Source organism: Pseudomonas sp. RW10S2, assembly GCF_014268985.1.
In the GTDB taxonomy this organism is placed as follows: Bacteria; Pseudomonadota; Gammaproteobacteria; order Pseudomonadales; family Pseudomonadaceae; genus Aquipseudomonas; species Aquipseudomonas wayambapalatensis.
On sequence record NZ_JABWRO010000005.1, the window covers coordinates 1 to 94,420 of the forward strand.

Below are 94,420 nucleotides of genomic sequence, written 5' to 3' on the forward strand. Positions count from 1 at the left end.
ACCAAAGCCGTGCGTCAGCGACACGTCAGTTCAATCCCGCGCCAAGGCTTCGATCGGGTCCAGCCGTGCGGCGTTTCGTGCGGGCACAAACCCGAACACGATGCCGATCAACGTCGAACAGGCGAACGCGGTGGCAATCGAGGCCGGCGAGAACACCATCTCCCACTGTTTGACGAACAGTGTGAACAGGTAGCCAATCCCATAAGACAACGCGATCCCCACCAGCCCGCCGAACAGGCAGACCATCACCGCCTCCACCAGGAACTGCTGGCGAATGTCCGACTGCCGGGCACCGACGGCCATGCGGATGCCGATCTCACGGGTACGTTCGGTGACCGACACCAGCATGATGTTCATCACCCCGATACCCCCCACCACCAATGAAATTACCGCGATCAACGACAGCAGCAGGGTCAGCGAACGGCTGGTTTTCTGCACCGTCTGCATGATGCTGTCGAGGTTGTTGGTGAAAAAGTCCTTGGTGCCGTGGCGCTGCAGCATCAAGCTGTTGACCTCCTCTTCTACCCGCTTGCTGGGCATGCCGTCCTTGATTCGCACGCTGATGCTATCCAGGTGACGCTGCCCCAGCAGACGCCCGGCAGCAGTTTCGTAGGGCACCCAGACGTTCAGCGCGTTGCTGGCGGCGAACAGGTTCTTGTTCTCGGTGGTCACGCCGATCACCGTGCACGGCAGATTGCCGATCAGGATCACCTGCCCGAGCGGATCGCCCCCCTCGCCGAACAGCCGCAAGCGCGTGTTGTGGTCGATCACCACCACTTGCGCCTGGCGCCGGGCATCGCTTTCGCTGAAGGCGATGCCAGCAGCCAGGTTGATGTTGCGCACCTGGAAGTAGCGTTCGCTGACGCCATTGAGCTGTACGTCCAGGTCCAGGTTGCGGTAGCGCACCAGCATGCTGCGGCCGATCACCGGCGTTGCACTGTCGACGTAATACAGCTGGTTGAGCGCAGTGACGTCGGCCAGCACCAGGGTCTCGATGGCCTTGGCCCGGCTGTCACCGAAGTTGCTGCCTGAATAGATGTCGATGGTGTTGCTGCCGATCGCCTGGATATCCTTGAGCACGTAGCCTTTGGCGCCCTCGCCGATCGCCGAGATCGACACCACCGAGGTGATGCCGATGACGATCCCGAGCATGGTCAGCAACGTGCGCATGCGGTGCGAGATCAATGCGATCCAGGCCATGTTGAACGCTTCACGGAACAAGCCCAGGCTGGCCACCAGGCGCCGTGGCGGACGGGCCTTGCGTTGCGGCTCGGGGATGGCCGCATCGGGCGAGGCCTGCGGCGTGTTGCGCTGATCGCTGACGATCTGCCCGTCGCTGACCTCGATGATGCGCTCGGCATGGGCTGCGACCTTGGGGTCGTGGGTCACCAGGATCACGGTGTGCCCGGCTGCGTGCAGCTCCAGCAGGATGGCCATCACTTCCTTGCCGCTGGCCGTGTCGAGGGCGCCGGTAGGCTCGTCCGCGAGGATCACCTCGCCGCCGTTCATCAAGGCCCGGCAGATACTCACCCGCTGCTGCTGACCGCCCGACAGTTGGCTGGGGCGATGCGTCAGGTGCCCGGCCAGGCCCAGGCGCTTGAGCAGTTCCTGGGCCCGCTCGTGACGCTGCGCCTGGGGCGTACCGGCATACACCGCCGGGATCTCGACATTGCGCAGGGCGTCCAGATGCGGCAGCAGGTGATAACGCTGGAAGATGAAGCCGAAATGGTCACGGCGCAGCGCGGCCAGCGCCTCATCGTCCATGTCGCGGGTTTCCTGGCCACCCACCTGATAGGAACCGGCGCTGGCATGATCCAGGCAGCCGAGGATGTTCATCAGCGTCGACTTGCCCGAGCCCGAGGCGCCGATGATCGCCACCAGCTCGCCCGCGTTGATTTCCAGATCGATATGGCGCAGGGCAAGAAACTCGCGATCTCCCGCCATGAAACTGCGGCTCACGCCCTCCAGGCGCAGCAGCGGCTGGCCGGTTTCGACGGCGGTGGTGCGCCGCGAGGCCAGCTCGACGTTCATGTTCATGCTCATGCCCCCGCCGCGTCGCCGATGGGCTCGCCAATTACGACCCGGTCGCCCTCGTCCAGCCCCTGCCTGATCTCGACCCTGACATTGTTGTTGATCCCGGCCTGCACCTGGCGCACCTGGGCAAAGCCCTTGGCGTCGACCACCCGCACCGGAAAGCTGCCGTCACCACTGCGCGGCCCAAGCGCCGCCACCGGCACACTGAGCACCGCCTCGGCGGTGGCCAGCACGATGCGCACCTGGGCGGTCATGGAGATGCGCAGGCGGTGGTCAGGGTTGGGCACTTCGAACAAGGCGTTGTAGAACACCGCGGTGTTCTGCTTCGGCGCGCCAGCGCCACTCTTGTCGGTGCTCTCCAGGTAGTTCTGCGGCGCCGGTTCCGTGCCGCGCAAGGTCGCGTAGTAGCGCTTGTCTTCGCCGAGGATGGTGAAGTACACCTGCTGGCCGGGGCTGATATGGATCACGTCGGCTTCGGAGACCTGAGCCTTGACCGTCATGGTGTCCAGGTCGGCCAGTTTGAGGATCACCGGCGCCAGTTGCTGGGCGATCACGGTTTGCCCTTCCTGGGTGACGATGCCCACCACATCGCCGTCGATGGGCGCGCTGATGCGGGTGTAGTCGAGGTTGACCTTGGCGGTGTCGATCTGCACCTGGGCACTCTTGATCTGCGCGTCCAGCGAGTGCAGGGTGGCCTGCTGCACCTGGTATTCGGACTCGGCGTTCTCGAAGTCCTGGCGCGAGATCGACTCGTCGTCCTGCAACGCGCTGTAACGCTCGTATACCCGACGGGTCTGGTTGACCCGGGCCAGGGTCGAGCGCCGCTCGGCCTGCAGCTTTTCTTCATCGACCTGGGCCTGGCGCAGCGTGTTGCGCAGCACCAGCGGATCGATCTCGGCGAGCCACTGGCCCTTGGTCACCTTGTCGCCCAGCTTGACCTTCAGCGAGCGCAACTGCCCGGAAACCTGCGCCCCGACATCCACCTGGCGGATGCCCTCGAGCACACCAGTGGCCAGCACCGCGTTCTCGATGTCACCACGCTCGACCGTGGCAGTGATGTAGCGCGGCGGCGTGGCCGGGGCCTGTACCGCGTACAGCGTGATCCCGGCCACCAGCGCCAGGGCGCAGCACAGGCTTATCTTGCGAAATCTGCTCTTGTCCATAAATACTCGTTCATCCGTTCCAAAGGCCTGCGTGCCGCACCGCCCCTTGTGGGGGCGGGCTGGCCTCGCAATCACCGGTCAAAGCCGGTGCCAGATACCGCGGTGCTGCAATCGCGGGACCAGCCCGCTCCCACAATCAATGAGTGACCCGCTGCAGCGCCTGCCCGTCATGCCACCAGGCCGCAAGGCTGAACACATCCGGTGCCTTGAGGATGCTGAAGTGGTTGCCAGGGCCGTACCACACCTCCAGTTGCGGCAGCAGACGCTGCCAACCGGCAAGCATCGCCGACTGTTCGCGCTGGTTGCCGGCCGCATCCAGGGTCGCGTCGGCTACCAGCACCAGGCTTGCCGGGCCGCTGTAATCGGCCTGTGCCAGGTATGGCGTACGCAGCGCGCTGGAGAAGGTCCGGGCGATCCCATGCAGCGCCCTGGCGGAAGAACGCGCGGGCATCAGCCCGACGCGAACCATGGCCTGGTGCAAGCGCTCGAGCTGCTGCTCGTCGTCCAGCGCGGCAAAGGCCTGGCCGTCGATGTCCAGCGAGCGCCCACTGGCCAGCTGCAACGATTCGATCAGCCGATTCAGCGCTGCACCTGCGGTGTAGGGCCGACCGCAGACGCTGTTGCCACCCGGTGACTCGCTGTCGATCAAGGTCAATGAGCGCACCTCGCGCCCCTGTGCCTGCAACCGCGCCGCCATGGCATGCGCCACCCAGCCACCGAAGGAATGCCCGACCAGGTTCAACGGCCCCTGCGGGTACAGGGCTTCGATGGCCTGGACATGGCAGGCCGCCGCAGCTTCGATGCTGCTGTGGGGTGTGGCGGAGCCATCAAGGCCACGCGATTGCAGGCCGTACACCGGCCAGTTGGCCCCCAGCGCCTCGGCCAGGCCGATGAAGCTGGTCACACTGTCGCCGGCCCCCGGCACACAGAACAGCGGCGCATGGCCGACCTGCCCGCTCTGGATCGCCACCAGCGGCTGATAAGCCACCACCGGTTTCTCGCCGATGCCCGCACGGGCGGCCCGCAGCGCTGCAACGAGCGCACGTCCCAGGCCCTGCACGTGAGGCGCCTGCATCATGCTCAGGTGATCGCCGGGCACCGCGATGCACTGCAACTGGCCAGCCGGCACCGTGCGCTCCCAGCCAAGGTTCGGCTGCTCGGCGTGACGCGGCCCACCCTGCTCGGCACGCAGCAGGTGGATGGCAATGCCCAGCGGTTCCGGGCGGTAGTGGGCCATGGCATGGCCGTGGGCGATCTCGCGCTCGAAGAACAATTTCAGTGCGTCATCGCTTGCGGCGGCCAGTTGCGGATACAGCAACCCCTGCTCACGACAGGCCGCCAGCAAGGTGGCGAAGTCGGCTTGCCCAGCCTCCAGGGCATTGACCCTGGCCAGTTGCGCCGCGCCGTTTGCGCCGAGCCCTTGCCAGTACCCGGCGCAGTGCAGCAGCAGTTGCTGTTGCAGCAGGCGCGCACCCTGCCAGCGTGCCTTGCCCTGGTCGACCAGGCGCGGCTGCCAGGTGTCGATCAAGCCCAGGAACTCGACCTGCTCGTCCGCCCCCAGCAGTTGCGCGGCGATTTCATAGGCCAGCACGCCGCCGAACGACCAGCCGGCAAGCCGGTATGGCCCGTGTGGCTGGACCCTGCGGATACGCTCCAGTTGTGCGCGGGCCAGGGCCTCCAGGGTGTCCGGCTGCGCCTCGCCCAAGGCAAGGCCCGGCACGCCGTAGATCGGGAAATCACCGTCCAGTTGCTGGCCCAGTACCGGGAAGTAGAAGTCCATGCCGCTGAACTCGTGGATCAGGAACAGCGCCGGTTCGTCGCCCTCAGCGCGCACGCACACCAGGTCCGTCTCCGGCGTTGCCGCCTGCAGATGCCCGGCCAACGCCGCCACGCTGGCATGCTGGAACAGCTCGGCAAGCGATACCTGCAGCCCCTGTTCGCGCAACAGGCCCACCAGCCGGATCGCCAGCAGCGAATGACCGCCCAGAGCAAAGAAGCTGTCATGGCGCCCCACCTGCCCGACCTCCAGCACCTGCGCCCAGAGCGTCGCGAGCTGTTGCTCCAGCGCGGTGGCCGGGGCCTCGTAACGGCTCTCGGCAAGGTCCTGCATCGCTGGACGCGGCAGCGCCTTGCGGTCGATCTTGCCGTTGTTGGTCAGCGGCAGCGCATCGAGCGCGACGCAGGCCGACGGCACCATGTACGCCGGCAGGCGTCCCTGCAGCCAACCCCGCACAGCGGCGGCATCGAGAGTCGGGTCTGTGCGGGTGAACCAGGCGACCAGCTGAGCCGGTCCCTGCGTCAGGGTCAGGGCCATGACTACCACGTCGCCGATGCCCGGACACAGCGCCAGGTGCTGCTCGACTTCGCCCAGTTCGATACGGAAACCGCGGATCTTCACCTGGTCGTCGTTGCGCCCCAGGCACTCCAGCTGGCCGTCGTCGCGCCAGCGGCCCAGATCGCCGGTGCGGTACAGGCGTGCGCCCGGCTGCGGGCTGAACGGGTCGTCGATAAAGCGCTCGGCGGTGAGTTCCGGACGGTTTAGGTAGCCCAGCGCCACTCCATCGCCACCGATGTACAACTCACCTACTGCCCCAAGCGGCACCGGACGCAGGTGCGCGTCCAGCACATGCACCTGGGTACTGCCGACCGGCCCTCCGATCGGCACCAGTTCGGCGTCCGCCGGCACGTGGCGAACCTGCCCGGCGGTGGCATAGGTGGTGGTTTCCGTCGGCCCGTAGCAATGCACCAGGCGCAGGCCCGGTGCCTGCCCCAGCAAGCTGCGAAACGCTGCCGGATCCGCCCGTTCGCCACCGCACAGCAGCACGCGCAACCCTGCCAGCACGTCAGGGATCATCTGCACATACTGGTTGAACAACGCCGTGGTGACGAACAGCACCGTGGCGCCTCCTTCACGCAGGGTCGCGCCCAGTCGCACGGGATCGAGCAAGGTGTCGTGATCGATGACCAACACCTGGCCACCGTTGAGCAACGCCCCCCAGACATCCATGGTGCTGGCATCAAACGCAGGGTTGGAGGCGAAAGCGATGCGGTCCTGGGCGCTGAAGTCGGCGTAGCCATCGTTCAGCACCAGGCGGGCGATGCCACGATGGGGCACACGCACGCCCTTGGGCGTACCGGTGGAACCTGAGGTGTACATGACGTAGGCGACCGTATCCCCACCCTGGGCCAGCCCCGGGTTGTGACCGGGCTGACGGTTCAGGTCCAGGCGATCGAGGTCGATGCGGCGCGCGTGGTAGCTCAGGGTCGCCGAGCTGTCGCAGATCAGCGCCACGGCCTGGCAGTCCTGCACCATGAAGCCCTGTCGCTCGGCCGGTGCATGGATGTCCAGCGGCACATAGACCGCACCGCACTTGGCGATGGCCAGCTGGGCCTGGAGCAGTGCCAACGAACGCGGCAGCAGGATCGCCACATGGTCGCCCGGCGCCACGCCTTGCTCGATCAGGTGGTGGGCCAGGCGGTTGGCCTGCTCGTTGAGCTCGCCGTAGGTCAGGCTGTGCGCCCCGTCACGGGCGGCGATGGACAATGGATGCCGCGCCACCTGTTGTTCGAACAGGCGATGCACCGGCAGGTCGCGCGGGTAGTCACGCGTGGTGGCGTTGAAGGCCTCGCGCAACTGCCGGGCCTCGGCCATCGGCACCACGCTCAGGCGCTCGAGCCCTTCGCAGGCGCCCGTCTCAAGTGCCTGCAACAGCAGGTGCAGGGCGTGCTCCACGTAACCGCAGATCCGCCGGGCATCGATGCCCTGCTCGGTTTGCGCGGTCAGCTCGAACGCCAGGCCCAGGTCATCGACGCTCAACGCCAACGGGTAGTTGCTGCGCTCGTGCGCCTCGACCAACTCGATACCGTCCCACGCCTTGCGCGCAGCCTCGCCCTGCCCGGCCAACGTGCCATGGCGATAGTTGAGCAACGCACTGAACAACGCAGCCCCCGTAGGCAAGCCACTGCAGCGCTGGGCCAGCGCAAGGCGTGCTTGCTCATGGGCCAGCAGGCCGGTCAGGCGTTGGTGGGCTTGCTGCAACGCCGCCAGCACGGGCTGTCCGACAAGGTCCAGGCGCAGCGGCAAGGTATTGATGTAGACCCCCAAGGCCCGCTCTGCGCCCTCGCCGCCCTGCAGCCGACCGAGCAGCACGGTGCCGAACACCACGCTGTCGCGCCCGCTCAGTTGTCCGAGTACCTGGGCCCAGGCCAGGTGCATCAGGCTGGCAGCACTGACGTTATGGCGACGGGCCTGTTCGCGGATGCGCAGGTTCAGCGCATGGTCCAGACGCTGATGGTGCTGCGCCTGGGCATCCTGGTGTGGCGTTGCATAGCCGCCGTAAGGCAGGGTGGGTTCGTCGATATCGGCCAGTTGCTCGCGGAAGAAGGCTTCATGGGCCGCCTCGCCCGCCCCACGCTGCAGTTGGGCGATGTAGTTGCGGTAAGGCACCGCCGCTGGCAGCGCATGGGCCTGTTCGAGCAGACAGGCTTGCAGCTCGCTGCGCAACACCTCGAGGGCGACGTGATCCATGACCAGATGGTGGAACAGCAGCGTAGCGCTGATTCGTCCGGTACTCGGGTCAGTACGGTGTACCAGGCGCAGCAACGGTGCGCGGGCCAGGTCGAAGCGGCGCGGCTCGATGGCATCGTCCTCCTGCACCACATCCAGCGGTGCATGGCGCCAGACCACCTGCACAGGTTCGGCCAGCCCATCCCAGTGGAAGGCACTGCGCAGGATATCGTTACGCGCAATCACCTGGTCCAAGGCGCGGTGCAGAGCCTGCAAACGCCACCGGTCGGCGAGCAGGAAACGTACCTCCAGCACATAGGCCGCCTCACCTTCTCCGGCCAGGTGGTGATAGAGCATGCCCGCCTGCAGCGGCCCGAGCGGATAGATGTCCTGGACATTGGCGGTACCGCCATCCACCTGGCCGACGATGCGCTCGATCGCCTCTTGCGTCAGCGCCACCAGCGGCAGCAGCTCAGGCGTAATGCGCGGGCAATCGGCGGCGATGCGGTTGGCAGGCACCTGCACCTGGTCGAGGGTCTCGACCGTCGCGGCAAGGGCCACCAGGTCCGGCTCGGTGAACAGCGCCTGGATATCCAAGGCCAACCCCCGGGTGCGCAGGCGAGCGACCAGGGTCACGGCCAGCAGCGAATGGCCGCCCAATTCGAAGAAGTTGTCGTGTCGCCCTACCCGCTCCACGCCCAGCAACTCGCCCCACAACTCGGCGAGCAGGCGCTCGGTATCACCTTCGGGGGCCTGGTAGGCCTGGCGTTGCAAGGCCTCGACGGCGGGAACAGGCAGTGCCTTGCGGTCGAGCTTGCCGTTGGGGCTCAGCGGCAGGGCCGGCAGGCGCACGAACTGTGCTGGCACCATGAATTCGGGTAGTTGAACCTGCAACTGCCCCCTCAAGGCATCTGCCGTGTGCACGACCCCGGTGTAGTACGCCACCAGGCGCTTGCCGGCTGGCGGCAAGTCCAGAGCCAATACAGCGGCTTCCTTGATGCCTGCGATGCGGGTCAGGCAGGCCTGGATCTCGCCCAGTTCGATGCGCAGGCCGCGGACCTTCACCTGGTCGTCGTTACGCCCCAGGTATTCCAGGGTGCCGTCGGCCAGGTGCCGAGCCAGGTCTCCAGTGCGATACAGACGTGCGCCGGGGCGGGTGCTGAACGGGTCTTCGATGAAGCGCTCGGCGCTCAGTTGCTCGCGATTCAGGTAGCCGCGGGCGACCTGTACGCCGCCGATGTACAGCTCGCCGGCAACGCCCTGCGGCACTGGCTGACCCTGGGCGTCGAGCACATACAGCGTGGTGTTGGCGATCGGCTTGCCGATCGGGGTGTTGTCCGGCGTCTGCTCCAGTGGTTCGGCGCAGTGCCAGGCACTGACGTCCACTGCGGCTTCGGTCGGGCCGTACAGGTTGTGCAACTCGACACTTGGCAACTGCGCCTTGAAGCGCCGTACCAGGCTGCCGGGCAACGCTTCGCCGCTGCACAGCACCCGACGCAGCGCTGCAGGTTCGGCATCGCCATAGGCGAGGAACACGTCGAGCATCGAAGGGACGAAGTGCAGGGTCGTGACCGACTCGGCAGCCATCACCTGGCGCAGGTAGCCAGGGTCACGGTGCCCGCCCGGGCGTGCCATGACCAGTTGTGCACCGGTCTGCAGCGGCCAGAAGAACTCCCACACCGACACGTCGAAGCTGAACGGGGTTTTCTGCAGTACTACGTCGTCAGCGCCCAGGCCATAGGCATCCTGGGTCCAGAGCAGGCGATTGACCACCCCGGCGTGCTCGTTCATCACGCCCTTGGGCAGGCCGGTGGAGCCAGAGGTATAGATCACATAGGCCAGGTGTTGCGGAGTAAGGCCGGCAACCTTCGGATTCTCGCTGGAAAGCGCATGCCACTCGGGCAAGTCCAAATCGACCTGCGGCACCTCGAACGCTGCCAGCACCCCACGGGTAGCCGCATGCCCCAGCACCGCCACCGGCGCGCTGTCGGTGAGCATATGGCGGATGCGGTCGGCCGGATAATCCGGATCGACCGGCACATAGGCACCGCCCGCCTTGAGGATCGCCAACAAGCCAATGACCATCGACAGACCGCGCTCGACGCAGATCGCCACGCGATCATCCGGCTTCACCCCGAGTGCAATCAGGTGATGGGCCAGGCGGTTGGCCTCCGCGTTCAGCGCGCTGTAGCTCAGTTGGCTTTGCTCAGCGATCAGCGCGATGCGCTCCGGCGTGCGTTCGACCTGGGCCTCGAACAGGCCGTGCACGGTCTGCGCGAGGTCGTAGTCCACGGCAGTCGCGTTGAAGCCGAGCAGCAGGCGTTGGCGTTCCTCGTGCTCCAGCACCGGCAGCTGGTTCAGCGGCAGGTCGGGCTGACGCTCGAGTGCTTCCACCAGGCCCTCCAGCACCTGCTGCAGTTGCCCGCAGACCCGCTCGGCACCTACCGCAGGCAGTACCTGCACGGTCAGGCGCAGGCCATCGCCCAGGTCATCCACGTTCAGGCTCAAGGGGTAGTTGGTGCGCTCTTCGCTGGCCAGTGTCTCGATACCCTGCCAGGCCTGACGCTGGGTTTCGGTCTCGGCAGCGCTGGCGCTGTGCCGGTAGTTGAGCATGGCACTGAACAGTGGCATCGGTGCGACCACGCCGCTGCAACGCTGGGCCAGGGCCAGCGCTGCATGCTCATGAGTCAGCAGCGCGCTCAGCCGTGCGTGGGTGGCTCGCACACCTTCACGGACACCGTGCCCCGCCAGGTCAACGCGCAGTGGCAAGGTGTTGATGAACATGCCCAGGCCATGCCCGCTGCCCGCGCCACCTTGCATGCGCCCCAGCAGCACCGTGCCGAACACCACGTTGTCGCGACCACTGGCGCTGCCCAGCAGGCGCGCCCAGGCCAGGTGCAGCAGGCTGGCAGTACTCACGCCGAGCTGGCGTGCCTGGCTGCGCAGGCGTTGGTTCAGCTGCGGGTCCAGGTGCACCTGGGCCTGCTCGATGTTGTGCACGTCGCCCTGGATGTCACGCAGGCCGAACGGCAGGGTCGGCTCGTCGATATCGGCCAGTTGTTCACGGAAGAACGCCTCGTGCTCGGCCTCGCTGACGCCGAGGCGCGCCTGGGCCACGTAATTGCGGTACGGCACGGCCGGCTCGCTCGGCGCGGGCAGCCCGTGCAGGTAACCGAGCATTTCTGCGCGCACCACCTCAAGCGCCGTGTGGTCAAGCACCAGGTGATGGAACTGCAAAGTCGCCTCGATGCGCTCCCCTGCACGGCGATAGAGCAGGCGCACCAGCGGCGCCTGGTTCAGCGCCAGGGTGTCGAAACGCTGCGCAGACTCGCAGGCGGTGTCGATCATCGGCAGTTCGGCCTGGCGCCAGACCACCTGCAACGGCTGCGCCAGCCCTTCCCACAGCACGGCGGTGCGCAGGATATCGTGACGGGCAATGACGCTTTGCAGCGCGCCGGCAAACGCCTGCAGCCGCGCCGGGCTGTCGAATACCAGCTGCGATTGCAGCAGGTACGGGTCGGCACCGGCAGCGCTCAGATGATGGTAGAGAATGCCTTCCTGCAGCGGTGCGAGTGGGTAGATGTCCTGCACATTGGCCGCACCGCCGGGCACGCTCACCACCACACGGTCGATGGCGGCCTGGTCCAGTTCGATCAGGCTGAGCATGTCGGGTGTGATACGGGTGCAGCCGGGGGCAATGCGGTTGGCCGGCACCTGTACCTGGCGGCCCTGGCCAAGCGCTGCGGTCAGCGTCGCCACGCTCGGCTGGCTGAACAGCAAGCGCACATCAGCCTCCAGGCCCAGCTGGCGCAGGCGCTCGATCAGGCTGACAGCGAGCAGCGAATGCCCACCCAGTTCAAAGAAGTTGTCATGCCGCCCTACCCGCTCCAGGCCCAGCAGCTCGGCCCAGACCTGCGCCATGACCTGCTCGGTCTCGTCCTGCGGGGCTACATAGGCCGCCACCGGCAGATCGGCCGGATCCGGATCTGGCAGCGCCCTGCGGTCGAGCTTGCCGTGGCTGGTCAACGGCAAGGCCTGCAGGCGGATGAACGCCAACGGCACCAGATGGCCCGGCAGACTGGCCTGCAAGGCCTGGCGCAAGCCCTCGACCGGTGCGTACTCGGTGTACCAGGCCAGTAAGCGCTCGCCGCGTACCAGTACCACCGCGTCACGCACGCCAGGCTGGGCGGCCACGGCCGCTTCGATCTCGCCAAGTTCTACGCGCACACCACGGATCTTTACCTGGTCGTCGTTACGTCCGAGGTAGTCGAGCGTGCCGTCGGCGTTCCAGCGCACCAGGTCGCCACTGCGGTACATCCGCGCATCAGCTCGCGCGCTGAACGGATCGGCGACGAAACGCTGCTCGGTCAGTTCGGGCCGGTTCAGGTAGCCGCGGGCAACCCCGTCGCCACCGATGTACAGCTCGCCCGCCGCGCCTACCGGCACCGGCTGGCGGCGCTCGTCGAGCACATAGATCTGGGTATTGGCGATGGCGGTGCCGATGTGCAGCGCACCACCGACCTGCACCTGCCCCGAGGTGGCAACCACGGTGGTTTCGGTCGGGCCGTAGTTATTGATCACGGCAAAGCCCGGATCACGCTCGAACTGACGCAGGCGGTCACCACCGATCAGCAACGTACGCAGGCTGGCGTGCTGACGCTCGCGGCGCAGGGCCTGCTCGGCTACCGGGGTTGGCAGGAAGCTGACCTGCAGCGGCTGCTCCAGCCACCAGTCGAGCAAGGCATCGACCTGTTCGTTGGCAAGCGTAGCAGGCGGCAGGTGCACCACGGCGCCTGCGCACAGGGCCGGCCAGACTTCCCAGGCCATGGCGTCGAAACCGAATCCGGCCACGCTGGAGGTGTGGCTACCGGCGCGCAGGGCAAAGGCCTCGCAGTGCCAGTGCACCAGGTTGGCCAGGGTACGGTGCTCGACCATCACGCCCTTGGGCTGGCCGGTGGAACCGGAGGTGTAGACCACATAGGCAAGCGCATCGGCCTCCAGGCCCGGCACCTGCGGATCATGCTCGGCAGCGGACTGCCAGTCGCCGCGGTCCAGGTCCAGGCGTGCGATGTGCTGCGCCAGGCTGTGCTGGCGCGTGTCGGCAAGCACCAGTGCCGGGGCGCTGTCCTCGAGCAGATAGGCAATACGCTCGGCCGGGTAACCGGGGTCGACCGGCACGTAGGCGGCGCCCGCCTTGAGCACCGCCAGCAATGCCACCAGGCGCTGCGGCGTGCGCGGCAGGCACAACGCAACCCGGGCCCCGGGCCGCACGCCCAGGCCGATCAGGTGGTGGGCCAGGCGGTTGGCGGCACGATTGAGCTCGCCATAGCTGAGCACTTCGTCACCCTGCACTACCGCTTGAGCTTCTGGTGAGCGGGCGGCGCAGGCTTCGACCAGCGCATGCACGGTCTGGCCCTGCGGATAGCCACGGGCACTGGTGTTGAAATCGACCAGCAGGCGGCGACGTTCATCGGCACCCAGCACCGACAGGTCATCCAGCCGCGTGCCCGGCGCTTGTTCCAGGGCCGCGACCAGTTGCGCGATGCTGTTGGTCATCCACTGCGCAATACGTTCAGCGCCGATGTCGGCGACGGCCAGCACGCTCAGGGTGAACCCCTCGCCCCGGTCGTCGACACTCAAGGTCAGCGGGTAGTTGCTGCGCTCTTCGCCGCCCAGAAGACGCACACCCTGCCAGATACCCTCGCCATCGCGTGGCGCATCGGCAGCGCTGTGGCGGTAGTTGAGCAAGGCGCTGAACAGCGGTTGCCCGGCCGGTACGCCACTGCAACGCTGGGCCATGGCCAACGACGCGTGCTCATGGCCGAGCAGTGCCGACAGCCGGGCATGGGTGGCACGCACTGCTTCGGCCACCGCCACCTGGGTGTCGACCCGCAGCGGCAAGGTGTTGATGAACACGCCCAGTGCCCGGTCGGCCCCCTCACCACCTTGCAGGCGGCCCATCAGCACCGTGCCGAACACCACCTCGCTGCGGTTGGCCAGCACACCGAGCAGGCGCGCCCAGGCCAGATGCATCAGGCTCGCGGCGCTTACGCCCAGGGTACGCGCCTGTTCGCGCAGGCGTCGGGCCAGCGTGCCATCGAGGGCCTGGTGCGCCTCGGCGATGCCGTGGCCTTCGCCCTGAACATCCTGTTGGGCAAATGGCAGGGTCGGTTCGTCTATATCACCGAGCATGTCGCGGAAGAACGCCTCGGCGCCCGCCGCATCGCTGCCCAGACGCGCCTGGGCCACGTAGTTGCGGTACGGCACCGGCGCGCTCAGGTTGGCCACGTCGCCGAACAGCAGGGTGTGCATTTCGGCGCCGACCACGTCCATCGCGGTGTGGTCGAGGGCCAGGTGGTGGAACAACAGGATTGCCACGACCTGGCCGTTGCGCGGATCCTGGCTGTAGACCAGGCGCATCAGGGGTGCCTGGGACAGGTCGAGCCGGTGCTGGCGGGCGTCGAAGCGCGCTTGCAATTGGTCGATGACCTCGCCTTCGCCCTCCAGCTCGACCGGCATCACGGCCAGCTTCGCCTGGCGCCACACCACCTGCACCGGCTGCGCCAGGCCTTCCCAGACCAGCGAGGTGCGCAGGATGTCGTGCCGATCGATGACCTGTTGCAGGGCATCAGCCCAGGTCTGCAGGCGTTCGAGGGTGTCGAAGGCCAGGCGCGACTGCAGCAGGTAGGGGTCACCCTGTCCGGCACTCAGATGGTGGTACAGGATGCCCTCCTGCAGTGGGGCCAGGGGGTAGATCTCCTGCACATTGGCTGCCCCGCCGGGCACCGTGGCGACGATGCGCTCGATGGTGGCCTGATCCAGTTCGATCAGGCTGAGCATGTCGGGGGTGATCTGCTGGGCGCCGGCGGGTACGCGATTGTCCGGCACCCGCACCTCGCGTCCGCTGCCCACCGCAGCGGCCAGCGCGGCCAGCGTCGGCTGGGCGAACAGCACGCGCACATCGGCGGCAAGGCCGGCCTTGCGCATGCGCTCGATCAGGCTGACCGCCAGCAGCGAATGGCCACCCAGCTCGAAGAAGTGATCGTGTCGGCCGACACGATCGACCTTGAGCACTTCGGCCCAGATCGCGGCCAGCGCGATCTCCACCTCGCCCTCAGGCGCGGCGAAGGCACGACTCACCACCGCGGCCTGGCCCGGTTGCGGCAACGCCTGGCGATCCAGCTTGCCGTTGGCGGTCAACGGCCACTGGCCGACATGGACATAGGCCGACGGCAGCATGTAGTCGGGTAACTGGCCTTGCAATTGCGCATGCAGCTCGGTGATCGGCGGGACGCGGTCTTCGGTGCTGAACCAGGCCACCAGGCGCTTGTCGCCCGGGCCCTCTTCGCGCACCAGCACCACGGCTTCCTGCACCCCGGCGCACGCCGCAAGGCGCGCTTCGATTTCACCAAGCTCGATACGGAAGCCGCGCAGCTTGACCTGTTGGTCGTTGCGCCCCAGGTAACGCAAGGTGCCGTCAGCCTGCCAACTGACCAGGTCGCCGCTACGGTACAGGCGTGCGCCCGGCGTCTGGCTGAACGGATCCTCGAAGAAGCGCTCGGCGGTCAAGCCGGGCTGATTCAGGTAGCCCAGGGCAACCCCGTCCCCGCCGATATACAGCTCACCGACGGCACCGATCGGCACCGGCTGGCGCCAGGCATCGAGCACATAGCAAAGGCTGTTGCCAATCGGCCGGCCAATCGGGATCGCCCCCTCGCCCACTGCGAGGATTTCATGGGTGGTACTGAAGGTCGTGGCTTCGGTCGGGCCATAGCCATTGAGCAGGTGCGCCGGAGCGCCTTCGCGCAGTACACGGGCAATCACCTGGGGGTCGAGCACATCGCCACCGATCATCAGGTAACGCAGCGAACGGAACACCGGCAGCAGGTGCGCGGCGTACTGGTGGAACAACCCGGCGGTCAGCCACAGCACCGTGACTTCATGCTCCAGCAATGCCTGGCCCAGGGCCTCGTGCGACAGCACCTGATGCTGATCGATCACCACCACGCGCCCGCCGTTGAGCAGCGGCGCCCAGACCTCCAGGGTGCTGGCGTCGAACGCGGGGTTGGAGGCAAAGGCCACGCGGTCCTCGCCTTGCAGGTCGGCGAAGCCGTTGTTGATGACCAGCCGCACGATCGAGCGATGGGCCACCAGAACACCCTTGGGCAGGCCGGTCGAGCCGGAGGTGTACATGATGTAGGCCGCAGCCCGCGCATCCACGGGAATGTCCAGGCCGTGGGCGGGATAGGCCGCCAGATCCAAGGTATCCAGCTCTAGCCTGCGTGTTGCGCCGACCTGCGGCTGATCGGCCTGGGTCAGCAGCAGCGTGGCACGGCTGTCTTGGAGCATGAAGGCCTGACGCTCGACCGGTGCATTGGCATCCAGTGGCACATAGACCGCGCCGCACTTGATCACGGCCAACTGGCTGGCCAGCAGGTCGAAGGAGCGCGGCAGCAGCAGCGCCACACGGTGCCCCGGGCGCACGCCCAGTTCCAGCAGGTGACGAGCCAGCCGGTTGGCGTGCTGATCGAGCTCGCCGTAACGCCACTGGCGCTGACCGTGCACCACGGCAACCGCGTCCGGGGTTTGGGCGGCGTGCGCCTCGAACAAGCTCTGCACCGCGTGTTCGCGTGGGTAGGCGCGGCCGGTGGCGTTGAATCCGTGCAGCACCTGCTCGCGCGCCTCGGGCGACAGGCAGGACACCGCATGCAGGGGTGTTTCCGGAACCGTCTCCAGGGCATCGGCCAGGTTCGCCAGGGCGCTGCCCAGCAAGGCGCACACCTGAACGCCATCGACCTGCGGCACAGCCTGCACGGTCAGTTCCAGGCCCTGCCCCAGATCATCGACGTTGACCACCAGCGGATAGTTGCTGCGTTCACGCGAAGCCAACAGTTCGATGCCCGACCAACCCAGGCCATCCCCTGCGCCTTTGGCGCTGCTGTGGCGGAAGTTGAGCAAACTGGTGAACAGCGCCTGGGACGCCGGCACACCGCTGCAGCGCTGGGCCTGCGCCAGCGACGCCTGCTCGTGGCCGAGCAGGCGTGCCAGACGCTGATGGGTACGACGCACACCTTCGGCGGCGCCAACGGCATCGACACTGACCCGCAGCGGCAAGGTGTTGATGAACATGCCCAGCGCCCGATCCGCCCCGGCGCCACCCTGCAGGCGGCCCAGCAGCACAGTGCCGAACACCACCTCGCTGCGCCCGCTCAGTTGCGCCAATACCTGCCCCCAGGCCTGGTGCACCAGGCTGGCGACGCTCACCCCCAGCGCGCGGGCCTGCACCCGCAGGCGCCCGGCCAGCGTGCCGTCCAGCGCCTGGTGGCTGTCGATCACCTCCACGCCATTGCCCTGCACATCGCGCAGGCCGAACACCTCGGTCGGCTCGTCGATATCTGCGAGCATCTCGCGGAACATCGCTTCATCGGCCGCAGGATCGGCATCCAGCCGCGCACGCGCCACGTAGTTGCGGTACGGCACGCTGTCGATGTGCAGCGACTGGCCCCGCAGTGCGGCACCCACCTCGGCCACCAGCCGTTCGACGGCAGTATGGTCGAGCAGGATATGGTGCAGCAACAAGGTCGCCTCCAGCCGCTCACCCTGGGCATGACGCACCAGTTGCATCAACGGCGCGCACGTTAGGTCCAGGCGATGCAGGTCGGCCTGCTCGCTGATGCGCAGTTGCGCCTGGCGATGCACCACCTGCACCGCTTCCTGCAGTCCCTCCCAGTGCAGGCTGGTGCGCAGGATATCGTGACGGGCGATCACCAAATCCAGCGCCTTGACGAAGCCTTGCAGCTCCACTTCGCCGGCAAAGGCGAAGCGTGCCCGCAACACGTAGGGGTCGGCGCCGGAACTGGCCAGATGGTGGTAGAGAATGCCCTGCTGCAGCGGTGCCAGGCCGTAGATGTCCTGGACATTGGTCGTACCCCCCGGAATGCCGGCGGTCAATGTGTCGATCTCGTCCTGGCTGAGGTCGGCCAGTGGCAGCATGTGCGGTTCGATGCGCAGGCAGTTCGCCGGAATGCGGTTGATCGGCACCTGCGTCGGTAGATCGGCGCTCACCGCAGCCGCCAGCGCCGACAACGTCGGTTGGCCGAACAGCACGCGCACGTCGGCCGCCAGTTCCTGCTGACGCATGCGCTCCACCAGTTTGACCGCCAACAGCGAGTGGCCGCCCAGCTCGAAGAAGTTGTCGTGCCGGCCCACCTGCTCCAGGCCCAGCAATTGCTGCCAGATCGCCGCGATGCGTTGCTCCACTTCCCCGTGCGGCGCTTCGAAGGCGCGACGGGCGAAGGCCTCGCCATCGGGCTCGGGCAAGGCCTTGCGGTCGAGCTTGCCATTGGCGGTCAGCGGGAAGCTTTCCAGGCGCACGAAGGCCGCCGGCACCATGTACTCGGCCAGGTGGCACAGCAGGCTGTCACGCAGCGCGGCAGCATCGGGCTCGGCGCCTGCGGCGGCCAGCCAGTAAGCGACCAGGCGCTGCTCGCCGGCGCTGTCGCGACGTGCCATGACCACGGCCTCGCGTACCCCCGCACAAGCCGCCAGGCGTGCTTCGATCTCGCCCAGCTCGATGCGGAAGCCACGAATCTTCACCTGATCGTCGTTGCGGCCCAGGTAATCCAGGCTGCCATCGGCGGCCCAGCGCGCCAGGTCGCCAGTCTTGTACAGACGCCCGCCAGGGTTGAACGGGTCGGCGATGAAGCGCTCGGCACTGAGCGCTTCGCGGTTCAGGTAGCCGCGGGCGACACCGGCACCGCCCACGTACAGCTCACCGGTGACACCGGTCGGCACAGGCTGGCGGCGGGCGTCGAGTACATAGAGCTGCAGGTCGGGAATGCGCGAACCGATCGGGCTTACCCCAACCAGTTGCGCGTCGGCGGCCTGCAGCGGTCGGTAGGTGACGTGCACGGTGGTTTCGGTGATGCCGTACATGTTCACCAGACGCGTACCGGCATTGCCGATGCGCGCGTACCAGGGTTTGAGCATCCCGGGCTCCAACGCCTCACCGCCAAAGATCACCTGGCGCAGGGAGTGTTGCAGTTCGCTGCGCTCCTGCGCTGCGATCAGTTGGCGGAAGGCACTGGGCGTCTGGTTGAGAACGCTGACGCCCGTGCGGCAAAGCAAGGCATAGCACTCGTCCGGCGAGCGACTGATGCGTTGCGGCACGATCAGCAACTGGCCTCCGAAAGCCAGCGCGCCCCAGATTTCCCACACCGAGAAGTCGAAGGCGAAGGAGTGGAACAGCGCCCAGGTGTCCTGGCGGTTGAAGGCGAACCAGTCGTGGGTCGCCGAGAACAGGCGCGAGACATTGCCATGCTCGACCATCACGCCCTTGGGCAGCCCGGTGGAGCCGGAGGTGTAGATCACATAGGCCAGGTGCGAAGGCAGCAGCCCGGCGAGCTTCGGATTGCCGGTGGGCTGTAGCTGCAACGACGGGTCGTCCAGGTCGATCACCGGTGCCGTCACCTCGCCCAGCAGCGCCAGGCTGTCGGCCTGGGTGAGGATGGCCCGCGGGGCACTGTCGCTCAAGGTGAAGGCAATGCGCTCGGCAGGATAGGCAGGGTCGATAGGCACATAGCCCGCACCGGCCTTGAGCACGCCCAGCAGGCCGACCAGCATGCCCAGGCCGCGCTCGACGCAGATCGCCACGCGGTCATCCGGGCCAATGCCCAGTTCGATCAGGCGATGAGCGAGCTGGTTGGCCCGCTGGTTGAGTTCGCCGTAGCTCAGGCTCTGCTGCTCGAAGATCAGCGCAGTGTCCTGCGGGCGCGCCTGGGCGTGGGCCTCGAAGCGCTGGTGCACCAGCGGCGTCAGGGCGAACTCGAGCAAGGGACGGTTCTGGCCATGGATCAGTTGCTCACGCTCGTCGGCAGGCAAGATATCGATCCTGTTCAGCGGAGCATCCGGGTCGTTGTCCAGGGCCTCGACGATCTGCTCGAGTGCCCGCGCCAGGTAACCCGCGATCCGCTGGGCGCCCAGCCCGCCGCCGACCAGGGCGGTGATGCGCAGGTCTTCGCCGAGGTCGTCGATGTTGATCGTCAGCGGGTAGTTGGTGCGTTCTTCGGCGCCCAGCACCTGGATGCCAGGGGCGATGTCAATGACTTCGGCGGCGTCGGCGGCATCGCTATGGCGGTAGTTGAGGACGGTGTTGAACAGCGGCGCAGGCGCCGCCACCGCACTGCAGCGCTGGGCCAGCGCCAGCGGCGCCTGTTCATGGCCGAGCACGCCGGTCAAGCGCGTGTGAGTCGCCTGCAGCCCCTGGCGCACGCCTTGCTCGCCGACGTCGATGCGCACCGGCAGGGTATTGATGAACATGCCCAGCGCCTGTTCGCCGCCCTCGCCGGCCTCCATGCGCCCGAGCAGTACGGTGCCGAACACCACCGCCTCGCGCCCCGACAACTGGCCCAGGACACGGGCCAGGCCCAGGTGAGTGATGGCTGCAGGGCTCACGCCCAGACGGCGTGCCTGGGCGCGCAGGCGCAGGCTCAGCCCACGCTCGAGGGTCAGGCGGGCGTCTTCCACCGACGGGTCCTCGACCTCGGCCACGCCGAAGGCCAGGGTAGGCTCGTCGATATCAGCCAGCATCGCGGAGAAGAACGCTTCATGCGCCGGCACGTCCAGCGCCTGACGCGCCTGCGCCAGGAGGTTGCGAAACGGCACCGCCGGCCCGACCTGTTCGGCATTGCCGGCCAGCCAGGCGCCGATCTCGCGGCGCACGATGTCGAGTGCGGTGTGGTCCATCACCGTGTGGTGGAACAGCAACAGAGCGGCGACCTCCTTGCCCGTACCCTGGGCATGCACCAGGCGCAACAGCGGCGCCTGGCGCAGGTCGAGGCGATAGTGGCGGGAGTCATGCAACCTGCGTAATTGCGCCAGCGGCTCGTCCTGGCCAGGCAGTTGCAGCGCTTCGCGCCCCAGCGGTGCTTCGCGCCAGACCACCTGCACCGGCTCGTCCAGGCGCTCCCAGTACATCGAGGTGCGCAGGATGTCGTGGCGCTGGATCACCCAGTCCAGCGCATCGGCGAAGGCCTCCAGATGCGCCTGGTCGGCAAAGCGCAGCTGGGCCTGCAACAGGTAGGGGTCGCCAGCATCGGCCGACAGGTGGTGGTAGAGCATGCCCTCCTGCAGCGGGGCCAGGGGATAGATGTCCTGCACGTTGGCCGCGCCGCCGGGAATGCTGGCGACAATGCGGTCGATGGCCTGCTGGTCGAGGTCCACCAGCGGCAGCATCTGCGGGGTGATCTTGAACGCCGGGCTCAGCCAGTCGTCGTTCTGTTGGGCGAGCATCTCCAGCAACGCCGGCTTGTGTGCGGCCAATGCATCCCACAGGGCGTCCTCCAGGGCATCGTCGTCACCATGGACGACGAGGTCCTGATCGTCACGCTGAAGTCGGATTGCACGGGTGGAGAGCACAGCCATCAGTTCGCTGAAGCGCATGGGTAAGCATCCTGCTTTTGCCAGTCGGAAATGGCGCCAAGCTAAAGGATCAGGGGTGCAAGGGGTGACAGGGTAAGGGGGGACAAAGCGCGGACTATAAAAAAACGAATAAGAATATGAATTCTTATTCCTTTTATGCGGTTAAAACTTCCTCTATAACGTTCCCAACTGTGCAGCAGCCAACACCGGCCAACTGTTTGCAGCGCAACACCCGATCAACACCCCCGCTGCTCTGGCAACACGGCGGTTGTCGCAGAAAACGCGGCAACGCGTTGATTCAAAAGGCATCGAAACTTCGGCACGACGATTGCTCAAGCAAAGTCCCCCGCTCACCCGAACAGGAGACTCGCCATGAGCAGCCCCTTGAACGTCGTTGCCCTCTCCGGTGGTACTTCCCGCCCTTCGCGCACCCTGGCATTGACCGAAGCCATCCTCGCCGAGCTTGGCCAGCATCTGCACATCCGGCCGCACCTCATCGAGATGGGCGATATTGCCCGCCCACTGGGTGCTGCACTGTGGCGTAGCGAACTGCCCGACACCGTCGAGCAGCAACTGCAGCACATCGAACAGGCCGACCTGCTGGTGGTGACCACGCCGGTCTACCGGGGCAGCTTCCCGGGGCACTTCAAGCACCTGTTCGACCTGATCGGCCAGGACGCCCTGGTCGACACCCCGGTATTGCTGGCCGCAACCGGCGGCAGCGAGCGCCACGCGCTGGTGCTGGATCATCAGTTGCGCCCCCTGTTCAGTTTCCTGCAGGCACTGACCCTGCCCATCGGCGTCTATGCCAGTCAGGCCGAGCTGCAGGACTATCGCGTTTCCAGTGATGCCCTGGCTGCGCGCATCGGCCTGGCCGCCGAACGTGCCGTACCGCTGTTCGCCCCCCACCATCAGCTGCGCAAGAGTGCCTGAGTGACCGCCATGAATGCACCCGTGACCCCCACCACGCGTCCGGCGCTTGCCATTGCCCGCGACCTGGCCGCCCAATTCGCCCTCACGGCTGTCGAACGCGACGAACGCGGCGGCACCCCCAAGGCCGAGCGTGATGCCCTGCGCGACAGCGGCCTGCTGTCACTGGCCATCCCCACGGCCTTCGGTGGCCAGGGCGCGAGTTGGCGCGAAACCTTCGATGTGGTGCGTGAGTTCGCCCGGGTCGACAGTTCCATTGCCCACGTGTTCGGTTTCCACCACCTGATGCTGGCCACCGTGCGCCTGTTCTCCCGCCCTGACCAATGGCAACCCTGGTTCGAGCAGACCGCGCGCAAGCATTGGTTCTGGGGCAATGCCCTCAACCCGCTGGATACGCGAACCCAGGCGAAGCATTTCGAGGGGTGGTGCGAATTCTCCGGCAAGAAGAGCTTCTGCTCCGGCGCCAGCGACTCGGAAATGCTCATCGCCTCGGCGGTGGACGAGCGCGCCGGCGGCAAGTTACTGATCGCGGCAATCCCCAGTGGCCGTACCGGCATCAGCCTGCACGGTGACTGGGACAACATCGGCCAACGCCAGACCGACAGTGGCAGTGCCACCTTCGAACGGGTGCGGGTCGAGCACAACGAACTGCTGCTCGACCCCGGCCCGCTGAGCACGCCGTTCGCCGCCTTGCGTCCGTTGATCGCGCAACTGCACTTCGCCAACCTGTTCCTGGGTATCGCCGAAGGCGCCTTCGACGAAGCGCGCCAGTACACGCTGAAGGAGAGTCGCCCCTGGTTCCGTTCCAGCGCCAGTGAGAGCCGCGAAGACCCCTATGTGCTGCGCCACTATGGTGAGTTCTGGGTGGGTCTGGAAAGCGTGCGCCTGCTGATCCGCCGCGCCAGCGACCAGCTCGATGCGGCCTGGGCCCTCGAACACAACCTGAGCGCCGAGGCGCGTGGCGACCTGGCCCTGGCCATCGGCACCGCCAAGGTTGCCGCAACGCGCCACGGGCTGGACATCTGCAACCGCCTGTTCGAAGTCACCGGCGCCCGCGCCACCCATGCCTCACTGCGCTTCGACCGGCACTGGCGCAACCTCAGGACCCAGACCCTGCACGACCCGGTGGACTATCGCATCCATGAACTGGGCGAGTGGGCGCTGAACGACAAACGCCCTGCCCCGTCCTTCTATTCCTAAAGGCACGTCCATGCAATTGCTGACCCTCCCCCCTTCACCGTCATTGGCTACCTCGATCAGGGCGACCGCACAGGTGTTCGAAGACCCCAGGTCGCAGGCGCTGCTCGCCCACCTGCAACAGGTCGCTCCCAGCGAGGCCAGCGTCCTGATCATTGGCGAGACCGGCACGGGCAAGGAGTTGGTCGCACGCCACATCCACAACCTCAGCGCTCGCCGCGACGGCCCGTTCGTTGCGGTCAACTGCGGCGCCTTTTCCGAGTCGCTGGTCGAGGCCGAGCTGTTCGGCCATGAGAAAGGCGCCTTCACCGGCGCCCTGGCGTCCAAGGCCGGCTGGTTCGAGGAGGCGAACGGCGGCACGTTGTTCCTCGATGAAATCGGCGACCTGCCGCTGCCCATCCAGGTCAAGCTGCTGCGCGTGCTGCAGGAGCGCGAGGTGGTGCGCCTGGGGTCACGCAAGAGCATTCCGATCAATGTGCGGGTACTGGCCGCCACCAACGTGCAACTTGAAAAGGCGATCAACGCCGGGCACTTTCGCGAAGACCTGTACTACCGCCTGAACGTTGTCACCCTCTCGCTGCACCCGCTGCGCGAGCGGCCGGGCGATATCCTGCCGCTGTCGCGCCACTTCATTCGCAGCTACAGCGAACGCCTGGGCTACGGCCCGGTGGAGCTGGCAGCCGACGCCCAGGCAAAGCTTGTGGCCTATAGCTGGCCGGGCAACATCCGCGAGCTGGAGAACGTGATTCACCACAGCCTGCTGACCTGCGGCGACGGGTTGATCCATGCCCGCGACTTGCGCCTGTCGAACCTGCGCCTGGAGCGTCAGGACGATCCGCCTTCGACGGCCTCTGCCAGCAGGGGCGGCGGCATCGATGAACTGCTGCAGCAGGCGTTCAGCCGGTTGTACGAGGAACAGCCGGGCGACCTGTACGAGAAGGTAGAGAATGCGTTGCTGCGCTCGGCCTATCACTTCTGCCATTACAACCAGGTGCATACCGCGCAGTTGCTGGGGCTGTCGCGCAACGTCACGCGTACGCGGCTGATCGCCATTGGCGAGCTGGTGGTGAACAAGCGCCGCGCACCGGAGCAGCCGCTGGACAACCGGATGGTGCGCCTGTCGATCTGATCGCGTCATTGCCTGCGCCCATGGCCTTGCGCTGGCGAGGCCTGCGTCACCCGCCGTGGTGCGCTTTTCGCGGGTAAACCCGCTGCTGCACGTAAATCTCTCCCCACGCCATTCGTCCACCTGATACCCGAACCCTGCCCGGCGCCGCCCTTTGCCCGCCAGGCGGTTGCGATCAGCCCTGCAACGAGATGGCAATGACCAAGACCCGCTCCCGCAAAGCCCTGTACATAGGCCTGCCTCTGGCCCTGGTGGCCGCCCTGGGCAGTGCCGCCGGCTACTTCTACTGGCAACGCCAGGATGCCGGCTACCCGCACAAGATCGTCGAACAGGCCAACGCCCTGCATGAACACATGCTCTCGTTCGACAGCCATATCACGGTGCCGCTGGACTTGGGCAGCGCCGGCAACGAGATCGACAAGGATGGCCCGGGGCAGTTCGACCTGGTCAAGGCCAATCGCGGTCGTCTTTCCGGTGCTGCCCTGACCATCTTCGGCTGGCCAGAGATCTGGAACGGCCCCAACGCCCCGCACCGCCCGACCCCAGGCTTCGTCGACGAGGCGCGCCAGCAGCAGGAAGTGCGCTACAAGATCATCAGCGGCATGGTCCGCGACTTCCCCAACCAGGTCGGTATCGCCTATACCCCCGACGACTTCCGGCGCCTGAACGGCGAAGGCAAGTTCGCCATCTTCATCAGCATGCTCAACGCCTACCCGCTGGGCCATGACCTGTCCCAGCTCGATCTGTGGGCTGCACGCGGCATGCGCATGTTCGGCTTCAGCTACACCGGCAACAACGACTGGGCTGATTCCTCGCGCCCACTGCCGTTCTTCAATGACACCGCCGACGCTCTGGGCGGCCTGTCACCCTTGGGTGAGCAGGCGGTCAAGCGACTCAACGACCTGGGCGTAATCATCGATGTCTCGCAGATGTCGACCCTGGCCCTGGAAGACGTCGTGCGCCTGAGCCGCGCGCCAATCGTGGCCTCGCATTCCGCGCCGCGGGCGCTGGTGGACATCCCGCGCAACCTCTCCGACAAGGAAATGCAACTGATCAAGGACAGCGGCGGCGTGATCCAGGTGGTCGGTTTCGGCCAGTACCTCAAGCCGCTGGAAAAACCGGTGCTGGAAAAACTCGAGGCGCTGCGCGCGCGCTTCGACCTGCAGCCGCTGCAGGGCCTGGCCAATGCCTTGATGCCGGGCGATGCGGTGATCGCCATCTGGCCTGAGTCACGTTTCGGCGAGTACGCCAGCAGCCTGTACGGGATTCTTGAAGAAGAACCCAAGGCGACCCTCAAGCAGTACGCGGACGCCATCGACTACACGGTGAAGAAAGTGGGTATCGACCACGTCGGCCTCAGCTCGGACTTCAACGACGGCGGCGGCCTCGATGGCTGGAAGGATGTCAGCGAGATCCGCAATGTCACCGCCGAGCTGCTCAGCCGCGGCTATAGCGAAACCGATATCGCCAAACTCTGGGCGGGCAACTTCCTGCGGGTCTGGGACCAGGTGCAAAAAGCCGGTCAACCTGTCGCCACCACCCAACACTGATCAAGGCCTGCCCGCATGAGCAACCGTCGTACCTTTCTCAAGCAGGCCGGCCTGGTCGCCGCAAGCCTGCCGCTGCTGCCTGGCGCCCTGGCTGCAACCTCGTCGCCAGCAGCGCTCACCGGCACGGACAAATGGCGCAGCCTGCGCACGTTGTTCCCGCTGGACCCGGACATCGCCCACTTCGCCAACTTCCTGGTCACCGCCCACCCGCGTCCGGTGCAGGAAGCGATCGACCGCCACCGCGCCGACCTCGACCGCAACCCCGCGGCCCTGATGGACTGGGAAAGCCAGTACGAATGGCAGCGCGAGGACGAAGTGCGTGACTGGGCCGCACGCTACCTGGAAGTCGGCCCGCGGCAGATTGCCCTGACCGGCAGCACCACCGAAGGCCTGGCCATGATCTATGGCGGCCTGCAGGTCGGCGCGAAGCAGGAAATCCTGACCACCGAGCACGAGCATTACTCCACCCACAAGACCCTGGCTTTCCGTACCCAGCGCCAGGGTACGCAGGTGCGCAAGATCCGCCTGTTCGACAACCCCTGGGAGGTGTCCACCGACCAGGTGCTGACCACCCTGGAGCGCAACATCCGCCCCGAGACCCGCGTGCTGGGCATGACCTGGGTGCACTCGAGCAGCGGCGTCAAGCTGCCGGTCGGCGAGATCGGCGAACTGGTGCGCCGTCACAACCGCGACCGCAGCGAGGCCGAGCGCATCCTCTACGTGGTCGATGGCGTGCATGGCTTCGGCGTGGAAAACCAGCGCTTCGCCGACTTCAACTGCGACTATTTCATCGCCGGCACCCACAAGTGGATGTTCGGCCCGCGCGGCACCGGCATCATCTGCGCAGCCTCGACCAGCATGGATCACCTCACCCCCAGCGTCGCCACCTTCTCCCGCGATGAAGACTTCGCCACCATCATGACCCCCGGCGGCTACCACGCCTTCGAATACCGCTGGTCGCTGGGCGAGGCGTTCAAGCTGCACCTGCAACTGGGCAAGGCCGATGTGCAGGCGCGCATCCACCAGCTCAACGCCCGGCTCAAGGAGCGCCTGCTTGAAGATCGTCGCATCGAGCTGGTGACGCCGCGCAGCGCGCAGTTCTCGGCAGGTTTCACCTTCTTCCGTGTGCCCGGCAAAGACCCTGATGCCTTCGCCGCCAAGCTGATCGCCGGCAAGGTGATGTGCGATGCCGTCGAACGCGACGTTGGCCCTGTCATCCGCCTGGCGCCAGGCCTGCTCAACGACGAGCAGCAGATCGACCGGGTCATGAACCTGATTACCCAGCAACTTTGAACAAGGCATCTCCCATGAGCGCACCTCTGCACCGCCTCACCCTGGCCGCCGTGCTGGCCGCCTGCAGCCTGCCGACCCTGGCCGCGCCGCCGTCGGACCAGCCCGGCACAGTGTTCCGCGACTGCGACAAGACCTGCCCGGAAATGGTCGTGCTGCCTGCCGGCACCTTCACCATGGGCACCCCGCCCGACGAAATGGGCCGCCAGGACGACGAAGGTCCACAGCACCCGGTGACATTCGCCAAGCCGTTCGCCATCAGCCGCTTCCAGATCACCGCCGGTGAATGGGCCGACTACCAGAAGGCCACTGGCATCGTCATCGCCGACGGCGACGATCGTCCTGGGCGGCGCTGCACCAACAGCAAGCCCAGCTACCCGCAAGGCCCTCGCCAGCCGGCGGTGTGCATGAGCTACGTCGACATCGAGCGCTATGTCGCCTGGCTGTCGAAGAAGACCGGCAAGCTCTACGCCATGGTCAGCGAAGCCCAGCGCGAATACGCCGCACGCGGCGGCAGCACCGGCATGTTCCCATTCGAGCCGGACGCCAACTTCGAGATCAGCAAGAACGCCAACGTCTACGGCCCCAAGGATGGCTACAGCTTCAGCTCGCCGGTCGGCAGCTTCCCGGCCAACGCCTTCGGCGTATACGACATGCACGGCAATGTCTACGAATGGGTCGCCGACTGTTACCACGACAGCTATTTCGGCGCCCCCGCCGACGGCAGCGCGCGCACCGAGGCGGGCTGCACGCAGATCTCCATCCGTGGCAACGACTGGGGTGAAGCGCCGATCTTCTCGCGTTCGGGCAACCGCAACACCACGGTACGCGAAGACCGTGGCGACTGGCTTGGTTTCCGGGTAGCCCGCGAGCTCTGAGGCGCCACACGGCGGTAAATTCTCCCACCCCCGGCTCGTTCCTATCGGTGTACTTGCGCAGGACTCGGGGCGCCCCACGCGGCGCCCCCACTCGACCATCCAAGGAACCGCAACCATGAGCCAGACCTCTTCGCCCGACAAAATCCACGACCTCATCGGCGTTGGCTTCGGCCCTTCCAACCTGGCACTGGCCATTGCCCTGGAAGAGCTCGCCGAAACCAACGGCCACGCCCTCGACGCGCTGTTCATCGACAAGCAGAGCGACTATCGTTGGCACGGCAATACCCTGGCTACCCAGAGCGAGCTGCAGATTTCCTTCCTCAAGGACCTGGTCTCGCTGCGCAATCCCACCAGCCCCTACAGCTTCGTCAATTACCTGCACCAGAAGCAGCGCCTGGCCGACTTCATCAACTTGGGCACCTTCTACCCTTGCCGCCTGGAGTACAACGACTACCTGCGCTGGGCCGCCGAGCATTTCGCCACCCAGGCGGTTTATGGCGAAGAAGTGCTGCGCATCGAGCCGGAACTGCGTGATGGCCGGGTCGATCACCTGCGCCTGGTCTCGCGTGACCAGCACGGCCAGGAGCACCAGCGCCGGGCCCGCTCGGTGGTGGTCGGCAGCGGCGGCACGCCCAAGGTTCCCGATGCCTTCCGCCCGTTCAAGAACGACCCGCGCGTGTTCCACCACTCCCAGTACCTGAGCGCCCTCCAGCAACTGCCGTGCAACAGCGGCAAGCCCATGCGCATCGCCGTGATCGGCTCGGGCCAGAGCGCCGCCGAGGCCTTCATCGACCTCAACGACAGCTACCCGTCGGTCAAGGTCGACATGATCCTGCGCGCCTCGGCACTCAAGCCTGCCGACGACAGCCCCTTCGTCAATGAAATCTTCGCCCCCGAGTACACCGACCTGGTGTTCAACCAGCCGCACGCCGAACGCGAGAAACTGATCGGCGAGTACCACAACACCAACTACTCGGTGGTCGACGTCGACCTGCTCGAGCGCATCTACGGCATCCTGTATCGCCAGAAAGTCGCCCATCAGTATCGCCATGCCGTGCTGTGCCGCCGCACCATCGAAGCAGTGGTAGACACCGCTGAAGGCATCGAGCTGACCCTGCGCGACCTGGCCACCGATGTCCGCCAGACCCACCGCTACGACGCGGTGATCCTCGCCACCGGCTACGAGCGTCGCTCCCACCGCGACCTGCTGGCTCCGCTGCAGCAGCACCTGAAAGACTTCGAGGTCGACCGCGACTACCGCGCCCTGGCGAGCCCCGAGTTCGGTGCCAGCGTCTACCTGCAAGGCTTCTGCGAAGCCTCGCACGGGCTCAGCGACACCCTGCTGTCGGTGCTGCCGGCACGTGCCGCAGAAATCGGTCAGTCGCTGTATCAGCACCTGGGCAAGCACGCCAGCAACGCCCCGGCCGCACTGCGCATGACCAGCGCCTGAAGACAGGAACCTTCCGATGAGCAAACAACCCCGTGGGGCCGTGCGCGAGCTGCTGACGCTGCTGCGGCCCTTCTGGCCGGTGGTCGCCCTGTCGATAGCCCTGGGCATGGTCGGTGGCTTGAGCGTCACCGCCCTGTTGGCCACCATCAACAACGGGCTGCACACCGAAGGCGGGCTGAGCCAGGGGCTGGTGCTGGGCTTCGTCGGGCTGTGCGCCCTGGCGTTGGTCAGCAGCATCCTCTCCGACATCGGCACCAACCAGGTGGGCCAGCACATCATCGCCAAGCTGCGCAAGGAGCTGGGCGAGAAGGTGCTGGCGGCACCGATCGAACAGATCGAGCGCTTTCGCAGCCACCGCCTGATCCCGGTCCTGACCCACGATGTGGACACCATCAGCGACTTCGCTTTCGCCTTCGCGCCACTGGCGATTTCGCTGACCGTCACCCTGGGCTGCCTGAGCTACCTGGCGATGCTGTCCTGGCCGATGTTCCTGATGATGCTGGCCGCGCTGGCCATCGGCATCGCTATCCAGTCGGTGGCGCAGTCCCGTGGCATTCGCGGGTTCATGGCGGCGCGCGATGCCGAAGACCAGTTGCAGAAGCACTACAGTGCAATCGCCGCCGGTGCCAAGGAGCTGCGTATCCACCGTCCGCGCCGCCAGCGCATGTTCCAGCATGGCATCAGCGATACCGCCGAGCGGATCCGCGATCTGCAGACACGCTCGATCAACACCTTCGTGGTCGCCAAGAGCCTGGGCTCGATGCTGTTCTTCGTGGTCATCGGTCTGGCCCTGGTGCTGCAGTCGCTGTGGCCCAGTGCCGACGCCAGCGTCATGAGCGGTTTCGTGCTGGTGCTGCTGTACATGAAAGGGCCGCTGGAGCACCTGATCAGCACCCTGCCGATCATCGGCCGGGCGCGCATCGCCTTCCAGCGCATTGCCGAGCTGTCGGAGCGTTTCGCCACCCCCGAGCCTCACCTGTTGCTGGCCGACTCCGGACAGGCCGCAGCGCAGGTGCACAGCCTGGAGTTGAGCAATGTCGGCTTTGCCTTCCCGCCGGTCGGTGATGCGCGCCCCTTCACCCTTGGGCCTGTGAACCTGAAGATCGCCCAGGGCGACATCGTGTTCATCGTCGGCGAAAACGGCTGCGGCAAGACCACCCTGATCAAGCTGCTGCTCGGGCTGTATGCCCCACAACAGGGCCAGATCAAGGTCAATGGCAAGGCTGTGGATGCCGAATCGCGGGACGATTACCGCCAGCTGTTCACCACGGTCTTCGCCGACTACTACCTGTTCGACGACCTGGTGCAGGGTGACCAGGCGATTCCCGAGGATGCCAACCAGTACCTGGAGCGCCTGGAAATCGCCCACAAGGTCAAGGTCAGCGACGGCCAGTTCAGCACCACCGACCTGTCCACCGGGCAACGCAAGCGCCTGGCGCTGGTCAATGCCTGGATCGAACAACGCCCGGTGCTGGTCTTCGACGAATGGGCCGCCGACCAGGATCCGACCTTCCGTCGCATCTTCTATACCGAGCTGCTCCCGGACCTCAAGCGCCTGGGCAAGACCATCATCGTGATCTCCCACGATGACCGCTACTTCGACATGGCCGACCAGCTCGTGAGGCTGGAGGCCGGCAAGGTCGTCGAGGAGCTAACACACGCCTGAAAAAAAACAGAACCGGATTTTTCCGGTTCTGCTGTGTTTGTGCGTCTCACTACATGTAATGCAAATCATTATCTACAACATAATCATAGAGTCTGCCAATGCACGTCTTCCCTACCCTTCGCCCGTTGTCAAAGGCCATGCTCGTCCGGCGCCTCATGGCGTCAGGCTTGCCCGCCACCGCTGTCGGCATGATGCTGGCGGCGCCGATGGTTGCCCAGGCCCAGCAAGTGGCCTTCAACATTCCCCAGCAGGCGCTTGGTAGCGCGTTGATTGCGTTCGGGCAGCAGAGCCAGTGGCAACTGCTGTACTCCCCCGACCAGATCAGCGGCCTGCGCAGCAGCGCGGTCAAAGGTTCGCTGGAGCCCGATGCCGCGTTGCGCCAATTGCTCGGCGGCACGGGCCTTGGCTACAGCATCAACGGCACCACAGTGACCATCAGCGGCCGTAGGGAAGGCGGCGCGGTGGAACTGGGGGCGACCAACGTCAACGCCGGCGTACTGGGCGAGACCACCGAAGGCACAGGCTCGTACACCACAGGCTCGATGAGCACGGCGACCAAGTTGCCGACGTCCCTGCGCCACACGCCGCAGTCGGTCACGGTACTGACCCGCCAGCGCATGAACGACCAGAACATGCAGACCCTCGAAGACGTCTCGCTGTATACCCCCGGCCTCACCCTGCGCAAGACCGGCGGTGAACGTCCGACCTTCTATTCGCGCGGCACCTCGGTCGACAACATCATGATCGACGGCTTGCCGGTGGCCTACGACACCGACACCCTCGGCACCTCGATGCTGTCGATGTTCGATCGCGTGGAAGTGGTGCGCGGCGCCTCCGGCCTGATGGTCGGCGCCGGCAACCCGTCGGGTACGCTGAACCTGATCCGCAAGCGGCCGACCGTCGAGCCGCAGATGTCGATCACCACCAGCGCAGGCTCGTGGAACAACTTTCGGACCGAACTCGACGCCAGCAGCAAGCTCAACGACAGCGGCAGCGTACGAGGTCGCGCCGTCGTCGCCCTGCAGGACAAGGACAGCTTCGTCGACGACTACAGCAACAAACGCCAGTTGATGTATGGCATCACCGAATTCGACCTGACTGAGGACACCACCCTCACCCTGGGCGGCTACTACAACCGCGAGGACAACCCTGGCGCCGATTGGTCCGGCCTGCCGACCTTCGCCAACGGCAATTTCCTGCCGATCTCCCGCTCGCACCGCATGAGCCCGTCCTGGACCTACTGGGACAAGAAGAACAAGAGCGTCTTCGCCGAGATCGAGCACCGCTTCGACAACGACTGGAAGCTGCGCCTGAATACCACCTGGCTGCGTGGCGAGATGGACATGCTCGGCACCAGCTTCTATCGCCTCGACCAGGCCGCCGACACGCTGCAGCTCAACGTAGGCCGCTACACCTACGAGCACACCCAGAAGAGCGTCGATGGCTATGTCAGCGGCCCATTCAGCCTGTTCGGTCGCACCCATGAACTGGTGCTCGGTGGCAGCTACCGCCACGACCGCACCGACGACGGCCCTGGCGGCGGCCCGCTGGGCACCTTCGATTACCCGGTCGATCCGCTGTCGTTCGACTTCGGCTCGGTGCCCAAGCCCGAGATCGACTTCAACTGGTCGCGCAAGGGCAAGGTCGAGCAGTCCAGCACCTACGCCACCGTTCGCTTCAACATCCAGGACGACCTCAAGCTGACTCTTGGCTCGCGTCTGGACTGGTATGAATACGAACAGCAGACCCAATCCGGCACCTACGCCTTCGGCAACAGCTCCAAGGCCACCCGCGAGTTCACGCCCTATGCCGGCGTGGTCTACGACCTGAACGACACCTACTCGGTGTACGCCAGCTGGACGCGCATCTTCAAGCCTCAGGAATCCCGCTCGGCCACCGGCTCCATCCTCGATCCGGTCACCGGCAGCAACTACGAGACCGGCATCAAGGGCGAATACTTCGGCGGCGCGCTGAACGTGAGCCTGGCCTACTTCCAGTTGAACCAGGAAAACCTCGCCAAGGCCCTGCCACAGTCGTCCTGCCAGGACCTCTCCGATAGCTGCTACGAGGCGGCGGGCGAAGTCGAGACCAAGGGCGTCGAGCTGGAAGTGCAAGGCATGCTCGCCGAGGGCTGGCAGGCGTCGGTCGGCTACACCTATGCCGCCGCCAAGTACACCAAGGAAACCGGTACTCAACAGAAGGGCGACCGCTTCGACAGCGACACCCCTTACAACCTGTTCAAGGTCAACACCGTTTACCAGTTGCCGGGTGACCTGAACCAGTGGAGCATCGGTGGCGGCTTCCGTACCCAGAGCCGGGCCTACACCAGCTTCGGTGTGCAGCAGGGCGGCTACAGCGTGACCGACCTGATGACCGCCTACCGGATCAACAAGCACTTCACCGTGCAAGGCAACCTGAACAACGTGTTCGACAAACGTTACTACCAGAACATCAGCAACCCGGCCGGGGCCAACATCTTCGGCGATCCGCGCAACTTCACCGTCACCATGAGGTGGACGCTGTAACCCTTGCCACATCGGGCCTGCCAGCCAGGCCCGATGTGCTCTGAGGCCGTCGAAATGCCCGCTGCGCGAAGCAATCACCGGCTATTCATGATTCCAGGTCAAAAGACCTTGCCCCACGCCCCTCTTAATCAACCCCGCTGCAACCTTCAAACTGCTCCCCACTCGAATGGTCGATGTATCCAGGCGCCAATGCCTCTCGATCGACCCCGAATTCCCCCATAGCAGGAGCAGATCCATGAGCATTCCATCCTTCGGCCTCGGCACTTTCCGTCTCACCGGCCAAGCCGTCATCGACTCGGTCAAGTCCGCACTGGAGCTGGGCTACCGTGTCATCGACACCGCACAGATCTACAAGAACGAAGCCGACGTCGGCCAGGCCATCGCCGAAAGCGGTGTGCCTCGTGACGAGCTGTTCATCACCACCAAGATCTGGACCGACAGCTACGCTGCCGACAAGCTGGTCCCCAGCCTGCGCGAGAGCCTGGCCAAGCTGCGCACCGATTATGTCGACCTGACCCTGATCCATTGGCCAGCCCCAGGCAACGGTGTCGAGCTGCGCGAGTTCATGGGCGCCCTGGCCGAAGCCAAGAAACTTGGCCTGACCCGCCAGATCGGCATCTCGAACTTCAACATCGAGTTGACCCGCCAGGCCATCGAGGTGGTCGGCAAGGGCGAGATCGCCACCAACCAGATCGAGCTCAGCCCGTACCTGCAGAACCGCAAGCTCACGGCTTTCCTCAAGGAACAGGGCATCACCGTCACGTCCTACATGACTCTGGCCTATGGCAAGGTGCTCAAGGACCCGGTACTGGCCAAGATCGCTACCAAGCACAAGGCCACGGTGGCCCAGGTCGCCCTGGCGTGGGCCCTGCAGCTTGGCTATGCCGTCATCCCCTCCTCCACCAAGCGCGAGAACCTGGCCAGCAACCTGCTTGCCCGTGACCTGCGCCTGGACGAAGAAGACATGGCGCAGATCGCAGACCTGGAACGCAACGGCCGCGAGGTCAGCCCGGATGGCCTGGCGCCGGCCTGGGACTGATCCCTCACCGCACTTGGGCGTCGACTGCGGTCGACGCCACACCCGACATTCCTGAATTCGCCATAACCCGGAGTTTCCGATGAGCGCGCTTTCCTCTAAACGGGTCCTGTTTGCCCTGGCCATCGGCGCCTTCGGCATCGGCACCACCGAATTCGCCCCCATGGGCCTGCTGCCGGTCATTGCCGAAGGTGTCAACGCCAGCATCCCTACTGCGGGCATGCTGGTCACCGCCTACGCCATTGGCGTGATGGTCGGCGCACCGATCATGACCCTGCTGTTCAGCCGCTTCGGCAAGCGTGCTGCACTGATGATGCTGATGAGCATCTTCACCGTCGGCAACCTGCTGTCGGCACTGTCGCCGGACTACTACACCCTGCTGGCCTCGCGCCTGATCACCAGCCTCAACCACGGTGCTTTCTTCGGCCTGGGTGCGGTGGTCGCGGCCAGTGTGGTGCCCAAGGACAAGCAGGCCAGTGCCATTGCCACCATGTTCATGGGCCTGACCATCGCCAATATCGGCGGCGTCCCGGCCGCCACCTGGATCGGCCAGCAGATCGGCTGGCGCATGGCTTTTGCCGGCACCGCCGTACTCGGCCTGATCGCCATCAGTGCCTTGTGGTACGCCCTGCCCAAGGGCGAGCGCGGCAGCGTGCCCCACGTGCGCAAGGAACTGGCGGTGATCGCCCGCCCCAGCGTGCTGCTGGCGATGGCCACCACCGTGCTCGGCGCAGGCGCCATGTTCACGCTGTACACCTATGTTGCCCCGGTGCTCGCGGAACTGACCGGCGCCTCCAATGCGTTCGTCACACTCGGCCTGGTATTGATCGGTGTCGGTTTCACCATCGGCAACAACCTCGGCGGTCGTCTGGCCGACTGGTCACTGGACGGCGCGGCACGGATCTTCCTCGGCACCTTGGCGGTGATCATGCTGCTCATGCCGCTGGTGCTGGGTAGCCATGTCGGTGCTGCGCTGGCCCTGCTGGTCTGGGGGGTGTTCACCTTCGCCGTGGTACCGCCGCTGCAGATGCGAGTGATGATCGCGGCTGCCGAGGCCCCAGGCCTGGCTTCTTCGATCAACGTGGGCGCGTTCAACCTGGGCAATGCTGTCGGTGCCGCCCTGGGCGGCGCGGTGATCAGCCTCGACCTGGGCTACGCCGCGGTGCCGATGGCCGGCGGTTTGCTGGCGGCGACCGCGCTGCTGCTGGTGTGGCTGGGTGGACGCAACAAGGTGGCGAACGGCACCATCAGCGAAGCGCTGTAAGCGCCGTCCAGGGTTCTTCGGAGGGGAACTACAGGTAATGGGGAAACGCTAAACCGCGTCTTCTGCCAGTCTCCAATAGGCCCTCCCCAAGACCTTCGCCATGACACCGCCTGATGTTTTCCTGCACCGCCAGCGCTATGATGCCCCTCGAGCAGACAGTACCCGAGCATGCCCGTGAAGCGACACTCAGCGCCTATCAGCGCGCCCTGCAGGTGAGCCAGCAGGGCGTGCTGACCACTGACGACGGCGAGTTGGTCAGGGTCAGCGCGGGTACGCAGTTGCAATATCGCACCGAGGAGATCCCGGACTGGTTCTTCGAAGCGTATGTGGACGAGGTCGAGCCCTGAAACGGGTCGGATTATTCCACTTGCCGCAATTATGAACTGCCACCAGCATCGATTCCCTCCGAACACGCTTGAGCCTACGCTTCATCCATCAGGCCACTTCTTCCGGACCTGCACATGAGGAGTACCGCGATGTCCCGCCCACCATTGCCGCCGTTTACCCGCGAAACCGCCATCGAGAAAGTCCGCCTGGCCGAGGATGGCTGGAACAGCCGCGATGCGGCCAAGGTTGCCCTCGCCTACACCCTAGACACCCGCTGGCGTAACCGGGTCGACTTCGCCACCAACCGCGACGAGGCACAGGCCTTCCTGACCCGCAAGTGGAATCGTGAGCACGAATACCGCCTGATCAAGGAGCTCTGGGCCTTCACCGAAAACCGCATCGCCGTGCGCTATGCCTATGAGTACCGCGATGACAGCGGCCAGTGGTACCGCGCCTATGGCAACGAGAACTGGGAGTTCGCCGCCGATGGGCTGATGCAGAACCGCCACGCCAGCATCAATGAAATGCCGATCACCGAAGAGGAACGCCAGTTCCGTTGGCCGCTGGGGCGTCGTCCGGATGACCATCCGGGGCTGAGCAGCTTCGGTTTCTGACCTCGCGAACGCATTCGCCCAGGCCTGTCGTGACAGGCCTGGGCGAAGTGCTTTAACGGTATTCAGCCGTACAGATAGTTGATGTCCTTGAGCGCCAGCGCTGGTACCTGGCCAAGCAGGTAATCACGAAGTTTGCTCATCTGCCGGGCCTTGGGGCTGGCCTTGAGCCAGGTCATGTAGTAACCATCGCCCGTCGCCACGGCCTGCTTGAAGGGTGTGATCAGGCGCCCGGCGGCAAGGTCGGCACTGGCCAGCACCAGATCGACCACCGAAATGCCCAAGCCCTGCTGCGCCGCGGAAATTCCCTGGTCAAGGGTGTCGAACACCTGCCCTTGATCGATGCTGATGTCCAGTGCATCGACCCGCGCCAGCCAACGCCGCCAGTCTCGGCGATCGGACGAGGGATGGAGGAATTCGCAGTTGCGCAGCACCGACAGGTCTGGCTCAGGCTCCTGGAGGTAGTCGGGGTGACAGACCGGGATCAGCCACTCATCGAACAGCTTCAGGCTCTCGACATCGGCAGGGAACTTGCCGCTGCCCAGCAGGATGGCGCAATCGTAGGGCTCGGAATAGAAATCCACCGTGTCGATGTCCATCCAGACGCTCGACAACTGCACGCTACAGCTGTCGTCGATCTTCTTGAAACCATCCAAAGCCTTGAGCAGCCAGCGCACGGTAAGCGTAGAGGCGGCTTTCAGACGCAGGCCGTAACGGTCCTGGCGCAACAAGGCGCACGCATTCTCGATGATCTTGAAACCGACCTTGAGCTCCTGGGCCAGCAACCGACCGTGCTCGGTCAGGCGCAGCTTGGGGCCGCGGCGCTCGAACAGGTCGCAACCGAACATGGCTTCGAGGGTCTTGATGTGATGGCTTACCGCCCCTTGGGTCAAGGCCAGCTCTTCCGCTGCGCGGGTGAAAGAGCCGTAACGAGAAGCCACTTCGAAGGCACGCAAGGCATGCAGGGCTTGAATCCGTTCTGACATCGTCGCCTTCCAAAGCATGAGTGAAACTAATAGTAGGTCATAGTTCCAGGCATTTTACAACCTAGGGAGGTTCTTCGAAAATGCCGGTAAATAACAATTACAGCTAACCAACACGCCGCGATAAGGCAGAAAAACCACTTTATAGAAATTTCCTGGGGAAACCATGTTTACGGGTTATGGAAACTGCTATCGCCTGGATGCGCTAGAGCTGGCCGATGAACATGTTCGGAACAAGCAGCATTGGACGTACAAGACCATAGAGCACTTCAAGGAAATCCTCGGCAACCCTGGCTTTCCCTGCCTCTTCGGACGCAAGGCGGTCGCCGCCGCCACCTGCCACATTCTTTTCGCACGCGCCGATGATCCTGCCAATGACATCGCCCGCGGTCTCGCCGACTATGTCCGCACCATCGCGCCGATCCCGCTCAAGCAGCGCATCGGCAACCCGCTGCTGGTGTTTCTTGAAACCACCGTCGACGGCACATTGGCCGAACAGCAAGCGCTAGCCTGGAAGATCCTCCAGCAGGTCCACGCCCGCGATCCCCAGCCTTGGCCGCAGGATGTGCCCCGTGACCCGCATGACACCCAATGGTCATTCTGCTTTGCCGGCATGCCACTGTTCATCAACATGAGTTTTCCCGCCCATCGCCAGATGAAAAGCCGCAACCTGGGCAACAGCATCGCTTTCGTCATCAATCCACGGGAAAGCTTCGACGAAGTGGCCAGTGCCAGCACCGAAAGTGGCCAGCGCATCCGCGCGCGGATCCGTGAACGGGTTGCGCAGTACAACGACGGGGTAATACCCGACAGCCTGGGTTTCTTCGGCCAGGACGACAACTTCGAATGGAAGCAATATCAACTCCAGGAGATGGGCTCGCTCAAACCCTCGCGCTGCCCCTTCCATGCCACCGCAACGCCTGAAAACCAGATCGAGAACTGAACGTGAATACCGCACTGACTGCTACCTACGCCCTCACCGTCCTGCTGCTGATCGCCACGCCAGGCCCGGTAGTGGCGCTGATCGTCAATACCGCTGCCGCCTCCGGTTCGCGCAAAGCCCTGTTCACCGCCGTCGGCACCAACTGGGCGTCACTGGTGCTGATTGGTGCTGCAGCCTGGATCATCATGACCAGCGCCGCCATCGACAAAGCCTGGCTCAGCGGCATGAGCCTGCTGGGCTGCCTGTTCATTGGCTACATTGCCGTGGGCACGCTGCGCGAAGCCCTGCAGCAGCAACCCCGGGAGCACGCTGCCGAAACGGTCGAAACACCGCGCAGCACTGGCCGAGGCGGCCTGCTGCAAGGTTTCATGGTGGGCATTTCCAATCCCAAGGACATCATCTTCTTCATTGCCTTCTTCCCGCAGTTCATCCAGGTCACTGAATCCTTCGAGAAGAGCATGGTAGTGCTGTCGCTGCTGTGGATCGCCATCGACTTCGCGGTTTTGAGCCTCTACATCTTCGCCATCGGCAAGATCGCCTCGCAGCGCAGCAACCGCCTGATCAGCCTGGCGTCTGGCGTCGCCCTGCTGCTGATCGCCGCGGGGGGGCTGCTCTACAACCTCAAGGAACTGGCCGCCTGAGCCCGCCCGATACCCAGGAGCGCCCATGACACCGATCGACATCACCCCGGACGTGGGCAGCGCCATTCCCCTGCGAGAAGACTACCAGCGCTTCCTGCTGCTGGGCGGACGTCGCGCGCCGCATACCCTATACGTGCATGAGCGTGGCTACCGCTCCGACACCATCAACACCGACGCCCTGGGCCTGCGCTACAGCCACTGTGCCGGCAAGCGCTTTTCACTGGCCGAGCGCGGCGGCGCGGCGCGTATCAACCTGCTGGTGGGCGGCTCTACCGCTCTGGGTATCGGCGCCAGTTCCGATGAACACACCGTGGCGTCCTACCTGTCGATGCTCACCGGCGAGATCTGGTTGAACCTGGCCGGCTGCGGTCTGAACGCGACCCAGGAGCTGCTGATGTTCCTCAGTCATCAGCATCGCCTCGGCCAGATCGGCCATGTCGTGGTCCTCAGTGGCCTCAACACCCTGGCCCAGGAAGGGCTTGGCGAAATCCTCGCAGGCGACCAGGAACCTGAAGGAGCACGGCCGTACCAGCGTTTTCTCAACAGTTTCAACGAAGGCGTGCAAATACCGGCCAAACCCGGGCGGGCCTCGTTTTGGCAGCGCCTGGGGCAAAGTCTCGCGCCCCGTCGTTCGCCACCGTCACCCTGCGCCTGGCCGCTGTCAGCGCCAGAAAAACGCCTGCTTCGTGCCGCCGATTGCATCGGCCGCACCCTGTGCCAATGGGAGCGACTACTGGCCGACAGCCATACCACCCTGACGTTCATCCTTCAGCCACTGCTGCCCTGGTGCCGCGAGCAGTTGCCCGCCAGCGAACATGCCATGCTGTCGGCGCTGGACCGTCAGCCGGGCAACTTCGACCGCTTGCTGGAGGGTGTCTACGACAGTCAATTGCATTCAACCTTCTTCCGGCGCATCAAGAGTCAGGCGCAGACCGTACCCTGCTATGACATGAACGGCATGCTCAGCAGCTCACCGGTATTCAATGAGCATCTGTTCATCGATCGTCTGCATTTCAATGATCTGGGCAACAACGCCTTGGCCAAGGTCATCACCGCAAAGCTGGGGTTGGCCCAGGAAAAGTACGCTAACCGCAAGGTCACGCCTTTCAAGCTCGTCTGACAGCAAACAAAGACTCTTTCGACAGCACCTCGGGATGGCTAGAATGATCCATCACCGCTCCCGGTCGCCCGAGGCAAACGCGTACACGTCATGAACACTCTTGCTGCCCAAACGCTTCTGGTTCGTCTCACCTGGGCGCCAGCCTGCGAGGCCCATTCGTGAGTCGAGCCGTCTTCCTTTCGGGCTTGTTCGCGGCGCTGACGCCGTTTGCCGCCCAGGCGCTCGACGTTCGCATCGATCCCCATGCCGACCTGCTCTACCGCCAGGCATTGCCATTGCTCGAGCAGGCCGACACCGAGGATGACAGCGCCAGCCCACTGCGCACAGCCGATACCAACGATCCGGAGCTCAGCCGCCAGGGCCAGGCGATGGCCCGCACATTGCCAACGGCGGTAGCCTTGCTGGAAAAGTCGGTTGCCTTGGGCCATCCCGTGGCGCAGTACCGTCTGGCGCTGTACTACATGACCTACCTGCCCGCCGGGAAGATTGCCGACGCGGCCTGTCCACTGCTCGAAGCCAGCCTGCGCCAGGGTTTCGCCCCACCAGCGACGGCGATCGCCAACTGGTGTCCGTCCTACAACACCACCCCCGCCTACCGCGAGGCGCTGGAAGCCATTCCGAGCATGGCGACCCTTTACGCCGCCTACTATCCGCAGCCCGCCACTCGCCTGGCTTGCAACCGCAGTCGTCCGCAAGGCCTGGAGCTCCAGTGGGGGCGTCAGCGTGACTACCAGGCGGAGGTCTATCGCCTGCTAGGTGAACTCGACCCACAACGGCGTCAGGCGCTGCTGCAGAAGGCGGTGGAGATCAACGGTTGCGTGGCGGCCCAGCAGCGCCTGACCAGCAATCGCTGACAGCACGGCCGCTCAGCATTCAGCAAGCAAATACCGGGTATTCCAACATTTAATTTGTGGATGCCAGGGCCTCGCCCCTATGCTGTCCGTGCATCCCCTGCGCCGCACCGGCCGGTGCGGTTCACGGCACGGGGAGAGAACAACAAGTCGAGACTGTCCATGTCGAATCACTCCTACTTCGCCCCCCACGGTGGGCACCCGGCTCAAACCGAGCTGCTGACTGACCGTGCCATGTTCACCGAGGCCTATGCCGTCATTCCCAAGGGCGTAATGCGTGACATCGTCACCAGCCACTTGCCGTTCTGGGACAAGATGCGCATGTGGGTCATCGCTCGCCCGCTGACCGGCTTTGCCGAAACCTTCTCGCAGTACATCGTCGAAGTCGCCCCTGAGGGCGGCAGCGAACGCCCTGAGCTGGACCCTAATGCCGAAGCCGTGGTGTTCGTCGTCGAAGGTGAGATCGACATCACTGTCGAAGGCAAGCACCACACCCTAGTGCCTGGCGGCTATGCCTTCCTCGCGCCAGGGGCCGAGTGGAGCCTGCGCAACAACAGCAAGGCCAACGTCACGTTCCATTGGCTGCGCAAGCACTACCAGAAGGTCGAAGGCCTGGCGGTTCCAGAATCGTTCGTCACCCACCGCGATAACGCCACGGTCATCGAGATGCCGGGCACCGAAGGACGCTGGGTCACCACCCGCTTCGTCGATATGGCCGACATGCGTCACGACATGCACGTCAACATCGTGACCTTCCAGCCAGGCGGCGTGATTCCGTTTGCCGAAACCCACGTCATGGAACACGGCCTGTATGTGCTCGAAGGCAAGGCGGTATATCGCCTCAACCAGGACTGGGTGGAAGTCGAAGCCGGTGACTTCATGTGGCTGCGTGCGTTCTGCCCGCAAGCCTGCTATTCGGGTGGTCCCGGTCCGTTCAGCTACCTGCTGTACAAGGACGTGAACCGCCACGTGCACCTGACGCTCAATCCGCAGCGCTGAGGCGCCCGCCTGCATCAACCGATCGGGGTCGGCCACGGCCCTGATCGGCGCAACACCATCTTCATGATCGTTCTGCCTGTTCCCGCGCATACTACGGTGATCCCCAGTGTGGAGCCCGAACATGCCGCAGCTCCTGTCCCGACTTCACCTCGCCCTGCTCTGCGCACTCCTGCTGCCGACGCTTGCGTTGTCTGCCGACAACTGGCGCCTCGCCCATCAGGAAAGCGGCATCGACATTTATCTTGGCGACGTCCAGGGCTCCCCCTACCAGCAATTTCGCGGCGTTGTCCGGATCAAGGCCAGTGTTCGCACCCTGAGCGACCTTCAGGAAAACCTGCGTGTCGCCTGCAAATGGTTGTATGCCTGCGCACAGATGCGCCTGCTGGAGGTCGATGGCGACAGTACCTGGGTCTACCTCACCACCGAGCTGCCTTGGCCCGCGCAACCGCGGGACATGGTCCTGCGCGTACGCACCGAGCGGCTGGACGACGGCTCGCTGGTTCGCAGGCTCAGCGCTGACCCGGAAAAGGTGCCCGAGGCCCCTGGCTTCATTCGCGTGCGCCAATTGCAAGGTGAGTGGATCATGCACCCACTGGCCGAACGCGATACCCAGGTCACCTATCGCCTGCAAGCCGATCCCGCTGGCGATGTACCGGGCTGGCTGGCCAATCGCTTTGTGGTCGACGCGCCAATGGTCACGCTCAGAACGCTGAGAGCGGTAGCCGAACGTCAACCCTGACGCTCAGTAGCCAAAGGGGTTTTAGGAGCACTCCTACACGCAATTCGGAGCGTCTCACCCTCTCACCCAAGCCTTGATGCCCTACCCTGTGAACCTCCACAACAAGGAGGTGCCATGCGCGCATTTGTTTTCAGTTGCTTGATGCTGCTGGTTGCAGCATCCGCCACGGCCAAGAAGCAACCACAGGCTCTGACCCCTGTCCACCTGGGCGTCGGTGGCCAGGCGGTCATTTATAACCTGCCGCTGACAGTCGCACTGGAGCAGGGTTATTTCCGCGATGAAGGCCTCGATGTGAAAGTCATCGACTTCACCGGTGGCGGCAAGGCGGCGCAAGCGCTGGTGGCCGATGCCGTACAGGTGGTCAGCGGTGCCTACGAGCACACCTTGCGTCTGCAGGCTCGCGGCCAGGCACTTCAGGCGTTCGTGCTGGCAAGCGAGACCCCCCAGCTCGCCATGGGCATCTCCTCCAAAACTCTGTCGAATTATCGGTCGATCGCAGACCTGCGAGGCAAGACCATCGGCATCAGTGCGCCCGGCTCCTCAACCCAGATGCTCGCCAACCGCGTGCTGGCACAGGGAGGGCTCAGCCCCGAGGACGTTGCATTTGCCACCGTTGGCACCGGCGCGACAGCCGTGCAGGCGATGCTGAGCGGCAAGATCGACGCACTGGCCAACGCCGAACCCTTGATCAGCCTGCTGGAACAACAACAGGCAATACGCCTGATCGCAGATGCGCGCACGCCAGCCGGCACCGCAGCCCTGTTCGGCGGCCCCATGCCGGCGAACACCCTCTATGCCAAAAGCACCTATATCCAGAACAACCCACAGACCATCCAAGCCCTGACCAATGCCATGCTCAAGGCACTGACCTGGCTACACGACGCCACGGATGCCGAAGTCGCCGAACTGGTGCCAACACCCTACCTGATGGGCGACGCGGCGCTTTATCGCCAGGCGTTTCGAAACATCCAGTCATCCCTCAGCGTAAACGGCCGCTTCCCTGAAGAGGGGGCGCGCAACGCCTTGCAGGCACTGCAGAGTTTCGACCCGATCATGGCCGAACGCCAGATCGACCTCCAGGCAACCTGGACCAATCAATTCGTTGATCAAGCCTTGCAACCATGACATCCACCCTCGCTCTGGAAATGCTCGACGTGGAAGCCCGCCACGATCGCTTGCTGGCATTGGCACGGGTCGATCTCACTGTACGTGAAGGTGAGTTCGTCTGCGTGCTTGGCCCTACCGGTTGCGGCAAATCGACCCTGCTCGACCTCGCCGCAGGGCTCAAACCGGCCCACGGCGGGCAGATCCGCTGCCATGGAAAACCCTTGCTCGGGTTGAACCGCCACGCCTCCTACATGTTTCAACACGATGCGCTGTTGCCGTGGCGCACGGCGCTCGACAATGTGAGCCTCCCCCTGCAACTGCGCGGCTTGGACAAGCGACACGCCAACCAGCAAGCCGCTCAATGGTTGAGGCGGGTCGGGCTGACCGACGTTCCCGATCACTACCCTCATCAATTGTCCGGCGGCATGCGCAAACGTGTTGCCCTAGCCCAGGCGCTGATCCACAACGCTTCGCTGCTGCTCATGGATGAGCCTTTCGCTGCGCTGGATGCGCAAACGCGCCAAGCCATGCAGCAATTGTTGCTCGAATTGTGGGGCGAACGACGCAAATCGGTGCTATTCGTCACCCATGATCTCGACGAAGCCATCACCCTCGCTGACCGCGTCCTGGTATTCAACGCCGGCCCCTCATCCCGGTGCATCGAAGAAATTCGAATTCCCCTGCCACGCCCACGCGACACGTTGTCACTACGCAAGGATCCCGAGTCCGCAGCCCTGTACCAGCGTCTCTGGCACGCGCTGGGGCACCTGCCTCCCACCCCCACAAACGACCGAGGCTGACATGTCGTGGACCAACCTATGGCTACTGCGCGCCGCCCTGCTGCTCGCAATGCTTTCACTCTGGTCGTGGTTGGCTGCCGACGACGATCTGGCGTTCTTTGTCGGTCACCCCCACGCAGTTCTGCAGCAACTCTGGCGCTGGTTGAGCACTGGCAACGGCTCGTTGGAGCTGTACTGGCGGGACCACCTGCTGACTACACTGAATTTTCCCGGCACGCTCTACCCTCACCTGCTGATCACACTGACCGAAACGATATTGGCTTTTTTGCTCGGACTCGCCTCAGGCTTGGCAGTCGGCCTCTGGTTAGGGCTGACCCCCACGCTGGCACGGGTATTGTCACCGTTCATCAAGGCCGCCAATGCGGTCCCCAGGTTGGTGCTGGCGCCCTTGCTGGTGATGTGGTTGGGGCTGGGCATCGCCTCGAAAGTCGCGCTGGGTATCACGCTGGTATTCTTTGCGGTGTTCTTCAATGTCTACCAGGGTGTGCGCGAGGTAAGCCCTGCATTGTTGGCTAACGTGAGACTGCTTGGCGCCAACCGTTGGCAACTGGTTCGTATCGTGTATCTGCCTGCCGCCCTAGGTTGGGTGTTTTCCAGCCTGAACACCGTCATCGGCCTGGCGTTCGTTGGGGTCGTGGTGGGTGAATACCTGGGATCGACTCGCGGAATCGGCTACCTCATCCTGCAAGCCGAGGCCACCTTCGATGTCAACACCGTGTTGGCGGGCATCATCGTTCTCACATGCTGTGCCCTGCTCTTCGATGTCTTGCTCGCCGGCCTGGAACGGCGTCTGTCAGCCTGGCGCCAGCAGCCGGACGATGAACCTGGACGGCGGTAGAAAATACCAATGGAACACCGCCCGGCCGCCGCCCTCAACATGCTTAGGTCCTTCGGAGAATTCCCCATGCAATCACTCTTTGGTGCGTATGATCACCGGACGCGCAGGCAACAGCCATGAAGATGCCCGGCCGCGCGCCCAGCAGTTGCCTGCAGCTCGACTATGTTCGCGACACGCTGTTCGGCCCGGTGGCACAGAGTGTCGAATGTCACGCTCAGCTCGCCGCTCTTGATCTACAAGGGCGTCCCGCGCTGCGCTTGCACATACACCCGCCACTTCCCGACAAGGTTGAACGTGCCCATAGCGTTACCTTCGCGTGGGAGGGACGCCGATATCGGGGGATAGTGCGGGACCGGGGCAAATGCGGCGATGGTGGTTTGAATCTGCTGCTTGAGCTGCAGTGATTCGGTCAACGGCCGGTAGCGCGCTAGAACGCTACCTTCTGCGTAGTCAGTTTGACGTCAGGGCCACGCCCTGCTCGTTGCCCCTCACGCAACTGCCAGACCAAGGCTACCAGGTCACGACAACTGTTCAGGCTGGCCAGCGGTATTCCAGTCAGCGTGTAACCCTCTTCAAGGCTCTCACCACGCCCCACGCGGATGGTCAGGTTGACGCCATCCGGGCTGCTCACCTCGCAACGATCGGGCAGACAGGCCTGCTCGATCATCTGACGCATTTCCAGCATCGAAACGCCGATCAACGACATGTCATGACCCTCTCTTCAATATTGGCCTGTGATGTAAAAGCCCTATCCACTCTAGCGAGTGAAACCGTTGCACGATGGCCCGTTCAATCGGTTACCTGGGCGATGCGACAAACGGCGGTAAAACTACCGTTCGTCGTGTTCGACGAAGATGGCGCAAACTTTATCGGCCGTCTCGATTTCACAACATCAAGCCATGGACCGTCGTGTTGCGCGTTGCGCTGAGGAATCGGGTAGCGATGATTGATGCAAAACTTTTCGTGATCGACTATGCGCTGCATGGCCAGCACAAGTCATTCATCATTCGCGCCGAGCGCATGGATAATGCCGAAGCGTGGCACTGGGCAAGCTGCGATGCCGGTGTTGGCAAGATCGGGCGCTATGGCCGAGAGAAGATCAAGAAAGTCAGCAGACCCATGGCCGAGCGCTATGGCATCAGCGAGGTAAGCTGGCGCGCTTCTGGCTGAAGGCTCCGGCTACCCCGCGTGGTGTGCTGTCAAGACGGCACCATCTGCCCAAAACGCCCTGCATGGAAGTCGTCGAATGCTTCGGCAATTTCAGCCTGGGTGTTCATTACGAAGGGGCCATAACCCACGATCGGCTCATCGATCGGCTCGCCACTGAGCAGCAATAGCGTGGCGTCCTCCAATGCAGTGACCCTGGCATGCTCACCCTCGCGCTCCAGCAACACCAGGCTGGCTGGACTGACGTCCTGCTGGTCGTTTACCTGTATCGACCCATGCAGTACGACCAGTGCGGCATTCCGCTCCTCGGCAATCGGTAATTGCAGCGTTGCCCCAGCGTTCATACGCACATCCCACACATCCATGGGCGTGAACGTCCGGGCAGGCCCCCGATGCCCCTGGTAATCACCTGCGATCACCCGCAGGCTGCCGACACCCTCGTCGAGCGCTACCTGTGGAATCTCGGCATCCAGCAGCGTCTGGTACCCCGCCGGGCTGAGTTTGTCACGTGCAGGCAGGTTGACCCACAGTTGCACCATCTCAAGGACGCCACCGCTGCGAGCAAAGGCCGGGGAATGAAATTCCTCATGAATGATGCCATTGGCTGCGGTCATCCACTGCACGTCGCCAGGACCGATCAAGCCACCGGCGCCAGTGGAGTCGCGGTGTTCGAGTTCACCCTGATAGACGATGGTCACGGTCTCGAAGCCGCGATGTGGATGCTGGCCAACCCCGCGACGGGCGTCGGTCGGTGTGAATGTATGAGGGCCGGCGTAGTCCAGCATCAGAAACGGGCTGATATGGCGTGCGAGCTGGTCGTAGGTGAAGAGGCTGCGCACGGGGAAACCATCCCCTACCCAATGGGCATGGGGGCTACGGTAAATACCCAGGATCTTTTTCATGAGATATCTCCTCTCTTGGCTGGCGAACATTCTACCGATGAAAACAATCGTGAATTAGGCGGGCAAAATAGCCTTATTCGTCTCATATGCAGGACAGTCTCCCTCTAAACCCCACGACACTAAGGCTTGCCTGGCCCCGTTGCATTTAACCGCCAGCTGCCCCAAGCTCACTCCCTCCTGACCCCCGGTACCGCTAATGCCCAAACGTCGCCGCTATCTGATCGCACTGCTGCTCGTCCTGGCGATCCCGGGGGTGATCGGTTACTTGTGGCGCGACCAGAAACCAGAGCCCTCCAGCCAGCCGCCACAGAGCTACGCCAAGGCGCTGCGCCAGGCCCACGAAGGTCTTCCGGGTGCGGCACGGGTGCTGTACCAACAGTTGCAACGCGATGACCTGCCACCTATCAGGCGTGCTGCGCTCTACGCCGAACTGCCTCACTACCCCTCCCCACAGGCGCTGAAATTGGCCCAGCAGGATCTCGACCATGGTGCCCCCCTGGTACGTCGTGCGGCGATCACCAGCATCCGGCGCCTGCTCCCACCCGCCCAACGCAGCCTGGTCCTCGGCCCTTTGCTGGAGGATGACGACCAGAGCGTACGGTTCGCCGTGGTGGATGCACTACTGGGCCTCGACCCCGATGCCATCGGCCTGTACTTCCGACCGCTGCAGGCAGCCCTTGAGCAATATCAGCAAGCACTCGAACAACAGCCCGACGATGCCGAGGCACAAGTCCACCTGGCGCGCCTGTACCTTCATGAACAGGACTATCCGCAGGCCGAAGCAGCCCTTCAGCGCAGCCTGGCTCTGGCGCCGCAGGATCTGGAGGCGCTGGCAACGCAGGTACGATTGCTGGAACGGCAAGGCCAGCACGACGCCTCCCGCGAGGTGTTGGGCAAAGCCTTGGCCCTGCGCCCTGACTCCGCGTTTCTGCAATATGAGCTGGGTCTCTGGCTCAGCCGCCACGATCAACGGGAATATGCCTTGCTGGCTTTTTCCCGTGCCGTGGAGTTGGAACCGGACAACGCCGACTATCGCTACACGCTGGCCGTCACCCTGCATGACCTTGAGCAAGTCGAAGCAGCGCAGAAGCAACTGGAAACCCTGCTCGATCGCCAGCCCGCCAATCGCCGTGCACGGGTGTTGCTGATTCGCTACTGGAAGGAAACTGGCCAATTGCAGAACGTACAAGTCTTGCTGGCCGAACTTGAGCGACAGAATCCAGACGACCCCTATTTGCAACAAGGTTTGTAGAACTCGCTTGAACCCTGACAGAACCCTGGTGGTCCAGTGGGTAGTAGCTCGCTGAATGCTCGGCTATTTCCGGCCGGGCGACTGCCATGGGAGATTTGTCTTGTCCGGTTCGTTGTCGTTGGACGAACGCACCCTCATCCTCGCACCCGAGCAGGTTGCAGCGACCGCTGCCAAACTGTTGTCTGGAAGCGGTATCGCGTGCCTGTGCACAGGCGACAAGGACCGTTTCGGCCTATGGCTGGCCGAGGGTGTCGCCGTGGTAATCGTCGACCTGCAGACCTTGACCGATGACCCGCAGTCGCCCCTGCACCGGTTCATCGATGAGCAACCGGAGTGGTCAGATCTGCCGGTATTGCTGCTGAACACCCACGCGACGACCGACAATGGTTCGATGCCTCAACGGTTGGGCAACCTGTCGCACCTGAGCTACCCCTTCGATGAACAACAACTGCTGGATGCGGCGAACCAGGCCCTGCGCGCTCGACGTCGTCAGTACATGGCGCGCAATGCGCTGAGCGCGCTGCGCGAGCGCCTGGACAGTCAACAGGCTGACGGCCAGGCCCGGCACCAGACACGCAAGATGGAAGCCATCGGTCAGTTGGCAGGCGGCGTTGCCCATGACTTCAATAACCTGCTGACCAGCATTGGTGGCAGCTTTGAATTGATCGACAGGCGTCTGCAGCAAGGGCGTACCGAAGGGCTCGACAAAGTCCTGCGCATGGGCCAGGACGCCGTAGCCCGCGCAGCAATGCTGACCCACAGGCTACTGGCTTTTTCTTCCCGTCAATCGCTGCAGAGCCAAGCAGTGGACCTGCATGCCTTGCTGCAGCCTGCGCGGCTGCAGGCGACACTGGGCAACTCGGTGAAACTATCCTTGCGCATGGCGGACGCACTCTGGCCAGTCCAGGCAGACGACAAGCAGTTGCGCGAATCGTTGGACAACCTGCTGGTCAACGCCCGTGAAGCCATGCCCAGTGGTGGGCATTTGTCCATCGAAGCCCGCAATCAGCATATCGACGCGGAACAGTTTGAGGGCGCGGGCCTGAGCAGTGGTGACTACCTGCAACTGACCTTCAGCGACACTGGCCAGGGCATGTCACACGCCACCCTGGAACATGCCTTCGAACCCTTTTTCAGTACCAAGCCTGTGGGCCAGGGCATAGGCCTGGGCTTGTCGATGGTCTACGGATTCAGCAAGCAGTCCCACGGCCATGTCACGATGGAAAGCCAGATTGGCCAGGGCACACGGGTCGATCTCTACCTGCCACGCTGCCTGAGCACCCCACCGCAGGCCTTGGAAGTTGCAAGCACGCCCATCGCAGGAAGCTGCCGCGAGGTGCTGATCGTGGAGGACGACCGCGAAGTGCGCGAGCTGCTCTGCCAAGCGCTGCGCGATGACGGTTTTCCATGCCAGAGCGCCTGCGACGCTACGCAGGCGCTGAATCTTTTGCGCTCTTCACAGCCCATTGCGCTGCTTATCAGCGATGTCGGGCTGCCAGGCATGAATGGCCGACAGCTGGCCGAGATTGCCCGCGCACTACGCCCGAGCCTGCCGGTCCTGTTCATTACCGGCTACGCGGAAACGGCCATGTCCCGCGAGGGCTTCCTCGACCCAGGCATGCAATTGATCTGCAAACCCTTCGAGTTGCACCAACTGAGCCAGCGCGTAGCGCAGATGCTCGGCGAGGCATGATCGCCGTCACGGCTCAAGCATCCGCTGAACCTGGACCGCGAGGCTCTCGAGCGAGAATGGCTTGAGCATCAGTGCTGTTCCCGGCTGGTCGAGAAGGCTGCGCTCGATGGGCTGCGCGGTATAGCCGGTAATGAACAGGATTTTCTGCAGGGGTTTGGCCTGGCGAATCGTCTTGCCCACCTGGCGTCCGCTCATACCACCCGGCAACCCGATATCCGTGATCACCAGATCGAAGAGACCACCCTCACGATAGCGCTCCAATGCCATACCGGCATCGCCGGCTTCGGTGACGTCAAAGCCATGTTCTACCAGCACCTCCTTCATCAAGGCCCGCAAATTGACCTCGTCATCGACCAACAGTATTCGCTCACTCCTGCCACGCTTCAACACAGGCGCCTCCACCCCTTCACTGACCACCGGCAACTCGCCTGGGTGGCGCGGGAACAGAAGGGTAACCTGGGTGCCTTTCCCTGGCATCGACTGGATCCACACATAGCCCCCAGACTGGCGGGCAAACCCATAGATCATCTGCAGCCCGAGCCCGGCGCCACGACCTTTGGGCTTAGTAGTGAAGAACGGCTCGAACGCACGGCTTACGACGTCTGCGGGCATACCCTGCCCCTCGTCTTCGACATGAATGGCGACATAATCCCCAGCTGGGATGCTTTCACCGTGCTTATCCCCACTCACAAATCGTTCGTTGGCCGTCCGGATGGTCAGGCGACCCCGTTCAACGACCGCATCCTGGGCATTGCTGCACAGATTGAGAATCGCGACTTCCAACTGCCCAGGATCCACCTGCACTGGCCAGGGCGCGAGATCCAGTTGCCAGTTCAGTACGAACTCGGGCCCGAGTGCCTGATGAATCAATGGTTCAAGGCCGCGCAACAGGCTATTCACATCGAGTAGACGCGGCTGCAGTGGCTGGCTGCTGGAAAATGCCAATAGCCGATGGGTCAACGCCATCGCACGCTGTACCGAATCCCGCGCCACATGCACGTACTCGTCGATGCGCTCCAGGCGCCCCTGGCCCAAGCGGCGCTGGAGCAACTCCAGGCTACCGCCAATGCCCGCCAACAAGTTATTCATCTCGTGCGCCATGCCGCCTGCCAATTGGCCAACGGTTTCCATTCGTTGACTATCGCGCAGCAGGTTCTCGGCCTCGCGCAAGATCGTCGTGCGCTCTTCGGTAATATCCCGCCCTACCGCAATCAGTACATCACCCTCGGGCCGCGCACTCCAACTCATCCAACGGTAGTACCCATCCTTGTGCCTGAGCCGCGATTCCACCTGTTCGACGACCTCGCCAAGCAGCAGCTCATTGATCGCCAGCCGGACCTCCGCACGATCAGCGGGATGGACAAAATCGACGACCGTGATCGCGCTCAATGACTGCTGGTCCCATCCCAACACGCGACGCCACGCGTCGTTCGCGGCCAGCAGTTCAAGATCGCGGCTGACGATGATCATCGCATCCCGTGAAAAGCGCCAGAGATAGTCGCTATTGGGCAGATGACATCCGATCTGTTGCTGGAAGCCCTGCGCCAGTTCACGCCACTGGCGGATTTGCTCCACGCTGGCGGTGGTATTGATCGCTGTGTGCAAAATCCCGGCGACCACGCCTTGCTCATCATGCAGGGGGGCGTAGCCGAACGCGAACCAGGCATAGTCACCGTTCTCCCGATAACGCACCTGGAGGGGGGATTCGTCGACAAAGCTGGCGCGCCCGTCCAGTGCCTGGAACACCCGTGGGCCAATGCGTTCCCATTCGACCTGCCACAGCTGATCGAAGCGCACGCCCACCTGGGACTGGTCGTCAGCCAGCAATGCCAGGTAGTTCTGGCTGGGAATCAGGGTCAGTTCCTTACCCCAGGCCAGCGCACAGGGAAACGGCGACAACAGCATGATATCCACCGCGATGCGCAGCGAGGGAGGCCATTGCGATAGTGCCCCCAACGGTGTGCTGCCCCAGTCGAAGCGGAGAATATGCTCAGCGCGCACCTCGACCGAAGACGACGGAGGAACCAGATGAATGACTTGTGTGGCGCTCCTTTGCGCCTGTTCGTCAGCAGCCAAGAACAATGCTCCTGGCAGACAGGGTTTCCGAATCCATGGCAACTCCTGAAGATCATGAAGTATCTGAAGGCTAGCACATCGCTATATAGGCCGCCCCGAACACGATTCTGCTGATCAGTCTGCGCTTGTACCTGTCATCAGGTCTGTTTCACAAGCGCTGGCCACTGACCAAGTGGTCTAGCGACTACATCAGGCGTAATCAATCGCACAGATAAGAGATGGTTTGTGCCTATCCGTTCACGACATGACTTACAGCGCCACCAAGGGGCCCAGAGCAAGCTTCTCCCTACATCAAAGCGATAGGGAGAAGTTCGATGAGCATATCCAGGCATCTGAGCCACCGCATGACAAATCTCATGGTCTCCATGCTGATCGGCACAGCCCCTGTGATCTCGGGTTTGGTGGTCATGGACTACCAATTTAACAAACAGCTCGAGGAAAACGCGAAGGTATCCATCGAAGAAGCAGTGTTCGCTATCGATCGTGTCTTCGATAGCCTGCATCGCGCGGCACTGCACGCGCAGCCGCTGGGCACCCGGCCATGCAAGGAGGTTCAACAGGAACTGGAAAGCCAGGCCAGACGCAACCCGCGGGTTCACTCGTTGGTGCTGACCCGCAACGATGCCGGGTTTTGCAGCAGCCTGGGCACAAAACCCTTGCACACGCCTCGCTTCGCGAAGGGCGAATACCTGCGACTCAACATGAATTCACCGACCATCCCCAATGGTGTACTCGTGGAGTACCGCTTGGTCGCCGACACCCATGCGGTAATCGCCAGCACCTACGGGCTTGAACTGCGTAACGAACTGCGCGGCTTCAAGGACGGGCTTGTATTGCTGCTGGAGTTTGGCGGCCTCTACCTCTGGGCCGAAGGTGACAGCCGTGACGCAGGACGCCCCTCGCTGTCGGAGTTCCCCCAGAACGGGGGCTCGGAAAAGTACGGTTACATGATCAGAGCAGGTTACCCCGCCGGTTTTACCGCTCGTGAGGCACGACAGGTCAAGACAAATATCATGCCGTCCCTTGTGCTCATCGGCCTGTTCACCTCGGTGCTCGTACTCTGGAGCCTCTTGCGTAACCGGAACCCAGTCAAATAAGGCGTTGCCGGTCATTGACCGGTAACGCCCTGTTCTCAAGGCTTATTCGACGTTCAGCACACCGCGCCGGACCTGGTCGCGCTCGATGGACTCGAATAGAGCCTTGAAATTACCTTCGCCAAAGCCATCGTCACCTTTGCGCTGGATGAATTCGAAGAACACCGGCCCCAGCAGGGTCTCCGAGAAGATCTGCAACAACAGGCGCTTGTCGCCTGGCGCGGACGCACCATCGAGCAGAATACCCCGAGCCTGCAACTGGTCGACCGGCTCGCCGTGCCCCGGCAGGCGCTCTTCGAGCATCTCGTAGTAAGTTTGTGGCGGCGGGGTCATGAAGCGTGTGCCGATGGCCTTCAGGGCATCCCAGGTCTTGAGCAGGTCGTCGGTGAGGAAGGCTACGTGCTGAATGCCTTCGCCGTTGAACTGCATCAGGAACTCTTCGATCTGGCCCGATCCCTTCGACGATTCCTCGTTCAGCGGAATACGGATCATGCCGTCCGGCGCAGTCATGGCACGTGAGGTCAACCCGGTGTACTCGCCCTTGATGTCGAAGTAGCGGATCTCGCGGAAGTTGAACAGCTTCTCGTAGAAGCCAGCCCAATAGCTCATTCGCCCGCGGTAGACGTTGTGCGTGAGGTGATCGATAATCTTCAGCCCCGCGCCTGCCGGATTGCGGTCGATGCCTTCGATAAAGTTGAAGTCGATGTCATAGATCGAGCTGCCTTCCTCGAAGCGGTCGATCAGGTACAGCGGCGCACCGCCGATACCCTTGATCGCTGGCAGCCGCAGCTCCATCGGGCCGGTTTCGATTTCCACCGGCTGGGCCCCCAGCTCCAGTGCACGGGCATAGGCTTCATGCGCATTGCGCACGCGGAATGCCATGCCGCAGACGGACGGGCCATGCTCGGCAGCAAAGTACGAAGCGATGCTCTTGGGTTCGTTGTTCAGGATCAGGTTGATGCCACCCTGGCGATAAAGGTGGACATCCTTGGAGCGGTGAGTCGCCACCTTGGTGAAGCCCAGTGCCTGGAATACCGGCTCCAGCACACCAGGCGTGGGCGAAGCGAACTCGATGAACTCAAAGCCCATCAGGCCCATCGGGTTGTCGAAGATATCAGCCATGTTCGTGTCCTCATCTACAGCAGAAAAAACGGTGTCAAACGCTTGGGATGTCGGACAGACAAGGTGGTGAGCAGGGAATACCCCTCACGCTGCGGGAGAGAAAATCGCCAAAGAGCAGCTTGAACCCGTGATATGCCATATGAACCTGGTCTCGGCTGGGTCGGCCTCCCAGGAGGGGAAGACCTTATTCTTGTATTCGTAAACTGATTCTACAGGGCGTAATTTCCTTTGTCGCGCTTTAGTTCGGCAATGTGCCGAAGGTCCGAGCTATCCTTGTGCTACCACCAGCCATTCAAGTCTAGACCCGCATGCCTCTTACGGTTAAACGCTCTGCCCGCTGGAGCTGGCGCAGTCTGCTGCCCTGGGCCGTCGGCGCACTGCCAATGCTGTGCGGCCTGGCGATCATGCACTGGCAGATCGAACGCGACCTGCGAGAGAACAGCCAGGCTACCGTGCAGCAGGTCGTCAGCCACATGGGGCGTATCCTGGGCGGGCTCTCCACGGCAGCACAAGCACTGTTGCCTCTGGCTGGACGCCCTTGTAGCGAAGTCACACTGGCCCTGCGCGAGCAAGTGACACGCAATGCGTTCGTGCGCTCAACCAACCTGTTCGACCACGACACCCTGTATTGCTCCTCGCTGTTCGGCGATTACGACGAACCGGTCAACACCCTCGACTACACTGAGGGCCAGCTATGGCTGATGGATGGCAACTCGGTCACGCCGGGCCATCCGCTGTTGGTGTATCGCACCGGTCAAGAGGGCCGCGGCGCCATCGTAACGCTCGACGGCGACCACCTGCTGACGGCCCTGCGCCTGATCGCCGATGACGAAACCCTGCAGATTCAGATCGGCAAGCATTGGTTGAGCGCCGATGGCCTGGTCCATACCGGCGTCCCCCCAACAGCCCCCAGCGCACCAGTCTCTCAACATTCGGTGCGCTACCCGTTCAGCGTCCATGGAGGCTACGGCCCGGACAAACCGATGGAAGTGCTGCGCAGCCAGTACCCGGCGCTGCTCAGTCTTCTATTGGTCATCGGTGTACTTATCGGTCTGGCCTGTCGCTGGCAACTGCGACGCGCCTCGTCGTCAAGGGCCGAGTTGAACCGGGCGCTGGAGGCGAACGAGTTCATCCCATACTTTCAGCCGGTGGTGCGCAAGGGTGACTACCGCTGGGCCGGTGCCGAAGTGTTGATGCGCTGGCAACATCCGCACGAAGGATTGGTACGCCCCGATCTGTTCATCCCCTACGCCGAGCACAGTGGGCAGATCGTGCCCATGACCCGTGCCCTGATGCTGCTTACCGCCCAAGGCCTGGCGCCCTATTCGGCGCTGATGGAGGACGGCTTCCACATTGGCATCAACATCACCGCCGACCACTGTCGCGACCTGCGACTGCTTGACGATTGCCGCACCTTTCTCCAGCATTTTCCACCTGGCCGGGTGGTCCTGACCCTGGAGCTGACCGAGCGCAAATTGATCGAAGCGACGCCGATCACCTTGGAGCTGTTCGAAAAGCTCCACCAGATGGGCGTGATGATTGCCCTGGACGACTTCGGCACCGGCCAGTCCAGCCTCAACTACCTGCGCCAGTTCAAGATCGACTACCTGAAGATCGACCAGAGTTTCGTCGCCATGATCGGCAGCGATGCGCTGTCGCAGCACATCCTCGACACCATCATCGAACTGTCGACCAAGCTGGGGCTCGGCATGGTCGCCGAGGGCGTGGAAACCGACGTTCAGCGTGATTACCTGGCGCGCCACCAGGTGGACTTCCAACAGGGCTACCTGTATGCCCGGCCAATGCCGCTGGAAGAATTCCTGAAGGCGCTCGCTGCACAGCCCGCCAGCTTGCGGTTGCCCCAGGGCGTGCCCCCTGAGATCATGCCCGGCTGATTCGTCCGCTCACCTTCTGCAACCGAGGCTTTCGTGTCAAAAGGCATCATCTCGTCTGTCATGGCATCCTGTCTGTTCGCCGTGATGTACTTCTATACCTCCATGCTCGCGCCGCTCGACGGCGAGGAGATCTTCGGCTGGCGCACCCTGCTGACCCTGCCATGCCTTACCCTGTTCATGCTGCTCAGCAAGGACTGGAGGCATGTCGGCGAACTGTTGGCACGTGTTCGCCAGGCCCCTCGTCTGTTCCTGGGCATGGTTGGCACGTCATGGCTGCTGGGAGTCCAGTTGTGGCTGTTCCTCTGGGCGCCGCTGCACGGGCGTAGCCTGGAGGTGTCGATGGGGTATTTCCTGCTGCCGCTGGCCATGGTCCTGACCGGCAGGGTGGCTTATGGCGAGCGCCTGTCACGCCTGCAGAAGCTGGCAGTAGGCTGCGCGGCACTTGGCGTCGGTCACGAGCTCTACCAGCATGGCAGTTTCGCCTGGGAGACCTTGGTGGTGGTGATCGGCTACCCGATCTATTTCGTGCTGCGCCGACGCTGCCGCACCGACCACCTGGGTGGCTTGTGGTGCGACATGTGCCTGCTGCTGCCATGGGCCTTGTACTTCGTGATCCAGGGCCCGCTGTCGAGCGCCGACCTGGCTGCACATCCAGGCCTGTATGGCCTGATCCCACTGCTGGGCGCGATCAGCGCTTCGGCGCTGATCGTCTACGTGCTCGCCAGTCGCCTGCTGCCATTCGGCCTGTTCGGCTTGCTCAGCTACGTCGAACCGGTGCTGCTGGTCGGCGTAGCCTTGCTCCTGGGCGAGAGCATCGCGCCTGACCAGTGGCTGACCTACCTGCCGATCTGGGCTGCGGTGCTGGTACTGGTGCTCGAAGGCATCAAGCACCTGCTGCGTCAGCGACGTCGCTCGGTGTAAGGCGCACCTGGCGTACCCGGCGCTCCTCCACTGCCACTACCGTCATGGTCCAACCGTTCCAGGCCAGTCGATCGCCCACCACCGGCAGACGATCGAGCAGGCTCATCACCAGGCCGGCCAGGGTCTGGTAATCCTCGGTGGCGCGGGCGACAAAGCCGGTGCGCGCCTGGACCTGGCTCAGGTTCAGAGCACCACTGACCACGAAACCGCCCGCCTCCTCGACGATCCCCGGCCCTTCCACCTCACTGGCGTCCGGCAATTCGCCAGCGATGGACTCGAGGATATCGGTCATGGTCAGCACGCCGGTGAAGTCACCAAATTCGTTGACCACGAAGGCGATGTGAGTGGACTGACCACGCATCTGCTCCAACGCGTTGAGAATACTGAAACTCTCCAGCAGGTTCAGCGGCGTACGCACCATGCTTTCAAGGTCTGGCTGGTTGCCCGAGAGCAACTCCTTGAGCAACTCCTTCTTGTGCACGAAGCCCAGCGGCTCATCGATACGACCGTCACGAATCAGGGGCAGTCGCGAGTAGGGCGAGTTGACCAAGGCCTGGGTAATGACCTCATCCGGCAGAGCCAGATCAATCGCATCCACCTCGGCACGCACGGTCATCACGGTGCGGATCGGTCGCTCGGCCAGGTTCAGCACACCGCTGATCATCACCCGCTCGCGGCGGTCGAACAGCACCTGTTCGTCCCCCCCTTCGACCAGGTCGGCGATTTCCTCGCCCACCTCGTCAGCCTCCATCCGTCGACCACCCAGCAAACGCAGCACCGCATGGGCCGTGCGCTCACGCAGCGGCTTGTGCTGTTGCAGGCTGCGTTTGCGGCGGGCCCTTGCCACCTGGTTGAACAGCTCGATCAGGATCGAGAAACCGATCGCCGCATACAGATAGCCTTTGGGGATATGGAAGCCCAGGCCTTCGGCAGTCAGGCTGAAACCGATCATCATCAGGAAGCCCAGGCACAGCATGATCACCGTCGGGTGGGCGTTGACGAAACGGGTCAGCGGCTTGCTGGCAACGATCATGATGCCGATGGAGAAGATCACTGCGATCATCATCACCGAGAGCTGCTCGACCATGCCCACGGCCGTGATTACCGCATCCAGCGAGAACACCGCATCGAGCACGACGATCTGCGCGACGATCGGCCAGAAGGCAGCGTGACGCACAACACCGGTACTCTGGGCCACATGCCCTTCCAGACGCTCGTGCAACTCCATGGTGGCCTTGAACAACAGGAACACACCACCGAACAGCATGATCAGGTCACGGCCAGAGAAGCTCTTGCCCCAGACCTCGAACAGCGGCGCGGTCAGCGTCACCATCCACGAGATGGAGGCAAGCAGGCCCAGGCGCATCAGCAAGGCCAAGGTCAGGCCGATCACCCGGGCACGGTCGCGCTGATGCGGCGGCAACTTGTCGGCGAGGATGGCGATGAACACCAGATTGTCGATACCCAGCACCAGCTCAAGGACGATAAGCGTCAGCAGGCCTAGCCAGGCTGTAGGGTCAGCTAGCCATTCCATTAGCGGGTACTCTCGGGAGAGACGTCACGAAGACGCGGAAAGGATGGCCAGGACGGCCGAGGACTAGGGGGCTCCGCGAAGGTGCTCATAGATACCTTGATAGAAATTTGGGAAGGTGATCCTACAATCGAAGCAGGTTTTTCTGACAGTGTGAAACTATTACAAAAGCTGTAACAGCGTCGATTGAGCACTTTCGTTCAATACCAGAACCTCAAGGGTGACACAGGATGCTGACCTCATTCGACACCAAGGAAGCCCTTCATGAGCCTGTCCCTGTCCATGGCCGCCTTCGCCCTCGCGGCCTCGATTTCTCCTGGCCCTGTGAATATCGTCGCCCTCGGCAGCGGTGCACGTCACGGGCTGCGCGCCAGCCTGGGCCATGCCGCAGGCGCCAGCGTGGGATTCTGCCTGCTGCTGGTACTGATCGGCCTGGGGCTGCATGAAGTGCTGCTGCGCTGGCCAGTGCTAAGTCGCCTGCTGCACTGGGGTGGGGTGCTGTTCCTGTTGTACATGGCCTGGAAACTGTCCAGCGACAACGGCCAGCTGAACGCCGGTCATCAGGCGCAGGCGCCGTCGTTCTGGCACGGCGCTGTGATGCAGTGGCTCAATCCCAAGGCCTGGCTGGCTTCAGTGGCCGGGATCGGCGCCTACACTGGCGGCGATCACCAACTGCTGTGGCTGTTCACCTGGCTGTATGCGCCCATCTGCTTCGTCTCGGTGGCCAGTTGGGCCTGGGCTGGCAGCGTGATCAGTCAGTACCTGGGCAACCCGCGCCACATGCGTCTGTTCAATCGCGGATTGGCGGTATTGCTGGTCGCCAGTGCGCTGTACCTGGTGCTGGGTTAACGCGCACTACCGCCGCTGCGGTAATGCCCCGGCGTGGCCGCCAGATGCTGCTTGAAGGCACGCTGCAGGTGCGCCTGATCGGCAAAACCCGCCTCCAGCGCCACCTCGGCGATCCCGCGTCCGCGGCGCAACTGCGCCCGGGCGTGCTGTACCCGCTGATCGACCAGATACCCATGGGGCGTCAAGCCGAAGCGTCGGCGGAACGCGCGGATCAGATAAGCCCGCGACAACCCCGCGGCGGCGCAAATATCGTCGAGGCTCAAAGGGTCGAGGCGATGGGCACGAATGAAGGCCGCTGCCGTCTCCAGACGCGGATGTGCCTGGGAATGCGCGTCTGGCGCCGCTTCGAGGTATCCCGGCAGCGCCTTGAAGAACGCCGTCAGCATCACCTCGCTGACGTCCGTGTCGCCATCGAACAGTCCAGCAAAGAGTTGCAACAGTCGCGCATAGAGCGCTGGCGACTCGCTGTAGGTGGCCTGAGGCAGGACGAAGCCCTGCGCCTCCAGCCAGGGCAGGTCTACGTACAACATCAGATACGACCAGACCCCTCCCTCAATCGGATTGCACGCATGTACCACGCCAGGGTTCATCAGCACCGTGGCCCCGGCCGCAAGCTCGCGCCAGGTATCACCGGACAGGTAGCTGCTGCGCCCGCCCGTGACCACGCCAATGGAAAAACCTTCATGCGAATGCGGGCCATAACAGACCTGGCGCCCATCACCCACCCGCCGCGCCTCGACGAAGGGCAGCGCTGGATCGCGCCAGAACCGCGACACTTCGATCATCGTCCGCGCCTCACGCCTCACCGCCTTGTACCACGACCAGCAACTGCGCCTGGCACTCGCCGACCGAACGCAGGCGGTGCGGTGTCTGCGCGTTGAAATGCAGGGCATCACCCTGCTCCAGCAACACCCGTTCAGACATGAAGTCGACCTCGACCTGGCCCGCATGGACGAACAGGAATTCCTCGCCCTGGTGCTCCTTGAACGTGGGATCACTGAAATCTCGGGGTGGCTGAACAAGAAAGGGTAACAGGCTGCGCTGACCGATCTGCGAAGTCAGCACCGCATAACCCGGGCCCGCACCCTCTCCCACCAGCGCCTGGCGCTCACTGCAGCGCACCAGGCTGTAGCGTGCCTGGACGTTGTGATCTTCGGCAAACAGCTCTTCGACATTGACGTTCAGTGCCCTGGCCAGCTTCAACGCCGCCGCGATCGAAGGCGTGTTCAACCCACGCTCGACCTTCGACAGGTAGCTCTTGGTCATGCCGGATTTCTCAGCCAGCACTTCCAGGGTAATGCCCAGTTTTTTTCTCAGCAGTTTCAAGCGGATAGACATGCGACGCGGTTTTCCCGAGTGAACGGCTTGCCAATGACACTTTGTGTCATGTAGATTTATTTGTGTCATGCAATTGACCGCCCCTCTCCCGATCAAAGCAGCGGGGCGGGCAAGCACTGGCATCAACAGCACGCCACAGAGGATATCCCCATGGCCAACACCCTGACACTCGGCAAAGAGCAACTGGTGCACAAAGCGCTGGCACAGATGCAAGGCTCACTCGCCGATAATACGTGGACTGTACGCGAAAAGCTGGCCCTGACCTGTCGAATTCTCTTCGACCATGGCCATGACTCAGGCCTGGCCGGGCAGATCAGCGCCCGCGGCCCGGAGCCTGGCACTTTCTACACCCAGCAACTGGGCCTGGGCTTCGACGAGATCAGTGCCAGCAACCTGCTGCTGGTCAACGAAGACCTGGAGGTGCTCGAAGGCCAAGGCATGCCCAACCCCGCCAACCGCTTTCACAGCTGGGTGTACCGCGCCCGGCCAGACGTGAACTGCATCATCCACACCCATCCCACCCATGTTGCCGCCCTGTCGATGCTGGAGGTGCCGCTGCAGGTCTCGCACATGGACCTCTGCCCGCTGTACGACGATTGCGCGTTCCTCGGTGCCTGGCCCGGCGTGCCAGTGGGTAACGAAGAAGGCGAGATCATCAGTCAGGCCCTGGGCGACAAGCGCGCCATCCTGCTTTCGCACCACGGCCAATTGTCCACCGGCACCAGTATCGAGCAGGCGTGCGTCTATGCCCAACTGATCGAACGTGCCGCGCGCCTGCAGCTGCTGGCGATGTCGGCCGGCAGCATCAAACCCATCGACCCCAAGCTTGGCCGTGAAGCCCACGACTGGATCGACCGCCCCAAACGCCACGGCGCCTCGTTCAACTATTTCGCCCGGCAGAGCCTGCGCAAACACGCCAACTGCCTTGACTGACCCCTGAATGCCTTGCTTGCGGAGCCACACCTCATGACCACAGAATTCCACGGCATCATCGGCTACACCATCACCCCGTTCAGCCAGAGTGGCGAACAGCTCGACCTGCCTGCCCTGGGCCAGTCCATCGATCGCCTCATCGACAGTGGCGTCCAGGCCATCGCCCCGCTGGGCAGCACCGGTGAAGGCGCCTACCTGAGCGACAGCGAATGGCATCAGGTCGCCCAGTACAGCCTCGAACGCATCGCTCGGCGTGTGCCCAGCATCGTCAGCGTCTCCGATCTGACCACCGCCGGTGCGATCCGTCGCGCCCGCTTCGCCCAACAGCATGGCGCCGATGCGGTGATGGTGCTGCCTTCGGCGTACTGGAAACTCAGCCCCAACGAGATCCTCGCGCATTACCGCAGCATCGGCGCGGCCATAGACCTGCCGATCATGCTCTACAACAACCCCGCCACCAGCGGCACTGATATGCCAGTGGAACTGATCCTGCGCATCGTGCGCGAGGTGGACAACGTCACCATGGTCAAGGAGAGCACTGGCGACATCCAGCGCATGCACAGGCTGCAACTGCTCGGTGAGGGCCAGGTGCCGTTCTACAACGGCTGCAACCCGCTGGCACTGGAAGCCTTCGTGGCCGGGGCAAAAGGTTGGTGCACTGCTGCGGCCAACCTCATTCCCCAATTGAACCTGCAGCTGTACCAGGCGGTACGCGACGCCGACCTCAAGCAGGCCCAGGCGCTGTTCTACCACCAGTTGCCGTTGCTGGACTTCATTCTCAAGGGTGGTTTGCCGGCGACCATCAAGGCCGGACTGGCCATGACCGGGCTGCCGGTGGGCGAACCGCGTCGGCCGGTGTTCGGGCTGGATGAACAAGCTCGCGCCACGCTGGAGCGCCTGCTGAGCGATCTGCGCGAACACTGAAAGCCTGGAGGTCACTGCACGCCACGCGATGGCTGGGCGAGAACTGGTTGACCCTCACCTGTCACGGTCTTGCTCACACCATCGCCGTCATCCCGATGAAGTTCGCCAGCTCCGCCGTACGCGGGGCGGCGAACAGTGCGTTCGGGTCCCCCACTTCATGCACCTTGCCCTGGTGCATGAACACCAGCTTGTCGCCCACCTCACGCGCAAAGCGCATCTCGTGGGTGACCATGATCAGGGTCATGCCTTCGCTGGCCAGTTGTCGCACCACGCCCAGCACCTCATTGACCAGCTCCGGATCCAGCGCCGAGGTGATCTCGTCGCACAGCAAGACCTTGGGCGACATTGCCAGTGCGCGGGCAATCGCCACCCGTTGCTGCTGCCCGCCGGAGAGGCGATCCGGGTAGGCGTCGAATTTCTCCGCCAGCCCCACCCTGGCCAGCATGCGCTCAGCCATCTCGCGCGCCTGGGCCTTGTCGGCCTTTTTCACCACCTGTGGTGCCAGCATCACGTTCTCGCCCACGGTCAGGTGCGGGAACAGATTGAACTGCTGGAACACCATCCCGACCTTCTGACGCAATGCGCGCAGGTCGGCGCGACTGGCGTCGAGGTATTCACCGTCCACCTCGATCACCCCGTCGCTGATCGACTCAAGGCCGTTGAGGGTGCGCAGGAAGGTGCTCTTGCCCGAGCCGCTGCGGCCGATGATCGCGACCACTTCGCCCTCTTCGATGCTCAGGTCGACGCCCTTGAGCACGTGGTTGTCGCCGTAGTATTTGTGCAGCGCGGACACTCTAAGCAGGGGCATGCAGCCTCCTTTCCAGATAACGGGCGCTCAGCGAGAGCGGATAACAGAGAATGAAATAACCCAGTGCGACCAGGCCATAGACCATGAAGGGTTCGAAGGTGGCGTTGGCGATCATGCCGCCGGTCTTGGTCAGCTCGGTGAAGCCGATGATCGAGGTCACCGCCGTGCCCTTGACCACCTGCACCGAGAAGCCCACGGTCGGCGCGATGGCAATGCGCAGTGCCTGGGGCAGGATGACGTGGCGCAACTGCTCCATACGGCTGAGCGCCAGACTGCCGGAGGCCTCCCACTGGCCACGTGGAATCGACTCCACACACCCGCGCCAGATCTCGGCGAGAAACGCGCTGGTGAACAGCGTCAGGGAAATGGCCGCCGCCATCCACGCAGAAACGTCGATTCCGAACAGCGCAATGCCAAAGAACACCATGAACAACTGCATCAATAGCGGTGTGCCCTGGAACAGCTCGATGTAGCCTCGCGCCAGGCGCCGTGGCAGCGCCCGCTCGGAAATGCGCCCGATCAGCACCAGCAACCCGGCCAGGCCGCCACAGGCGAATGCCACCAGCGACAACGCCAGTGTCCACTGAAGCCCCGTCAGCAGGTTGCGCAGGATGTCCCAGAAGGTGAAGTCCATTCAGCGTTTCCCCATCAGCAGGCGCTGCCCGATCCAGTTCAGCAGTTGGCGCACGAGGATGGCCATCAGCAGGTACAGGACGGTGGTCAGCAGGTAGGTCTCGAAGGCGCGGAAGTTGCGCGACTGGATGAAGTTGGCGGCGAACGACAGTTCCTCGGTGGCAATCTGCGAACACACCGCCGAGCCGAGCATGACGATCACGATCTGGCTGGACAGCGCCGGCCAGACCTTGGCCAGCGCAGGACGCAGGACCACGTGACGGAACGCCTCGAAACGACTCATGGCCAGAGCCGCTGCGGCCTCCAGTTGCCCCCTGGGAATGGCCTGGATGCCGGCGCGAATGATCTCGGTGGAATAGGCGCCCAGGTTGATCACCATCGCCAGCACGGCCGCCTCCCATTCGCTCAGGCGAATGCCCAATGCGGGCAGACCGAAGAAGATGAAGAATAGCTGCACGATGAACGGCGTGTTGCGGATCAGTTCCACGTACAGGCCGAACAGCAGGTCGAACGGGCGCAGGCGCCAGGCCCGCACACCGGCGCCGATTACGCCGATGGCAAGGCCGAGCACGGTGCCGATGGCGGTCAGCTGCAGGGTGAACAAGGCCCCCTTGAGCAGCAGGCCACTCTGGGCAAGGACGGGGGCGAAGTCGAATTGATAAGCCATGGCTAGAGGTGTCCGCAGCCGCTCAAAGATCGGCTGGGAGAGGTTGCTTGAGCCATTTCTCGGCATTGCGGTTCAGGCTACCGTCGGCCTTGGCCGCAGCCAGGGTGCTGTTGACCTTATCCAGCAGCGCCGCCTCATTTTTGGCCACCCCCACGTAGACCGGCGAGTCCTTCAGCTTGACCTTCACCACCGGCACCTTGGCCGGATTCTTCTCGGCGATGGCCGACATCACCACGCTGCCGCTGGCGATCAACTGGACCTGCCCGGAAAGGTAGGCGGCGATGGTCGAGTTGTTGTCTTCGAAGCGCTTGATCACCGCATCCTTGGGCGCCACAGCAGTCAGGGCCATGTCCTCGATCGAGCCGCGGGTGACGCTGATGGTCTTGCCGGCGACTGCACCAATGTCATCGATCTTCGCTTCGGCCGGGCCGAAAACGGCCAGGTAGAACGGCGCGTAGGGGCGCGAGAAGTCGATCACCGCCTCACGCTCAGGGTTCTTGCCCAGGCTCGAGATCACCAGATCGACCTTGCCGGTGGTCAGGAACGGGATGCGGTTGGTGCTGTTGACCGGGGTCAGGGCCAGCTTGACGCCAAGCTTGTCGGCCAGCAGTTGCGCGGTATCGATATCCAGACCACGCGGTTTCATGTCCGGGCCGACCGAACCGAACGGCGGGAAGTCCTGGGGCACGGCGACCTTGAGCACGCCACGGGCACTGATATCGGCCAAGGCGTCGGCCTGGGCCAAGGGCAGCGCAAGAGTGGTGCCACAGAACAGAGTCGCCAGGAACAGGGAGCGGAACGTCGTCATGAAAAGGCCTCGCTGGAATTCGGGTGATGGGACTGACTTGGCCATTGCAGGGGGCATGCCAGTCTGCGCCCACGCCCTTTGCGAAAGGCCGCCAGGCCCGTGGCTGCAAGGTCTTACTGGTCTGAACAGTTGTACCGCATGGTCGTCCTCTGACCTGGAGCGCGCCCTGCTTTCGTGCAAGGCCTTTCGGGGCTGCGCCAGGTTGGCGCAACGCTTGCCAGCACGGTCGGTTCACCGTAAAACGTCAGCGTCATTGCCCTCTGACTGGTCTGAACAGCATGCTCGACACTCTCCCCCGCGCCGTCCCGGAACTGGCCCTGCAGGCCATCCGCAAGCTCATCGATGAAGGCGGTTACCAGCCGGGCGATGCCCTGCCTTCGCAACGTGACCTGGCAGAGCGACTCGGGGTCAGCCGCGCCTCACTGCGTGAAGCGCTGTCGTCGCTCAGCGCCTTGGGCTTGGTGAGCGTGCAGCCCGGCAAGGGCGTATTCGTACAGAGTCCGGCACCCAGTGGGTTTTCCTGGCCCTATGCCGAGCAGGTATCGGCCGCCGATACGTTCCAACTGCGCTATGCACTGGAGGGTTTTGCCGCCGGGCAAGCGGCGCTGGCATTGACCGCCGACCATATCGACCGGCTCCAGGCCAATGTCGAAGCCATGCGCCAGGAGCTGCGCGAGGGGCGCTTCGAGAACGCGGCGCGGCTCGATTTCGAGTTCCATCAATTGCTGCTGCAGGCCTGCGGCAACCAGGCGATGCTGCAGGTCATCACCGCGAGCCAGGACATTTTCCTGGAGAGCCAGAAGCTGCCGTTCATTCGCCCTGAGCGGGCCATGGAGACCTGGCAGGAACATCGCAAGATCCTCAAGGCCCTCGAACGCCGGTCGCAAACCGGGGCTCAGCGAGCGATGCAGGAGCATATCCGCAACGCCGCCTCGCGTACCGGGGTGGTGTTCGCTGTCTGAGCGGCGACTGTCGTGCCCTGTTCGCGATAGATCCGCGGTCGAAACAGATATCCCGGTGTCGCCCTCAAGGATGCACCGCCCCCCCGCCCTCCGCTCTACTGGCCCTGACAACCAGACGACACGGCTCGACCGTGTCCACCCCCTGCCAGGCTGCCTATGACAACCGGAGAGCATTCGCATGTCTGTATCCCATGAGGTATCGCCCGCCACCCTGCGTCGGGTGATTGCCGCATCGGCCATCGGTAACTTCGTCGAGTGGTTCGATTTCGCGGTGTACGGTTTTCTCGCCACGCTGATCGCCAGCCAGTTTTTCGCCAGCCAGGACGCCAGCGTCGCCCTGCTCAAGACCTTCGCCGTCTTCGCCGTGGCCTTCGCCCTGCGTCCGCTGGGCGGCATCGTGTTCGGTGCACTGGGCGATCGCCTGGGGCGCAAGCGCATCCTGTCGCTGACCATCCTGCTCATGGCCGGTTCCACAACACTCATCGGGCTGCTGCCGACCTACGCCAGCATCGGCATCGCCGCGCCCGCACTGCTGACCCTGGCGCGCTGCCTGCAAGGTTTTTCCGCAGGTGGCGAATACGCCGGGGCCTGCGCTTACCTGATGGAGCATGCGCCTCGGGAAAAACGTGCGTTCTACGGCAGCTTCGTGCCGGTCTCGACCTTCTCGGCATTTGCCTGCGCGGCAGTCATCGCCTATGCCCTTGAAGCCAGCCTGACGCCGGACGCCATGAACACCTGGGGCTGGCGCGTGCCCTTTCTGATCGCCGCACCGCTGGGTCTGGTCGGACTTTACCTGCGCTGGCGCATGGAAGAAACACCCGCCTTCCGCGAGGCCATCGCCGAGGGCCGCGAGCATGAACATTCGCCACTCAAGGAAACGCTTCGCCACCATGGCCGGGCGATCCGCAACCTGGGCGCATTCATTTCACTGACGGCGCTGTCGTTCTACATGTTCACCACCTACTTCGCCACCTACCTGCAACTGGTCGGCAACCTAAGCCGCGCCCAGTCGCTGCTGGTAACCACGGTGGCGCTGCTGTTCGCCGCAGCCGGCTGCCCGTTGGCAGGTGCGTTTTCGGACCGGATAGGACGCCGCCGCACCATCGGCTTCACGTGCATCTGGGTGATGGTCTGCGTGTTCCCCGCGTACTGGCTGGCCAGCTCCGGCTCGATGCCAGGCGCGCTGCTGGGCGTGATCCTGCTGGCGGTAGGCGCCTTGTCCAGCGGAGTGGTGACAGCGGCCTTGCTGTCGGAGAGCTTCCCGACCCGCACCCGCTACACCGCCTCGGCCATCACCTACAACGTCGCCTATACCCTGTTCGGCGGCACCGCGCCACTGGTGGCGACCTGGCTGATCGGACTGACAGGCAGCAGCCTGGCACCCGCCTTCTACCTGGTGATCATCGCCCTGGTGGCGCTGGTTGGCGGGCTGGCGCTGCCAGAGACTTCGCGCATTTCCCTGCATGAGGAATCGCTGGGGAGCCAGTCAGCCCCGGCCTGACATCACCGGAGCCGACTGGCAGCCACCTCACTCTTCTTCCCGCCGATACGCCCAGCGATAGAGTGCGGGCAACACCAGCAAGGTCAAGGCCGTCGACGACAGGATCCCGCCGATCACCACTGTCGCCAGCGGCCGCTGCACCTCGGCGCCTGTGCCGGTGGCCAGCGCCATCGGGATGAACCCCAGCGACGCCACCAGCGCGGTCATCAATACCGGTCGCAGGCGGGTCAATGCGCCCTCCTCGACCGCCACCCGCAGCGATCGCCCCTCTTCTCGCAGGCTGCGAATGAAGGCGATCATCACCAGGCCGTTGAGTACCGCAACCCCCGACAGCGCGATAAACCCGACCCCTGCCGAAATCGACAATGGAATGTCCCGCAGCCACAAGGCCAGCACCCCTCCGGTCAGGGCGAAGGGAATCCCGGTGAACACCAGCAAGCCGTCACGCAGGTTGTTGAACATCATCAGCAGCAACGCCATCACCAGCAGCAGTGAGACCGGCACCACCACCCGCAGCCGCTCGGCAGCCGACTGCAACTGCTCGAACTGCCCGCCCCAGCGTGTCCAGTACCCAGGGGGGACCTGCACCTGGTCGATCAGGGTCTGCTCGGCCTGCTCGACGAACGAGCCCAGGTCGCGGCCACGCACGTTGGCACTGACCACCACCACACGCTTGCCATCCTCGCGGCTGACCTGGTTCGGCCCCAATTGCAGGTTGAGGCTCGCCACCTGCGACAACGGGATGAAGCCGATTTGTGCCGCGCCAGCACCGGCCGGCACCGGTATCAGCAGGTTCGCCAGCCCGTCGACGTCCGTGCGCAGGGCTTCGGACAGGCGCACCACCATGTCGAAGCGCCGGTCACCCTCGTACAGCGTCCCCGCCTTGCGCCCGCCGACAGCGATGGCCACCGCATCCTGCACCTGGGCAATGTTCAGACCGTGGCGTGCCGCCTTGTCGCGGTCGATATCGATGGTCAGTACCGGCAACCCGGTGGTCTGCTCGACCTTGACCTCCGATGCCCCCGGCACCTGCTGCAAGGTGGTGGCAATTTTCGCCGCCGTGGCGTTGAGCACGTCCATGTCGTCGCCGAAGACCTTCACCGCCACATCGCTGCGCACCCCGGAAATCAGCTCGTTGAAGCGCAGCTGGATGGGTTGCGACAGTTCATGGTTGCTGCCCGGCACACTGGCGGCGGCCTGCTGCACCTCGGCAATCAGCGCTTCGCGCGGCTTGCCTGGATCGCGCCATTGCTCACGCGGCTTGAGCATCACATAGGCGTCGGAGATGTTCGGCGGCATCGGGTCCGAGGCGATCTCGGCAGTACCGGTGCGGGCGAATACCCGCTCGACCTCGGGCACCTGGGCGATGATCGCCCGTTCCAGGCGTTGCTGCATGTCCACCGATTGGCTCAGGCTGGTGCCCGGCACCCGCAGCGACTGCAGGGCGAAGTCACCCTCGCTGAGGCTGGGGATGAACTCACTGCCCATGCGGCTGGCCAATACACCCGACAGCAGCACCAGGCTTGCAGCGGCGGTGAAGGCCAGCTTGCGTCGCTGCAGCACCCAGGCGAGCACCGGAGCGTAACGCTGGCGAGCAGTACGCATCAGCACACCTTCCTCCTCCTTGACCTTGCCGGTAACGAACAACGCAATCGCCGCCGGCACGAAGGTCACCGAAAGAATCATCGCCCCCAGCAAGGCCATGACCACGGTGAACGCCATGGGGTGGAACATCTTGCCTTCCACACCGGTCAGGGCAAATATCGGCAGGTACACCACCATGATGATCAACTGCCCGTAGATCAGGGGCCGGCGTGCCTCGCGAGCGGCCGCGAACACTTCATGGAAGCGCTCGGCACGTGTCAGCATGCGCCCGTGCTTGTGCTGGGCATGAGCCAGGCGGCGGATGGCGTTCTCGACGATCACCACGGCACCGTCGACGATGATGCCGAAGTCCAGCGCCCCCAGGCTCATGAGGTTGGCGCTGACCTTGTTGGCGAACATGCCGGTGAAGGTGAACAGCATCGACAGCGGTATGACCATGGCTGTGATCAATGCCGCACGGATGTTGCCCAGGAACAGGAACAGTACCGCGACCACCAGAATGGCGCCTTCGACCAGGTTTTTCTTCACCGTGGCGATGGCTTTTTCCACCAGGTTGGTGCGGTCGTACACCGTGACCGCCATCACCCCCTTGGGCAGGCTGCGGTTGATCTCGGCAAGCTTTGCCGCGACCGCCTGGGACACTGTGCGGCTGTTCTCGCCAATCAGCATGAACACGGTGCCCAGTACCACCTCGCGGCCATTCTCGGTCGCCGCGCCCGAGCGCAGTTCCTCGCCCAGGCCGACCTGGGCCACATGGCTGACACGAATTGGCGCGCCATCGGCACTAGAGATGACGATATTGGCAATATCCTCGATCGACGCCACCTGCCCCGGCGCACGCACCAGCAACTGCTCGCCGTTGCGCTCGATGGCGCCGGCGCCGACGTTGGCATTGTTGCCCTGCAACGCCGCGATCAGGTCGTCGAGGGTGAGCTTGTACGCCGCCAGGCGCTTGGGATCCGGTGCAATCAGGTACTGCTTGGCGTGGCCCCCGATGCTGTTGACTTCGGCCACACCCGGCACATTGCGCAGTTGGGGCTTGATGATCCAGTCCTGGATCACCCGCAGGTCGGTAGCGGTATAGGGCGTGCCGTCCTCCTTGAGTGCGCCGTCCTGGGCCTCGACCGTCCACAGGAAGATTTCCCCCAGGCCCGTCGAGATCGGCCCCATGCTGGCTTCGATGCCCTCTGGCAACTGTTCGCGAGCGACTTGCAGGCGTTCGTTGACCAGTTGCCGGGCGAAGAAGATATCGGTGGCGTCATCGAAGATCACTGTCACCTGCGACAACCCTGAACGCGACAGCGAACGGGTCTGCTTGAGCCCGGGCAGGCCGGCCATGGCTGTCTCGATGGCGTAGGTGATGCGCTGCTCGGTCTCCAGCGGCGAATAGCCGGGTGCAGCGGTGTTGATCTGCACCTGCACGTTGGTGATATCGGGCACCGCATCGATCGGCAGCTTCTGGTAGCTGTGGATGCCCACCGCAGCCATCAGCACCACGGCAAGCATCACCACCAGGCGTTGCTCGATGGCAAATTGAATCAGGCGTTCGAACATGAGGGTTTCCCGGATCAGTGACTGTGCTCGGCCGAGCCCTTGCCCAGCTCGGACTTGAGGACAAAGCTACCTGCCGCCGCCACCTGGGTGCCGCTGGCCAGGCCTTCGGTGATTTCGACGAAACCGCCATCGCGACGACCCGTCCTGACCGGCAACGCCTGGAAGCCATCAGGGGTGCGGGCGAACACCACGCTGCGCTCTTCGAGGGTCTGCAGGGCAACCTGCGGAACCACCACGGCAGCCTCTGCTTGCTCGACAGTCACCGCGATATTGACGAACAGCCCTGGGCGCCACGACCCCTTGGGGTTGGCCAGCGTGGCGCGAGCGGTGGCGGCGCGGTTCTGCTCACCGAGCAGGTTGCCGACGTAGTTGATGGTGCCCTCGACCTGCGCATCGAGGTCCGGCGAACTGACCGTCACGGCGCGCCCGCTGGTAACTTTGTCCAGATCACGCGGGGTTACGGCGAACGTGGCCCAGACCCGATTCAAATCAGACAGGGTGAAGGCGTTGCTGGCCTCACTCACCACCTCGCCAACGGCCAGGTGTTTTTCCACCACCACCGCATCGAACGGTGCACGCAGTTCGTAGCGATTGCCCGCCCCCGCCGGGGCCACGGCAGCCACCTTCTGCCCGGCATTGGCCAAGGCGATTTCAGCTTCCTGCAAGACCTGGCGAGCCTGCAGGTAATCCTGCTCGGCGCTGATGCGCTCCTGCCACAGCTGCTTTTCACGCTCGAAGGTCAGCCGCGCCAGCTCGACCCGCCGCTGCGCCGCCTGCTGCTCGCTGCGCAGCTCGGAAATCTGTTGGCTGGCGATCACCGCCAGCACCTGGCCACGCTTGACCGGCTGGCCCAGGTCGGCCTGTACCGACTCGACCACACCAGGAACACGCGGCACCACGTGGGCGGTACGGTCCTCATCGAAACGGATCTCGCCAGGAAAACTGATCGACGTCCCCAGGGCGCGCGGGCCGGCGGTGACCAACTGGACCCCGGCCGCCTCGATCTGCACAGCGGAAAGGTGCAGCTCGCCCTCTTCGTCGTGCCCTTCCTCGCCGGACGCTGCGGGCGCGCTGCCGTGGTCGTGGCCGTCGTTGCCATGGTCGTCTTGGCCGGACTCACTGGTCTTTCCGGGGCCGAGGTTGCCGGTCCAGGCCAACCCACCGGCGCCGATCACGGCAACCAGGGTGGCAAGGAGGGCGAACTTGCGGGTGGTGTTCATGGGGGCTCCTGCTGCAAATGAAGAAGGTGGAACGCTCGATTCGCGCCTCAGCGCCCGGCATCCAGCTGGCCATAGATCCGCTCGATCTGGGCCCGCGCATCACTTGCCGAAGCCAGGGCGTCGAGGTACTGCCCACGGGCTTCGATCAGCGTGCGCTGGGCGTCCAGGACATCGAGGAACGCGAACTTGCCGCGCTCGAAGCCGCGCGTGGCGGTATCTACCGCCTGGCGTGCCGAGGGCAGAATTGTGCGGTCGTAGGCATTGACCTCGGCCATGGCCATGCCCCACTGGCTCAGGGCGCTGCGGGTGTCGCTGCGCAGGCGCAGTTCCACCGCGTTGCGCAGGTCGCGGGCCTGGTCGGCGCGACGCGAGGCCGCCAGCACGTTGCCCTGGTTTCGATCGAACAGCGGCAGCGGCATGGACAGGCCGACCACGTTGACCCGTTCGCGGTCCTCGCGGCTGTACTGGCTGCCCAGGCTGACCGTTAGGTTGGGGATACGCTGGGCTTTTTCCGAACCTAGCGCAGCCTCTGAGCGCTCGATCTGCGCGGCGGCAAGGCGCCACTCGACAGTCTGTTCGACCTTGCCCAGCAAGACCTCGGCCTGTGGCGCCGGGCCAGGCAACAAGCCGCTGCCATCAAGCTGTGTGAACGCCACCTCGGCGCTGCCGGTCAAGCGCGCCAGCGCCTGCCAGGCCACCACGCGATCCGCTTCGGCGCGACGCAGTTGCGCCAGGGCCTGGGCCAACTGCACTTCGGCGCGAGTGGCCTCGACCGGCGATGACTGGCCCGCCGTGACCCGCGCCTGTACCACCCGCAGGCCCCGTTCGGTCAAGGCTTTGGACTGCTCGGCCAGCTCCACCGCAGTCTGCGCCCGCAGTGCAGCATGGAACGCCTGGGTCACATCGGCACGCAGGCCATTGCCTTGGCGCTCGAGCTCCAGCCGGGCGATATCCTGACCGGCCTTGGCCACCTCGACACGCGCGCCCCGTTTGCCACCCAACTCGAGCGCCTGGCTGAGCATGACCGTGGTGGTACTGGTATCGCGGCGAGTGTCTTCACGCTCCCAGGAAAGCTCCGGGTTAGGTATCAGCCCGGCCTGGCGCCGTTCGCCATCGGCAATGCCCTGTCCCTGGCGCACGGCTGCCAGGTCCGGGTTATCGGCAAACGCCGCTTCGAGCGCCTGGCCCAGGGTCAGGCCCTGTCCTGCCTGGGCGAAAGCACTGGCCGACAGCAGGCAAATCAGGACAAGGGAGCGGGAGGGTTTGAACGGCACGGTCTGGGATCCTCGACGGCTGGCGGTTGCTGGCGAGGGACTCTAGGGCGCGGCGGTTATCGTGGCGGTGGCGTGAAGATTACGATTCTGTAATCCAGCCGGAACGATGGGCGATTATCGCCCCCGATTTTGATGCCGAATGGTGCCGCCGATTTACAAAACTAACCAGATAGTACAAAACTTACTGCAGCCAACAATAAAAGCGATGCTGCGCCATGTCATGCCCAATCCTTGTACTCAACGGCCCCAACCTCAACCTGCTGGGCACTCGCGAACCCGGTCACTATGGCCGGGAAACCCTCGCCGACCTTGCGAACCTGTGCGCCGCCAGCGCCCGCGAGCTGGGCCTGGAAACCGAATTTCGCCAGACCAACCATGAAGGTGAATTGATCGACTGGATCCATGGCGCCCGAGGTCGCTGCGCCGGCATCCTGATCAATCCCGGTGCCTGGACCCACACCTCGGTTGCCATCCGTGACGCCTTGGTCGCCTGTGAGCTGCCGGTGATCGAGGTGCACCTGTCCAACATCTACAAGCGCGAACCGTTCCGACACCTTTCGTTCGTATCGGCGGTGGCCGTGGGGGTGATCTGCGGATTGGGCAGCCAGGGCTACCGCGCAGCGCTGGCGCATTTCCAGCAACTGCTGCAGGAGGTGGCTGCATGAGGCCGCACAGCATCCTCGCTGGCCTGATCGGGCGCGGCATCCAGGCCTCGCGCACACCTGCGCTGCACGAGCAAGAGGGCGATGCCCAGGCCTTGCGCTACTTGTATCGGCTGATCGATGTCGACCAGCTGGGCCTGGACGACAGCGCCCTGCCCCGCTTGCTCGACGCGGCACAGCACACCGGCTTTACCGGGTTGAACATCACCTTCCCGTTCAAGCAGGCGATCCTGCCGTTTCTGGATGAACTGTCAGACGAGGCGCGCGGCATCGGCGCCGTCAACACAGTGCTGTTCAAGGACGGCAGGCGCATCGGCCACAACACCGACTGCCTGGGTTTCGCCGAAGGCCTGCGCCGAGGCCTGCCCGGCGTTGCCCGGCGTCAGGTGGTGCAAATGGGGGCTGGCGGCGCGGGGGCAGCAGTGGCCCATGCGCTGCTGGCCGAAGAAGTCGAGTGCCTGGTGCTGTTCGAGATAGACCGCGCACGCGGGCAAGCGCTGGTGGACAACCTCAACACACGCTTCGGAACCGGCCGCGCACGATTGGGCGAGAACCTGGCCGACGCCTTGGCGGCAGCCGACGGGCTGGTCAACACCACGCCAGTGGGCATGGCCAAGCTGCCGGGTACACCGTTGCCGGTCGAACTGCTGCACAGGCGCTTGTGGGTGGCCGAGATCATCTACTTCCCGCTCGAAACCGAGCTGTTGCGCCACGCCCGGGCGCTGGGCTGCCAGACACTCGACGGCGGCACCATGGCTGTGTTCCAAGCGGTCAAGGCATTCGAGCTGTTCAGCGGTCGCAAGGCCGACTCGATACGGATGCAGGCGCACTTCGCCAGTTTGCGGTGAATGGCCCGCTGCAGCGGCGCTAGCCGGCGCCTACGTCGACGGCTCGGCCAGCAGCTCGCGGATCACCTGTTCCTGGCCAGCGTAATCCCCTTCACCGAAATGCACGTGGCGCACTTGCCCCTTGCGATCGACGAAGTAATGCGCCGGCCAGAACTGATTGCCCCAGGCATTCCAGATCCGGTAATCGTTGTCGACCGCCACCGGATAACCGATGCCGAGCGAACGTACCTTCTGCCTGAGATTGCCCACATCATGCTCGTAGTCGTACTCCGGCGTATGCACGCCCACCACCACCAGCCCCTGGTCGGCATAGCGCTTGGCCCACTGGTTGACGTACGGCATGCTGCGCTTGCAGTTGATGCAGTCCCAGGTCCAGAAGTCCACCAGCACGACCTTGCCCTTGAGCGCCGGAGCATCCAGCGGCGGCGAGTTGATCCACGCCTGGGCACCTGCCAGCGAAGGCATTGGCCCCAGGTCGTCCCGCGCCAACAGGTGCCCGGCCAGGCCCAGGCCAGCGAGCGCCAGGACGACACCGCCCAGCTTGAGCCAGCGGCGTCGCCAGGGGCTGCCTGGCTCGGCCTGGGTGCGATCAGTTGTCATGGCAACCGCCGGTGGCGTAGGTGCGGTACTCGACGCTCTGTGCCTGGCCCTGCGAGTCCAGGTAGTCCATGCGGGTGTTGACCACGCCACACGCGTTGCTGCGGTCGTTCTTTACCGACAATACGCGCTTGACGTCCAGGTGATCACCGTAGCGGTACTGCATGGCCTGGCTGTCGGGCATCGGTTGGGTACTGGCCTGGGCGGCGATGGCGCCGACGCTGAGCACGGCGAACAGGCTGGCACTGGCAAGGGTCTTGAAGTTCATGATGGATCTCCTGCGGGGGCTTTGGGTGGGAAGCTGTTCGCTCCCCGGTCGAGAGCCATTTGAAGCCCGCCAGGTATCGGCCATGTGTCGAGAAATGCCCGTGCTGCTTCGTTCTGTATCTGTGTCGCAGGCGGATACACTGCAATACAAACACCCGCATGCAAGCGAGCCGAGCCTCGTTACACTGTGCCCATCGCACTCATTACAGGACCACCATGATGGAACACGTCGATCACATCCTGATCGTCGACGACGACCGCGAAATTCGCGAGCTGGTCGGCAACTACCTGAAGAAGAACGGCCTGCGCACGAGCATCGTCGCCGACGGCCGGCAGATGCGCAGCTTTCTCGAAGGCAACTCCGTCGACCTGATCGTGCTCGACATCATGATGCCCGGCGATGACGGCCTGTTGCTGTGTCGCGAACTCCGTGCCGGCAAGCACCGCAACACGCCCGTCTTGATGCTTACCGCCCGCAACGACGAGACCGACCGCATCATCGGCCTGGAAATGGGCGCCGACGACTACTTGACCAAACCGTTCTCCGCCCGCGAGCTGCTGGCGCGCATCAATGCAGTGATGCGTCGCACGCGCATGCTGCCGCCCAACCTCACCATCAGCGAAAGCAGCCGGCTGATCGCCTTCGGCCAATGGCGCCTGGACACCACCGCCCGCCACCTGCTCGACGACGAAGGCACCCTCGTGGCCTTGAGCGGTGCCGAGTACCGCCTGTTACGGGTATTCCTCGACCATCCGCAGCGGGTGCTCAGCCGCGAGCAACTGCTCAACCTCACCCAGGGCCGTGAAGCCGACATCTTCGACCGCTCCATCGACCTGTTGGTCAGCCGGCTGCGCCAGCGCCTGGGCGACGACGCGCGCGAGCCGACCTGCATCAAGACCGTGCGCAGCGAGGGCTATGTGTTCTCGCTGCCGGTCTCGCTGATCGAGTCGCCAACATGAAGTGGCCAGGCACTCTGGCTTCGCGCCTGGCGCTGATCTTCCTGACCGGGCTGGTGCTGGCCTACGGCTCGTCGTTCGGCCTTCAGTTCTACGAGCGCTACGTCAGCAGCCGCTCGATGATGCTGAGCAACCTGGAAATGGACGTCGCCACCTCGGTGGCCATCCTCGACCGCCTGCCCGCCGCCGAACGTGCTGCGTGGCTGCCGCGCCTGGAGCGTCACAACTACCGCTACCGCCTCGACCAAGGCCTCGCCGGCCAGAGCATGCCCAGCGCCGACCCGCCCATGGCAGCAGAGTCGATCGTCAAGGCGATTGGCAAGGACTATCAACTGACCTTCCAGGAAATCCCTGGGCCGAACGCACACTTCCAGGCTCATCTCGACTTCGCCGACGGCGCGCCGCTGACCATCGACGTCACCCCGGCGCCGGTGCCACTGGCCACCTGGCTACCCGTGGTGCTGTTGTTCCAGCTGGCGGTCCTGCTGCTGTGCACCTGGCTTGCGGTACGCCTGGCGATCGGCCCCCTGACGCGCCTGGCCCAGGCCGTCGATCATCTCGACCCCGACAAGCCCGGCCTACAGCTGGATGAGAGCGGCCCGCGCGAGGTGAAGTACGCCGCCGTGGCCTTCAACGCCCTGCAGGCACGCATCGCCGCTTATCTCAAGGAGCGCATGCAATTGTTGGCGGCCATCTCCCATGACCTGCAGACACCGATCACACGCATGAAGCTGCGCGTGGAAGTGATGGATGACGGGCTGGAAAAGGACAAACTGTGGAACGACCTGAGCGCCATGGAGCATCTGGTGCGTGAGGGGGTGGCCTACGCCCGCAGCATGGACAGCAGCACCGAACAGCCCTGCAAGGTCAATCTCGACGCGTTCCTCGACAGCCTGGTGTTCGACTACCAGGACAGCGGCGCGCAGGTCGTGCGCTGCGGTGACACCGACACGGTGCTGCATACCCGCCCGCATGCCTTGCGCCGAGTCCTGGTCAACCTGCTGGACAACGCCTTGAAGTTCACCGGCTCTGCGCGCCTGGAAGTCAGCCACGGCAGTACCGGCGACACCCTCATTCGAGTGCTCGACGACGGCCCGGGGATTCCCGAACAGGAATTGAGCGAGGTGCTCAAACCCTTCTATCGGGTCGAAGGCTCGCGCAATCGCAGCACCGGCGGGACCGGACTCGGGCTGGCCATTGCCCATCAACTGACCCAGGCCATGGGTGGACGACTGAGTCTGAGCAATCGTGAAAGCGGCGGGCTGTGCGCCCAGGTAGAACTGCCCCCCTCCCACCTGTAGAAGTGGGGCTGTCTGTGGGAGCGGGCTTCCCTCCCACGGTCGGTTCATGTATGGATCTGTAGCACACCCGCCCAACGCTACACACCGATACACAACCCCCGCCCCGCCGACACACTGCAGATACCCCTCGCCAACACACTCCCAGCCACAACAACGCCACGGCCTTCGCCGTCGCAGACCTGGGAGCTGCTCATGAAAAACCTCGCGTTACCCTCCGGCTGGAAGCTGTTCGCTGCCCTTGCCGGCCTGACCCTGCTGATGGCCGGGCTGGCCCTGTCGATGCACCCCGTCGGCTCTGCCGAAGCCCTGCGCACAGCCATCCGCGCCACCGCACGCAGCTCCTTCGCGCTGTTCCTGCTGACGTTTCTCGCCTCCTCGCTGGTGACCCTGTTACCTGGAGTCTTCAGTCGCCAGGTGCTGCGTGAGCGACGCTTCCTCGGGTTGGCCTTCGCCTTCTCCCACACGGTTCACGGGGTACTGATCTACCTCTATGCGCAACGCTTCCCTGAGCTGTTCTGGGCCGGCCGCACCGCAGTGGCCAACATTCCCGGCAGTGTTGGCTACCTGTTCATCCTGCTGCTGACCCTGACCTCGTTCAAAGGCGCCATGCGCCTGCTCGGCGGCCGTCTGTGGCGAGGCCTGCACAGCACCGGCACCTGGGTGCTGGCCGGGGTGTTCTGCCTGTCGTTCTACAAGCGCATCCCGATGGGCGGCTGGTACCCGCTGGCATTCGCCCTGATGTTCGCTGCCATCGTCCTCAAGCTCACCGCCAAGCGCGCTCAACACCTGCGCCGCGCCAAACCTGCCCTTTCCTGCTGAAGCGAGACCTGCACCATGACAACGCTGATCAACCGCACCCTTTCACGCATCGACAACACCGGCAACTGGAGCGCAGACCTGCCCCTTCGGCTGTTCCTGGCCTGGGAGTTCTTCGAATCAGGCCTTGAGAAGTTCAACGGCAACAACTGGTTCGTCGACTTGCAGGCCAACTTCCCCTTCCCGTTCAACGTGCTGCCCGCTGAATTCAACTGGCAACTGTCGATGTGGGCCGAGCTGATCTGCCCGCTGCTCCTGCTGCTGGGCTTCGGTACACGGCTGGCCTCGGTGGTGTTGGCCGTGGTGACGGTCGTCGCGATCGCCTCCGTGCACTGGCCGGCACATTGGTCATCGCTGGCTGAGCTGGCCCAGGGCTATACCATTACCGACCGCGGCTTCGGCAACTTCAAGCTGCCGCTGATCTACCTGGTGGCGTTGCTGCCGCTGATACTCAAGGGATCCGGCCGCCTGAGCCTGGATCATTGGCTGGCCCGTCGCTGGCAGCACGGCTGATCAAGGCCCGCAGAACACAAAGCCCACGCCTGGCAACAGGCGTGGGCTTTGTGTCTTCCCGCAAAGCTTGAGGCGACTCGTCAGGCCGCCCGGGTTCCGATGATCACACCCTGGGCGCGCAACCCTTCAAGCATCGCTTTGCCGCCTTCGAGCAACGCCTCGCCGCCCAGTGCCAGCAAGCGCTCACGCCCGCTGCCCGATGCGTTCAACAGCTGCCACGCCAAGGGTGCCAGGCGGGAAAAGTGCACCTTGAACCCTGCATCGCGGTGCACCAGCAGCAGAGTGGGCACCTCAGGCGCCTGTTCTGGCTGATAGTCAGGGCCGATTCGCTCTACCGGCCATTGATAAGCCAGCACCTGGGCCACACAGGATAGCAGCGGTTCCCCGTCAAGCAGGTCGCCGTGCGGATCGTGTGCGGGGTCCTGCGCATCCGTGAGGCTCAAGTACGCCTCGATCCACTCGTAATGCGCCAGTTCCAGTTGCCAGGGTGCGTCCAGCTCGACACCCTGCAGGTAGTCGATGAAGCCTTCGGCGACCTCGGTGAACAACGGGGTCTGGCTGCGATAGTTGGCATAGAAATCACGCACCCGGGCATGCCAGACCTGATCGCCCAACGTCTTGCGCATCACCGGGAAACCGCCGGCCAGCAGGCCCTCGATGGCCCCGTAGAACAGCTCGCGGTAGACCTTCAACCGCCGCTCCTCGATACCGGGTGGCGCCGGATGACGCTGCGGGTCGCGCAGGTGACGGGCCAGGGTGAATTGTTGCTCGCGCAGTTCAGTCATGGCGCAACCCTCCGGCAGCCTGTTGCAGCGCCCGGATGCGTGCAGTCTCGGCGAGCAGCTCGGCCATGGGCGGGTAGTTGAAGTCGCGTTCCAGTACGGTCGGCTGATTGCCGAAGCGCTGGCACGCAATCGAGAACAGCGTCCATACGTCTTCCTTCACCGCAGCGCCGTGGGTGTCCACCTTCAAGTCCGCTGCCTCGTCGTAGTGCCCCGCCACATGCATGCCAACCACTCGCTCGCGCGGCAGCCCTTCGAGGAAGGTCAATGCGTCGTACCGGTGATTGCAGGCATTGACGAAGACATTGTTGACGTCCAGCAACAGGTCACAGTCGGCTTCCTCGAGCACCGCGCAGATGAACGACAACTCGCTCATCGCCTGGTAGGGCGCGGCGTAGTAGCTGATATTTTCCACGGCGATGCGCCTGCCCAGGCAATCCTGGGCCTGACGGATACGCGCAGCGACATGGCGGACCGCTTCGTCGGTGAAAGGGATCGGCATCAGGTCGTAGAGGTGACCGTCATCGCTGCAATAGCTCAGGTGCTCGCTGTACAGCTTCACCTGGTAACGGTCCATGAAGCGCCGGGTGCCATCGAGCAGCTTCAAGTCCAGCGCCTCCGGCCCGCCCAGCGACAGTGACAAGCCATGGCAGGCGATTGCGAAACGTTCGGCGAGCTGCGCCAGCCCATGGCCGAAGGCGCCACCGACATTGATCCAGTTCTCCGGGGCGCACTCGAGGAAGTCCACGGTGCCCGGCTCCAGTTTCAGCAGTTCAGCCAGCAGGCCGCGGCGCAAGCCAAGGCCGGTGAGCAAGGGTTCGGAATGCATGGGGAAAGTCTCCGCAGGGGCCGGAAACGACCGCGGGGCAAGCCGCCTCCCGTTGAACGATGGAAGATGGCTTGCCCCGCGCGCTAACCGGCGAAAAGTCAGATGTTTCGAATGAGACGGCAGAGCGGCGGGAGAAGATTGCAGATGGCGGTCATGGCGAAGCTCCACGTCGGTCGAAAGGTCAGCTCATTTCGCCGCAGTGGTGTGTCCCCGATGTATCGAGAAGCGAGGGAATTTGTATGGCAATCGGTCACCGGGGCCCGCTGATACAGTGGGATACAAAAACGCCGGTCTGCAAAGACCGGCGCTGGCGGTTCAGTCGTCCAGTGGCTTGGGCGGTGCTGCCGGCTTGGCCGGTTTGGCAGCCTTGCCAGTTTCTTTCGCCTTGGGCTCCGAGGCCGGGGCAGCGGCTACTGGCTCGGGGGCAGCAATGGCTTTCTCTGCCGCCGGCAGTTCGTCAACGGCCTTGAAAATCGCCTGCGGGTCGATCTTCTCACCGCTTTCATCATCCTTGAGCATGTGGCGCTCGCCATCCTTGCCGATCAGGATCACCTTGGTGCCCTTGCTCGCGCCAAGCTTGAGTTCGCGGATCAGCGCCATGGTGGTCTGCTGCTCGAGGTTCTTGTCTTCGCGTTTACCCATCATCTGGGCGACGCTGAACAGCACCAGGTTGCGCTCCTTGAACCCGGCCTGGGTGGCCGGATCCTTCATGGCCTCCTCCAACCCGCGCAACGTCGGGTCGGCGCTGCTGGGGGCGATCACGACCAATGGCCGTGCCTTGCCCAGCTCCTTGGCCAGGGGCGCATCGCTGTCGGCAGCCAGCAGCGGGGCAGCGACGGCAAGCAGAGTGGCGAGGGTCAGTGACCGGACGAGCATGTGTATCTCCTTGTTCTCTCGATATATCAATGACTACAGATCATAGAGAAAGATCCGACACGGAGCCTAAACCACCTGAAGTGGAACATGCGCTGTGCAAAGGTAACTTCCGGTGTCCAGGCCTTCGCTCGGGACGTGCGGAAATGCCCGCCCCCCACTGCAGAGCATAGCCCAACAATGAACGCTGGCACCCTCGCCTCTCAGCCCATGCCGCTGCCACGGCTCGGCCCCGGCTGCGGCTCGGAAGTCGGCGGTGTTACCTGCGACGGGTTCTGCGCCAGCGCCGTTCGGGTCAGTTCGATGATGCGTGCCTGCACCGCCGCATCGTGCTCGGTCGACAACAGGTCCATCGTTTCGCGAAAGGTCTGGGAATCCATGCCAGTGCCCAAGGCGCGCATGCGCTCGGCAAATTCGCCATCGGCCAAGCGCATCTGAAGGCTGGCACGCTGCTCGCGCAGTTGTCGGTCGATATCCGCGTGCCGCTGCAGATGGGCCTCCAGGGCTTCCCCCGTCAGGCCGCCGCGTTGAAGGTCAAGCTCGGCGGACTGAGCCTGAAGTCGTTGAACCTCGATACTCAAGGCTTGCACGGTATCGTCATAGGACCGGGTGCCTGTCGAGTCATCGCCAGCCATCTCCTGAGCCACCTCGATACGCTCGAAGAACGGCCTCTTGATGGCGTCGAATTCCTCTTGATGGGTGTTCTTGAGGTGCTCAGTCCAGAATTCACGCATGAACAGCGACTCGACCATGGCCTGCTCGGTTTCCCCCTCGCGCAGCCGCCGGCGGGCCGCAGCCAAACGCTCAGGGTTCAAGCCGGCAGTCTGCTGGTAGGCGATGTCTGACGGCTGTGCAGGCAGATCGAACTCATCGCGCAACATGACCCGGTAGGCCAATTCGACCTCGATTTCATCGGGGTCGCTCCCCGCGACCACACGACCGGCAATGTCATCGACGGCAATCCGTTCGATTTCATCCAGGCGCCACAGCTGCCGCCCCAGGTGCACCAATGCCGCATCCTGGGCACCGCCCCGGGCGTCAACCAGTGCCTTCCAGACCAGCATGCGCACTTCCAGCCGACTGAAGTTCCCGATGACACTGTCCTGGCAGGTCCTGGGCAACATCGCCTGGGTGAAGAGTTCCTCGCGCAACTGCTCATGCTCGCGCATCGCCAGAATCATGCTGTTCACTCGCCGCCCAAGGTCTGTGCCGTGATTGCGAAAATCCAGCGTTTCGGGCAGGCGGCGCAACAGGTCCATGAAATCGGCGCTGCCCGGCGCCTCGGCCAGCCCATTCCAATGCTCGTCGAACAGTGCGGTGGAACCTGCATCGATCACCTGTCTCCAGATACCGCGTGCTCTGTCGAGCGTAGCAGCGACATCCCCCGCTTGATCGCCGGCATTCTCGGCTTCCAGCTCCTCTTCAACCATCAGTTGATGACGAATCATGAAGCTGCGCAGGCGCTGGGTAGAGGTGGCGCTCAGCGGGTTATCGCTCAACAGCACCGAGCGGGCATACCACCTAGGGGCACTGAAGAAGTGGTCGGGAAGTTCGACAATTGCGTTGTGACGCAGGTCAGCGATCGCCAGAGAGCCGCGACTCAGCAAACCGTCAGGCAACTGGCTGATTCCGGTGTGCGCCAGCTGAAGGGAGCTCAGATGTGGCATGCTTGCCACGGAAAAACTACGCCCCAACGGGTTGTACGACAAATCCAGTAACCTCAGATGCGTCAGTTGCAACAGTGTGGCTGCCTGGCGATCGTCCAGCACGATCCGATTGCCGGTGAGGTCCAGTTCCCGCAGTCGCGAGAGGTGACGTAACCGCGGCGGCAGGCGGGTAAGCCTGTTGCTGGGTAACTCGAGGACTTCCAGGCGGCCGAACGCCCGCATGAAGGTGCTGGGAATTTCGGTCAAGCCAATGCCGCGCAACGACAACGACACCACATGGTCGAAACTGACCTGTTGCGCAATCTCCGGGAGCGACTGCAATGACACGGCCCACAGGTTCAGACGTTGACCGATCACGCGCCCGAACTGGTCGTACACTCTGGGCAGGGTGCGCCGCCAGGCCGCGAGCAAGGCATCGCGCAGGTAGGCTCGCTCTCCACGGGCGCTCAGGCCGCCAGGCTGATTGGCCCACAACTGCAGGTGCGTCTCCAGCAAAGCCATCTCATCCTCTAGCCGAGTCAGCTCGATGTGAATGTTTGTGCCGCTGTTGCCGAGCATGACCAGCCAGGTTCGCACCTCGTTGTCGCTCAGGTTCGGGTACAGGTTACGCACCCTGCCGAACAACGGCCGGCATCGCCCACGTCCGGCGCCGCGACCGCTCAACGGGTAACCGACCCGCCCATCCGCCAGACGTTGCGGCGCCCGGAACCAGCCTGCAGAGGCGCGCTTGCCGAGCATCCCCACCACTTGCGAGCGACGGGCCGCCGTCGCGCGCGCCAGGGTCACACGCAGGTTGTGGGCCAGGGGCTCGGTCAACCCCAGGGCCTCCCGCTGCCCGTCGTCCACCGCGCCACTCAGGACGTCGAACAGTTCGCCTTCCTTGAGCACCACCTCTGTTGCACCGTCGAGCAACTGGAAATGCCCATCGGTGTGAACCAGGGCCAGTGTGCGAACGGCCTGTGCGCGGTCTATCGACAGCAGTACCGGGCCGTCCGCCGAGCCCTCGCACAAGCGCCAGGCCACGTTGCGCGAAGCACCCGGCAGTGTGTCCAGCACCTGCAGCGCAACGCGGGCAAGATCGGCATTCTGGCTGGCATCCAGGTACAACCCTTCGAACACCCGGGCCACCCTGATACGCCACACCGCAGCGCCCGCCTGAGAGGCAAGGTCCATCGCCACCCGGCCGTTGTCCAGCAAGCGCCCACGATCGACCACACTGGCTTCGCGCAACAGTTGCGAGGCCGCCCGACTGTGCAGTGAAGAGAACTGTCGGCACAGACGCTCGACGCCCGCGTCTCCGGTTGGCTGCTCCAACGCATACAACTGCTCGAACAGACGCCTGCGTTCGGACCAGATCAGCTCCGCCAATGCCTGATCGGAAGCATCAGCGCCGCCGGACAGCAACCGTGCCTGACCGAGTACAGCCTCGTCGGTGGCTATGATCCCACTGCGCAATTGGCTGACCACTCGACGGATGCGCAGGTCCAGCCGATAGCGGACGACACTGTCCAGCCATTCGCCATCGGCCACACGTCCCTCGACATGGACCGCGCGCAGATGCTGCGGTTGTATGTCGTGGGCGAGCAGGATTTCGTCGATCTGGTCGTCGTCCAGCTCGGCAAAGTCATGCCCCAGGCGCCGGAACGAACGCCGAGGCTCATCCCACTCCAGTGGTTGCTCCCACCACAGCCGCCAGCCGCCCGCACCATTGTGTCTGAGCACAGGCGCGTGGTTGTCGTCACCCTGCAAGCGCCAGCGCTGATCGCTACCCTGCGCAACCCGATAGTGCTGGCCATCCATTTCAATCCAGCAACCTTCGCCGGCACGGTATACACCTTGGTCGTCACGCAGCGCCCCGGCAGGCGGCGCATTGCGAAATGGCGTGAGGTCCTCCTTCCATAGTCGCGTGCTGCCGTCCTCCAGCCGGACCGGCAATAGGCTATCGACCAGCGCCGAACGGCTCCAGGCCGCTCGCGCCACCTGCGCACCTGCCGCCGTGGCTGCAATCATGGCTACATCGCCGGCGACGTTGAGCAGGTGATCGAGGGCCTCGCTGCTATCCCCCTCGTGCCAGGCCTCGACACCGTGGTAGACCTCACCCAGCAGTTCCCATGCGGTCACTGCGAGCAACACCGCGCCCAGGGCCGGCACGAAGAGCCCCGCTATATTGAGCAAAGCCCAGCCTTCTGCGGACAAGCGCTGATCGTGCTCGCGCCGGACCTGTTCATCCACCGCAGCCGAGGGCACGGCAATCATCGCCGCATCGGCCTTGACCTGCGCAATGCGCGCACGGCCCAGCGCACTGAACAGCGAGCCTTCCAGGGTACTGGCAGTAGCCTGGTCGGTGATCTCCCAGGGGTGCATATGCTCTTCCAGTGCGATGTTTGCCAGGTCCGACACGCCCTGGTAGCCCGAAACAACGGCGGAAAAGAACGACTGCGCATCGCGGCGCAACACAAAGCGGCTGAAGAAACGCTGGTACCCGGGCAGGCGCAGGCGCTTGCCCAGGTCATTGGCAAAGTGGCGCAGGTCGGGGAATGCGCTCCACGGAGTCGTCGGATCGCCCGGAATGTGGACCAGCACGCGGTAGCTGGAGCTGTACAGCGGGCTGAAGATCTCGTCACGAACATCCAGCACCACGATCTGCTCCAGGGTGCACGCCAGCAGGCTCAGGCGCTTGCACTGCACCGGACGTCCTTCGAAGGTCAACGAGGCTTTCTGCGCGCAGAGATTGTGCACCAGCAGGTATTCGTCCTCGCTCAGAACACCTTTGAGCCGCGCAACGCAGGCATCAGCCAGCATACCGTAGCGATGGGCCCGGCCGAACACCGATTCGGCGGCAGCGCCCGAATGGCTGTCCTGCTCCAGCACGGTGTGCAAATGACGCTGGTATTGACCGCCCAGGTCCAGAGACCGGCACAATGCAGCGAAACGGCGCGCGTTGGGCAGCCGGGCAGATGCATTGCGAGGATCGCTTAGCCCGTTGCCGGGTAACTGCCCGCCGTCCTCGGTTTCCTCCTCGCGGAAATTGCGCAGCGCCGCCTCGACCAGGGGCATTTGCGTGTACACCGGCTCCGTCACCGGGTAACCGATGGGTATCGAGGTGAGCACTGGCTCGCGGTGACCACGACGAAACTGCAACGCGCGGACATCGAACGGCCCATCGACATGGGGCCTGAAGGCCTCGGCCAAACGCGTTTCGGCAAAGCTGTCCAGGCTGTCCAACTGCCCCATGATGGCTTGGGCCCGCGCCTGGAAATACACGCTGAGCCTCATCGCCTCGTACAGGTGCTTGACCTGCTCCGGGGAAGCCTGGCGTAGCCAGTCCGGCAAACGCTGACCAATCACGGCGTCCTGATGCAGTGCGTGAACATCAGGGACGGCGGTGGCGTCTTGTTCGTGCTGTACGCGGGGGGTCGTCATGGCGTAGCGCTCCTTGGAAAAGAAGCGCAGGCTAGGTGGCAGCGGCCATGCTCGGGCAGTAGATAGATGCCACCCCGGCGGCAGCCGCCCCCCCTCAGAAGAGCAGGAGCTGGCGATCGGTCAGGCTGGCGAAGTCATCCCCCACGAACGGCAGGATCGCATCCGCCACCGGCTGCAACTGACGGCTCAGGTAGTGCTCGTGATCGACTGGCGACTGCAGGTTCTCCAGGGGCTCCGGGCCAGCCGTGGTGATGACGTAGCTGATCCAGCCGCCGCGCTGGTATTGCAGCGGGCGCCCCAGGCGCAAATTGTATTCATCGGCAAGACGCGCGGCGCGCACATGGGGTGGCACGTTGCGTTGGTAGTCCTGCAACGGACGACGCAAGCGCTTGCGATACACCAGCAGTTCATCCTGCTCGCCCAGCAGCGTGCGTCGTACATAATCGCGCACATAGTCGCGATAGGGCTGGCCACGGAAAATCCGGCCATACAGTTCCTGCTGGAACTGCCGGGCCAGCGGCGACCAATCGGTGCGTACCGACTCCAGCCCTTTGAAGACTACCTCGTCCTGACCGTCGGCGCGCTGCACCAACCCGGCATAGCGCTTCTTGCTGCCCTCCTCGGTGCCGCGGATGGTCGGCATCAGGAAGCGCCGGTAGTGGGTTTCGAACTGCAGCTCCAACGCACTGTGCAGGCCCATCTCCTGGCGCAGGTGTTCGCGCCACCACTGGTTGACCTCGGCCACCAGTGCACGCCCGATATGCGTCGCCTGATCCTCGTCATGCGCGCCCTTGAGCCAGACGAAGGTGGAGTCGGTGTCGCCATAGATCACGTCATAACCACGTGCTTCGATCAAGGCGCGGGTCTGGCGCATGATCTGGTGCCCACGCAGGGTGATCGACGAGGCCAGGCGCGGGTCGAAGAACCGGCAACCGCTGGAGCCAAGCACACCGTAGAAGGCGTTCATGATGATCTTCAGGGCCTGGGACAACGGGGCGTTACCCGCTTTCTTCGCCGCCTCGCGATTCTGCCAGACGCGCTCGACGATGGCCGGCAAAGCGTGACGGGTACGCGAGAAGCGAGCGCCACGAAAGCCCTCGACCGAGCTGGCCTGATCGGGCTCACGCAAGCCTTCCACCAGCCCCACCGGGTCGATCAGGAAGGTACGGATGATCGATGGATACAGACTCTTGTAGTCCAGCACCAGCACCGACTCGTAAAGGCCTGGCTGCGAGTCCATGACGAACCCGCCCGGGCTGGCCTCCCCCTCGCGGCTGCCCAGGCTCGGCGCGACGAAACCCAGCCGGTGCATGGCCGGGATGTACAGGTGACAGAACGCCGCCACCGAGCCGCCGCTGCGGTCCACCGGTAGGCCAGTCACCGTGGCACGTTCAAGAAGGAAGTCGAGCAGCCGGGTGTGCTCGAAGATGCGGGTGACCAGCTCGCAATCCTTGAGGTTGTAGCGCGCCAAGGCCGGCTTGTCCTCGGCGAACATCCGGTTGATCTCATCCATGCGCTGGTAGGGGGTGTCGATAGCCTTACCTTCCCCCAGCAGGGTCTGGGCAACGTTTTCCAGACTGAACGAGGGGAAGCTCCAGGTCGCCGAGCGCAGGGCCTCGATGCCGTCGATCAACAGCCGCCCCGGCGCGTCGGCGAAGAAATGCGTACGGCTGCCATGCTCGCGCAGGGTCATCGGCGCACCGTCGCGACCCAGGCACAGAGGCACCTGCAATTGCCGAGCGTGATCGTGAAGGATGCGCAGGTCGAACTGCACCAGGTTCCAGCCGATGATCGCGTCCGGGTCATGGCGTGCCAACCAGTGGTTGAGGCATTCGAGCAACTGGCCACGGTCGGCGCAGTAGTGCAGGTCGAAATCCTCTACCTGCGCCTGGCCGTTGGCAGGGCCGAGCATATAGACCTGACGCTGGCCGCACCCCTCCAGCGCGATGCTGTACAACTCGCCACGTTCGCTGGTCTCGATATCCAGAGACACCAGGCGCAGGCTCGGTCGGTAGTCCGGATGCGGCTTGAGCTGTGCATCCACGACCGCTCCCTGGGCATCGACACGACCACCGAACGACACCGGCGCGGTAATGAAGCGCTCCATCAGATAGCGCTCCGGCGGCCGGATATCAGCCTCCAGCACCTCGACGCCGGCCGTGCGCAGGCGTTTGTCCAAGGCCATCAGCTGGCGGTGTTGGCGGCAGTACAGGCCCATTACAGGCCGCTGCTGAAAGTCGCGCAGCTCAAGGGGGCGCAACTCTGCGCCCGGCTCATCGGCGAGCAACAGTTGCGCGTGGGCGGCCTGCTGTGCGGGCACGAACGCCACCGAAACCTGCGCGCCCAGGCGCACGCGCCGGGGGCCCTGGTCGGTGGCCAGCCAGAACTCCACGCACGTGCCGTCGGGGGTGTCATGCCAATGACGGGTCAGGACAAAACCCTGCTGCAGCTCCACATGGACCTCACACACTTGATCAAGCGCGGATTCTACTCGCTTTGCGCAAGCCTCGGGACGCCCCGCGATCCTGCAACCCACGGACGAATGTGAAAAATTTGGCGATTTTTTTGGCATACCACGCTTTCGGACCGCGACAAATCCTGACACACTTATTGCTAATCATTCTCATAAGTACTAGCAACAAGGATATCTGGCATGACCCCTGCTGCTCCGCCTCGTCGTTTCGCGCCCAACCTGTTGACCCTGGCCATCTGTATCAGCACCTTGCCCCATGCCATGGCCGACGACCAGCAACCACCCGGAACACTGGAACTGGGCGCCACCGAGATCACTGACAACCGGCTGGGCAGCACCACCGAAGGCAGCACGTCCTACACCACCGGCGCCATGAACACCGCGACCAAGCTGCCGTTGACCATGCGCGAGACGCCACAGGCGGTCACGGTGATCACTCGTCAGCGCATGGACGACCAGAACATGACCAGCATCAACGACGTGGCCCGCTACACCCCTGGGCTGTTCCTCAACCAGTCCAGCGGCCCCGGCCGCCAGAGCTACACCGCCCGGGGCTTCGACGTCGACAACCTGATGTACGACGGCATCCCGAGCGCCTATACCGGATCGGTGGTTGGCGCCCAACCCAACCTGGCGATGTTCGACCGCGTCGAAGTGGTCCGCGGTTCTACCGGTCTGGTCACAGGCGCCGGTACACCATCAGCGGCCATCAACCTGGTGCGCAAGCGCCCGCTGGCCGAGCAGAAAGTCACCGTGACCGGCGCGGCCGGGAGCTGGGACAACTACCGTGGCGAACTCGACGCCTCCAGCCCGCTCAACGACAGCGGCACCCTGCGCGGCCGAATCGTGACCTCCTACCGCGATGCCAACGGGTTCCGTGATGGCCAGGAAGAAAACCACGGGCTGTTCTATGCCATCAGCGAAGCCGACCTGAGCGATGACACCACCTTGACCCTGGGCTTTTCACACCAGAAGGACAAGACCAATTTCTTCTGGGGCGCGATCCCCACCGACCTCAGCGGCCATCACCTGGATGTGTCGCGTTCGTACAACCCCGGCACCGACTGGGAAGACAAGGACCAGGAGATCAACACCCTCTTCGCCGAAGTGCGCCAGCACCTGGCCAACGACTGGAAACTGCAGGTCAACGCCAACTACAGCGAGCAGAACGCACTGTTCCGCGGTTCTTACCAGTCGCGCTGGAACACTGCCAAGACCTTGAGCAGGACGGTCTACCAGTCCGCGCACGACGAAAACCAGCTGGGCCTGGACGCCTTCGCCAGCGGCCCCTTCGAGCTGCTGGGCCGCACCCATGAACTGGTGCTGGGTGCCAGCAAGCGCATCTACGACATGAACAAGCGCGACTACAGCCCCTATGACACCAACTATCCGCTCGACGGCGGCAAGCCGAACTTCCTGCACACCGGAAACAGTCGCTACCTGATCAACCAGGAAGGCGTCTACGCCACCACCCGCCTGAGCCTGGCCGACCCGCTCAAGCTGATTCTCGGGGGGCGCCTGGACTGGTACGACTACGACCAGCGCGACAGCAACGACGGCGACTACAAGGTGACCCGCAACGTCACCCGCTACGGCGGCCTGATCTATGACCTGGACGAGCATCACTCGGTGTATGTGAGCTACACCGACATCTTCACCCCGCAGAGCGGCAAGGACGTTTCCGGCAAGCCGATCATCCCGATCGTCGGCAAGAACTATGAAGTCGGCATCAAGGGCGAATACTTCGACGGTGCATTGAACGCCAGCCTTGCGGTGTTCCGTATCGATCAGGAAAACCGCCAGGTCGAGATCGGTGCGGCCAACTGCCCGCAGATGACCTGCTACGAGGCCTCGGGCGAGGTCCGCAGCCAGGGTATCGATTTCGAGCTGCAGGGCGCACTGACCGACCATTGGCAGATCGGCACCGGCTACACCTACGCGCGCGTGCACACCATCAAGGACGAGAAGAACCCGGCCAGCGTCAACAAGCCGCTCAAATCCGACACGCCCGAGCACCAGTTCAAGCTGTTCACCACCTACCGCTTCCAGGGCCCGCTGGAGAAGCTGCGGGTGGGCGGCGGCATCACCTGGCAGAGCCGCATGTACAACGACATCCCGGTCGATGGCGGCAACTATCGGCTGGTACAGGGCAGCTACGCGGTCACCGACCTGCTGGCCGGCTACCAGGTCAACCAGCATCTGGACCTGCAGCTCAACGCCAACAACATCTTCGACAAGAAGTACTACTCGTCCATCTCCAAGTCGGTGGACTACGGCGGCGACACCTTCGGCGATCCGCGCAACCTGATGCTGACGGCCAAGTACAGCTTCTGACCCTCGCGGGCTGGCAGGCAAGGCCTGTCAGCCCCGGATTGCCCGCTCGATCGTGGCGATGTCGATCTTGTCCATCTCCATCATCGCCTCGAACGCCCGTTTGGCTGCCGCGCGGTCGCTACCGCCGACCGCGTCGGTCAGCACTCGCGGGCTGATCTGCCACGACAGCCCCCATTTATCCTTGCACCAGCCGCACACGCTGGCCTGGCCACCGTTATCGATGATCGCGTGCCAGTAGCGGTCGGTCTCGGCCTGGTCGTCGGTGGCCACCTGGAACGAAAACGCCTCGGAGTGCTTGAACGCGGCCCCGCCATTGAGACCCAGGCACGGAATGCCCATCACGATGAACTCCACCGTAAGCACATCACCCTCCTTGCCCGAGGGGTAGTCGCCCGGCGCCTTGTGCACGGCGAGCACACGGCTGTCGGGGAAGGTAGCGGCGTAGAACTTCGCCGCCGCCTCGGCATCGCTGTCGAACCACAGGCAGATGGTGTTCTTGCTGGGCATGGCAGGCCCCCGGATCGGTGGATGATCCTGAGCAGTCTAGCCGGGCCCGTGACCACTGGCCGACGAGGGCGACACACGGATAGCTCAGAATTTTCCTACCCATAAAACGGAAAGCGTGAAGTCGAAATTGGGACTTCCCCGTCGCAACATTGCCACCACGGCTGATTGATGGCCGTTAGAAAGTCTCTGGCATATCAACGACAAGGAAGCCTCACATGGACATTCGCACGCTGCCGGGCAACGACGCCTGGGATTACGGTATCAGCCTCGACAAACACATCGTCTGCAGCGTGCCGGTCGGCGAAAACGCCCAGGGCTACATGCAGTTCGACACCACCCGCACCGCCATCGGCGAGGCGGTGTTCCAGCTCAAGTACCGCGACGACTACGACCTGGTGGACTTCCTCGCAGAATCTGTCGTCCAGGCGATACAGAATGTCCCGGTGGATGTCGTGCTGCCCATGCCCGCCAGCCGCCAGCGTACTCGCCAGCCCGTGCACGCGGTGGCAGAACGGGTAGCCCAGTTGCTGGAGCTCGAGTACTGCGACCAGACACTGATCAAGCACAGCAGCACCGTCGCAATGAAAGACCTGGCGACCTATGAAGAGCGCTGCGCTGCACTGCAAGGTTGCTTTGTCACCCAAGACAAACTCCACCCGTGCAATGTCCTGCTGCTCGACGATCTGTTCGACACTGGCGCCTCGCTGGAAGCCGCCTGTACCGCCCTGCGCGGATACGCTAGCATCCGCTCAATTGCAGTCGTCACCCTTACACGGAGGCATTGATGCCGAAGGTTTTCATCTCCGGCTCGATCACGCTCAAGCCCCCCCCCCCCCCCCCCGGGGGGG

68 protein-coding genes and 1 pseudogene are annotated in these 94,420 nt (G+C 64.0%); 42 read left to right on the forward strand and 27 right to left on the reverse strand.

All coding sequences use genetic code 11. The annotated features are described in order from the left end of the window. Nucleotides 1–30: 30 nt before the first annotated feature. From HU729_RS02280 to HU729_RS02290, 4 genes and pseudogenes are all read right to left on the reverse strand, one after another. On the reverse strand, nt 31–2,037 hold the full coding sequence (locus HU729_RS02280) for a MacB family efflux pump subunit (RefSeq protein ID WP_186708211.1): 2,007 nt from the start codon (nt 2,035–2,037) through the stop codon (nt 31–33). Nucleotides 2,038–2,039: 2 nt separating this feature from the next. After that, nucleotides 2,040–3,197, reverse strand: coding sequence for a macrolide transporter subunit MacA (gene macA / locus HU729_RS02285; protein WP_186708131.1), 1,158 nt, complete (start codon nt 3,195–3,197; stop codon nt 2,040–2,042). A 136-nt stretch (nt 3,198–3,333) separates the two neighbouring features. Continuing rightward, the gene (locus HU729_RS25700; protein WP_346655282.1) at nt 3,334–8,229 is read right to left on the reverse strand and encodes an amino acid adenylation domain-containing protein; all 4,896 of its coding nucleotides are present in this window, start codon (nt 8,227–8,229) and stop codon (nt 3,334–3,336) included. Beyond that, nucleotides 8,227–21,144 (reverse strand): annotated as a pseudogene (locus tag HU729_RS02290) (amino acid adenylation domain-containing protein); the annotation flags it as partial. The pseudogene HU729_RS02290 and the gene HU729_RS25700, both read right to left, overlap by 3 nt. Nucleotides 21,145–21,495: 351 nt before the next feature. Between HU729_RS02290 and msuE the strand changes: the two are divergent. The 13 genes from msuE (at nt 21,496) to HU729_RS02355 (ending at nt 36,976) form a co-directional block, all read left to right on the forward strand. Next, nucleotides 21,496–22,056: an FMN reductase gene (gene msuE, locus HU729_RS02295; RefSeq protein ID WP_186708135.1), complete on the forward strand. Its 561-nt coding sequence runs from the start codon at nt 21,496–21,498 to the stop codon at nt 22,054–22,056. Nucleotides 22,057–22,065: 9 nt separating this feature from the next. Then, nucleotides 22,066–23,253 carry an acyl-CoA dehydrogenase family protein gene (locus HU729_RS02300; RefSeq protein WP_186708137.1) on the forward strand — a complete coding sequence of 396 codons (1,188 nt, stop codon included), beginning with the start codon at nt 22,066–22,068 and terminating at the stop codon, nt 23,251–23,253. 10 nt (nt 23,254–23,263) lie between these two features. Next, nucleotides 23,264–24,379: a sigma-54 dependent transcriptional regulator gene (locus HU729_RS02305; protein ID WP_186708139.1), complete on the forward strand. Its 1,116-nt coding sequence runs from the start codon at nt 23,264–23,266 to the stop codon at nt 24,377–24,379. Between the two features lie 194 nt (nt 24,380–24,573). Further along, a complete protein-coding gene (gene pvdM, locus HU729_RS02310; protein ID WP_186708141.1) occupies nt 24,574–25,926 on the forward strand; it encodes a pyoverdine-tailoring dipeptidase-like protein PvdM in 1,353 nt (450 codons plus the stop codon). 15 nt (nt 25,927–25,941) lie between these two features. Continuing rightward, on the forward strand, nt 25,942–27,219 hold the full coding sequence (locus HU729_RS02315; RefSeq protein ID WP_186708143.1) for an aminotransferase class V-fold PLP-dependent enzyme: 1,278 nt from the start codon (nt 25,942–25,944) through the stop codon (nt 27,217–27,219). Nucleotides 27,220–27,233: 14 nt separating this feature from the next. Then, entirely contained in the window at nt 27,234–28,094 is an 861-nt protein-coding gene (locus HU729_RS02320) for a formylglycine-generating enzyme family protein (protein ID WP_186708145.1), read from the forward strand. A gap of 115 nt (nt 28,095–28,209) precedes the next feature. Then, nucleotides 28,210–29,544: a SidA/IucD/PvdA family monooxygenase gene (locus tag HU729_RS02325; protein WP_186664914.1), complete on the forward strand. Its 1,335-nt coding sequence runs from the start codon at nt 28,210–28,212 to the stop codon at nt 29,542–29,544. Between the two features lie 16 nt (nt 29,545–29,560). Beyond that, nucleotides 29,561–31,210 (forward strand): cyclic peptide export ABC transporter, encoded by a 1,650-nt coding sequence (locus HU729_RS02330; RefSeq protein ID WP_186708147.1) that lies wholly within the window; start codon nt 29,561–29,563, stop codon nt 31,208–31,210. 167 nt (nt 31,211–31,377) lie between these two features. Continuing rightward, the gene (locus tag HU729_RS02335) at nt 31,378–33,735 is read left to right on the forward strand and encodes a TonB-dependent siderophore receptor (protein WP_346655281.1); all 2,358 of its coding nucleotides are present in this window, start codon (nt 31,378–31,380) and stop codon (nt 33,733–33,735) included. A gap of 235 nt (nt 33,736–33,970) precedes the next feature. Beyond that, complete coding sequence (gene dkgB / locus HU729_RS02340; RefSeq protein ID WP_186708149.1) at nt 33,971–34,774, forward strand: 2,5-didehydrogluconate reductase DkgB; 804 nt, start codon at nt 33,971–33,973, stop codon at nt 34,772–34,774. Between the two features lie 79 nt (nt 34,775–34,853). Next, nucleotides 34,854–36,035, forward strand: a complete 1,182-nt coding sequence (locus tag HU729_RS02345) for an MFS transporter (RefSeq protein WP_186664917.1) — start codon at nt 34,854–34,856, stop codon at nt 36,033–36,035. Between the two features lie 113 nt (nt 36,036–36,148). Beyond that, nucleotides 36,149–36,382: a hypothetical protein gene (locus HU729_RS02350; protein WP_186708151.1), complete on the forward strand. Its 234-nt coding sequence runs from the start codon at nt 36,149–36,151 to the stop codon at nt 36,380–36,382. A gap of 129 nt (nt 36,383–36,511) precedes the next feature. Next, on the forward strand, nt 36,512–36,976 hold the full coding sequence (locus HU729_RS02355; protein WP_063544979.1) for a DUF1348 family protein: 465 nt from the start codon (nt 36,512–36,514) through the stop codon (nt 36,974–36,976). 62 nt (nt 36,977–37,038) lie between these two features. On the opposite strand, the gene HU729_RS02360 is transcribed toward HU729_RS02355, so the two are convergent. Then, nucleotides 37,039–37,959: a LysR substrate-binding domain-containing protein gene (locus HU729_RS02360; RefSeq protein ID WP_186708153.1), complete on the reverse strand. Its 921-nt coding sequence runs from the start codon at nt 37,957–37,959 to the stop codon at nt 37,039–37,041. A 163-nt stretch (nt 37,960–38,122) separates the two neighbouring features. On the opposite strand from HU729_RS02360, the gene HU729_RS02365 reads away from it, so the two are divergent. From HU729_RS02365 to HU729_RS02410, 10 genes are all read left to right on the forward strand, one after another. Continuing rightward, nucleotides 38,123–38,899, forward strand: coding sequence for a YqcI/YcgG family protein (locus HU729_RS02365; RefSeq protein WP_186708155.1), 777 nt, complete (start codon nt 38,123–38,125; stop codon nt 38,897–38,899). A 2-nt stretch (nt 38,900–38,901) separates the two neighbouring features. Further along, on the forward strand, nt 38,902–39,540 hold the full coding sequence (locus tag HU729_RS02370) for a LysE family translocator (protein WP_186664924.1): 639 nt from the start codon (nt 38,902–38,904) through the stop codon (nt 39,538–39,540). Nucleotides 39,541–39,565: 25 nt separating this feature from the next. Next, nucleotides 39,566–40,660, forward strand: coding sequence for a hypothetical protein (locus HU729_RS02375; protein WP_186708157.1), 1,095 nt, complete (start codon nt 39,566–39,568; stop codon nt 40,658–40,660). 158 nt (nt 40,661–40,818) lie between these two features. Then, the gene (locus HU729_RS02380; protein ID WP_186664928.1) at nt 40,819–41,514 is read left to right on the forward strand and encodes a sel1 repeat family protein; all 696 of its coding nucleotides are present in this window, start codon (nt 40,819–40,821) and stop codon (nt 41,512–41,514) included. Between the two features lie 159 nt (nt 41,515–41,673). After that, nucleotides 41,674–42,510, forward strand: coding sequence for a bifunctional allantoicase/(S)-ureidoglycine aminohydrolase (locus tag HU729_RS02385; RefSeq protein WP_054890674.1), 837 nt, complete (start codon nt 41,674–41,676; stop codon nt 42,508–42,510). Between the two features lie 121 nt (nt 42,511–42,631). Continuing rightward, entirely contained in the window at nt 42,632–43,249 is a 618-nt protein-coding gene (locus tag HU729_RS02390; protein ID WP_186664932.1) for an START domain-containing protein, read from the forward strand. A gap of 114 nt (nt 43,250–43,363) precedes the next feature. Further along, nucleotides 43,364–44,374, forward strand: a complete 1,011-nt coding sequence (locus HU729_RS02395; protein ID WP_186664935.1) for an ABC transporter substrate-binding protein — start codon at nt 43,364–43,366, stop codon at nt 44,372–44,374. Then, nucleotides 44,371–45,156 carry an ABC transporter ATP-binding protein gene (locus HU729_RS02400; RefSeq protein WP_202883541.1) on the forward strand — a complete coding sequence of 262 codons (786 nt, stop codon included), beginning with the start codon at nt 44,371–44,373 and terminating at the stop codon, nt 45,154–45,156. Before HU729_RS02395 ends, HU729_RS02400 begins: the two co-directional genes overlap by 4 nt. Nucleotide 45,157: 1 nt before the next feature. Further along, nucleotides 45,158–45,994 carry an ABC transporter permease gene (locus HU729_RS02405; RefSeq protein WP_186708159.1) on the forward strand — a complete coding sequence of 279 codons (837 nt, stop codon included), beginning with the start codon at nt 45,158–45,160 and terminating at the stop codon, nt 45,992–45,994. A 116-nt stretch (nt 45,995–46,110) separates the two neighbouring features. Continuing rightward, nucleotides 46,111–46,398, forward strand: a complete 288-nt coding sequence (locus tag HU729_RS02410) for a hypothetical protein (protein WP_186664939.1) — start codon at nt 46,111–46,113, stop codon at nt 46,396–46,398. A 23-nt stretch (nt 46,399–46,421) separates the two neighbouring features. Here HU729_RS02410 and HU729_RS02415 read toward each other — a convergent pair whose 3' ends face one another. Further along, nucleotides 46,422–46,700, reverse strand: a complete 279-nt coding sequence (locus HU729_RS02415; RefSeq protein ID WP_186708161.1) for a DUF1652 domain-containing protein — start codon at nt 46,698–46,700, stop codon at nt 46,422–46,424. A 236-nt stretch (nt 46,701–46,936) separates the two neighbouring features. On the opposite strand from HU729_RS02415, the gene HU729_RS26025 reads away from it, so the two are divergent. Continuing rightward, complete coding sequence (locus HU729_RS26025; protein WP_186665429.1) at nt 46,937–47,164, forward strand: DUF6555 family protein; 228 nt, start codon at nt 46,937–46,939, stop codon at nt 47,162–47,164. A gap of 29 nt (nt 47,165–47,193) precedes the next feature. Here HU729_RS26025 and HU729_RS02425 read toward each other — a convergent pair whose 3' ends face one another. Beyond that, nucleotides 47,194–48,063, reverse strand: coding sequence for a pirin family protein (locus HU729_RS02425; RefSeq protein WP_186708163.1), 870 nt, complete (start codon nt 48,061–48,063; stop codon nt 47,194–47,196). Nucleotides 48,064–48,259: 196 nt separating this feature from the next. Here HU729_RS02425 and HU729_RS02430 point away from each other — a divergent pair, with 196 nt between their 5' ends. Next, nucleotides 48,260–49,315, forward strand: a complete 1,056-nt coding sequence (locus HU729_RS02430) for a tetratricopeptide repeat protein (RefSeq protein ID WP_186708165.1) — start codon at nt 48,260–48,262, stop codon at nt 49,313–49,315. Nucleotides 49,316–49,415: 100 nt separating this feature from the next. Then, entirely contained in the window at nt 49,416–51,008 is a 1,593-nt protein-coding gene (locus HU729_RS02435) for a response regulator (protein WP_186708167.1), read from the forward strand. A 6-nt stretch (nt 51,009–51,014) separates the two neighbouring features. On the opposite strand, the gene HU729_RS02440 is transcribed toward HU729_RS02435, so the two are convergent. Then, on the reverse strand, nt 51,015–53,084 hold the full coding sequence (locus HU729_RS02440) for an ATP-binding protein (protein WP_186708169.1): 2,070 nt from the start codon (nt 53,082–53,084) through the stop codon (nt 51,015–51,017). Between the two features lie 314 nt (nt 53,085–53,398). Between HU729_RS02440 and HU729_RS02445 the strand changes: the two genes are divergently transcribed. After that, complete coding sequence (locus HU729_RS02445; RefSeq protein WP_186708171.1) at nt 53,399–54,181, forward strand: CSS-motif domain-containing protein; 783 nt, start codon at nt 53,399–53,401, stop codon at nt 54,179–54,181. A gap of 42 nt (nt 54,182–54,223) precedes the next feature. Here the strand turns inward: HU729_RS02445 and hppD are convergent, their stop codons facing one another. Then, complete coding sequence (gene hppD, locus HU729_RS02450; protein ID WP_186664947.1) at nt 54,224–55,300, reverse strand: 4-hydroxyphenylpyruvate dioxygenase; 1,077 nt, start codon at nt 55,298–55,300, stop codon at nt 54,224–54,226. 308 nt (nt 55,301–55,608) lie between these two features. On the opposite strand from hppD, the gene HU729_RS02455 reads away from it, so the two are divergent. Further along, a complete protein-coding gene (locus HU729_RS02455) occupies nt 55,609–57,195 on the forward strand; it encodes an EAL domain-containing protein (protein WP_186708173.1) in 1,587 nt (528 codons plus the stop codon). Nucleotides 57,196–57,228: 33 nt separating this feature from the next. After that, nucleotides 57,229–58,116 (forward strand): EamA family transporter RarD, encoded by an 888-nt coding sequence (rarD, locus tag HU729_RS02460; protein ID WP_186708175.1) that lies wholly within the window; start codon nt 57,229–57,231, stop codon nt 58,114–58,116. Here rarD and HU729_RS02465 read toward each other — a convergent pair. Next, a complete protein-coding gene (locus HU729_RS02465) occupies nt 58,079–59,650 on the reverse strand; it encodes a TerC family protein (RefSeq protein WP_186664950.1) in 1,572 nt (523 codons plus the stop codon). The genes rarD and HU729_RS02465 overlap by 38 nt on opposite strands. Before the next feature lie 261 nt (nt 59,651–59,911). Here HU729_RS02465 and HU729_RS02470 point away from each other — a divergent pair, with 261 nt between their 5' ends. Next, entirely contained in the window at nt 59,912–60,496 is a 585-nt protein-coding gene (locus HU729_RS02470) for a LysE family translocator (protein ID WP_186664951.1), read from the forward strand. Here the strand turns inward: HU729_RS02470 and HU729_RS02475 are convergent. Further along, a complete protein-coding gene (locus HU729_RS02475) occupies nt 60,493–61,281 on the reverse strand; it encodes an AraC family transcriptional regulator (RefSeq protein ID WP_186708177.1) in 789 nt (262 codons plus the stop codon). The genes HU729_RS02470 and HU729_RS02475 overlap by 4 nt on opposite strands. A 10-nt stretch (nt 61,282–61,291) precedes the next feature. Beyond that, entirely contained in the window at nt 61,292–61,834 is a 543-nt protein-coding gene (locus tag HU729_RS02480; RefSeq protein WP_186664953.1) for an XRE family transcriptional regulator, read from the reverse strand. 150 nt (nt 61,835–61,984) lie between these two features. Between HU729_RS02480 and HU729_RS02485 the strand changes: the two genes are divergently transcribed. Together HU729_RS02485 and HU729_RS02490 are read left to right on the forward strand one after the other, a co-directional pair. Further along, entirely contained in the window at nt 61,985–62,767 is a 783-nt protein-coding gene (locus tag HU729_RS02485) for an aldolase (RefSeq protein WP_186664954.1), read from the forward strand. A 33-nt stretch (nt 62,768–62,800) separates the two neighbouring features. Then, on the forward strand, nt 62,801–63,691 hold the full coding sequence (locus tag HU729_RS02490) for a dihydrodipicolinate synthase family protein (protein ID WP_186708179.1): 891 nt from the start codon (nt 62,801–62,803) through the stop codon (nt 63,689–63,691). A 73-nt stretch (nt 63,692–63,764) separates the two neighbouring features. Here the strand turns inward: HU729_RS02490 and HU729_RS02495 are convergent, their stop codons facing one another. Genes HU729_RS02495 through HU729_RS02510 form a run of 4 tightly spaced genes read right to left on the reverse strand, consistent with a single transcriptional unit; the run spans nt 63,765 to nt 66,607 of the window. Further along, complete coding sequence (locus tag HU729_RS02495) at nt 63,765–64,499, reverse strand: amino acid ABC transporter ATP-binding protein (protein ID WP_186664957.1); 735 nt, start codon at nt 64,497–64,499, stop codon at nt 63,765–63,767. Beyond that, nucleotides 64,486–65,133, reverse strand: a complete 648-nt coding sequence (locus HU729_RS02500; protein WP_054890698.1) for an amino acid ABC transporter permease — start codon at nt 65,131–65,133, stop codon at nt 64,486–64,488. Before HU729_RS02500 ends, HU729_RS02495 begins: the two co-directional genes overlap by 14 nt. Next, a complete protein-coding gene (locus HU729_RS02505; protein ID WP_186708181.1) occupies nt 65,134–65,799 on the reverse strand; it encodes an amino acid ABC transporter permease in 666 nt (221 codons plus the stop codon). A 22-nt stretch (nt 65,800–65,821) separates the two neighbouring features. Beyond that, nucleotides 65,822–66,607 carry a transporter substrate-binding domain-containing protein gene (locus tag HU729_RS02510; RefSeq protein WP_186664961.1) on the reverse strand — a complete coding sequence of 262 codons (786 nt, stop codon included), beginning with the start codon at nt 66,605–66,607 and terminating at the stop codon, nt 65,822–65,824. A 278-nt stretch (nt 66,608–66,885) separates the two neighbouring features. Here HU729_RS02510 and HU729_RS02515 point away from each other — a divergent pair, with 278 nt between their 5' ends. Both HU729_RS02515 and HU729_RS02520 read left to right on the forward strand, forming a co-directional pair. Further along, nucleotides 66,886–67,569 (forward strand): FadR/GntR family transcriptional regulator, encoded by a 684-nt coding sequence (locus HU729_RS02515; protein ID WP_186708183.1) that lies wholly within the window; start codon nt 66,886–66,888, stop codon nt 67,567–67,569. Nucleotides 67,570–67,747: 178 nt separating this feature from the next. Next, entirely contained in the window at nt 67,748–69,070 is a 1,323-nt protein-coding gene (locus HU729_RS02520) for an MFS transporter (protein ID WP_186664965.1), read from the forward strand. 27 nt (nt 69,071–69,097) lie between these two features. On the opposite strand, the gene HU729_RS02525 is transcribed toward HU729_RS02520, so the two are convergent. The 3 genes from HU729_RS02525 to HU729_RS02535 are packed head-to-tail and all read right to left on the reverse strand — an operon-like array spanning nt 69,098 to nt 74,693. Continuing rightward, nucleotides 69,098–72,229 carry a CusA/CzcA family heavy metal efflux RND transporter gene (locus HU729_RS02525; RefSeq protein WP_186708185.1) on the reverse strand — a complete coding sequence of 1,044 codons (3,132 nt, stop codon included), beginning with the start codon at nt 72,227–72,229 and terminating at the stop codon, nt 69,098–69,100. A 14-nt stretch (nt 72,230–72,243) separates the two neighbouring features. Next, nucleotides 72,244–73,449: an efflux RND transporter periplasmic adaptor subunit gene (locus tag HU729_RS02530; RefSeq protein ID WP_186708187.1), complete on the reverse strand. Its 1,206-nt coding sequence runs from the start codon at nt 73,447–73,449 to the stop codon at nt 72,244–72,246. Between the two features lie 47 nt (nt 73,450–73,496). After that, the gene (locus HU729_RS02535) at nt 73,497–74,693 is read right to left on the reverse strand and encodes a TolC family protein (RefSeq protein ID WP_189662284.1); all 1,197 of its coding nucleotides are present in this window, start codon (nt 74,691–74,693) and stop codon (nt 73,497–73,499) included. 245 nt (nt 74,694–74,938) lie between these two features. Between HU729_RS02535 and aroQ the strand changes: the two genes are divergently transcribed. Together aroQ and HU729_RS02545 are read left to right on the forward strand one after the other, a co-directional pair. After that, nucleotides 74,939–75,388 (forward strand): type II 3-dehydroquinate dehydratase, encoded by a 450-nt coding sequence (aroQ, locus tag HU729_RS02540; RefSeq protein ID WP_186664973.1) that lies wholly within the window; start codon nt 74,939–74,941, stop codon nt 75,386–75,388. Next, nucleotides 75,385–76,233: a shikimate dehydrogenase gene (locus HU729_RS02545; protein WP_186708191.1), complete on the forward strand. Its 849-nt coding sequence runs from the start codon at nt 75,385–75,387 to the stop codon at nt 76,231–76,233. Before aroQ ends, HU729_RS02545 begins: the two co-directional genes overlap by 4 nt. Before the next feature lie 30 nt (nt 76,234–76,263). Here the strand turns inward: HU729_RS02545 and HU729_RS02550 are convergent, their stop codons facing one another. Both HU729_RS02550 and HU729_RS02555 read right to left on the reverse strand, forming a co-directional pair. Further along, nucleotides 76,264–76,833, reverse strand: coding sequence for a thioredoxin family protein (locus HU729_RS02550; protein WP_186708193.1), 570 nt, complete (start codon nt 76,831–76,833; stop codon nt 76,264–76,266). Beyond that, nucleotides 76,823–77,098: a DUF2790 domain-containing protein gene (locus tag HU729_RS02555; RefSeq protein ID WP_186708195.1), complete on the reverse strand. Its 276-nt coding sequence runs from the start codon at nt 77,096–77,098 to the stop codon at nt 76,823–76,825. The genes HU729_RS02550 and HU729_RS02555 overlap by 11 nt, the downstream gene beginning before the upstream one ends. 218 nt (nt 77,099–77,316) lie before the next feature. Here HU729_RS02555 and HU729_RS02560 point away from each other — a divergent pair, with 218 nt between their 5' ends. The 4 genes from HU729_RS02560 (at nt 77,317) to HU729_RS02575 (ending at nt 80,684) form a co-directional block, all read left to right on the forward strand. Further along, the gene (locus tag HU729_RS02560; protein ID WP_186708197.1) at nt 77,317–78,057 is read left to right on the forward strand and encodes a response regulator; all 741 of its coding nucleotides are present in this window, start codon (nt 77,317–77,319) and stop codon (nt 78,055–78,057) included. After that, a complete protein-coding gene (locus HU729_RS02565; RefSeq protein WP_186664983.1) occupies nt 78,054–79,355 on the forward strand; it encodes a HAMP domain-containing sensor histidine kinase in 1,302 nt (433 codons plus the stop codon). The genes HU729_RS02560 and HU729_RS02565 overlap by 4 nt, the downstream gene beginning before the upstream one ends. 192 nt (nt 79,356–79,547) lie before the next feature. Next, a complete protein-coding gene (locus HU729_RS02570; RefSeq protein ID WP_186708199.1) occupies nt 79,548–80,174 on the forward strand; it encodes a ferric reductase-like transmembrane domain-containing protein in 627 nt (208 codons plus the stop codon). Between the two features lie 15 nt (nt 80,175–80,189). Next, nucleotides 80,190–80,684: a DoxX family protein gene (locus HU729_RS02575; protein WP_186664987.1), complete on the forward strand. Its 495-nt coding sequence runs from the start codon at nt 80,190–80,192 to the stop codon at nt 80,682–80,684. An 80-nt stretch (nt 80,685–80,764) separates the two neighbouring features. Here HU729_RS02575 and HU729_RS02580 read toward each other — a convergent pair whose 3' ends face one another. The 5 genes from HU729_RS02580 to HU729_RS02600 all read right to left on the reverse strand — a co-directional run bounded on the left by HU729_RS02580 (nt 80,765) and on the right by HU729_RS02600 (nt 90,713). Further along, entirely contained in the window at nt 80,765–81,469 is a 705-nt protein-coding gene (locus tag HU729_RS02580) for a putative DNA-binding domain-containing protein (RefSeq protein ID WP_186708201.1), read from the reverse strand. Further along, entirely contained in the window at nt 81,462–82,295 is an 834-nt protein-coding gene (locus tag HU729_RS02585) for a DUF692 domain-containing protein (protein ID WP_186664996.1), read from the reverse strand. The genes HU729_RS02580 and HU729_RS02585 overlap by 8 nt, the downstream gene beginning before the upstream one ends. 315 nt (nt 82,296–82,610) lie before the next feature. Continuing rightward, nucleotides 82,611–83,171: a DUF4174 domain-containing protein gene (locus HU729_RS02590; RefSeq protein ID WP_186708203.1), complete on the reverse strand. Its 561-nt coding sequence runs from the start codon at nt 83,169–83,171 to the stop codon at nt 82,611–82,613. A 200-nt stretch (nt 83,172–83,371) separates the two neighbouring features. Continuing rightward, complete coding sequence (locus tag HU729_RS02595) at nt 83,372–88,258, reverse strand: NEL-type E3 ubiquitin ligase domain-containing protein (RefSeq protein WP_186708205.1); 4,887 nt, start codon at nt 88,256–88,258, stop codon at nt 83,372–83,374. 94 nt (nt 88,259–88,352) lie between these two features. Then, nucleotides 88,353–90,713: a DNA polymerase II gene (locus HU729_RS02600; RefSeq protein WP_186708207.1), complete on the reverse strand. Its 2,361-nt coding sequence runs from the start codon at nt 90,711–90,713 to the stop codon at nt 88,353–88,355. Between the two features lie 198 nt (nt 90,714–90,911). Here HU729_RS02600 and HU729_RS02605 point away from each other — a divergent pair, with 198 nt between their 5' ends. Next, the gene (locus tag HU729_RS02605; RefSeq protein ID WP_186665004.1) at nt 90,912–93,065 is read left to right on the forward strand and encodes a TonB-dependent siderophore receptor; all 2,154 of its coding nucleotides are present in this window, start codon (nt 90,912–90,914) and stop codon (nt 93,063–93,065) included. 27 nt (nt 93,066–93,092) lie between these two features. Here the strand turns inward: HU729_RS02605 and HU729_RS02610 are convergent, their stop codons facing one another. Then, nucleotides 93,093–93,572 (reverse strand): VOC family protein, encoded by a 480-nt coding sequence (locus HU729_RS02610; protein ID WP_186708209.1) that lies wholly within the window; start codon nt 93,570–93,572, stop codon nt 93,093–93,095. Between the two features lie 215 nt (nt 93,573–93,787). On the opposite strand from HU729_RS02610, the gene HU729_RS02615 reads away from it, so the two are divergent. Beyond that, nucleotides 93,788–94,357 (forward strand): ComF family protein, encoded by a 570-nt coding sequence (locus HU729_RS02615; protein WP_186665008.1) that lies wholly within the window; start codon nt 93,788–93,790, stop codon nt 94,355–94,357. Nucleotides 94,358–94,420: the final 63 nt, after the last annotated feature.

Bases quoted from the DNA above. Each gene is read 5' to 3' on its own strand.
- HU729_RS02480 (WP_186664953.1), bottom strand. From the start codon at position 61,834: ATGTCTATCCGCTTGAAACTGCTGAGAAAAAAACTGGGCATTACCCTG.
- HU729_RS02575 (WP_186664987.1), top strand. From the start codon at position 80,190: ATGACAACGCTGATCAACCGCACCCTTTCACGCATCGACAACACCGGC.
- HU729_RS02505 (WP_186708181.1), bottom strand. From the start codon at position 65,799: ATGGCTTATCAATTCGACTTCGCCCCCGTCCTTGCCCAGAGTGGCCTG.
- HU729_RS02455 (WP_186708173.1), top strand. From the start codon at position 55,609: ATGCCTCTTACGGTTAAACGCTCTGCCCGCTGGAGCTGGCGCAGTCTG.
- hppD (WP_186664947.1), bottom strand. From the start codon at position 55,300: ATGGCTGATATCTTCGACAACCCGATGGGCCTGATGGGCTTTGAGTTC.
- HU729_RS02585 (WP_186664996.1), bottom strand. From the start codon at position 82,295: ATGCATTCCGAACCCTTGCTCACCGGCCTTGGCTTGCGCCGCGGCCTG.
- HU729_RS02410 (WP_186664939.1), top strand. From the start codon at position 46,111: ATGAAGATGCCCGGCCGCGCGCCCAGCAGTTGCCTGCAGCTCGACTAT.
- HU729_RS02330 (WP_186708147.1), top strand. From the start codon at position 29,561: ATGAGCAAACAACCCCGTGGGGCCGTGCGCGAGCTGCTGACGCTGCTG.
- HU729_RS02470 (WP_186664951.1), top strand. From the start codon at position 59,912: ATGAGCCTGTCCCTGTCCATGGCCGCCTTCGCCCTCGCGGCCTCGATT.
- HU729_RS02565 (WP_186664983.1), top strand. From the start codon at position 78,054: ATGAAGTGGCCAGGCACTCTGGCTTCGCGCCTGGCGCTGATCTTCCTG.
- HU729_RS02320 (WP_186708145.1), top strand. From the start codon at position 27,234: ATGAGCGCACCTCTGCACCGCCTCACCCTGGCCGCCGTGCTGGCCGCC.
- HU729_RS02365 (WP_186708155.1), top strand. From the start codon at position 38,123: ATGTTTACGGGTTATGGAAACTGCTATCGCCTGGATGCGCTAGAGCTG.
- HU729_RS02350 (WP_186708151.1), top strand. From the start codon at position 36,149: ATGTTTTCCTGCACCGCCAGCGCTATGATGCCCCTCGAGCAGACAGTA.
- HU729_RS02595 (WP_186708205.1), bottom strand. From the start codon at position 88,258: ATGACGACCCCCCGCGTACAGCACGAACAAGACGCCACCGCCGTCCCT.
- HU729_RS02400 (WP_202883541.1), top strand. From the start codon at position 44,371: ATGACATCCACCCTCGCTCTGGAAATGCTCGACGTGGAAGCCCGCCAC.
- HU729_RS02385 (WP_054890674.1), top strand. From the start codon at position 41,674: ATGTCGAATCACTCCTACTTCGCCCCCCACGGTGGGCACCCGGCTCAA.
- aroQ (WP_186664973.1), top strand. From the start codon at position 74,939: ATGTCATGCCCAATCCTTGTACTCAACGGCCCCAACCTCAACCTGCTG.
- HU729_RS02445 (WP_186708171.1), top strand. From the start codon at position 53,399: ATGAGCATATCCAGGCATCTGAGCCACCGCATGACAAATCTCATGGTC.
- HU729_RS02430 (WP_186708165.1), top strand. From the start codon at position 48,260: ATGCCCAAACGTCGCCGCTATCTGATCGCACTGCTGCTCGTCCTGGCG.
- HU729_RS02300 (WP_186708137.1), top strand. From the start codon at position 22,066: ATGAATGCACCCGTGACCCCCACCACGCGTCCGGCGCTTGCCATTGCC.
- pvdM (WP_186708141.1), top strand. From the start codon at position 24,574: ATGACCAAGACCCGCTCCCGCAAAGCCCTGTACATAGGCCTGCCTCTG.
- HU729_RS02605 (WP_186665004.1), top strand. From the start codon at position 90,912: ATGACCCCTGCTGCTCCGCCTCGTCGTTTCGCGCCCAACCTGTTGACC.
- HU729_RS02355 (WP_063544979.1), top strand. From the start codon at position 36,512: ATGTCCCGCCCACCATTGCCGCCGTTTACCCGCGAAACCGCCATCGAG.
- HU729_RS02610 (WP_186708209.1), bottom strand. From the start codon at position 93,572: ATGCCCAGCAAGAACACCATCTGCCTGTGGTTCGACAGCGATGCCGAG.
- HU729_RS02570 (WP_186708199.1), top strand. From the start codon at position 79,548: ATGAAAAACCTCGCGTTACCCTCCGGCTGGAAGCTGTTCGCTGCCCTT.
- HU729_RS02415 (WP_186708161.1), bottom strand. From the start codon at position 46,700: ATGTCGTTGATCGGCGTTTCGATGCTGGAAATGCGTCAGATGATCGAG.
- HU729_RS02490 (WP_186708179.1), top strand. From the start codon at position 62,801: ATGACCACAGAATTCCACGGCATCATCGGCTACACCATCACCCCGTTC.
- HU729_RS02590 (WP_186708203.1), bottom strand. From the start codon at position 83,171: ATGCTCGTCCGGTCACTGACCCTCGCCACTCTGCTTGCCGTCGCTGCC.
- HU729_RS02425 (WP_186708163.1), bottom strand. From the start codon at position 48,063: ATGAAAAAGATCCTGGGTATTTACCGTAGCCCCCATGCCCATTGGGTA.
- HU729_RS02530 (WP_186708187.1), bottom strand. From the start codon at position 73,449: ATGAACACCACCCGCAAGTTCGCCCTCCTTGCCACCCTGGTTGCCGTG.
- HU729_RS02405 (WP_186708159.1), top strand. From the start codon at position 45,158: ATGTCGTGGACCAACCTATGGCTACTGCGCGCCGCCCTGCTGCTCGCA.
- HU729_RS02500 (WP_054890698.1), bottom strand. From the start codon at position 65,133: ATGGACTTCACCTTCTGGGACATCCTGCGCAACCTGCTGACGGGGCTT.
- HU729_RS26025 (WP_186665429.1), top strand. From the start codon at position 46,937: ATGATTGATGCAAAACTTTTCGTGATCGACTATGCGCTGCATGGCCAG.
- HU729_RS02485 (WP_186664954.1), top strand. From the start codon at position 61,985: ATGGCCAACACCCTGACACTCGGCAAAGAGCAACTGGTGCACAAAGCG.
- HU729_RS02555 (WP_186708195.1), bottom strand. From the start codon at position 77,098: ATGAACTTCAAGACCCTTGCCAGTGCCAGCCTGTTCGCCGTGCTCAGC.
- msuE (WP_186708135.1), top strand. From the start codon at position 21,496: ATGAGCAGCCCCTTGAACGTCGTTGCCCTCTCCGGTGGTACTTCCCGC.
- HU729_RS02615 (WP_186665008.1), top strand. From the start codon at position 93,788: ATGGACATTCGCACGCTGCCGGGCAACGACGCCTGGGATTACGGTATC.
- HU729_RS02325 (WP_186664914.1), top strand. From the start codon at position 28,210: ATGAGCCAGACCTCTTCGCCCGACAAAATCCACGACCTCATCGGCGTT.
- HU729_RS02520 (WP_186664965.1), top strand. From the start codon at position 67,748: ATGTCTGTATCCCATGAGGTATCGCCCGCCACCCTGCGTCGGGTGATT.
- HU729_RS02375 (WP_186708157.1), top strand. From the start codon at position 39,566: ATGACACCGATCGACATCACCCCGGACGTGGGCAGCGCCATTCCCCTG.
- HU729_RS02345 (WP_186664917.1), top strand. From the start codon at position 34,854: ATGAGCGCGCTTTCCTCTAAACGGGTCCTGTTTGCCCTGGCCATCGGC.
- HU729_RS02390 (WP_186664932.1), top strand. From the start codon at position 42,632: ATGCCGCAGCTCCTGTCCCGACTTCACCTCGCCCTGCTCTGCGCACTC.
- HU729_RS02315 (WP_186708143.1), top strand. From the start codon at position 25,942: ATGAGCAACCGTCGTACCTTTCTCAAGCAGGCCGGCCTGGTCGCCGCA.
- HU729_RS02550 (WP_186708193.1), bottom strand. From the start codon at position 76,833: ATGACAACTGATCGCACCCAGGCCGAGCCAGGCAGCCCCTGGCGACGC.
- HU729_RS02495 (WP_186664957.1), bottom strand. From the start codon at position 64,499: ATGCCCCTGCTTAGAGTGTCCGCGCTGCACAAATACTACGGCGACAAC.
- HU729_RS02580 (WP_186708201.1), bottom strand. From the start codon at position 81,469: ATGACTGAACTGCGCGAGCAACAATTCACCCTGGCCCGTCACCTGCGC.
- HU729_RS02465 (WP_186664950.1), bottom strand. From the start codon at position 59,650: ATGGAATGGCTAGCTGACCCTACAGCCTGGCTAGGCCTGCTGACGCTT.
- HU729_RS02560 (WP_186708197.1), top strand. From the start codon at position 77,317: ATGGAACACGTCGATCACATCCTGATCGTCGACGACGACCGCGAAATT.
- HU729_RS02395 (WP_186664935.1), top strand. From the start codon at position 43,364: ATGCGCGCATTTGTTTTCAGTTGCTTGATGCTGCTGGTTGCAGCATCC.
- HU729_RS02525 (WP_186708185.1), bottom strand. From the start codon at position 72,229: ATGTTCGAACGCCTGATTCAATTTGCCATCGAGCAACGCCTGGTGGTG.
- HU729_RS02510 (WP_186664961.1), bottom strand. From the start codon at position 66,607: ATGACGACGTTCCGCTCCCTGTTCCTGGCGACTCTGTTCTGTGGCACC.
- HU729_RS02515 (WP_186708183.1), top strand. From the start codon at position 66,886: ATGCTCGACACTCTCCCCCGCGCCGTCCCGGAACTGGCCCTGCAGGCC.
- HU729_RS02475 (WP_186708177.1), bottom strand. From the start codon at position 61,281: ATGATCGAAGTGTCGCGGTTCTGGCGCGATCCAGCGCTGCCCTTCGTC.
- HU729_RS02280 (WP_186708211.1), bottom strand. From the start codon at position 2,037: ATGAACATGAACGTCGAGCTGGCCTCGCGGCGCACCACCGCCGTCGAA.
- macA (WP_186708131.1), bottom strand. From the start codon at position 3,197: ATGGACAAGAGCAGATTTCGCAAGATAAGCCTGTGCTGCGCCCTGGCG.
- HU729_RS02545 (WP_186708191.1), top strand. From the start codon at position 75,385: ATGAGGCCGCACAGCATCCTCGCTGGCCTGATCGGGCGCGGCATCCAG.
- HU729_RS02360 (WP_186708153.1), bottom strand. From the start codon at position 37,959: ATGTCAGAACGGATTCAAGCCCTGCATGCCTTGCGTGCCTTCGAAGTG.
- dkgB (WP_186708149.1), top strand. From the start codon at position 33,971: ATGAGCATTCCATCCTTCGGCCTCGGCACTTTCCGTCTCACCGGCCAA.
- HU729_RS02305 (WP_186708139.1), top strand. From the start codon at position 23,264: ATGCAATTGCTGACCCTCCCCCCTTCACCGTCATTGGCTACCTCGATC.